Origin of the sequence: Roseibium sp. MMSF_3412, assembly GCF_030733265.1 — a bacterium.
Lineage (GTDB): Bacteria > Pseudomonadota > Alphaproteobacteria > Rhizobiales > Stappiaceae > Roseibium.
In genome coordinates, this window is the sequence record NZ_JASHJI010000015.1 from 1 (window position 1) to 115,343 (window position 115,343).

Here is a 115,343-nt window from a genome sequence, read left to right on the forward strand (position 1 = left end):
GTGGCCTTCACCTCAACAAGCACCTCAAAGGCACGCGGACCTTCCAGATTGACCGTCGTTACCTCAAGCGGTTTTCCCGCGGCAACTGCAACTGCAGCACGAGTTTCCATTCCTAGTCTCCAAGCCGGAAATATTGGATTGCCCGACTGTTGCAGCGACTATATGCCCGGTCCGTTTTCTGACAATTGCGACCTTAGTGTGTATTTCGGATCGTAGACTTTTTTCATGTCTCGATTAAACTATTCACCACTGAGGATCCGTGACATGGAAATCAAACGTAAATTCGAGATACTTTTTATTTCAGCACTACTTGTGTTTTTTATGGGTTCCAGAGCTGTGTATTCTGCCACATTCAATGACCCCACATGGCCATGCCAACAGAGAAAAGTTCAGGACCTGTCTCTTGGCCTCATGTGGTCTGCCCCGCTGCCGCAGGAATTCGCCGAGAAATCGGCCCGCCCGCTTCCCGGGGACGCCCGGGACCTTGCCACGCTGCTGTCGCTGCGCCGCGTCTCGCTTGAAGAAGCGGAAGATGCCGTCAGAACGTATTCCGACAATGCCTCGGACGCAGATGAAGACATCATGCTTTTCGTCTTTGCGGCTGTTTTCGACACGCTCGGAGATACCCGCCGCGATGTCATCAACGGCATAGAACTGTATTCCCTGAAACAGATTGCATTATCGGAAAGAATTGACTCCGTGCGGTCCGAAATGCGGCACCTTGTCGACGCCGATGATCCGGACTTCGACAGGATTGACCGTCTGGAAGAACAACTGGATTGGGATGAACGTGTTTTCCGGGACCGCGCCAGATCGTTGACCTATGTCTGCGAGACGCCGGTCCTTATCGAAAAACGGCTTTATGCCATTGCCAAACTGCTTTTGAAGTACGCGCGTTAGTTTTCATCAAACTCTCGCCGCGAATTTCACTCCCATTCCAGCTCCGTATAGGCGACGGTTGCATTGCGCGCGTTGTAGACATCAAAGAGCTCCCATTCGGAGCTTTGCTGCATGCCAATGTGCGGCACTGCGTCACTCATGCGCCTCCCGGCATCAAGTGACCTTCGCGTGTCCGTCTCAAGCAGTTCGAGATAGGTGCGCACCGGTTCGATCGCGGCATCCGGGCGCATCACGGGTGCGCCGTGTCCCGGCACGATCCGCTCCGGTTTCATGTCTTCAACTTCAGCAAGAACCTGCAACCAGCCAGACAAAGATCCGTCGAGCACGGGAACATGCCGGTCGAACACGAGATCACCGGCAAAGAGCGTTCCGGTCAGCCCGTCCCAGACGGTGAGGTCGCTGGTCGAATGCGCAACAGGCCAGTGCCGCAATTCAAGGATACGACCACCGAGGTCAATTTGATCTTGCGTCGTTACCGAAAAATCCGTGCCCGTACCCAGAAACGCTCCCCGGCCCACTTCGGTTTCGAAGGTCAGCAAATAGGCTTCCTCCCGGTCGCGAAGCGCGCGTTCAAGATTCGGGTGGCCAACGACTTTCACACCAGCATCGGCAAAGACCGAAGCACCAAAAAGATGATCGGGATGTACGTGTGTCAGGATCAGATGCGAAATCGGCAAAGAACTCACCGAACGGATCGCACGGTAGAATGCTTCTCCAACGGCACGGGATCCTCCCGCATCTATGACCGCAATGGACCTATCGCCCACAACAAACCCGAGATTGGCGATGTCTCCCCTGTTGCCGGGGTTGGGCTCGGACACATCTCCCGTGTGCACATAGATACCGTCTGCAATCTCCTGCAGAGACAGACCGGCCGGAGATCGCTGGCACGCCAGCCCGGAGACCCGGTAACCGGCATCGGTCGCAGCCATGTCTTCGGGGTCCAGGCTCTGCCTGAGTGCATCGCACTGGTGTTCGGTGGCTGTTTCAAGACCGGCAACAAGCTGTTGCCGACAGACCCCGGGATCGCCGAGCAGGCACAAACTGATCAGGATTTCATACATCTGTCCCGCACCCTGCCCAAGGCAATCAGCGCTCGGTTCTACGGAGTACAGTCTTCCAGCCGGGACAGACCGTCGCAATACATCCCAAAGGATCGATTTTTATGTTCCTTGAGCCGTGCTAGTATTTAACGAGCAAACCGCATATCGCCTGACTTTTTTGCGACCGGCCTGGCAACAACTTGCCTATGGATGCTTGCGCGATCGATTGGAGAAATACGGATCATGACGAGGTCTTCAGCGCTTTATCTGAGATCCATCGCTTTGGGAGCATATGTTTTCACCTCTGGATTGCTCTCCTCGCCGCTTGCAAGTCTTGCGGATACAAACACGGACAGTTTGAGAAATCCGCTTCAGCCTGAAGGCAGCTGGAGCGAGCTGCAGGGCGACATCGTCGGCGACATTGTGCCGAAACCCGCGCAAGGGATCCTCGATCTCGATGCGCCCTACCGCGCTCACGATGCGGCGACCGTGCCCATTGTCATTCATCAGTCTTCTGCAAATGCACCTTCGATTGGCAAGGCGCTTCTTATCATTGACGAAAACCCGGCCCCGGTCGCGGCAGAGCTGACTTTCGGCGCAGCGATGCATCCGATCGACATGGAAATCAGGGTGCGTGTAAATCAGTACTCAAACGTCAGAGTGGTCGCGGAGACAACGGACGGACCGGTCATGGCCGGGCGCTTCGTGAAAGCCTCGGGAGGATGCTCCGCGCCGGCCACCAAATCTCCGGAACTTGCCATGTCGCAGATGGGGCAGATCAGGGCGAAGCATTTCACACCCAATGTCGATAAATCGACCAATCGGCGTGAAGCCCAGATCATGATCCGGCACCCCAACTACTCCGGCCTGCAACGTGACCAGGTTACGCAGCTTTTCATTTCCGCGCACTTCGTCAACTACATTGAAGTTCGGCAAGGCGAAGAAACGCTGTTCACGCTCGAAGGCGGAATCTCGCTATCCGAGAATCCCGTGATCCGCTTCCAATACACCGACAACGGCACCGATGATCTGGTTATCCGCGCGGAAGATACCGAAGGCAACGAATGGCTCAAAACGATCCCCAAGGACGTGGAGAGCTGAGCCGACCGCGCGCGAGAGCCCGGTCGCTGTGACCAAATTCAAGCATCGTCAAGGGAAGTGATTGCAGGTCCGGGATGGATGTTCCGGGCCGGCACTGTCTCCGGGCCTCAGAAGCAGCGGATGTCCGCCTCGGCCTGTGCCCGCCTCAGGTCGGCGACCAGCTTTTTTGCGCTTGCCGCCGTGCGGAACAGGGACATCCTCTCACCCCCTACCAGTTGCATGGACAGCACTGTCTCCGCTTCGATATATTTGTCGTAGGAAATGATGGTTGCGATGATGTCGATCGAGCAAGCACAACGGCGCAATACATCGCTGCCCTGGCCATTGGTCGCCATACAGGCGAAAACATATTCGGCTCTCGCTTCGGTCGGATAATCGTTCAACCAGTTCAGGCGTGTGTCGGGCTGTGCGTGCACAGGACCGGTCAGAGCGATCACTCCCAGGAACGAAACCAAGGCAGCGAGGTGTTTCTTTGACTGCACTCGTAGCCGCGAGTGCCTGGCCTTGTTTCGGTTCATTTCCCGGCCTCCAGGCCCTTGAACAGGATCGTGCTCGTGTACGCGGGAAGTGTGTCAGGAAGCGCCGAGCGCTTGCCGCGCTCTGTTGTCGTTTCGGCCCGCAGGGAATAGTACCAGCCGGGGACATCGTCCGAAAACGTGATGGACAAAGCCAGGGTTTCAATCCCCTTCATCCGATCGCTGGCCGGATCGTCCCTGAAGGGATAGAGCACAATCGTGTGTACCTCGACATCACGATCCCCCAGGCGAAGGGTCATGTCCTGCACCGGATGCTTCCGCAAGAGTTCCGCCTTGATCCGGTTACGCATGTAGAAGGGACTGCCCCCGGCAAGACCGGAAAGGTCCCTCACAACGGTTTCCAGAAAATACATGATCATCGGATTGCCGACGCTTGCCGGGAATGCGCCGACGCGCCTGCGCTGATCTGGCAGGCCGAAATGAATTTCAGCCATGCCCTCCCCGGTCTGCTGCAAGCGGATCGGCCCGGTATTCAGCGCCTCAAGGGACTGGCTTGCGGGCGCGGAAACGGTGCGCTGATATTCAAGTGTCGCTTGTTCGGGAATGGCGTCGAGTGTTCCTTGCCTGAACAAAAGTTCATAGGATCCTGCGACGGCACCGGTCGTGACCAGCACCCCGAGGATCGCCAGAGCGAACACGCATTGTGCGATCGGCAGCCTGCCCATTCCGGGCACTCGGTTTTCAGTGTTCTGGAAAGCCATACGTTCAGAATCTACGCGCGCCCGCAATGAAGTCAGCACAGACCTTTGTCTGTGTTTTTCAGCGGGCGGCCCTGCAACCGGGCTGCTCAGCCGGTGTTCAGCCGTCTCGTTTCCCAGTCAATCAGCGGACGCAGCCGCGAGAGTTCGACGGGTTTGGTCAAAATCGTGAAACGATGCTCCCTGCTTTGTTCCGCGAGGTCCTCTTCCCGGTTCGCAGTGATCATGATGGCGGGAATGTCGGTCTTTGTTGCGCGTCTCAATTCAGCGATCGTCTTGACGCCGTTGTCGTCTCCATCGAGCTGATAGTCGGCAAGTATGATGTCCGGTGGCATCCCGAGCTCGCGGACGCAGGTAAGCGCTTCCTTCGTCGATGCGGCGGTCAGGACGCTGCCTCCCCAGGATTCGATCTGCTGAGCTGTCGCAAACATCACGTCGGGATTGTTTTCCACGATCAGAACAATGACATCCATTGCGCCGGAGGAAAGCGGCAAAGATGCGTTTTCGTTTTGGCCGTTTGCCACAGGCGCATCGCAGATCGGTATGGTTATCGAAAAAACGGAACCCACACCCGGTTTCGAGCGCACATTGACCGAATGATTGAGCCGCCGGCAGGCACGATCAACGATTGACAGGCCGAGCCCCATGCCGGCTCCGGCACTGTCGGGCGCGGCCCTGGTGAATTCGTTGAAAATCCTTTTCTGATCCTTCTTCGATATGCCGATGCCGGTGTCCCAGACTTCAATGACGACATTCGGCCCCTTGCGCCGGCATCCGGCAAGAACACGGCCTTCCTGAGTGTACTGAATACCGTTGACGATCAGGTTCTGCACCGACCGGACCAGGTAGCGCTGGTCGCTTTTGACCCACAAACTGCTTGGGACAATATCAAGCCTGATGCCTTTTTCCTCTGCCAACTGGCGGCAGTCCCTTTGAACGGTCGCCAGCAATTCTCCGATGTTGAAAATGCTGAAACTGAGTTCCGTTCCCGTGGAATCCAGTCTTGAGATATCAAGAAGCGCGTGCAAAAGAGACTCGATCGATTTGAAGGAGCGTTCCAGGCGGGAAACGGTATCCCCGACCGCCTTGTCCGATGCACTTTCTGTCATTGTTGAAATCAGAAGCTTCGCGGCGTTGACCGGCTGCAGCAAATCGTGACTCGCAGCAGCGAAAAATCTGGTTTTGGACGAGACCGCCTCTTCCGCGCGCTCCTTGGCCTGGCGCAGCTGTTCGTCGATCCGGATCTGTTCCTGGTGCTGCCGCTGGAGACGCTCGTTCGCCTGCGTCAGTTCCCTTGTCCGTTCCCCGACCCTTTTTTCCAGGACGTCCGTCATCTGAGCTTCGGCGGTGAAGTCGATGACATTCATGATCAGCCCGTTATCGGGAAGACGGTGAATGCTGATATTGAGTATGTCGCCGGATGTCAGTCTGACCTTTCGTTCTATGCCTTCCCTGTCCGGCGCGATTGCGGCAAGAACCTCCGCTTCAATGGACATACCCGTTTCCGGTGCCAGTTCGTGGCGCGCAAAAAAAGACAGGATCTGGCTGAGTTGCGTCCCCTTGCGAACCAGCGTCACGGGTAGACGCAACAGCTTGCGGAACCGTTCATTCCGCAGGATCAGCGTGCCTGAGGGAGAAAACGTGCAAACCCCTTGCGAAATATGCTCGAACGCCGCCTTCATGAAAATCGACTGCTTGTCGATCAGTTGATCCTTTTCAATGCGGTTCTGCAGAACAATGTTCGTGATTTCCGTCGAAAGGAGGACGGTTTTTCGTGGCGAGGCGCGCTTTTGCGTGATCTGGAACCAGCGGTCGTTTTTAAGGCCGAACACAGAAGGGTACTTGGGTGATGAGTTGCCAATTTCATCGCTTCCGACGCTCGCTTTTTTGGGCGTCGCCCCTTTTGTAATCACCTGCGGGCTGTCATTCAGGGCCTTGAAATAATCTGTGATGCTCAGCCCGGCCACGATCATTTCGCAGATATCAGGCACCATGTTCCTGAACTGTGCGTTGCAGATCTCGAGCGCGTCCTCGCTGAAAAGCGCGAAGCCTCCTTCCATGGCGTCGAGTGCATCGGCAAGATTGCGTTCGGTCTGTTCAAGCGCAAACTCGGAATTCCTGAGACGGTTGCTGGCCTGACCGAGCGTATCGAGAACCTCTTCCAGATGCTTCGTTTTCTCCCAGACCTCTCCCTGAAGCGCGATGGCGGACTGAAACAGGGAATACGCGGTTTCCCCGACATCATTTTCCCGGGCAGCGCGCTGCATCAGCGCTTCAATGATCTTGCCCTGGCGCTCAAGCTGCGTTTCAAGAGGTTCGCTGGGATCGATCAATAGAGCGCTCCAAGGCTTGGCGGATAAAATGCAACACCGATGAATGTCTGGTTCACATGAACACCCAGATGCTGCTCTCCGTAGGTGTTGAAACCAAAAACATGATTTTCGCGCAGGATCGCCGAGACATCATCCGCCAGATGTTTCTGCTCGATCTCGAGCCTGCGCAGATAGCAGTCAAAACCTATGATGAAGTCGGGTTTCAGATTGCGGTCACGAAAGTGCTCAAGACCTGAGTCCAGCGTTTGCAGTATCTCCCTTCCCTGGCCAAGCGTGAGCACGAGACCGTCATCAATGGCGGACAGGAACGAGAGACCACCGCTTTCTTCGACCTGCTGTATCGCCCGCACGTGCCAGCTCTTGCCGCTTCTTATCAGGACCGGATTTTCCGCAAAAACCTGTGGCGAGAGTTCCTCCACCGGACAGTTCACGTAACGCGCGTATTCGCGCGCGGCAGGAACCCCGTTTATGTCCAGTACCAGCCGTTCTTCCGGAACGGCACGCGTGACCACCATTTGCCGGCTGGTTGGCTGAAAATGATTGAACCCGATGCCCCTGAAGGAAAGATCGGTCTCGATCAAGAGGACCAGAGCAGCGTTCCGGTGCGCATGCCCCCCATGCGAAACGTAGGTTTCGCCAAAAGCGAGCCCGTTGCCGGCAGACCCGCCGAATACCGGGATCTCACCAAGACCGGCATTGAGGGCTGCAACAAGCAGATCCTCCTGCTTGGACATGCCGTCGGCAATGACAAGAGCAACGGTTTTCCAGTTTCCGGTGCGGGGGAACCTGTCTGCAAGCACCTTGACGCGATTTGCGGTGCGTTCGATGGACAGAGGTTTCAAAGGTTTGATCAGGGTGGAAGAACATCGGAAGTGACGCCGTGGAAAGGCGATCACCAGCAACGCATCCTTTTCGTATCCCTGCGCCGTAATCTGTCCCGCCGTCGAACATCCAAAGACGGTCGCAGACGACATTTGCCGCGCGAACTCGTTCGAAACGCGTTCGGGATCGAGATGGTCCGGCATGAAGAACAGGACGAAGCAGATTGCATCGGTGTTGAAACCCGCAATGGCTTCCCTGACCGCAGCCGTTTCCGATTTTTCGTACGACACACCGATTTGAACGGCTTTTGGTGTATCGAGCCTTTTCTCCAGCAAAACCGTCATGGAAATCAGCTCAGCATCGCCCTCGCATCAGCTTCGGAGATCGGCGGCGTACCATCGAGACTGATACTCTTGACCATAACGGCCGCCTGCGTGCGATTGCTGACATTCAACCGACGCAACAAGGCGGTGATGTGCGCTTTCACCGTCGCCTCGGCAAGCGACATCTCGTAAGCGATCTGCTTGTTGGGTTTGCCTGCACAGATCAGCTTCATGATGCGGTTCTGCTGAGGTGTGAGATCGGCGATTTTCTGAGCGATTTCCTGAGCCGTCAGGTCCGATTGCGCCGGCCTTTTGGTCGGCGTGAAACCCGGCGGAAAAAATCGGAGCCCTTCCCGGATCTCAACAAGCGCTTCCTGCAAGACCGAGACCGAGGCGTCCTTCGGTATGAAACCGGCTGCTCCGGCGGACATAAGAGCGCTGACCGACTCGTCGGACGACTCCGCGGAAATTACAAGCACGGGCACATCCGGGAGCTTGTTCTTCACCTTCAAGAAGCCGCTAATGCCGGTGGCATCCGGCAACTTCAGATCAAGAATGATTAGATCTGGCCGCAAACGCGAATTGACCAGCCGCATACCATCCTGAAGAGAATTCGCCTTCTTGACCGTTTTCGATTTGAAAAGCCTCTCCAGAGTGGATGCAAGCGCGTCACAATAGAGCGGGTGATCGTCAATCACGAGGATCGAACGAATCTGAACGGGTTCCCGTTTTCTGGTTTTGGTGTTCATGAGACTGCTTCCTCCCAGTCTGACGAACAAAGTACCTGTTACCTTGCAGAGGTTGCAAGGATAATACTGATAAAATTATCAAGATAACCATGAAAACCGATACTAAAGTATTGGGTTTGTTTCATGCTGTGTATTCTTTCCGTACCTTTCCTTCCAACTGTTGAAAACGCCGAATTTCCAAACTCTCGATTAAATCAAATTTGAAACTAATTTCCCTATTTTTCCAAGTTTCAATTAATCAACGTTTCAGAAACTTACGTAAGGTGACAGACTCGTAAATGAGACTGGAACGGCATGCGAATTGGCGACATCCGTTCAGGATGGGTGTACGGCGCTTGCTTCGTGCCCGGTCAAGCAAACATGCACCACGGGGCGGTGGAAGAATTGAGCCGCACTGCCCGCCGGAAAACGATGCAGCAGGCCGTTCGCGAAACGGTCAAATCAGCATTCCGATCCGCAACAGCGACCGCAGGAGAGTGCAAAATCATTCTGCGGCCTCCGTAAAATAGACACCGTCCAACTGCATCTGTTTTCGAAGCAATCGGCTGCCGTCTGGCTCCACATTAAATTGTTTGGCGTTCCGCGACTGATTGTTGGCATCCGGGCCACATTATTCCATCGCAATCATTGACGCTGCGGAAAATTCATCCTCTGATTGTTTTGCCGATCACCAAGGCATTGGTGTGTTTCACTTTTTTGACACACTATGAATGCGCAGGGGAAGGAATGAGTCATGAAATTCAGGCATAATTTGAAGACGGTCAGAGTGGCCGTTTGCGCTTTCGGAGCGCTTGCCCTGGCGGATTTTGCGCCAGCTCTGGCGCAGTCGGAAGACAAGCCCAATATTCTTGTCATCTGGGGAGATGACGTCGGGCAGTCCAATATTTCCGCATATACATTCGGCCTCATGGGATACCAGACGCCGAATATCGACCGTGTCGCCAGGGAAGGCATGATGTTCACCGACTATTACGGCGAACAGTCCTGCACCGCCGGCCGCTCGTCCTATATCATGGGTCAGAGCGTGTTCCGCACGGGTCTTTCAAAAGTTGGCCTTCCCGGCGCCGATCTTGGCATGCAGGAAGAGGACCCGACGATTGCCGGTCTGCTCAAGGCGCAGGGCTACGTCACCGGCCAGTTCGGCAAGAACCATCTGGGCGACAAGGATGAGCACCTGCCGACCAACCACGGGTTCGACGAGTTCTTTGGCAATCTTTATCACCTGAATGCCGAGGAAGAGCCCGAAAACGAAGACTATCCGGGTGATGCGGTCATGGCGGATGGGCGGACGTTCCGCGAAACGTTCGGGCCGCGCGGCGTGATCAAGTCATCGGCCGATGGTTCAATCGAAGATACAGGCCCGCTCACAAAAAAACGCATGGAAACGGTCGATGAAGAAACAGTTGCCGCGGCAATCGACTTCATCAAGCGCGCAAATGAGCAAGGCCAGCCGTTCTACGTCTGGTGGAATGGAACACGCATGCATTTTCGCACGCATGTGAAGCCGGAAATGCGTGAAAAGGCGGACCAGATCGCCGGACGGCATGTCGATGAATACTCCGCCGGCATGATCGAGCACGACATGCAGGTCGGTCAGTTGCTTGACCTGCTGGACGAACTCGGTATCGCCGACAACACGATCGTTCACTATTCGACGGATAACGGCCCGCACTACAACACCTGGCCCGATGCGGCGGCGACACCTTTCTTCGGTGAGAAAAACACCAACTGGGAAGGCGGATGGCGCGTGCCGTCCATGGTCCGCTGGCCCGGCAAGATTGAAGCAGGCTCCATCTCCAACGAGATCATGCACCACATGGACTGGTTGCCGACCTATCTGGCAGCTGCCGGAGTGCCGGATATCAAGGAGCAACTGAAGGAAGGCGGCGTCCAGGCAATCGGCCGGGAGTACAAGGTCCATCTTGACGGATACAATTTCCTGCCTGTCCTCCTTGGTGAAGCGGATCAAGGTCCACGCAGGGAAATCTTCTACTTTTCCGACGACGGCGACCTGACTGCCCTTCGCTACAACGACTGGAAAATGGTCTTCCTGGAGCAGAAGGCATACAAGACCTTCCGCGCCTGGATCGAGCCGTTCACGGCGTTGCGCGTTCCGCTGATCTTCAACCTGCGCCGGGACCCGTATGAGCGCTCCTACCAGACATCCAATACCTATTACGACTGGTTGATCGACCGGGCCTATCTTCTGGTGCCTGCGCAGCAATATGTCGGCGAGTTCCTGGCCACGTTCCAGGAGTTTCCGCCACGCCAGAAAGCGGCCAGTTTCTCGCTTGATCAGGTCATGGACAAGTTGAGCACACCGCACGGTGCGCAATAGCTCCATTCGTAATGTTTGCCGGTGGCGGGACTCGGTCCCGCCACCGGCGCCATTCGAACTTGGTTCGCCTCGCGTCCGGCCTTTGTGGCCCATCAGGATTTTCGCAAATCCAGTTTCCGGGAGAGTGGTATGAGATTTTCCTTGAGTATTGCCGTCTTGGCGCTTTTCGCCGGTTCCGCAATGGCCGACCCCCTTCCCTCCTGGCAGGATGGTGAAACGAAATCGCGCATCATCGACTTTGTCAGCGACGTGACCAATCCCGGGTCTGACAACTACGTCACGCCGTCGGACAGGATCGCCGTCTTCGACAATGACGGCACCCTCTGGGCCGAAAAACCGGTTTATTTTCAGCTTCTTTATGCACTGGACCGCCTGGAGGAAATGGCCGCAAAAGACCCCACCATTCTGTCCAGCGATGTCCTCAAGGCAGCGGCGGCCGGCGATATGGACAGGGTTGCCAGGTCAGGTGAAGAAGGCTTACTGGAAATCGTGATGGTTTCCCACTCAGGGCTCTCGGTGCCGGAATTTCAGGCCGATGTCGCGCGCTGGATTGAAACGGCGAAACATCCGACGAAAAACATCGCCTATACCGACATGACCTACCAGCCGATGCTGGAGCTTCTGAGGTACCTTCGGGACGAGGATTTCGAAACCTACCTGGTTTCCGGCGGCGGTATTCATTTCATGCGGGCCTTCGTCGAAGCTGCATACGGGGTTCCTCCCGAAAACGTCATCGGCAGTGCCGGCAAAACCCGATACGAGGTCGTGGACGGCGTTCCGACGATCCTCAAGGATCCGGGGATCGCCTTCATCGACGACAAGGCCGGCAAGCCGATCGGCATCGACAGCAAGATCGGCAAGCGCCCGATATTCATCGGTGGCAATTCCGACGGCGATTTTGAGATGCTTGAATGGGCAACGGCCGGAGACGGCCCAAGCCTCGGACTGATCGTGCATCACACCGACGGAGAAAGGGAATGGGCTTACGACCGCGAAAGCCATGTCGGCAAACTTGTCAGAGGGCTTGATGAGGCCGATGAGCGCGGCTGGTTGCTCGTGGACATGGCAGAGGACTGGAAACGCGTCTGGTCCGGAACGGGCAACTGAACCTCACCCTCTCCGGACTTCGCTCCGCCGCCTTTTCCCTTAACGTTTCACGGATCGTGTCAAATGTCAGAAGCACTTCAACAGGTGCAAAAACTCGAGGAGCGCATGCAACGCTCCATCATCGGTCAGGAAGATGTCATCGACCGGCTGATCATCGGCTTGCTCGCAAACGGAAACCTGCTGGTTGAAGGGCTGCCGGGTCTGGCGAAAACGCGCGCTATCAAGGCCATGGCCAAAAACATGGAAGCGGATTTCAGCCGCATCCAGTTTACGCCCGACCTGTTGCCGTCTGACGTTACCGGAACAGAGGTGTATCACCAGTCCGCAGGCACCGGCACGTTCCGATTCGAGAAGGGACCTATCTTCGCAAATATCGTTCTGGCCGACGAGATCAACCGGGCACCGGCCAAGGTTCAGGCAGCGCTTCTGGAAGCCATGGAGGAGCGTCAGGTCACCGTCAGCGGCAAAACCCACAAGATGGAGCCGCTCTTCATGGTGATGGCGACCCAGAACCCCGTCGAACAGGAAGGAACGTATCCGCTTCCCGAAGCACAGATGGACAGGTTCCTGATGCATGTACTGATCACCTACCCGCCAGTGGAAGATGAAATCGAAATTATCCGACTGGTACGCGGGGAAGAAACGGCAGCGCTTGCATCCAGCGCGGGCGATGAGGGGCCAAAGGCAAGCACGGACGCCGCCGCCGCTTCGATCGAACAGGAGGCGATCTTTGCCGCGCGGGCAGAAATAGGCGCCATCCATGTGTCAGAGGCGAGTGAACGCTACATGGCCGACCTTGTGCAGGCGACGCGCACGCCCGACAGGTTTTCAACGGACTTGGCGCGATGGATTGATATCGGCGCAAGCCCCAGAGCCTCGCTTGCACTTGATAAATGCAGCCGGACTCACGCCTGGCTTGCCGGGCGCGACTATGTCGACCCGCTCGACATCAGGGCGATTGCGCATGATGTTCTGCGCCACCGGCTGAGCCTGAGTTTCGAAGCAGACGGGGACGGCATTTCCCCTGACAAGGTCGTTGACGAAATCGTGGCTCAGGTCGCGCTGACGTGAGGAGGCGGGAATGCGAGATGCCTCTGCAAGGTCCAGGACAGGGCTCAACGCCAATGCAGGTCAATCACCGGAACCGGCCGATACAAGAGTAAGGGTCAGTCTTCAGCACCTGCGGTCTCTGGAAGGCCGCGCGCGAAAACTCACCTTGTTGCCAAGACAGCCGGTCTCAAGCGTGCTGAACGGACGGCACGCGTCACGGCTCAGGGGCCGTGGCCTCAATTTTGAGGAGTTGCGCGGTTATTTGCCCGGCGATGATCCGAGGACAATAGACTGGAAAGTCACCGCCAGGACCGGTGAACCTCATGTCCGGGTCTACAGCGAAGAGCGTGACCGCCCTGCTCTGCTGGTTGTCGATCAGCGCATGTCGATGTTCTTCGGAACCCGGCTGAACATGAAGTCCGTAACAGCCGCCGAAGCGGCAGCTCTTGTCTCCTTCCGCATTCTCGATCAGGGCGACCGCGTTGGCGCAGTCATCTTCGGGGACGGTTACGTGTCCGAGTTTCGTCCCAAGCGTGGCCGGACCGCCGTCAACCGTTTCCTGACGGCGCTCGAGCGTGCCAACCGGATGCTTCACGCAGAAGCACCGCGTGTTGACCAGCCGCTGTTTTTGAACCAGCCGCTTACCTCCGTTGCCCGCATCGCACGCCGCGACCATCTCGTGATCGTCATCAGCGATTTTGATGGCCTCGACGCCCGGACCGGCAAGCTTATCGGTTCGATTGCAAGGCACAATGACGTCATCCTGTGCCCCGTAACAGATCCGATCTCGGAGGATGTGCCCAAAAACATGAAGCTTGTCGTTTCCGATGGCGAACTTCAGGTCGAGCTCGATACGGGGACGACCGAAACCTTACAAAGATTGTCGGACTTCGCGACAGGCCGGATCGCGGAAATCCTGAGGTGGCAGCAGACCTACGGGACGCCCGTTCTGCCGCTCAGTGCGGGCAGTGATACCGTTGACCAGTTGCGCCGCCTCATGGGCCTTGGCGCCACAACGCGGGCGCAAACCAATGAATGAGGAATGGAAAGGCCTCAGTCTTGCCGAGCTGATCGACCTGCTGGAACCCGTTCCCGAACCGGCTCCGGTTTCAATGGCACCTCAGACAATCGGCTGGGTGTGGCTGGGACTGATCATGTTTGTGCTTGTTGCCGCACTTGTGTGGCACTTGTTGCAGCGTTGGCGCAGGAATGCCTACCGGCGGGCGGCGCTGGCAGAACTTGCACATTCGGCACCGGATGCGTCTTCCCTCGCGCTCCTTGTCCGCAGAACCGCCCTGGCCGCCTATCCGCGATCTTCGGTTGCCTCGCTCTTTGGAGAGACCTGGCTGGCATTTCTCGACAAGGCATATGGCGGCAGCGGGTTTTGCAACGGACCGGGAAAGGTGCTTGCCACGGCTCCCTACCAGGGCGAAACGACGGACGAACCACTCAGACAGCTCGTAAAAGAGTGGATCGAGAAACATCGAAACGAGCTGCCCGATGCTTGAATTCGATCAACCCTTCGCCTTTCTGATGCTGCCGCTTCCGCTGCTGGTCTATTTTCTTTTGCCGGCACACAAAGAACGCGTTTCTTCGGTGCGGTTTCCGTATTTTCGCAGCATTGCCTCGGCAGCAGGACAGCAGCCGACTTCCGGGTCCGTGGTGATCAGCCGTTCCATTCTCCAGATGCTTGCAGCCATTCTGGTCTGGTGCCTCGTTGTCTGCGCGCTGGCTCAGCCGGTCCGCGTGGGCGATCCGATCGTTCAGGAAAAGGCCGCCCGCGACGTCATGTTGGCAATCGATATCTCGGGATCCATGGATCAGATCGATTTCCCGTCGAGTGAAGGTAACAGGGTGCAACGGCTGGACGCCGTTAAACGGGTGGTCGGTGACTTCATCTCGGAACGCGACGGCGACCGGATCGCCCTGATCGTTTTCGGGTCCAAGGCCTACGTGCAAGCGCCATTTACCGAAGATCTCTCTTCCGTACGGGCTCTCCTGGACCAGACCGCGGTCGGCATGGCTGGTCCGCAGACAGTCATCGGCGACGCCATCGGACTTGCCATCAAGACCTTTCAGGCAAGCCAGATCGAGGACCGGCTACTTGTCCTGCTCAGCGACGGCGCCGACACGGGCAGCCGGATGACACCCATCAATGCCGCGGGTATTGCTGCCAAGGAAGGGATCGACATCGTCACGATCGGCGTCGGCGATCCGGCCGGCTCCGGTGAACAGCGATTGGACGAACAAAGCCTGAAAGACATCGCCAGCGCAGCCGGCGGGCAGTATTTCTTCGCGAGTGATGAAAACGCCCTGAGCGAGATTTACGCCAGAATTGATGCTCTCGCACCGCGTGAAGTGGAAACGGCCAGCTATCGCCCCAGGGATGCGCTCGGCCAGTATTTTCTCGGGCTGGCGGTGCTGATCGGCCTTCTCGCGCTTGCAACGATCATGCTGGGATCTCATCGCAGGAGGGCCGCATGACCTTCGAGATGCTGATGCAAAATCTCTCGCAGTTTCACTTTCTGAGGCCGTGGTGGCTCCTGGCGCTGCTCGGTGTCGGCGGCCTTTGGTGGGTCGCCCGTTTCGGATCGGATCGCGACACCGAGTTGCCTTCCGTCATCGCACCTCACCTGGCCGCAGCTCTGACGATTGGGGCGGACAAACGCCGCATGCTTCGTCCGGTCGATACGGTGGCCCTTGTCCTGACCTTGCTGGTCCTTGCATCGGCGGGTCCGACATGGTCGCGGCAGGCCAACCCGCTGGTTTCGGACGAGGCGCCGCTTGTGATCGCGCTCAAGGTTTCAGAATCGATGATGGAACCGGATGTACCGCCGACCCGCCTGGAGCGCGCCAAACACAAGATACTGGATCTGTTGAAGGAACGCGCCGGTGCGAAAACCGGCCTGGTTGCCTATGCAGGTTCGGCTCACCAGGTCGTTCCACTCACCGAAGACCCGGATGTCCTCAAACCTTTTCTCGAAGGTCTCGACCCCAGCGTCATGCCCGTGAAAGGAAGTGTCGCAGGAAACGCACTTCAAACCGCCCAGAAGCTGCTTGATGGGCAGGACGAACCCGGGTCGATCCTGTTCATGTTGGACACGCTCTCAAGCGAGGAACAGACCGCGATTGGCGCGCGAGATCCGGCAAACAGCGGATCTTTGAGTTTCTGGGTTTTCAACCGCGACACGGGAGGTGCTGCTGGCCTGAGCGGTCTCGCGTCAGGCCGTGTGGTGACAGTAACGGCTGACACACGCGACGTGGACCAGGTCATCCGGAGCATTGACGCCGCCTACCAGGCAGCGCTGTCACAGGATGAAAAAGCCAAGTGGCGCGATCAGGGCGTCCTTCTAGCCTGGCCTGCCGCGCTCATCCTGCTGTTCTGGTTCCGGCGCGGATGGTCCATGCGCTGGTCCGCGATCGTGTTCATTGCCCTTCTGTCCCAGCCTGTCGACCGAGCCTTTGCGGACGGTTGGCGCGACTGGTTCTTCACGCCGGACCAACAGGGTCAAATGGCGTTTGACGCAAAGGACTTCGGGAGAGCGGCCGAACTCTTTACCGACCCGTCATGGAAAGCCTATGCGCTTTACAAATCCGGAAAATACGAGGAAGCCGCAGAGCTTTATGCCTGGCAGGACAGTTCCGAGGCCGCGCTGGGCGAAGGCATGTCCCTGGTCAAGTCGCGCTCCTACCGGGATGCGATTGACGCGTTTCAAAAGGCGGTTGATCGCGACCCGTCGAACGAAGCTGCACGGAAAAACCTGGAGCTTGCCAAATACATACTCGAATACATCGAAAGAACCAGGGAACAGTCAGACACCGGCGAAGAAGCGGGCATTGGTGCCGATGACACCGTTTATGACAACGAGGCGGGGCGCGGAACAGAAACTCAGCAGCAAACCGGTGAAACCATGCCGGAAACGGCAGAACAGTGGATGCGAACCGTCAATACGCAGACCGGCGACTTTCTGAAGAGCCGGTTTGCACTTGAAAACGCGGCGGGGCCCCAATGACATTTCTCCGGTCGCTGCTCTTTCTCCTGTTACTTGCCTGTGTCCCTGCCTCCGCGCAGGACACGCAGATCCCCGAAATCAGAACGTCGCTCGAAAAAGACACGGCCGTTCCCGGCCAGCCGCTGATCTACAGGGTGACCGTTCTGGTTCCGACATGGCTCCCCTCACCGCCAGCTTTCCCGAGCTACGAAACCCCGAATGTCGTCGTCCGGCTGCCGTCGCGGGCCTCCGGTCCGACAAGCGAAACCATAAATGGCGAGACCTGGTCCGGCGTGTCGCGGTCCTATCGGCTGTATCCCATGACTGCGGGCACATTTCAGATCCCGGCCGGCACCATCAAGGTGACTTACGCCGATCCGGACGATCAGCAACCGGTTGTCGTCGATGTCCAGACCGACGCTTTTGAAATCACCGGCAAGATCCCGGCGGGCGCTGAAGATCTGGATCCTTTTCTGGCGGCAAAGTCACTGACGCTGGAACGCTCCGTTGAGGGCGCCACAGACGACCTCAAAGTGGGCGATGCCCTGAACGTGAAAACCATAGCCAAGGTCAGCGGGGTGGCGCCAATGTTCGTGCCACCACTCGCCGAAGTGAGCCCTGCCGACGGTTTGGCTTTCTATCCGAAAGAACCGGTTCTCGACGAGAAGGAAGATCGTGGCCTGCTTTCGGGAACAAGAACCGAGGAAACGGCGCTGGTGGCTGAAGCTGCCGGGACCTATACCCTGCCGGAGAAATCGCTCTCCTGGTACAATCTTGAAAGCGGCGCGGTTGAAACCGCCAAGGTTCCGGAAATCTCGTTCGAAGTCACGGGCACTGCTGCGGAGGCACCTGTCGAGCCGGTTGCGCGGGTCGATTTGCGCGGTCTTGCCATGGCTGTCGTCCTGCTTGCGCTTGCCGCGGGTCTTGTCTATTTGGCCTGGCGAACGTTCTTGCCGAAAGTCAGGCACAAGGCAGATGACTTCAAGACGCGCTACCACGCTTCAGAAAGCTATTTGTTCGGAAAACTCGTCGCAGCCATCAAACACCGCGATTTCAGCGGCACGCTCCACTGCGCGTCTGCTTGGAACCACACAGTAGAAGGCGGCATCCGGATCGCCGACCGGGCGAATTTCGAAGAGGCATTGCACGCATGCAGCGCACTCACTTATTCCAAAGAGGCAAAGCTCACCGACAAAGATGCAGACATCCGCTGGACCCGACTTCTCCAATCGGCGCGCACCATGCGACGAAACCGCCTCAAGAACGGACTGACGAGCTCCCATTTCGCGCTGCCTGACATCAATCCCCGATAACCCGTTTCGTTCCGAGTTTTTTTGTTCAGAGCCCCGCGAACACGGTCCTTGTTGTCCATTTAAAGAAGCAAGACGACCCGTTCTGTTACCTTAAACACCTGCAACAGCTCGTTTATTTCATCACCTGGATTAAAACATCTTAATTTGAATTCTCGTGCGGCCTCCTCATCTTCGGTGCAGGCGACAAAGCTGTTTTGTCCTGGCCCAGTTCCTTGCCGGAGGTGAACACATATGCAAAGACCCCTCACCGCGCTGAGCGCAACTGCTATTGCGTTTCTGGTTGCAGCAGCACCTGCGCAGTCTCTTGAAACGTCGGCACAGTTGCTCCCTTCAGAAAGTGTGGATGCGCACAACATGATCATGGAACCGCCCGCTTTGGGTACGCCCGGGTTTCATGAAGAATTATCGACTGTGCTTTGGCTGCAGGAAACAAGAACGCAAGATCAAGCAGATTTTGTCGAAACAACCTTGAATACCGAGCGGTTTGCACCGGTGATCGGACATTCGATATTCGAAGTTGACGGGCCAGCTCTGAAAAGTGTTCTGGAGAGCGCCATTGACGAGGTGCGCGCTGACTATGACGCGGTAAAAGGTGTCTACGACTACCCCCGTCCGTTCGAAATCAACAGTGCGGTCGAACTGCTGGGGGACGCTCGCCCGGTCGCATCCTACCCGAGTGGGCATTCCATTCGCGCGATTGTCTATGCACGATTGCTGGCAGAGGTCTTCCCGGAAAAAACGGATGAACTTCTGGACCTGGCAACCCGTATCGGACATGGCCGCGTTGTCGCAGGTGTTCACTATCCCATGGACGTGTCAGAAGGCCAGAAACTCGGACATGCCTATGCGGATGCAATCATAGCCGGGCCTGCATTCCAGAACGCTATCGCGAATGTAAGGTCGGCGGGAGCGTCCTGAGGCAGGTTACCCATGCGCACAAGATCGTCCGGTGCCGGTCTCAGCCGGTCCTGGCGGTCTTGCCCATCAGAACGGGAACAACCTGATCAGGCGGCCCCATCATCGCGATCTGTCCGGAATTGAACACGACCACGCGGTCTGCCATTTTCATGTGACTCGGGCGCTGGGTGTTTATGAGAACAGTCGCATTGCCGCGCAAATGCCCGATCATGTCCATGAATTTTCGGTCGCCGTCAAAATCGAGATGCATGCCGGGATTGTCGAAAAGATAGAGCGGCACCCGTTTCACGAGCGCTCGGGCAAGCACGATGCGCTGTTTCATGTTGTCCGGGATCTTCTTGAGGGATTTGCTGTTGAGGCGCGTTTCCAGTCCTTCGAAGTTTTCCTCAAGATAGGCCAACAGCCCGAGTTTTTCCGCGGTTTCGAAAATCCGGGCGTCACTGGCCCCCGGCTCGGACAGCAGCAAATTCTGTTTTACCGTGCCGTAGAAGAAATCGAGATCGTCGGGCGCGTAGCCGATCCGCGAGCGCCACTCGCCGGAATCAAGCTGGCGAACGTCCAGACCGTCAAAGAGAATTGAGCCGACCTGGGGTTGATAGAGACCGCTTATGGCCTGGAAAAGCGTTGATTTGCCGGACCCACTCGGACCTGTGATCGCAACGAGTTCGCCCTGTTTTACCGTAAGCTCGATGCCTTTCAGCGATGCCTCGGTCGCGCCGGGATACCTCAACACGAGCGAGGTGATCTTGAGGTCGCCCTGAATGTCACGGGTGATCTTCGGCAGGTAACCAGGTTCGCGTTCCAACGGCACTTTCATCAGATTGTCGATCTGTTCGAGCACGGTCTTGCTTTGTGCGAGCTGGGTGATGCTCAAGAAGGCCTGGTTCATCGGATTGAGAACGCGCCAGGACAACGCCATCGTGGCAATGAGCGCGCCAAGGCTCATGTCGCCGTTCATCACCTGCAATGCGCCAATACCGAGAACAAAGACGCCGCAGATCGTCATGAGCGTCTGCGAAACCGTCTGCAAGAGATGGGTCAGATTGCGCGCATGAATGTTCATCTTGTTGAAATTTGCAGAAAGCCCGGAAAACCGCTCCAGCCATGTGTCTTCTACCGAGAGGTCTCTGAGCGTGCGCTGATTTCGGAAGGTTTCGATCATGAAACTGTTCAGTTTCGACTTGTGCTCGCCAACAGCAGCGACTTCACGCTGAACCTTCGGCAGTACGTAGACTGCGATGACCGAATAGATGACGAGCAGCGCAAGCGGAGGATAAGCCACCGGCCCGCCTATCAGAAAGATCGCGGCTATGAAAATGAGCGTGAACGGTATATCGACGATCGCGGTGAATAGTGCGCTTTGAAAAATGTCGCGGACACTGTCGAAGTACCGCAGGCGCATGACCTGGGTTCCGATCGGCGCTTCTGCGAGCATGGAATACGGAAGGTGCAGGATCCTTTCGAAGGTCTTGTTTCCGACGATGGCATCGATGCGTCCGCCCAGGTAGGACTGCAGTCTGTTCTTGGTTTTGCGAAGCGCCAGCTCGCTCAGGATGATAATTCCGATGCCCGCCGCCATCGTCAGCAAGACTTCGATCGACTTGGCACCCATCGCCTTGTCGTAAATCGCCATGATGAACAATGGCGGTCCCAACGCCAGGATATTGAGAACGAACCCGATCGCCAGGATGGAGACGATGCTGGCACGAAATTTTTTTGAGGCAAGCGACGACCAACTGCGATTGTTGGCTGCACTTCTGTCAGTTTCCGTTTCTTCCGCGACCGTATAGACCTCGTGCCGCGCCATTTCCTTCGCCGAGACGACCACGGCCTCGCCCTTCCGGCCCGAATATGCCCGAAAATCCCCATTTTCCGTCTTGTTGGCAACGACCAGCACATCGTTGTCCGTCACACTGAGACACGGCAGTTGCGACACGGCAATTTCGGCAGGATTCGCGCGGTACCGGCTGGAGGCAACCTTGATTCTGTTCAGAACTGTTCTGAGTTCCTGGATCGTGCTGATCTGATCAAAGTGCGGCAAAGCTTCGAAAAGAAGGCGGTCATTGCCCTGCCAGTTCATCTCGCGCAACAGCGGAACCAGGCATTTCTCGGCCGGCGTCTTGCCCTCACTGAGCTTGTTGAAGGCCGTTTCGCTGGCGTCGTTACCTTGCAACTCATCCGACAGTTCGTTCCACTGCCGGTGGACCGGATTGGCTTGCGGGTTCAGATCTTCAAGGTCGAACAGGGCTCGGGTCATGCTGACATCCCCGCGTTTTGCGGACGCGCAACAATCCCCTCGGTAATTTCTTCGAGCCTGCCGTCCGCAAGCTTGTACTGACGGTCGGCGACCGCGAGCATTGAAGGCCGATGCGTGACGATGATGACGGTCAGATACCCCTTCAAACGGTACAGCGCATCCACGAGCCCTTTTTCGGCCTGCTGATCCAGCTGTGCATTCGCTTCGTCAAGTATCAGGACTTTCGGCTCGCCGGCCAGTGCACGCGCGATGCAGATGCGCTGCAATGTCGATGCGGGGATTTTTCCAACGAGATCAGCACCAAGGGGCGTTTCGTATCCCTTGGGCAGCAGATGAATTTCCTTTTCAAGACCGATCAGTTTCGCGGCCATACGCGCATGCGCGATATCAGACACCGCGCCGAACATCGTCAGGTTCTCGATGATCGTGCCGTTGAATACAGCAGACCTGCTGTCGACATAGGCAACATGCTTGCGCAACGCGCTTTTCAAAGGTCCGGAGAAGTCATGCCCACCAATCAGGATTTCTCCACTCAGGGGGGACAGCTCGCCGGCAAAAAGTTTCATCAAAGTGCTTTTGCCGCTGCCATCCGCTCCGCTGAACCCAACAAATTCACCTGGTTTGATCGTCAGGTTCAGGTCCGTGAAGACCTGTCGCCGTGCATTCTGGATGTCCATGGTGACATTGACCATCTGAATGGAACCGGCGGGCTCCGACGTGAGTTCCTCGCGGCTCTCCACTGTCGGCAGATCAAACAACTTGTCGACCTGTTCATAGTCATGCTTGAGGCGCTGCATGTCTGTCAGGTGATTGATTGCACGCAGGAAAGGCTGGACGAATTGCCCGGACAGGAGCGTGCTCGCTGCGACGCCGCCGATGCTGAAACCATTGTTTATGACCATGACAGCACCGAACAAAACCACGAAGACGGTCGTGAGGGTCGCAAATACCGCGGAGGCGTCCCTGGCCTGCCCCGCCAGACGCATGTATCCGGCACTCAGGTTTGCTGTTTCTCTCTGCAACCGTTCAAAGCGCCGGATCATGAGCGCTTCCATCGACTGCGACTTGACTGTCCTGGCGCCGGACAAAACCTCAAGCACGAAGTCCGACTTGCGATCATCCTGGGTCGCCCGGTCCGCAACCACCTTTTGCAGAACACGGCTTCGATGCAACGCAAACAGGATGAAAACCGCCAACAGGGTTACGGGAACAAGGGCGAGCGGTCCGGCGATAAAAACCAGAACCGCCAGGAATATCCCTCCTGCCGGAAGATCGATGGCGAGCAACCTGCCCTGATCGCCATAATGGTCTGCGATGGACTGGAGCGATCTGAGCCTGTGCACCTGCAAAGACACGGGCGTTCCTGAAAAACTTTCCGGCTTTGCATCGAGCACCCGCCGGAACAGTTCCTTGTGCGCCTGATGATTGAAACTTGCACCAAGCCTGCCGACAACCGCGGCCCGGGCGACCTTGATGAGCCCGTCGGCAACAAGAACACAAACAACACCCAGCATCAGGACAAGCAATGTATCCGTCGATGCGTTCGGCAAAACCCTGTCGTAAACCTGCAGAACAGCGAGCGGCATCGCCAACCCGAGAATATTTGCAAAGACGGATGCGACCACAACATCACGTGGCAGGCGTGGAGACGAAATCCATTTGCCGCTCGGCGAATGCTCGATATGCATCCTGCGCAGAAAAAAAGATGACAAAAACGATTTCAACATTGACTAACCAGAGTCGACCCCACATTCGACAAAGGTGCTCCGTCCGGGTTTAAAAAACCGTTTACCTTACGGCTTCTTCCGCGAATATATTTCTGAAACTAAAAAGAATTTTCATGAAAATTTTTCGCTTTATTAAGGACGATGTCGTTCACTCGCAGGGTGGAAATCGTGTGAGCAGGCGGCCATATGGCAGAAGACACCGAAAATCGGGGATCCGACAACAAACCGCTGTCCGGTGAAGACAAGGATGATCGCGGTTCGACACTGGGCTCAGACGAATACCTTCATTCCGGTCTTCTCGACGCGAAGGATCGGCATCTCGACAAGGCACACGACTACCATCTTGATCAGGACATGGGCGTCTCCAGTGAACAGGTGATTTCCAACCTGCATCTGGGCAGCCATCTTGAAAAACCGTTGCCGGACGAAGACCTCAAGCAAGGCGCGTCCTCTCCAGTATCCGTAGCGGAAAATCCGGGACCCGGCGAATTCCAGCAAGCGGAGCCGCATCCGGTTTCGTCCAAGGATCACCTTGAGACAGCAGTTGAGCCTGAAGCCGAGACACGTGTCGCGGGCGGTGAAACAGCCACGCGCAGCGGAAGTTCTGCTTCTGCGCCTGCAATTGAGCGAATCGATCCACTCGACATTCCTGTGAACAATGCCCAGGCGGACGATCCGGGCGGCGCTCAAGCGGCTGCCGCGGCAGCAACCGCGTCAGCGTCAAGCCGCAGCTTCGAGCAAGGCAGCAGCCGGAGTGCGGAACCTGAACCTGCACCGGATACGCGTTCCGAACTGTCTGATGTTTCAGACATCGACAGTCAACAGAATACGGTTGACGAAGATGCCGCGGTCGGAGCATTGACCGGAATTACAGCAAACGCGGATGCTTCGGATGCCTCCGGTGTCACTTACAGCCTGGTCGACGATGCAGACGGCTTGTTCGCGATCGACCCCGCGACCGGAGTGGTTACCGTTGCTGGAGAGCTGGACGCCGAGACGGCCGGCTCGCACGATATTGTCGTGCGCGCTCTTGCCGCCGACGGTCAATCGAGCACCGAAACTTTCACAATCACGGTTGGCGACGTCAATGAGACAGGCATTTCGGCCGTTTCGGATATCGACGCCACGGCGAACCAGATTCGCGAAGATGCCGCTGCCGGGACGGCTGTCGGCGTTACCGCCCAGGCTACCGACGAAGATGCAACGGCAACCGTCTCATACGAAGTGGACGATCCACGCTTCGTGATCGATGACAACGGGGTTGTGACACTCGCTGAAGGGGCCAGTTTCGATGCCGACACGGAAGGTGATGTCTCCTTCACGGTCACGGCAACGTCGAGTGACGGCTCCAGCTCGAGCGAAACGTTTTCTATCAGCGTCACGGATCTCAATGACGAAACCCCGACGGATATCGCGCTGTCGGACAGCGAGGTTGACGAAAACAGCTCCGGCGGAACGGTCGTGGCAACCCTGTCGGTATCGGATGCGGATCTGAACGATACGCATGTCTATCAAATCGCCGATGATCCATCCGGTTTCTTCGAGATCACCGGGAACGAGATCCGCGTCAAGGACGGCGCTCTGCTTGATCACGAAGCGGCGGACGAACACACTTTGACGCTCACGGTCACGGACGCGGCCGGCCAATCCCATTCGGAAGATGTCACGATTTCGGTGAACGACGTCAACGAGGCTCCTCAGAACATCAATCTTAATGCCTTGGACACCGCTGCGGATTTTTCGGCTTCCGACGGATACACCTCGTCTTCAAGCCTCTCCGACATGGGGCTGGAAGCTGATACGACCGTCGTAACCGTGTCGTTCTCCACGGCAAGTGATATTGATACGGCACAGACGCTGTTCGAGACCGGCGGGAATTACTACGGACTGAACATTGTCATCGAAGACGGTGTGCTCAACGTTTACGCCGGCGAAGGCAACAATGTGGAGCTGAGTGCGCCCATTGAGGCCGGAACGGACTACAATCTCGCGCTCGAACTCAACAAGGAGACCGGCACCCTCACCTTGCTGATGTCGGACGAGTTGCCGCTCAATGACATGAATTCGGACAACAGTCTGGCCGACCTGCAGACTGGCTGGACCGATCAGGACTGGGATGGAGGCAACAGCCTTGGTGTCGGAAACCTGGCGGACCACAGCCAGGGACATGTGGGCGGTGACTTCCTGGGCGAGATCGCCGATGAAGGCGTTTCGGTCTACGCGGATGCGACCCTTGAGAGCTATCTGAAACCGGTCGTTGATGAGAACAGCGAGGGCGGTACGGTCGTTGCCAGGCTTTCGACAACGGATCCTGATGACGGCGACACCCACACTTATGAGATCACGGACGATCCATCCGGTTTTTTCGAAATTGTCGGCGATGAGATCCGCGTCAAGGAAGGCGCCGTTCTCGACTTTGAAACCGCGGCCAGCCACGAGATCACGGTCACTGTCACGGACGCCGGTGGACTGAGCCATTCCGAAGCCTTTTCCATCGCGGTCCAGAACGTCAACGAGGCACCACTCGCGCTTGCGCTTGACACGGGCAACAAGGCCGACTTTACCGCCGCCGACGGCTACACATCCCGCACCAGCATTTCAGAGCTCGGGCTTGAGACCGATAGCAACGTCTTTGCGATGTCTTTCACGACAGCTGAAGACGTTGCGACGGCGCAAACGCTTTTTGAGACAGGCGGCAATGTCTATGGGCTCAACGTTGTCATCGAAAACGGGCACGTCAACGTTTACGCCGGCGACAGCAACAATCTGGAACTCAGCGCCGAGATTTCCCCGGGTACCGATTACAACTTCCTGCTGGAACTCAACAAGGAAGCCGGCACGATTACGCTGCTCTTGTCTGATGAACTGGCAATCGGGGAAATGGATCAAAGCAACAGCCTTGCTGCACAGCGATCCGGATGGCCGGACGGCGATTGGGACGGTGGCGACAGTATCGGCGTTGGCAATCTGGCGGGTCACAGCCAGGGTCATGTCGGCGGTGACTTTCTCGGAGAGATCCATGACGAAGGCCTATCCGTCTATTCGGATGCCACACTCGACAATTTCAACACCGGCACGCTGTCCGAAAACACGGCCGGGGCTGTCGTCGGCGCGCTGGCGGTTTCTGACCCGGACAACGGCGACACCCACACCTACTCGGTTTCCGACGACCGCTTCGAGGTTCTCGGCGGCACCTTGAAGCTCAAAGACGGTGCCGTCATTGATTTTGAAAGCGAGCCTACTGTCGATGTCACCGTTACGGCGACCGACGTGGGCGGAAACACAGTTTCAAAGACCTTTTCGGTTGATTTTGATGATGTTGCCGAAGACCTCGTTCTGAGCGACGGCGGCGTGGTGTTCACCGACGAAGGCGTATCAGAAACCAGTATAAACGGCGGCGCGGGCGACGATACGATTACGGCGCATGAAGACGGCGGTGTGATTGACGGCAGCGCTGGTGACGACACGCTGATCGGAGGTGCCGGGGATGATGACCTGGATGGCGGCACCGGTCTTGATACGGTGGTTTTCACCGGCGAGCGCGACGACTACGACGTTACTGAAAACCCGGACGGTAGCTTTACGGTCACCGATACACGCGACGGCGCTCCGGACGGCACGGATACGGTTCGCAACATCGAAACACTCCGGTTTGCCGATGGCGACGTTCTCGCCGGCGACCTTATCGCGCAAGACATAACAAGCGTTGCTGACACGAACGCCACCGAGAACACGATCGCGGAAGACGCCGCAGCCGGTTCCCTCGTGGGCATCACGGCCTTCGCGGAAGATGCCAACGTCAGCGACACTGTATCCTATTCCGTTGATGACGGCCGGTTTGACATCGACGCCGACGGCAAGGTGACCGTCGCAGAAGCTGCTGCCTTTGATGCGGAGACAGAGGGTGCGCTCGATGTCGTCGTAACCGCTGTTTCGAGCGACGGAACCTCAAGTCAGCAGACATTCACGATCACGGTTACCGATGTCGATGAATTCGATGTTTCCTCCGTTCTTGATGTTGATGCATCGGCAAACACCGTTTCTGAGGACGCGGACGCGGGTACTGAAATCGGCGTGACGGCATTCGCCGCAGATGACGACGTGTCCGACACCGTTTCCTACACCGTCGATGATGACCGTTTCGACGTTGCCGAAGACGGAACCGTGACGGTTGCCGACGGCGCGACATTCGACGCCGAGACGGAAGCATCGATCGATGTCACAGTCACTGCCCAGTCCACTGACGGATCGACTTCATCGGAAACGTTCACCGTTGAGGTTGGCAACGTCAATGACAACGCGCCGACCGACATCCTGATCGCGGGCAATCCCGGCAATCTGATCCAGAACGGAAGCTTTGAGGCATTTGACGTTTCAAAAGGGTCCTGGACCCATGCCAAGGAAGATCCCTCTGGCTCCTGGTCCTCCGAAGGACCACTTGAAGTCTGGAACAATCTCGGCAGCGTCGATGCCACGGACGGCGACAAGCATCTGGAACTTGATTCCGATGGCGGTGTGAACTCCATTTCGCAGTCAGTCGAAACAACACTCGGGCAGGTCTATGACCTTTCCTTTGACGCGATGGCGCGTTCAAGTTCTGAGACGAGCACGGTCGAGGTCTATTGGAACGACGAGCTGGTCACCCGTTTCGACCCGGAAACCGGCGATTGGGAAGCAGTCGATCTGCAGGTTGTCGGCACAGGCGGGAATGACGTTCTCGAGTTCCGCGAAACCGCCGAAGACAACAACAGCTACGGCGCGCTTCTAGACAATGTGTCCCTGACCGAAATTCCGATGACGATCGCCGAAGGTGTCAACGGCGCTGTCATTGGAAGCGTATCGACAACCGACGCCGACGCCAGAGACAAGCACTCCTACAAGGTTTCTGATGACCGTTTCGAGATCGTCGCGAACGGCATTGGCGTGATGGTGCTGAAACTCAGGGATACCGAGAGCCTTGATCGTGAGAGCGATGACAGCATCGTGCTCACGGTCACGACAACCGATTCCGGCGGCCTTACCTACAGCGAAGACGTCACCGTTTTCATCGCCGACATTTCAGAGTATTCCGTTTCATCGATCGAGGACACGGACGCGACTGCAAACACACTGGCTGAAAATGCTGGCGCGGGCGATGAGATCGGTGTGAGTGTTGCCGCAACCGACGAGGATGCGACCGATACAGTTTCCTATACCGTTGACGACGACCGTTTCACCGTTGCCGATGATGGCACCGTAACAGTTGCTGAAGGTGCAACGTTTGATGCCGAGACGGAAGCAACGGTCACCATTACCGTTACGGCGGAGTCCAGCGACGGGTCGACGTCATCTGAGACCTTCGAGGTCGAAATCGAGGATGTCGACGAAGAGGACGTATCCGCCGTCATCGACACCGACGCTTCGGCAAACTCGGTCGCCGAGAACGCGGCCACCGGCACGGATGTCGGCGTCACGGCATCCGCCTCCGACGGCGACGTCAGTGATACGGTCTCCTATTCGGTCGACGACAGCCGCTTTGACATCGCCGATGACGGCACGGTCACGGTCGCCGATGGAGCAACGTTCGACGCTGAAACGGAAGGCATGATCGACGTCGTGGTGACCGTCACGTCGACCGATGGGTCTTCTTCGCAGCAAACCTTCACCATAACGGTTGCCGACATCAATGAATTCGCGGCTTCGCCGGTGCAAGACACAGACGCAGCCGAAAACGCCATTGCTGAAGATGCGGTGGAAGGTACCGGCATCGGTATCACGGCTTTTGCCAGCGACGACGACGTGTCGGACGACATTTCCTACTCCGTCGATGACAACCGCTTCGAAGTCGCGGATGACGGGACGGTCACGGTCGCCGCCGGAGCGTCGTTCGACGCGGAAACGGAAAGCTCCATCGATGTCACAGTGACGGCTGAATCCTCCGATGGGTCGACAGCGGAAGAAACATTCACAATCGACGTATCCGATGTGAACGAGACCAGCGTTTCAAAGGTTACGGACACGAATGCTGCCGACAACACCATCGCGGAGGATGCCGGCGAAGGAACTTCAGTCGGCGTGACAGCATTCGCAGAGGATGCCGATGCCACCGACACGGTCTCCTATTCCGTCGATGACAACCGCTTCGAGGTCGCGGATGACGGGACGGTCACGGTCGCATCAGGTGCGTCGTTTGATTTCGAAACCGAACCGTCGATCAGTCTCACGATCACGGCGACCTCCTCCGACGGCACAAGCTCAGAGCAGGTCGTTGATATCGGCGTTTCCGATGTTGCCGAGACATTCAGTCTGCAGGCCGGACAAACCGTTTTTGTTGATGAAGGGGTCGCAGAGCCAACCATCTATGGAACGGATGCGGCTGAGACGATCACGGCACACGACGATGGCAGCAGGATCTTCAGCGGTGGTGGTGCCGACACGATCCATGGCGGCAAAGGCGATGATCACATCGAGTTCGGCACCGGTGCCGATACCGTGTACGCCGGCGATGGCAACGACTTTATCGACGATGAGGTCGGAACACGGCCCAGTACGGAGGCGAACCTGCTTGATGGCGGCGCCGGCAATGACGTCATATACGGCGGCGGCGGCGACGACACACTTGTGGGCGGAACCGGAAATGATTCTCTGTCCGGCGAGGAAGATGACGACACGCTCCAGGGCGATGCCGGCAATGACAGGATCTCCGGGGGGAGCGGGACCGATACCGCCGTTTATTCCGGTAACCGGGACGACTATGACATCGTCGAGAATTCCAACGGGTCCTACACGATCACCGACACGCGTCCGGATTCCCCGGACGGAACCGATACGGTTTATGATGTGGAGGTGTTCTCCTTCGCCGATGGCGATGTGCTGGCAGGCGACCTTGTCCCAGAAGACATTTCGGCCGTAAGCGATGCGGATGCGTCCGAAAACGCGATCTCGGAAGATGCAGCCGCAGGCGACAGCGTCGGCATTTCGGTGAGCGCCGAAGACACGAATGTGTCCGACAGCGTTTCCTATTCCGTTGACGATGCCCGCTTCGAGGTGTCCGACAATGGCGAGGTCACCGTCGCGGCGGGCGCGGAGTTCGACTACGAAACCGAACCGAGCATCGATGTCGTGGTCACGGCGACCTCCACAGACGGTTCCACCTCCGAAGAAACTTTCACGATCGATGTGGCGGATGCCGTCGAAAGCATGGAACTTGACGATACCGGTGTCACGATGACCGATACCGGTGTTGCAGAGAGTTCGATCACGGGCGGCAGCGGCAACGACACCATCACCGCGCACGATGACGGCGGTGACATGGATGGCGGCGATGGAACCGACACTGTCATGGGCGGTGCCGGTGAGGACACGCTAGATGGCGGTGCCGGCGCAGACAATGACACGCTTCAAGGCGGTGAAGGCAGCGACACATACATGCTGCGTGGCGATGGCCGTGCGGACATCCTGTCGGATACAGGTACAACCGGAACGGACCGGATCATTCTGGCCGAAGACACCGGTACCGAATTCGAACTGGAAGACACTTTCAATGCGGCGACACAGGGCATTGAAGAAATCGACGGAAGCGGCGTTTCGGGAGAGACACTGAGAGCGCAGCGCAGCGATTCGGAGATCGACTGGGACTTCACGGGGGTAGACCTCACCGGAGTAGACCAGATCGAGGGCCGCGACCGGGACGATTCCATTACCGGTTCGGCAAGCGACGACAACATCCTTGGCGGCGCGGGCGACGATACACTTGCCGGAAGCGGGGGTGACGACACCCTTGATGGCGGCACGGGCACGGACACAGCCAGCTTTTCCGGAAATCTTGCGGACTACACTGTTACCGAGGATGCCGGGACAGTCACGATCGTCGACAACCGGGACGGCTCGCCGGACGGAACCGACACGCTCACGAATGTCGAAAATTTCGAATTCGCCGACGGGACCTACTCGCTCGGTGACATCGTCAACCTCGCACCGACCGATATCGCCCTTTCCGCCAATGAAAGCCTGTCCATCACCGAAGTTGTCGGCGGCGATGCGGTTGTTACGGGCGAGATTGTTTCAGACGGCTTCGGCAACCAGTCGGTCGATCACTGGTCAATCAGTCATGACGGCGGAGATCTGACGATCGATGTGCTGGCAGCCGGCTATGAGTCGGGCAGTCTCGATAGCCAGATCTATCTCTATCGCGACAATGGTGGCGGTGACTACACGCTCATCGCAAGCAATGACGACGGAGCGGCCGGCAGCGACGGCAGCACCCGGTCCTTCGACAGCTATCTTGCAGAAACCGGTCTAGAAGCCGGGACCTATATGGTTGTCATCGGCAGCTATCCGCTCGACACCGGCGAGGCTCTGGACAGCGGATCTGACTATCCGGCATCAGGCTCGTCGACCGGCCCCTACCAGATCACTGTTACCGGCGATGCCGAGATCACGGGGATCAGCGAGAACCCAGTTTCCGGTGAAGACTGGGGTGATCCTGGAAGCAATGCCGTTCTCGTGTCGAATGGCGCCGGCGAAGAGACAATCGCGGCGGGGTCGGAACTGACCGGGATCGAGACCATCACCGACGAGAATTCGGGCGACTCGTTTCACTTCAGTTTCCTCGACGACGGCGACGGTGCTTTCCAGATCAATTCGGACACCGGCTCGGTTTCGCTGGCGCGCGAGCACGATGCAGGTACGGCCAAGAGCGACACGGTTACGATCCAGGTCGCAGATGCCGCCGGCGCAACGCTCGACAAGACTGTCGGGATAGAATTGGGGACAGCAGAGTCCGACAGGATCATCGGCACGGACGAAGATGACATTGTCTTCGGGTTCGGCGGAGATGACAGCATTGACGGCGGTGCCGGAGACGACATGCTGGTTCTGTCCGGGAACCAGGCCGATTACGCGATCTACGACAATGGCAACGGCAGCCACACGATCGTCGACACGCGCGATGGCTCGCCGGACGGCACAAAGACAGTCAGCAATGTTGAGGACTTCACCTTCGCTGATGGGAAGGTGGCCACGGACGATCTGTCACTCAGCAGCGAAATCACGCTGCTCGACGAGAACGCAAGCGGCAATCAGATCCATGAAACCGCGGATGCCGGGTCTGAAGTCGGCATTTCCGTTTCCGCACTGACGCCGGGCGAAGGTGCCCTCACCTACGCTTTGAGCGACGACCGGTTCAGCATCGATTCAGATGGTGTTGTCACGATTGCCGACCACGCTTTCTTCGACAGCCAGGTGGAAAGCTCGATAGACCTGACAGTCACGGCGACCGCCGAAGACGGCAAGGAGGCCTCCGAGACCTTCACCGTCAACGTGAACGGTTCCTACAGCTACGAAATGACTGGCGGTCTCGGAAACGGAAGCTTCACGGGTTCCGATGACCGTTCGTATTCCGTTGATGGTGTCGGCGGCAACGACATCATCGAAACCGGCGATCAAAACGACCGCATTGAAGGCGGCTCGGTTGCCGGGAACGACCAGATCACAGGCAATGGCGGGCGCGACCTTCTGTTCGGCGACGGCGGAGATGACACGATATCAGGTGGATCCGGCGATGATATCATCGTCGGCGGTGCCGGAGACGACACCCTGAACGGCGGAGATGGCTCGGACCTCTTCATGCATGGCCTTGGCGACGGCAACGATGTCATCGAAGGCGGTGCAGGCACGGCCTGGACCGATGTCATCGATCTCGGCGGCGGCCCGGGCGTGACGGCGGCCGGGGAGTACGGCACCGACTGGACAGTGACGATCACCAATGGCTCCGTTGAAAAGACGGACACCGAAAACAGCCGCCTGGAACTCTCGAAAGACGCCGAAGGGTCCATCGATTTCAGCGATGGCAGCAAGATCGATTTCGCTCAAATCGAGGAAATACGCTGGTAAGACAAACGAGTCCGGCGAACCCGCCCGCAAAACGCTGCCGCATCAACAAAAGCCCGGTCAGGTCGACCGGGCTTCTTGGTTAGGACAGAAAAACAGGCGCGGCGCAGTCAGCGTTCGCTCAACGGATCGCCGATTGCGCGCGTGACCGGCTTGAGCAGGTACTGCATGACGGACTTGGAGCCGGTGACAATTTTGGCGTCAACAACCATTCCCGGTGAAATCGTCTCGGCCTGTGCACCGCGCCCGATCATGTTGGACGACAGCGGTATGGACGCCTTGAAATAGTAGTTGCCGTATTCGTCCCGGAAACTGGACGCAGACAGGACGGTGACCTCACCTTTCAGCGTTCCCTGAATATTCGGATCGAAGGTCGTGACGGCTATCTCAGCTTCGTCGCCGACTTCCACATGCCCGATATCCCTCGGAGAAACACGAACTTCTGCGACCAGATCACTGTTGCTCGGCACGATTTCAGCAACGACGTCGCCGGGCGCCAGAACACTGCCGGGGCCTTTGAGATTGAGGGCCTTGATGTGTCCGCTTGCCGGCGCGCGGACAAAGAGCCTGTCGAAACGGTCCCTTTGTTTTTCCGCCTCAAAGGCAAGCTCGTTCCGCTCCTGAACAACCCGGCTCCGCTCCTCTGCCAATTCTTCTGCAGCGGATGCTATCGATCTTTCAAGACTCGCGCTTGCTTCTGCAAGCCGGGCTTCGGCTCTACCCTTTTGGCCGATGAGTTCACTCAGCGCACTCTGCGCGAGTTGAAGCGCGGACTTCGCGTCGAGGAAACGGCGTTTGGATGAATAACCCTGATCATAGAGCGTCTGCTGGATCGTGAACTTTTCCTGTTCGATCTCTAGCTGCGTCCGCTGAAACGCAATTCGTTCAACAACACTGGCAAGCTCCGCCTCGCGTTCGTCGATCCGTGCCTTCAGGGCCTGCTGTTCCTGCTCCTGGGCACGCTGCTGCGCCTCGGAGGCGGCTTGCTGGGCTTCGCTGAAATCGAATCCGCCGCCCGATCTCAGATCGCTTATGTTGGAGAAGTCCGGGTTGAGGACGAGACGCTGTTCCTCGCGCTCAAGAAACTGAAGCCGTGTCCGAACCCGCTCCAGGTCGCTGGACGTCGCTGTTTCCTGAAGACGCACGAGCGGCGTCCCCTTTTCAACAAGCTGGCCCTCCTGAACCAGAACTTCTGCAACAATGCCGCCTTCAAGGTGTCCGACGGTCTGGACCTTTCCGGCAGGGACGATCTCGCCTGATGCCTTGGCCACCTCTCGGACCTGACCAACCACCGACCAGCCCAGAAAAGCGGCTGCGCCGAGAGAAAGGACCTGAAGAATACGCCGGTACGCAAAAGGAGGCGGCCCCTCCTCCAGCTCAAGGGGCATGTCCAATGAATATTCTTCTTTGGCTGATTTGCGGCGAAACATGATGAACTGGAACCACTTTGAAACTCGTGCCCGAACAGTGCGCCAATAAAGTAAACATCTGCTGAATCAAGATGTGACCCATTTGAGGCGCAAACGCTGGGACCATACCACTAAACGATTGTTTTTGAGGCGTTTCCTGCCAGTCCTGGTGTCAGGCTCTGTTCCCGCAAAATGGTGAACACATGGCTGCGACAAACCAGATGGTTCTACATTGTCCGCGCCGATTTCCAGCCCACCGGGCCGCGTTTCAACGGCTCTTTTCATGCTGCCGTGTCGGAGCATCGTCCGTTGCGCCACGCGCCGGTTGTTCTTGCATAGTCCCATCCGAATGCGTCGTCGGACGGTCCATGCGTGTTGAGCATGTCGAGCCTTTCGAGGGCTTCCGGCAGATCGGGAAGATGTCCGGCGGGCACGGGCCACATGACAAAATGCATCTTTTCCATGGCCTCGAACCATTCAGCCCTGCGCGCATAGATACGCCTGTGAACCGTCTGGAATACGAATTTCTCCAGCGAGACGACGTCCTGCCAGACCGAGAGGTTCGGGATCACCCTCGGATCGTCCATAATGACCGTCGTTTCGCCTTTGCTTGCATCTTCAACGAGGCGCCAGATAAATCCCTCGCTCCGCTCTGCAACCGCATTTACCCTGTTGAGATTATTCACGAAATCGGAAACCCTCGGGTCATTGATGTCGTATTTCAGCCGAGCGATATTCAGTTCCGCAATGTAGTGTTTTGGCATCCGGCCGTTCCCTCGCTTTTGGACTGAGCTGCGTCTTCATGTGCGCTTGCACGGGATTCGAAGCAACGTTATAAAGTAACGCGTTACGAAATTCTCTCTGGAAGACGGTTCGACACATGACACCTTCTAACACGTTCTCAAATACCGCAAGAATATCCGGCCGCAGGCTGACAAGGTCGATGCTCGCAGGCTCTATCGCTCTGGCTGCAGGCATGACGGCTGCAAACGCGGACGCCCCCAGTGTCGTCACAACAATCAAACCAATCCATTCCATTGCGTCGGCAGTCATGGAAGGCGTTGGCGAACCTGAAATCATAATCGACGGCGCCGCATCGCCGCACGGTTTTGCGCTGAAGCCATCCCAGGCAGCCCTGATCCAGGGTGCAGATGTTGTCTTCTGGGTTGGGCCGTCCCTGTCATCTTCGCTTGCCAAGCCGATCGAAGCCATGGCGGCCGATGCCGTCGAGGTCGAGTTGCTTGATGCCAAGGGGATAGACCTGCTGCCCTACCGCGAAGGCGCCAACTTCGACGCGCATGATCACGATCATGGTGATCACGAAGAGCATGCCGATCATGATGACCATGACAAGCATGAAGAGCACGCTGAACATGATCACGACGAACACGATCATGAAAAACACGCTGATCACGACGATCATGATCACGAAAAGCATGAAGAGCATGCCGAGCATGATCACGACGATCACGAAAAACATGCCGACCATGACGATCATGACCATGACAAGCATGAAGAACACGCCGAACATGATCACGACGAACACGATCATGAAAAACACGCCGATCACGACGATCATGACCACGACAAGCATGAAGAACACGCCGAGCATGATCATGACGAACACGATCATGAAAAACACGCCGGCCACGATGATCATCACGGACACGACCACGCCGGTGGCATGGATCCGCATATCTGGCTGAACCCGGACAACGGCATTGCGATCGCCGCTGCCATGGCGGAAACGCTTTCAGAATTCGATCCGGATAATGCGGCAACCTACAAGCAGAATGCCGCTGCTTTCGCAGAGCGGATTGAAGCGCTCGAAGGCGATCTCGCCAAAACGCTGGAGCCTGCGAAAGGGAAAAACTTCGTGGTCTTTCACGACGCCTACCACTATTTCGAACACCATTTCGATTTCGAAGCCAGTGGTGCGATTACGCTCACGCCTGAAACTGTCGCAAGCGCCAGCCGCGTCGCGGAAATCAAGGATCAGATGGCCGACCTCGAAGTCACCTGCGTGTTCCAGGAGCCCCAGTTCGAAGCCAAGCTTGTCGATGTCGTACTGGAGGGAACCGATGCGCGCAAAGGCACTCTGGATCCGCTTGGAACAGGCTTGGAAAACGGGCCGGACCTTTATCCCGACCTCCTGACTAGCATGTCGCAATCACTTGCAGACTGCCTGTCCGGACAATCCTGACAGCGGCAACAGGCCGGGGCGGGCTTTCGGCCCGACCCAAGAGAGGAAACAAAAACGCCGGGCAATTTGCCCGGCGTTTCTCGTTCATGTATCCGCGCCTAACCTGCGGAGCGTGCCTTTTCGCGCACTGCCTCGGTCTTTTCGATCGCTTTCAGCAGGTAGCGATCGCGATCGTAGATGTCCGAGTAATAGCCAATGCCGCTGCCATCGAGTTCCGGCCATGCCGTGAAATAGGAAACATAGACCGGGATATCGCCCGTGACCTGTTCCTGCTCATTCTGACCGGCGGCGATCCGCGATGTCACATAGTCCTTGGATTTGCCGAGAACGGCAGCTGCCATGCCCTTGGGATCATGCAGCCGGATGCAGCCATGGCTGTAGGCGCGCACATCCTTGTTGAACAGGTTCTTTGAAGGCGTGTCGTGCATATAGATGTGATGCCGGTTCGGGAAAAGTATCTTCACTTCTCCCAGCGCATTGGCGCGGCCGGGATACTGCCTGACATTGACCGACGTCTGCTTTGCGGCCACCGCATACCAGTTGACCGAAGCCGACGAAATCTTCCTGCCGCCCGGCGTCGTGACTTCATATCCTGCCTTATCCAGATAGGACGGATCCCGCGCGAGCTTTGGCACCATCTCGTTGACAATAATCGAGTACGGCACGCCCCAGTACGGGTTGTATTCGACGACTTCGATCTTGTCGTAGAAGAAGTTGGTCTGATTGGATTTCTTGCCAACGACGACGCGCATCGACAAGGGCTCTTCGTTCGGCGCGGTGTAGGTTGCGGTGAAGGCTGCCTGGTTGATGAACACCTTGCGGCTGCCCAGTTCCTCGGGGATCCAGCGGCTGCGCTCCATCGCCAGTTCGACCTTGGCAATCTTGGCCGCATTGGTTTCACCGACAAGTGCCTTGATGGTGTTCTTGCCGACAATGCCATCCGGTGTCAGCCCTGCTTCTTTCTGAAAAGCCTTGACGAGCTTGACCAGAGCGGGAGCGTATTCTTCGCTCTCGTCATACCCGGCAAGTGTCTCGTCATGCGCCGCTTTCAGCTCGTCCGATCCGTTTTTCGCGATCGCGGCGACGATGTTCTTCATTTCCGGGCTTGATTTGCCGGCTTTCAGAAACGTTCCCGGTGCAATGACGATCTGGTTGGCGTCTTCGTCCTCTGCCTTCAGGCGCTTCAACTCTGCCACAAGCGCCCGGAAATGATCGTTCTGCGGTTGATGGGCAGCCAATTCATCCTGCGTATCCGCGGATGCGGCAAGTCCTTCCAGGGCCGCGACCAGATCCACGTCGTGCCTTGGCAGATCGTGGTACTGGGAGATCTTGTTCGGATCGACCCGGCCACGTGTGGCGTCAAGAACGTAAGACAGCGCCGCAGCACTCATCTGCATTTCAAAGCGCATCAAGGCAGCGTTGCGATCTTCTTCGTCAAGGCCGGAAAGAGCCGGAAGCGGAACGAAGTAGTCCGCCGGGACCAGCGCATACGTGTCCGCAGAGGCCAATTCCCTGCGTGCCTTCGCAGCTTTCAGGGTGACGCCGTCCTCATTGACCCAGACAAAGTCCGGATGCTCGCGGTAATGGGCAATCAGCGCTTCGCCAACTTCGGGAAGAACCGTCACGGAAAGGCCCTTGAGAGCCGGACGCGCTTCATCGAACGCCGTCAGCACCGCCGGTTCCACCGGAGCCGCGTCCGTTTCAACCTTGGCAGTATCCACGGTTTCCAGTGTTTCGGCAGCCGGTTGAAGCTCCGCGGTTTTCTTTTCCGAGAGCGGTGCCAGGGACACCTTTTTCATCGTGTCCGGCGTGTAGTTGAGATAGCGCGGTGCCGCGACCCTTACAGACACTGCTTTTTTGCGAAGGTCTTCCTGGCGCTGGCGTTCCTGCTGCCGGCGGTGATTTTCAGGATTGAAAAGGCGTTGAAACAGACCCTGAGCCGACGCTGTTTCCGGAAGCGCGACACTGAACCCGGATGCGAGAACGGTCACCATGAGGCAGGCCTTCAGCGAATTCGCCGTCACCTTTCGAACACCGCCCGTCTCTTTTTTGTCAGAACCGACACACATGCCAGTTGCATGTTTCATCTTGTTTGCCTGCATTGTCTCAACCCACGAATTCGTAAACCGGTCAAAAATCGGCGTACAACCCAAAGCCGTCACTCGCTGCATACCGACGTAAATCATTTGCCCGGAAGGCTGCCCTCCCGCACCAAGTCCCTTCGAGTCGCGGCGGTGTTTGTTCGGAGAAAATCCGGGAAACCGCCGCAAAATACGAAAAGCAAACTGGTTAATACTATATCAGTCTTGATGAGATGGTTAAGAGCAAGCTTCATTCACAGCTTTTGAATTCAAATCAGTGTGACGAATTTGCCGCTCATATTCGAGTTCATCAACCGTGGCACTCCCGGAGGGAGAGCCAAGGCACTGTTTTGACACGCGCAGTGGCAACAGCCAGTGGAGACACACAGGCAGCGCAAACACGGTCAAGGCTGTCGCCGCCGCCTTCGCACTGCCCGGAATATTCGGAAGGATATCGCCCGGCCGGATCAGCCGGGGAGAAATCTTTGTCTGTGAAGCTTCGACAAACCCGTCCTAGAACGGGATCTCGTCGTCCATCGGGCCGCCACCGCCACTCGGGCCGCCAAAGCCGCCACCTTGTGACCCGCCGCCGCCCGAACTGCCGCCGTATCCACCGCCGCCGCCGCCAAAGCCGCCGCCGCCCTGGGAATCGTTGCCATAGTCAGGCAGACCGCCCGTCTGACCGCCTTCGCCGCGTCCGTCAAGCATGGTCAGGTTGGAATTGAACCCTTGCAGCACCACTTCCGTGGAGTACCGGTCCTGCCCGGACTGATCCTGCCATTTGCGCGTCTGCAGCTGACCCTCCAGGTAAACCTTGGAGCCCTTGCGCAGATACTGCTCGGCAACCTTGCACAGGCCTTCGTTGAAGATAACCACACGATGCCATTCGGTTTTTTCGCGCCGTTCACCGCTGTTGCGGTCACGCCAGGATTCAGACGTCGCGATCCGAAGATTGGCGATCGGACGACCGTCCTGAGTCCGGCGGATCTCCGGATCGGCACCCAGATTACCGACCAATATGACTTTGTTGACGCTGCCCGCCATCCTGTACTCCTGTTCATTACCAAGGCCGTTCCGGCTCTTCGTGCCGCCGAACGCATGCCGGCGGCAGACCGCTTGCCTGTTAAGCAGCCAGAAAGCAGAACCGTAACGACACTCCAACCGTTTCGCCGCAGTTTTCCCGCTTGAACCCTCATTTTCCACAAGGCAGGAGCGGGAAAACCGCGTTGTGTCCCGCATTCTTCAGCGTGGCAGGACAATCGTCGCGTTTGCAAGTTGCGATGTACTTGTTTTGTTCTTATCATTTCTGTACAAGAAACTCAATCGAACGACCGTATCCGAGGTATTTTTTCAGACAGCCATTTGGTCTCACTGGATGTTGCGCACATAGCTGCTATATCGGGTAGAGGCGATCTGGTGCCATGCGGTCGAAACCAGTTGCATTCCAATCAGCGGCAGGCACGGACCTGGCGCACCCCACGGCAGGAACCTTCAGAATGTCGAAGTCCGGAAACAGACGGAAAGAAGATAACTGGGCGCAGGATCCCACGAAGGTCATCAGCATCCGCGGTGCGCGCGAGCACAACCTCAAGGGTGTCGATCTTGACCTTCCGCGCGACAAGCTGATCGTCATGACGGGCCTTTCCGGCTCCGGCAAATCCTCGCTCGCATTCGACACGATCTACGCCGAAGGGCAAAGGCGGTATGTGGAGAGCCTGTCCGCCTATGCACGGCAGTTTCTCGAAATGATGCAAAAGCCCGACGTCGACCAGATCGACGGTCTGTCACCGGCAATTTCCATCGAGCAGAAAACCACGTCACGGAACCCCCGGTCCACGGTCGGTACGGTCACCGAAATCTACGACTACATGCGGCTTTTGTTTGCCCGTGTCGGCATTCCCTACTCGCCGGCTACCGGGCTGCCGATCGAAAGCCAGACCATCAGCCAGATGGTCGACAGGATCATGGAACTTGAGGAAGGGTCCCGGCTCTATCTGCTGGCGCCGATGGTGCGCGGGCGAAAGGGCGAGTACCGCAAGGAACTTGCCGAACTGATGAAAAAGGGGTTTCAGCGCGTCAAGATCGACGGAACCTTCCATGAGATTTCCGAAGCCCCTGCCCTCGACAAGAAATTCAAACACGACATCGATGTTGTCGTGGACCGGATTGTCGTGCGCGATGATATCGCAGGCAGACTGGCCGACTCGCTCGAAACGGCACTCAAGCTTGCCGACGGAATCGCCATTGCCGAGTCAGCCGACAAGACGGACGAAAAAGGCGATCCGGAACGGATTATCTTTTCCGAAAAATTCGCATGCCCGGTTTCCGGTTTCACGATCCCGGAAATCGAACCGCGCCTGTTTTCCTTCAACAATCCCTTCGGCGCGTGTCCCACCTGCGACGGCCTGGGAACAACGCTCGCCTTTGAAGAGGATCTCGTCGTTCCGGATCACTCGCTCTCCTTGCGCGAAGGGGCGGTCCTTCCCTGGGCAAAAACCGGCTCGACGTCACCCTATTATGCGCAGACACTCGAAGCGCTTTGCAGGCATTTCAAGGTGACGATGTCGACACCCTGGAAAGACCTTCCTGCAGACGTCCAGGACGCGATCCTTCACGGAACCGGGAAAACGGAGATCGAATTCGTTTATGACGACGGCGTGCGCAGCTACAAGACGGCAAAGGCTTTCGAAGGCGTTATCGGCAATATCGAGCGCCGTTGGCGGGAAACGGAATCGAGCTGGGTGCGTGAAGAGCTTGCACGCTTCCAGTCCGACCATGCCTGCCCTGCCTGCAGCGGTTACCGGCTGAAGCCAGAGGCGCTCGCCGTCAAGATCGCCGATCGTCATATCGGCGAGATCACCGAACTTTCCATTCGCGCCGCGAGGGACTGGTTCGATGCGCTGCCGGAGAAGCTGAGCGACAAACAATCCGAAATCGCCGGCAGAATTCTGAAGGAAATCCGCGAGCGGCTGAAGTTTCTGAACGATGTCGGTCTTGAATATCTGACCTTGTCACGTTCTTCCGGCACCCTGTCGGGCGGTGAAAGCCAGCGTATTCGCCTGGCTTCCCAGATCGGCTCCGGCCTGACTGGCGTGCTTTATGTTCTTGACGAACCTTCGATCGGGCTGCACCAGCGCGACAATGCCAGGCTTCTGGAAACACTGAAGCACCTGCGCGACCTCGGCAACACGGTCATCGTCGTCGAGCATGACGAAGATGCGGTCCTGACGGCGGATTATGTCGTCGATGTCGGCCCGGGCGCGGGTGTTCACGGCGGGCAAGTCGTCGCCAAAGGTTCGCCTTCCGAGATCATGGCGAACCCGAAATCCCTGACCGGTGAATATCTGTCCGGCAGCAAAATGATTTCGCGCCCGGACGGCCAGCGAAAGATCAACAAGAAACGCAAGATTTCCGTTCGGGGTGCACGCGGCAACAACCTCAAGGACATCGATGTGGATGTGCCGCTCAGCACGTTTACATGTGTCACTGGCGTCTCCGGAGGCGGTAAATCCACCTTCCTGATCGATACGCTCTACAAGGCCGCGGCGCGGCGTCTGAACGGTGCGCGCGACAATCCGGCCCCGCATGACCGCATCGAAGGCCTGGAAGTGCTGGACAAGGTCATCGATATCGATCAGTCCCCGATCGGGCGCACACCGCGCTCGAACCCGGCGACATATACAGGTGCCTTTACTCCCATCCGCGAATGGTTTGCCGGCATGCCGGAAGCCAAGGCACGCGGCTACCAGCCGGGCCGGTTTTCCTTCAACGTGAAGGGAGGCCGCTGTGAAGCGTGCCAGGGCGACGGCGTCATCAAGATCGAAATGCACTTTCTGCCGGACGTCTATGTCACATGCGATGTCTGCAAGGGAAAACGCTACAACCGGGAAACATTGGAAGTGGAGTTCAAGGGCAAGTCGATTGCCGACGTGCTCGACATGACCGTCGAAGAGGCGGCCGGTTTCTTTTCCGCTGTCCCGGCGGTTCGCGACAAGATGGAAACCCTGGCGCGCGTGGGTCTCGGTTACATCAAGGTGGGACAACAGGCGACAACCCTTTCGGGCGGCGAAGCGCAACGCGTCAAACTTGCGAAAGAACTGTCGAAGAGATCGACCGGCCGCACTCTCTACATTCTGGATGAACCGACGACCGGTCTTCACTTCCACGACGTTGCCAAATTGCTTGACGTTCTTCACGAACTTGTGGACCAGGGAAACACCGTCCTGGTGATCGAGCACAATCTCGAGGTCATCAAGACGGCGGACTGGATCATCGATCTCGGACCGGAAGGCGGCGATGGCGGGGGCACGGTTGTTGCCACCGGCCGCCCTGAGGATGTCGCAGAGATTGAGGCAAGCTACACGGGCCAGTTCCTTGGTGAACTTCTTCAGCGCCGCCCTCACCGTGCATCGGATGCCGCTGAATAGCGGCTCCCTGCCCCTTGATTCTTTTTGCATCGCACTTATCTCTTTATGTGACTGAATAAAGAGAACTTTATTGATGCCAATGAACTTGATCACATAAATTTTATTGCATTGCACAAACTGCATGCCAGTCATGCGGATATGGCACTTCTTTTATTTTAGTTGGTGAATTATATATCAAATCAACAACGACGCAGACGGCGAAACGTGCTGCGCAGCAAGGAATAAGAAAATGTTCGATACTGTGCGGAAAAAGTACAGCAACTGGGTTAGCTACCGTCGTGCGGTTGACGAATTGTCCCGCCTTTCGGTCAGAGAACTGCAGGATCTCGGCATCAGCCGTAGCGACATCAAGTTCGTCGCTCGCCGGGGATTTGACGGCATGTAATTTAGAGATCGCGTCCGCGGGCATCCTCCTCCCAGCCCAACGACGTGTGACACGCAGGACATCCTCCTCCCAGTCCTGCATCGTCGAAACGACGCCCGCCAGTACCTCCTCCCACTGGCGGGCGTTCGTTTGTCCGGCATCTGCTTCCAAAAAGTTTCAGGTCATACAATCTATTTCGCATTTGCGAGATGGAGATGGATTCCGCTTATCATTTTTTACATGTTTCATTTGTTAACTAATTGTATCTCTGCATTTTTTGCATATCAGCTTCGCGCTTTTCCCTCTACCTCGCAGTGCACCATTTTTCTATATACCGATTGTAAGAGATGAACGGGCCAGACGCCGATCCGCGGTGCCATGGCCATGAGATAGCGAAAGGCCTAAACCATGATTGATACTGTTGTACGCAAATACAATAACTGGAAACGCTTCCGTCAGACCTATGACGAACTGTCCAGCCTGACCAACCGTGAACTTGACGATCTCGGCATTGCACGCGCCGACATCAGCCGGTTCGCCCGCCAGGCCATCAAGTAACACCTGATTGCGGTCCGCAAGCATCCTCCTCCCAGCTTCCGGACTGCATTTGCTCTGCGCTTCACGCGCAGATGCTCAAAAAAAACACCTGCCGGTACCTCCTCCCACCGGCAGGTGTTTTTTTATGCGCGATCGCGCGAGGGGCAGAGGCAATCCTGAAGGAGTTTCCTGCCCCCAAAGCTTTGCCCACAAGCCCGATTTCATTCCAAAGCCGAGTTTGCGTCGAAAAACTGACAAACTTGACGCGTCCTGAAATCATTGCAGTGACCCGCCGTTGCCTGTAATCAGGGCGGAACGAATTTGACCGGACCGGCGCGCGGACGACCTTCGATCCCGAGGCCCGGATGAGACCCCAGGAAACTGAGATGAGCCCGATTCATGTCATTGGTGGCGGCTTGGCCGGATCCGAAGCCGCGTGGCAGATGGCCCAGGCCGGATTGAATGTCGTCCTTCACGAAATGCGGCCCGTCCGCAAGACGGATGCGCACCAGACGGATGGACTGGCCGAACTTGTCTGTTCCAACTCTTTCCGCTCGGACGATTCAGAGCAAAATGCGGTCGGGCTGATCCACCATGAATTGCGGCAGCTCGGTTCCCTGATCATGAACGCCGCCGACGCCAACCAGGTTCCTGCAGGAAGCGCGCTCGCCGTTGACCGGGAAGGATTTTCCAAAGCTGTCACGGAGGCACTCGAAAAACATCCGCTCATCCAGATCGAAAGAGACGAAGTGGCCGGATTGCCGCCGGAGGATTGGGAGAAAGTCATCATTGCGACCGGCCCCCTGACCTCACCTGCGCTCTCTGCGGCCGTTCTTGAAAGGTCGGGAGAAGATTCGCTGGCTTTCTTCGATGCGATTGCGCCGATTGTCCACTTTGACTCCGTAGACCTGTCAAAGGCCTGGTTCCAGTCGAGATATGACAAGGTCGGCCCCGGCGGCACAGGCAAGGATTACCTGAACTGTCCACTGGACAAGGACGGTTACGAAGCGTTTATCGACGCGCTTCTTGCGGGCGAAACCACCGATTTCAAGGAGTGGGAAGGCAATACTCCCTATTTCGACGGGTGCCTGCCGATTGAAGTCATGGCGTCGAGGGGACGCGAGACCCTCCGGCACGGACCGATGAAACCGATGGGCCTGACCAACGAACATCAACCTGACGTCAAGGCCTATGCCGTCGTTCAGCTTCGCCAGGACAACGCGCTCGGCACGCTCTACAACATGGTCGGCTTTCAGACGAAGTTGAAATACGGTGCCCAGGCCGACATTTTCCGCATGATTCCCGGGCTCGAAAACGCCCAGTTCGCCAGGCTTGGCGGTCTCCACAGAAACACCTTCTTGAATTCTCCGAAGGTGCTGGACGGGTCGCTGCGCCTCAACGCGGATCCGCGCATACGTTTTGCCGGACAGATCACGGGCTGTGAGGGTTATGTCGAATCGGCCAGCGTCGGCTGCATGGCAGGGCTGTTTGCCGTCATGGAAGCCCAGGGAAGAGACATCGCCGCCCCGCCACCCACCACAGCCATGGGAGCCCTGCTCGGACACATCACCGGTGGACACATCATACGCGAAGACGGAGCCGGAAAACCCCGGTCCTTCCAACCCATGAACGTCAATTTCGGCCTGTTTCCGCCTATTGAGACACCAACCAGAGATGCAGAGGGCAACAGGCTCAAGGGCAAGGAAAAAACCAGGGCCAAGAAACTTGCACTGACCAGCCGCGCAAAACAGGATTTTGCGGAATGGCAGGCGGGCCTCGCCACGGACGTGCTTGCCGCAGAGTGACGTGAAATCCGCAGCTCAGGTTTTCAGATGCGGGCAAGCGCACGCCGCGATCCGCGCCACAAGTGCCATTGTGTCTTGAGCTGCGACAACTCGACGACCTGTTTCAACGGGTCGAGGGTCTCCTGCTCAAGTCTCTTCAGATACGGTTCGACGAGTACGAGCGGCAGAAAGGCGTTGCCGCAGCTTTCGGGCACGTTGGACGATTCGCCGCGCACCCGGTTCAGATGATGCCGCACATGGTCGCGCATTTCCGCGAGCACGGCACGAAGCTGTGGCGTCGTTTCCCCGCGGAACACGGTCTCGGGATCGAGCCCATGTCTTTCACAGACATCTGCGGGCAGGAACATCTGCCTGCGAGACGTGTGCCAGGGCAAGGACCGCATCAATCCGGTGAGCGCATAGGCAACGCCGGCATGACCTGCTGCTGTTGACGTTCGCGGATCGACGCCCTGATTGAGGATCAGGCAGGCGAGCTGGATCACGCCCGAGACGGTTTCGCCCGCATAACCTTCCAGTTCGTTGAGGCCCGGCATCGGATCGTCATAAAGGTCGAAGATCCGGGCCTCGGTCATGGCAATGAGACCATGCCGCGGAAGCGCATAAGTCTCGATGGTCTGAAGAAGCGCGTTTGCAACGGGATTTGCCGCTGCCGCTCCGTGTTCCGTTCCCTCCAGCAGATCGCGCCACCATTGCAGACGGACTTCGCCCGGAAGCGGTTCGGAAACCACGTCGCGAACGCGCGCGATTTCCGCATTGAACGCGTAAAGCGCCATCAGCGCCGGACGATGTGTCTCCGGTGCCAGAAGAGCGCAGAGGTACCTGTCCCTGTCATATTGGCGTGCCGTTTCGGCTGCATGATCAAAGTCGCTGGTCATAGACGCCCATATGGCACGGATGAGGAATTAGTCCACCGGCAGAAGGGCGGCAGCGACGGCCCGGTCTTCGGACAGAAGAACGTTGAAAGTCCTGATTGCCGCGCCGGTCGACATCGGGTCGGCCAGGATCGAAGCTTCCCGGAACAGCGTCTTCAGATCGGGAGAAAGCGGCCGCAGGTCCGCGCCAGTTCCGACAAGAAGGACTTCAATGTCCTCCTGCTCCTGAAACACCCGCTCAAACGCCTCTTCGGTGAATTGAGAAGGATCGCTTACATGCCAGCCGTAGATGCCGCTGGGGACACAGAGCAGCGCCCCCAGATGCGACATGTTCGCGAAACGAAATCCGCCATTGCCGTAGGCATCGATGGGGGCACGGCCCGGAAAATGGGCGTCGCGAATCTCCATCGTGCCGTTCCCTAAGCCGTTGCCTTGGCTTTCGCATCCTTCTCGTCGTCGTCATTTTTCGACATAGCGTCCGGACGAAGGTTCAAAAGGATCAGGAAGGGAGCTGCAAGGAAGATCGACGAATAGGTTCCGATCACGATACCGAAGATCATCGCCAGCGTGAAAGACTGGATAACCTCACCACCGAACACATAGAGCGCAATCAGCGCCAAAAGCGTTGTGACAGAGGTCATCGTCGTGCGCGACAGCGTTTCGTTGATGGACTGGTCAAGGATGTCTGTCAGCGGCCGCTTCTTGTACTTGCGCAGGTTTTCGCGAATCCGGTCGTAAACCACAACGGTGTCGTTGAGCGAATAACCGATGATGGTCAGAACCGCCGCGATACTCGATAGTGAAAAATCGAGTTGCAGCAGCACGAACAACCCGATCGTTACGACAACATCGTTTGCGGTCGTCAGGATCGCGCCGACGGCGAAGTGCCACTCGAAGCGGAACCAGATATAGATCATGATTGCCAGCAGCGCCGCGGCGACCGCGATGGCACCGGCCTGGGCGAGCTCTCCCGAGACACGCGGCCCCACGACTTCAACGCGGCGGAAATCGACATTGTCGTCCGCAAAGATCGTGCGCACGTTCTGAACCACCGTCTGCTGGGCGAGTTCGCCGCCCGGCTGTTCTTCGACGCGGATCAGGATATCGTCAGGCGCGCCGAATTCCTGCACCTGCACGTCACCCAGGTTGAGGGCCGACAGTTCAGAGCGGATCGCACCGATATCCGCGGGTCCGTCCGTCTTGATTTCAATGATCGTCCCGCCCTTGAAGTCGATCCCGTAGTTCATGCCAACGGTGAAAAAACCGGCGAGAGACGCGATGACAAGTATGATCGACAGCGGAAAGCTGAACTTCCGCAGCCACATGAACTTGATGTGCGTGTTGTCCGGAACGAGTCTTAGCAACATTTCTTTTTCCCCGGATCAGATCGGAAGTTCGGAAGGCCTGCGGCGCCGAATCCAAAGCGCAACCAGCAAGCGGCTGAAGGTGAAGGCGCAGAAGACGGTCGTGAAAATCCCGATCGCGAGCGTAACCGCAAAACCACGGACCGGTCCCGAACCGAGCTGGAACAGGATAACAGCCGCAATCAGCGTGGTGATGTTGGCATCAAGGATGGTGCCAAGCGCGCGGCTGTAGCCCGCATCGATGGCCGATATTACAGATCTCCCGGCTCGCGACTCCTCGCGTATTCGCTCGAAAATCAGAACGTTTGCATCAACCGCCATACCGATCGTCAGCACAATGCCGGCAATACCTGGCAACGTGAGTGTTGCCTGAAGCACCGTGAGTGCACCGAAGATCAGGAAGATGTTCGTCATCAACGCAAGATCGGCGATAATCCCGAAACGGCCATAGGCCAGGATCATAAATATGACAACGGCAGCGCCCGCGATGATCGACGCGATCTGGCCTGCCTCGATGGAGTCCGCACCAAGACCGGGACCAATGGAGCGTTCCTCGATGACGGTCAATTGCGCCGGCAGTGCGCCTGCCCGCAAGAGCGTTGAGAGGTCCTGTGCAGCTTCAATTGTGAAGTCGCCGGAAATCTGCCCCGAGCCGCCAATGATCGGTTCACGGATCACGGGCGCCGAGATCACCTCTTCGTCCAACACGATCGCGAACGGATAGTTGACATTTTCGGTCGTTACCCTCGCAAATTCCCGCGCTCCCGACTGGTTGAAACGGAAAGTTACGACCGGTTCGTTCGAATACTGGCCGAATGCGACCTGGGCATCGACCAGATCCTCACCTTCAAGCAGTGGTTTCGTTTCCAGAAGATATGGAATCGGAGGGTCGTCGACCGACATGAAGACGGACGTGCCCGCAGGCGGCCTGCCTTGCATGGCCTGTTCGCCGGTCATGTTGCGGTCAACAAGATGAAAGGACAGTTTGGCTGTTGTCCCGATAATATCCTTGAGGCGCTCCGGATCGCCCTCGCCCGGCGCTTCCACGAGAATCCGGTCGGTGCCCTGTCTTTGAATATTCGGTTCCGTGGTGCCGAGTTCGTCCACCCTGCGGCGGATGACTTCAATCGACTGCTGAACAATGGCCTGGAGCCGGTTGTCGAGGCCTGCTTCGGAATATGTGAAGCGAATGAGCCCGTTGTCTTCGACACTCATGTCGAATTCGTCCACCGGCTGGCCGCCGAACAGGTTTGATACCAGTGGATTGACCAGCGGTGCGAGACGTTCTCTCGCCTCATCAAGGCGTGTCAGGTCCCGGATTCTGACTTGAACAGAGTCCGGTCTGGCATCAAGCCCGGTGTAGCCGATCCTAGGGTTTTCCCGCAGCGTATCCCGCACATCGCTTTCAAGCGCTATGAAGCGCTTCTCGATGTAATCGGCCTGATCGACCTCATAAAGCAGATAGGCGCCGCCCTGAAGGTCAAGTCCCAGCACCATCTGGTTTTTCGGCAGGAAGTCAGGCCAGCTTTCCAGTTGTTTGGCCGAGAAGAAATTCGGCAAGGTCGTGATGAAACCTGCGGCAACGACAACCAGGATCAACACAATTTTCCAACGGGCGAAATGGAGCATGTTTAAGCCTTAATACGGCCGGACGGACCCCTGTCCGGCCGGCAAATAGATCGGAGCGGGCCGTTCGCTTAAGCGTTCTCTTTGGCGGGCTCGGACTTGGAGCGCACTTCCTGAACCATGGAACGAACCACGCGGACCTTGACGCCCTCGGACAGCTCCACCTGAAGTTCACTGTCATCTACCACCTTGGAGACTTTGCCGATAAGCCCACCCGTGGTCACAATGGTGTCACCGCGGCGCAAGTTGGAAACCATTTCCTGATGCTGCTTCATTCGCTGACGCTGCGGCCGGATGATCAGGAAATACATGATCGCAAAAATGGCCACGAATGGCAGGATCTGGATCAGGAAACCCGGACCTGCAGCTCCGGCGGATTGCGCGTACGCTGGGGTGATGAACATTCAACTCTCCTAGGTGGCGTTTGTTAGGCGTCTTGCCTCTCGGCAAAAGGATCAAACGCACTGAATTCTGGTGGCGCGGACTATAACGGCGGCGCGCCTCATTTCAAGCTTTGCAAGCGAATTCTGGCGTACCGGTATGGGAATAACAGATGTTTTCGCCTTCCCTGCCCCATGCTACTCCTCCCGCCACATGCTTCAGGGCCTCACATGGGCCTTTTTGATTGGGGTTGCAAGAAAAATGAACTCGCAAAACGACCTTGCATCTTTGAATGCCAAACTCGATTCCCTGATTGAATTGATCGGGAGGGCGGTGCCGCATCGCGCCGAGACACCGGACTGGACTAGCGCAGATGCCTTTGTCTGGGTTCCGGACCCTGGAAACCTCCAGCCCGTAAAGAAGGTCAACCGGGTCGAACTCTCGCTCCTGTGCGCCGTTTCACGCGTCCGCGACCTGCTGATGGACAACACGAGACGGTTTTCCGAAGGATTGCCGGCGAACAACGCCCTGTTGTGGGGCGCACGCGGCATGGGCAAGTCGTCGCTGGTCAAGGCAGCACACGCGGCCATCAATCAGGAAAGACAGAGTTCCGACCTGAAGCTGATCGAGATCCACCGCGAAGACATCGAATCGTTGCCCGGATTGATGTCGCTCATCCGGTCGGCCCCTTTCCGGTTCGTCATTTTCTGCGACGACCTGAGTTTCGACAATGACGATACTTCGTACAAATCGCTCAAGGCGGTTCTTGAAGGCGGGATCGAAGGCCGTCCGGACAACGTGATTTTCTATGCGACCTCCAACAGGCGTCACCTGTTGCCGCGCGACATGATCGAAAACGAGCGCTCAACGGCGATCAATCCTGCCGAAGCCGTGGAAGAAAAGGTTTCCCTGTCCGACCGTTTCGGTCTCTGGCTCGGGTTTCACAAATGCAGCCAGGATGATTATCTCGATATGGTGCGGGGTTACATCGCATTCCACAATCTGGAAATCCCCGAGGAAGACTGGCGTCCCGACGCCCTGGAATGGGCGACCACCCGAGGCAGCCGCTCCGGGCGTGTCGCCTATCAGTTCATCCAGGACCTCGCGGGACGTCTGGGCAAGGCGCTGACGTAAAAAAGCCCGGCACCGGCCGGGCTTTCAGCAGTTCGACCTGCGCTCGTCAGCGTTTCGGAAGATGGTTCAGCGGGTCGACGGGCTTGTTGCCCTTGCGCAGTTCGAAGTGCACCTGCGGCTGGTTCACCGATCCGGTTGCGCCGGCAAGGCCGATCACATCACCGCGGCGAATGGTGTCACCACGTTTGACCTTCAGTTCGCTGTTATGGGCATAGGCCGAGACCCAGCCTTCGCTGTGACGGACCAGGACGAGGTTGCCATAGCCTTTCAGCTCGTTACCCGAATAGATCACTGTACCGTCGTCAGCAGCCTTCACAGGCGTTCCTTCCGGCACGGCCAGGTTCACGCCCTCGTTCTTGCCTCCACCCGGCTTGGTGCCGAAGTCGGAGATGATCCGGCCGCGAACCGGCCAGCGGAACTTGGCGTCAGACGATACGGCATCCTTTGACGTGCCATCGACTTTCGGCGTCTTGATGGGTTCTGTCGGACGCGGCTCCTGCGTCAACGCCGGCTGCGGCAGGGCAACCTTCTGAACAGGGGCAGATGGGGCGGCGACTGCCGGGGCAGCGACAGTTTTGGTCCTGGTCGGCGTCGCCGTGGAAATCGACGCGGTCGTCAGGCTTGCGTTTGAAACGGCCGGCTTGCGCTTCGGCAGTGCCGTGACCTGAACAACGTCCACTTCTTCAACAACCGACTCGCTCACGCTGATCTGGGTAAAGGTCGGCTGCGCAACAGGCTTGCGTCCCGGACGCGGCGCATTTCCCGAACTTGTCGGCACAGAACCGGTCACGACGGTTTCGTTTCGCGCAACCTTGGGCAATTTAACCTTGCCGTTCTCGCCTTCCGTCGCGCTGGAATGGCCATTGCGATCGGAATAGACATAGGTCGGGATGACAATGCTCTGACCGGGCTTTACCTGATTGGCATTGTCGATGCCGTTGACGGAGGCTACGGCCTGCACCGGGACACCGTAACGGCGGGAGATCGAATTCAGGCTGTCGCCCTGGCGAACCGTGACGCGCGTGCCACCGGTCCCAGTCCAGCCTTTCCAGTCCTTGCCATTGGACGCACTGACCGTTTCAGGCGCTGGCAGTGTCGACACCGGCGATGCCGTTTGGCTGGCGGGAGCGGTTGCGACGGCTGGAGCCGGCAGGGGCGCAGACTGAATGTCTGACCGCTGCCTGGTTACGGAGCCCGTCGTAACCGGCGCAGAACCTGACTGGGGCAATCCCGCAGACGTTCCGCCCGGACCGTTGGCTATGTCCTGATAAGTCGGCTGAGCAGGTGCAGGTGCCCCGTTCAGGATCTCACGCTGATTTTGCGTATTTCCTGTGTAGTAAGGGGGCTCTCCAAACCGCTCGACGGCGCTGGAACACCCAGAGAGAAATACTGCAACGAGTGATACTGTCGCCGCTTTGCTCAGTAGATCCCCGCGGAGGGAACGCATCCGCTTTTTCATCGCCTATACTCATACCGCTAACAATGGCTGTTATGGTTAAGAGTAAACGGCAGTAAGGTTTATAAAGGCTAAAGATACACCGCGAATACCATGAAAATGGCCCGTTTCCGTCGATTTTTCGTGCGAATTACCTTTTCCTACCTACGCAACATAGTAAATCCGGGGCGACTCATCTCCCGGGATTCGCAAGACCGCTGTGTCATAGACCCTTTATCAGGCTCAGAGTTTCATCGCGATTCCAGGTTGCAGCATCACCGTTCTCACCTGCATCAGTGTGTCGGCGGTCATCACGCTTTCGGACTTGGTGAAACGGATCAGTGATTGCGGCTGCCGCGCCTGTCCGATCGGTGCTACCAGCACGCCGCCCGGTTTCAGCTGTTGGACCCACTTGTCCGGAACAGACGTGAGTGCAGCGGTGACCACGATGCGGTCGAAAGGACCTTTCTGCTTCAGACCGTCAAAGCCGTCAGCCTGCGTTGCAGAGATATTGTCCAGCTTCAGGGCCGCAAAGCGGCGGTTGGCCAGATCGGTCAATGTCGAGAACCGATCGACCGTTTCAACCCGTTCTGCCAGATGTCCCATGACGGCCGACTGGTAGCCGGAACCGGTTCCGATCTCCAGCACAGAGTGATCAGGTGCTATATCCAGCGCCTGAACCGTGAAGGCCACCATGGATGGAGCCGACAACGTCTGACCGCATTCGATCGGCAGGGTGATGTCGTCATAGGCAAGACCGTGGTGCCGGGCCGGAAGGAAAAGACGTCTTGGCACGCGTTCAATAGCCGTCAGGACATCTCTGGCACCGACACCGCGCTGTCTCAACGTCAACACGAGTGCGGCACGCGCCTCTGCCTCGTCCGGCAGTGCTGACGATTGCTTTGCCCCTTCGTCGCCGGGCGGGAGACCGGCCATGCACAACTCCCCTTCGCGGGTTTATTTCAGCGCATCATTCAAATGACCCAGGAGATCGTGCGCCGTCAGATCTATGCGTAGCGGGGAAACGGACACATATCCATCGGCAATTGCCTGCAGGTCCGAATTATCAAATACGGATTTGCCCCTCTCCCGGAAACGGAGCCAATAGTAGGGATAGCCCCGGCCGTCCTGACGCTCGTCTATCGTCAAACCACTTTGTTCGTGGTGCCCCTGAACCGTGACCCTGGCGCCCTTCACGTCGTCCGGGGCGCATGCGGGAAAATTGACGTTGAGCAGACTGTAGGGTGGCAGTTCGAAGTCGATGAGTTTCGCGAACAGGTCTGGAGCATGGGTCTCCGCGACGGCATAATTCGGTTCCGCACGGACGTCCCAGTTGTAGGCCTGAGACACGGCGATCGAGCGAATGCCGAGAATGGCCCCTTCCATGGCTCCGGCAACGGTGCCCGAGTAGGTGACGTCTTCCGCGATGTTCTGTCCGCGGTTGATCCCGGACAGGACAAGATCGGGTTTCCCTTTCAGGACGTTGTGCACGCCCATGATCACGCAATCCGTCGGCGTGCCCTTGACGGCAAAATGCCGCTCATCAAGTGCGCGCAACCTCAACGGATCATTGAGTGTCAAGGAGTGTGCGACGCCGCTTTGATCGGTTTCAGGCGCAATGACCCAGACATCGTCCGACAACGTGCGCGCGATGCGCTCCAGAGCCGTCAGTCCCGGAGAGTGAATTCCGTCATCGTTCGTGATCAGGATACGCATGCGGAATTTCTCCTTCCGGATCGAGATAATGCAAATGCGAGCCAAGGGCCCTTGGCGCACGGTGCGGGAAACGGGCGGAAAACCGAGCTTTCCGCCCGCCCTCGTCTTCAGCCGTCAGCCGATCTTTTCCAGTCCGCCCATATAGGGCCGCAATACGTCCGGCACAGTGACCGTTCCGTCGCCGTTCTGGTAGTTCTCAAGAACCGCGATCAGGGCCCGGCCGACAGCGATGCCGGATCCGTTCAGTGTGTGAACGTGAACGGGCTGCTTGCTGTCCGCCGGCCTGAAGCGCGCGTTCATGCGGCGCGCCTGAAAGTCGCCGCAGACCGAGCACGAGGAAATCTCGCGGTAGGCGTCCTGGCCCGGCAGCCAGACTTCAATATCGTATGTCTTGCGCGCTCCGAAGCCCATGTCCCCCGTGCACAAGGTCATGACCCGGTAGTGCAGACCGAGTTTTTGCAGCACCTTTTCCGCGCAGTCGAGCATGCGGTCCAGTTCGTCCAGCGACGTCTCGGGAGTCGTGACCGATACCAGTTCGCATTTCTGAAACTGGTGCTGGCGCAACATACCACGCGTGTCGCGTCCGGCAGACCCGGCTTCCGATCTGAAACAATAGGTCAGTGCCGTTACGCGAAGCGGCAGGCTGTCTTCCGCAACGATTTCTCCGGCCACCAGATTCGTCAGCGGTACTTCCGCGGTTGGAATCAGATAGTGATCCGTCGTCGTCTTGAAGAGATCCTCTTCGAATTTCGGCAGCTGGCTCGTCCCGAACAGCGGGCTGTCGTTGACAAGAAGCGGCGGCGACACTTCCGTATAGCCGTGGTCCTCGGTGTGCAGATCGATCATGAACTGTCCGAGCGCGCGCTCAAGACGTGCAATCTGACCCTTCAAGACAACAAAGCGCGAACCGGACAGCCTGGCAGCTGTTGCGAAGTCCATGTCGCCGAGCGCCTCGCCGAGTTCAAAATGCTCCTTCGGAGCTTCGTTGAACTGGAAGGTCGGCTTTTCGCCGTGCGTTTTCAAAAGGGCATTGTCGTTTTCGTCCTTGCCCGTCGGCACGTCTTCATGCGGCAGGTTCGGAATGACGGCCATTGCCGCTTCCAGGTCGCCAACCAGCCGGCGCTCTTCCTCTTCGCCCGACTGAATGAACGCCTTGATCTGCGCGACCTCGTCGATCAGTTCCTGCGCGCGTGCATCATCGCCCGAGCCCTTGGCCTTGCCGATTTCCTTGGAAGCCGCGTTGCGCCGTTCCTGAGCGTCTTGAAGTTTCGTGATGTGGGAGCGGCGGGAATCATCCAGTGCAATCAGTTTGGCCGAAGACGCTTCAAAACCGCGTCTGGCCAGGGCCTGGTCGAAACTGTCCGGGTTTTCCCGTATCCACTTTATGTCAAACATCTTCACTTCCCGACTAACGGTCGTTGTTAAAACCATCCGTCCGGGAGACAAAAGAACGCCGACTGAAAGGGTTTCAGGCTGTCGCGTCTTCCGCTTCGCGTTCAGCTTCCCGCTGCGCGCGTTGGCGCTCTACCAGCCTCACGGACAGAATGGAGACTTCGTAGAGAAGCAAAGTGGGGAGCGCAAGACCGATCTGCGAGATCGGATCGGGGGGTGTCAAAATTGCAGCAGCCGCGAACGCGCCGACAATCGCATATTTACGTTTCTTTTTCAGATCCTCGGAACTGACCAGACCCGCACGTCCCATCAGGGTCAGGACGACCGGCAACTGGAAGACCAGGCCGAAGGCGAAAATCAGGATCATGATGAGACCGAGATATTCACTCACCTTTGCCAGGTGCTGAATGGCAACCTGCCCCTCACCGGGAAGCTGTTCCTGGGACAGGAAAAAGCCCATCGCCATCGGCATCACGAGGAAATAGACCAGACATGCGCCAATCAGGAACAGGATCGGCGTCGCGACGAGAAACGGCAGAAACGCCCCGCGCTCGTGCTTGTAGAGGCCGGGGGCGACGAACATGTAGATCTGGCTGGCGATCACCGGGAAAGCCAGAAACAGCGCGCCGAACAAGGCGAGTTTCAGCTGGGTGAAAAACCATTCCTGCGGCGCGGTGAAGATCATCTCCACGGGATGTCCCTCGCCGACGGCGCGCAGATATGGGATCGTCAGGATGTTGTAGATGTCGGTCGCGAAATAGAAGCAGACGACGAACATCACCAGGATCGCGCCGATGGACCACATCAGTCGCTGTCGCAGTTCGATCAGATGTTCGATCAAGGGCGCCTTTGAGGCGTCGATATCATCCTGGCTCATGCCTTAACATCTTCCGTCGCCGGAGCCTTGTCCGGCGTGTTCGCGGTATCGGCCTTTGCGACCGCCGGTTTCGGTTCGGCAGGCGCCGTGCCGGTCTCCGCCGCGGGGGCCGTGTCCGGGGCCGCTTCCGTGTCGGCAGACGCCGGTTTGGTCGTCATCGGCCTGGACGCCTTTTGCGCAGCGTCTTCCTCGATCGATTTCTTCAGGTCGCCAAGAGGATTGAAATTGGCAACGTCCTCGACCTGTTTTTTCATGTCCGCGATGTCGGCCTGCTGCTCGGCTTCACGCAGGGCATCATTGAACGTCGACTGGAATTCACGCGACATGCGCCGCATTTTCCCCAGTGTCTGCCCAAGCGTGCGCAACATGCGCGGCAGGTCTTTTGGCCCTACGACGATGATTGCAATACACGCAATCACCATGAGCTCGGTCCAGCCGATATCGAACATGAGAACTCTCGTCCCTTAAGGAGACGCGATGCAGATTAGATCAGCTCGCCTTGGTCTGATCTTCAGCTTTCGCAGACGGTGCCGCGTCGCCGGCCTGATGATCGATGGTCTTCGGAGCATCGGCAGTGTCGTCTTCGGCCATGCCTTTTTTGAAGCTTTTGATACCCTTGGCAACATCGCCCATAAGTTCTGAAATCTTGCCACGTCCGAACAGCAGAACCACCACCACTGCGATGATCAAGATCTGCCAAATACTAATGCCCATACGCCAAACTCCTGATAAACGGCTTTAAAGCCCTTTGGCCCTTTTACAAAAACGGCCCGCACCCTGCAACATACACCTGAAGAACATTTTTCGCCGTTAGACAGATTGATGACACCCAGGGCAGTCTCTTCACCTAGACTTGGGACTCCTTGCGGGAAAAAACAAGCACGTCTTTAGGATCAGTATCAACCGCGACGTCCATTCCCGCTTCCCAGGAGCTTCCGGCACGAACTCTTGCCTGCACCTGGTGATCGAGACCGTCGATCGCAACCGACAACAAATCAACCTCTCCAACGAATCTCTTCGACGTGATCCGGCCCGGAACGCCGCAAAGACCCGCCTTGTTCAGGCAAATTCCCTGTGGCCGGACGCAAACGTCGACCCGTTCACCCTGCTCGCCATCAGTCACCTTCATAAGTCCGAGTGCAGTTTCAACACCCGCCGAAGTCACCGTCCCCTCGATCTGGTTCAGTTCGGAAAAGAAACGGGCCGCGAACAGGTCGACAGGTGCGTTGTAAAGCTCTGAGGCCGTTCCGTGCTGTACGAGCCGGCCCTGGCGCATCAGAGCAATCTTGTCACCCATCCGCATCGCTTCTTCCGGATCGTGGGTCACGATGATGCAGGTCGCACGTGTTTCCCGGATAACCGCCAGGGTCTGATCGCGCACGCTGTCGCGCAAACGCTTGTCGAGGCCGGAAAACGGCTCGTCCATCAAGAGGATACCAGGGCGTGGAACCAGGGCACGCGCCAGCGCGACGCGCTGCTGTTCGCCGCCGGAAAGCGCGTGCGGATAGTCAGAGGCATAGTCCGCAAGGCCGACACGGCCAAGTGCGGCAAAGGCCGCCGCCTGCGCCTCCGTCTTCGACAGACCGGTCAGCCCGAACATGACGTTTGCGAGGATGCTCATATGCGGGAACAGAGCGTAGTCCTGGAACATCAGGCCGACGCCTCGTTTTTCCGGCGGCAGAAAAACCGAATCGCCTGCAATCTCGCGTCCGTTGATCAGGACCTTGCCGTGGCTTTGTCTTTCAACACCTGCAGCGATCCGCATCAAGGTCGTCTTGCCGCAACCGGAATGCCCCAGAAGGCAGAGGATTTCGCCAGGGGAAATCGAAAGACTCAAATCCCTGACAGACGGAACACCATCGTAGTCGTGCGAAATGTTTTCAAAAACCAGACCAGCCGCGATGGTCGCACCGGCGGTGCCAGGTGCACCCCAGCCCGGCGAATGCCCGTTTCCGCTCGACACTTGCGACTTGTCTTCCTGTGGCATCAAACTCCGGCGGTCTCTTCCGCGTCGTCATCAAAGAAAGACCCGTCTTCTAAAGGATCTTCGTCTTCCGTCAATGCCACTTCGTCATTCGGGGTCGGGACGACAAATGAAGCGGGGACCGCACTGTCAAGCAGCCCCGCGCCTTTCAACTCTTCCAGTCCCGGGAGATCCTTGACGTTTTCAAGCCCGAAATGGACCAGGAACTGTTCCGTTGTTCCATAGGTCACGGGACGTCCGGGTGTGCGCCGCCGCCCTCTCATCCTGATCCAGGTTGTCTCAAGCAACACGTCCAGGGTGCCCTTCGATGTGGACACGCCTCTGATCTCCTCGATCTCCGCACGCGTGACCGGCTGGTGATAGGCAATGATCGCAAGTGTCTCGAGCGCCGCCCGCGAGAGTTTGCGCTGCTCCTCAACATTGCGGTGCATCAGATACGAGAGATCTTCAGCCGTACGGAAACACCACTTCCCGGCAAGGCGAACCAGATTGACACCTCGGGGTTCATAAAGTTTCTGCAGCCGCTCCAGCAAGGTGAGCACATCCGTACCCTCGGGCACGCGCAAGGTCAGCTCTTCAAGAGACAGCGGCTCATTGGACGCAAACAGAAGGGCTTCGACCATCCGCTGACCGGCGAGGTCGGCGTGGAGATCCTCGCCGGACTGTTCGACGAGATCCGGCTGCCCGTCCTCAGACGTCATGTGCGTCTTCCTTCACGATCGAGCGGATATAGACCGGCGAGAACGCCTCACCCTGCCGTATTTCCACCTGGCCTTCCCGCACCATTTCCAGGCTGGCGGAAAAGGTGCTTGCCACGACCGTTGCCCAGTCCTTGTTGTCGTAAAGATAATCGCGCAGATAGGCGTTCAGCGGAGCCCATTCGCTGACGCGCCCGACCAGCCTGGTGAGAAGTTCCCTCGCCTCCTGCAGCGACCAGACCGTCCGTTTGAGAACCCTGACAGACGTGACCGATTGCCTTTGCCGCTGGATGGCATAGGCCGAAAGCAGGTCATAAATGGAGGCATCCCATATGCTCTTCTGCTGCACCGACATGGTCTCCGGATCGCCCCGATGAAAGACGTCGCGCCCCTGCCGGTTCAGGTTCATCAGCTTTTCAGAAACCTCACGCATTGCCTCCAGCCGGCGCAGCCTGAACGCAAGCGCTGCGGCCAACTCTTCGCCCGTCGGTTCGTCTTCGTCCTTTTGCTCCGGCAAAAGCAATTTTGATTTCAGGAAGGCCAGCCAGGCCGCCATGACGAGATAGTCGGCTGCAAGCTCAAGGCGCATCCGCCGCGCCTCGGCAACAAAGGTCAGATATTGCTCGACAAGCTGGAGGATCGAAATACGGGCGAGATCCACCTTCTGCGTGCGCGCCATGCCAAGCAGCAGATCCAGCGGTCCCTCAAACCCCTCAACGTCCACAACAAGCTGCGGTTCTGAAATCGCGCGTTCTTCTTCGGCACTGACAGTGCTCAACAGGTCGTAGGACCCGTCGTCTGAAATCTGTCGATGCGTTTCCAGTTCAGCCATTCAAGCTCCGGTCAGGCGCTGTGCAGCCCGGTGATTTCTCGAAACTCGTCCCAGGCCGCATTTCTGTCGAAATCGGGTTCGGGCGGTTTCAACCCGTCGAGCGCGACCGTGCACCTATGCGCAGCATCGCCCGTCAGGTCCGGGACCGCTTCGGCAACGGCCACCATTTCACTCATCTCACCGTTGCAGTGCAGGACAATGTCGCATCCTGCTTCTATGATCTTGCGCGATCGCTCGACGTAGTCACCTCCAAGCGCCTTCATCGAGATGTCATCGCTCATGAGACAGCCGGTAAACCCGATTTCCTTGCGGATCACATCCTGGATCACCTTTGCGCTCTGCGTCCCGGCGGTGTCAGGGTCGATCTCATTGTAAATGATATGAGCTGTCATGCCCAATGACACGCCCGAAAGTGCCTGGAACGGACGGAAATCCACGTCTTTCAACGACAAAATGTCCGCATCCACGCGTGGCAGCTCCAAATGACTGTCGACGCGTGCACGTCCGTGACCCGGAATGTGCTTTATCACCGGCAGCACGCCACCCGACACAGCACCGTCAATCATCGCCTGGCCCAGTCTGGTGACCACATCCGGATCGGCGGAAAGTGCGCGGTCGCCGATCGCATCGACCGTGTCTGGAAAGCGCACATCGAGGCAGGGCAGACAATCGATTGTTATGCCTACCTCGACCAGATCCGATGCGATCAGCCGTGCACCGAGCCACGCGGCGCGCTCTCCCTTGCCGGGGTCCGACCGGAAAAGGTCGCCATAAAGCTTCGGTGCCGGATACTTCGGCCAGTTCGGTGGCTTCAACCTTTGAACCCTGCCGCCTTCCTGGTCAACCAGAACCGGGGCGTTCGGCCTGCCGACGGCCTCGCGAAACCCGGATGTCAGCGCGCGAAGCTGATCCTGCGTTTCCACGTTCCGCGCAAACAGGATCAGCCCCCAGGGATCGGCATCCCTGAAGAACGCGATTTCGTCCTGCGTCAGCGTCACTCCGGCACAGCCGGAAACAAAAGCCTTGGTCATGACTTCCGGCTTAACCGGCACCCCCTGACGCGTCAAGAAACCGGATGCTTCCTCTTGCGTCCATCCCCTGAACTTGCAATCTAAGCACCCGAAAGCTCACTCAGTCAGGATTGGAGACCCCATGCGCGCACGACTAGACATTCCGGCCGGCACGCTCCACAGGGTGTCCCACAGGTCTGAAATTCTCGGTCAGAACAGGCTCGGCGACACGGCGACCCGCGAAATCGTGGTCTATGTGCCACACGGGCACGATGGCGCGGGCTTGCCGCTCCTCGTCGACATCGTCGGCTTCACGGCAGGCGGACCAGCCCACGCAAACTGGAAGAATTTCGGTGAAAACGTGCCGGAACGTCTGGACCGGCTGATACATGACGGCGCAATGCCGCCGGTTGTCGTCGCTTTCCCGGACTGTTTCACGCGGCTAGGCGGCAACCAGTATATCGACAGCCATGTCATGGGACCGTGGGCAACCTGGCTGACAACCGAAATGCTGGAAGACATCGAGGGCCGGTTCAAGTGTGGCGGCAGCGGACAGCGCGCCTTGTTCGGAAAATCGTCCGGTGGGTACGGTTCCATCGTGCATGCCATGAAGCACCCAGACGTCTGGTCGGCCGCGGCATGCCACTCCGGGGATATGGCGTTCGAGCTGTGTTACCTGCCGGAGATGCCAAACGCGGTGCGTGCAATTGCCAAGGCGGGATCAATCGAGGCTTTTGTGACCGGATTCGAACAAGGCCCGAAATATCCGGGCAATGCGCTACATGACCTGATGACGCTGGCAATGGCGGCAACCTACGACCCGGATCCGGACCCTGAAGTCTTTTGTGGCATCAGACTGCCGGTCGACATGGAAACCTGTGAAATCATCGAAGAGCGTTGGCAGGCGTGGCTTTCGTGGGACCCGGTCGAGATGATCGACACTCATGTAGCGGCATTGACGTCTCTGAAGGGTCTTTGGATCGATTGCGGCTCCGTCGATCAGTACAATCTCGTCTACGGAGCCAGACGTCTGCGCAGGAAGCTTGAGGCCAATGGTGTCGATTGCGTCTACGAGGAATTCAACGACAATCACTCCTCGATCGACTACCGGCTGGACCTGTCCCTGCCCTATCTGGCCAACAAGCTGCTAGGCGCTTGACGCTGCCAGGTTAACCGCCATTCGAACGTTGCATCTTGCGGACCGGCAGCGGACAGGACAAAACCAGTCCGCCCAATACAATCAGGCCGGCTCCGACTGCAGCGACCGGCGAAGGAACCTCGCCCCACACAAGGTAGGCAAACGCAGCGGCCAGGACGACACTGCTGTAGTAGATCGGCGCGAGTGTTGCTGCGCCGGCGCGCCGGTAAGCTGAAATATTGAGCGACTGGCCAATAATCGCGACCGGACCAAGCCAGGCAAACGCCCAAAGGCTGGACAATGGAATCTGCTGCTCGCGGATGATCCAGATGACAGGAACCGTCAGAAGCACCGACGCGAAGACGTTCACATAGGCCAGGATGGTGACCGTGTTTTCGCGTTGAGCGATATAGCGCATGATAAGTGCTTCGCAGGCCATGAAGACAGCCGCCATCAGGGCCGCCACGACGCCATCCAGCGCGAACGTGCTCAACCCGTCCGAGCTGCCGACCGATCTGACAACAAGATAGGCCCCAATGGCGCACAGCCCGCCGGACAGCCAATGCCGGCCGGTGATCAGTTCCTTCAGGATCAACCCGGCAAGGGCGATGGCGATAATGCCTTTGGTCAGTCCGATTGCGGTTGCGTCTGCAAGCGGCAGGATGCTGGCGGCATAGATCGTGCAGGCAAGACCGCCAATGCCGCAGAAAGCACGCATAAGGTGGAGTTTCCAAAGCGGGCTGACCTGCGAAAAGATCGGAACCCGCCTGATCGTCCCAAAGCAGACGATGGTCAGTGCACCGCCAAGAAAGCGCAGCCACACAAGCACGATGACCGGCAACAACCCGTCGGCAATCTTGCCTGCGGCAAAGACGGGCGTGAAGGCCGCCATCCCCGCAAGGGCGAGCGCATAGGCCAAGGCAACATTCTCGCGGCGTAGGTATTCGGAATTCGGCGGCATCGGTTCTCCTGCCTTCTGAGGAGCGGATTTCTATCAGCAATCCGGCGCGCCGTTCAGCCGCCAATTCGTTATGCCCGACATGCATAAATGCATGGAATTGCGGAGCTCTGTGTAGTTATGTATAAGTTCGACATGAATTGGGATGACCTGAAACTGATTGACGCGGCCGCGCGGATGCGATCGCTGTCAGGCGCGGCAAAGGCGCTGAAATTGAGCCAGCCGCAGTTGAGCCGCCGTTTGAAAACCTTCGAGAACCAGGTGGGGGCAAGGCTGTTTGACCGGACACCAACCGGTCTCAAGCCAACCGAAGCCGGCTTGCGTCTCATTCCTCTGGCTGCGGAGATGCGCAAGAACGCAGACGCCGCATGCCGCGTTCTGCCGGACCTTTCCGGATCCGCGCTGAAGGTGGTTCGCGTTGCCGTCGATGAAGTGCGCGCGCGGATCCTCACCGACAGTTTCGCGGACCTTTGCAGCTTCATGCCTGGCGTTGAACTGGAAATCATCTCCAGCCATTTGCACGCGGACCATCAATCGCGCGGCATAGAACTGCAGATCAGAAACTGCCTGCCTGAGACAGACACGCTCATTTCGCGAAAGGTGGGCGAAGTCGCCTACGGCGTTTTCGGGTCCAGGGACTACGTGGATGCAAATCCGGAAGTTCTGCATGATCTGAAATGCGCCGAATGCGACTGGCTCGGGTTTGCACCCGACGATCTCTGGTATCCCGCACAGGCCCGCTGGATGGAGGATCGGAAGATCAGCCGTCCGCGCATGCGCACGAACACGATGACAACGCTCATGAACATGACAGCAGCGGGTCAGGGCCTGGCTCTGCTGCCCGTTTTCATGGGAGACAGCCATCCGTCTCTTGTCGGAATTACCGGACCGCTTGCAGAACTGACAAACGCTGAACACATCATTGTCCACCGCGATGTTCGCCGCGAGCCCGCCGTGCAAACCGCTATGAACGCGATTGCGCGCGTCTATAAGGAAATGGCACCGCGTCTGACCGGGGCCGCCCAAGGTGCAAAACTGGCCGCGGAATGATCCTGTTCACAAAACCGGTAACACGCCACGATCCATACCGGGCGATTGATCAGGGCTGACGGCGCACGAAGCAGTCTCCGCCGGCACCCTTCAGGCTTTCGCAAAGCGTATTGGCCTCGCTTCGTGACCCCGTCGGGATCCTCGCGCGATAGAACACACCCCGGTCGCCCAGGTCGGCGGACACAATGACCGCGTTCCTGTTGCCCAACACACCGGGATACTGCCGTTGCAGCCCGGCATAAGCGTTGCTCGCCGCTGCTGCAGATCGTTGCGAGGTCACCTGCACGATGTACGTGCCGGACGGAATGGAGCCACTGGAGGATGTTGCCGACGGAGCGGGCGCATTTGCAGTATTGGACAGGTTCAAAGGTCCATCCTGCTGCTGGGGCGCTGCAGGTGCCGCCTGTGCAGCCGGGGCCGTCTGCGCAGCGGGCGCAGCAGCGACTTGTACGGGCGGCTGCGGCTTCTTCCTGGGCGTAACGGTCGGAACCGGCGCGGTCGGTGCCGGGGTCTCGACCACGGCCTCTACAGCCTGTTCCGTCTGGGTCACAATTTCAGGAACGGCCGGCGCCGCAGGTTCAACTGGCGCTGGCGTCGGCGTTTCTTCCGCTTGCGGCTGTACGGCCACCGTTTCCGTGGCAGTGGTGGTTTCCGTCTGCGGGGCCACCACAATCGGCTGCGTTTGAACAGGGACGGCATTTTCCGTCTCCACGGCAGCGATCTGAGGTGTTTCTTGGCTTGCCTGCGGTGCCGCGACTTCCGGTGCCTGAAGCACAGGTGTTTCCACGGTGGTTGGTGCGCTGATGACAGGCGCATCGTCCCCGGACACAATCGTGCCGTCGGGACGGACGATAACCGTCCGCACCTGTTTTGGCGTTCCCGGTGCCAATTCAGAACTTCCGTCTGAAGCTGCCGGCGCAGGTGGCAACTCGACCGGTTGCGGGGTTTCCTGGATATTCAACCGCTCAGGTGCGCTTTCCCCTGTGAGGCGATCCGCAATCTTGGTCGATGATTGCCCGGCAGAGTTGGACTGGCTTTGCTCGGGGAATATCTTCAACGGCTCTTGCAGACCGCTGATCACAGGCGGCGGACCGCTCGGAACCTGAACGGAGTTGCCGTCGTAAAGGAAGAAACCCGCGCCGCCAAGCGCGGCCACAGCAACCACACCCAAAGCCACATAAAGACCTCGGCGTGATCCGCCGGTGCTCTTTTCCGCGGCCACCATTTCGCTGTCCGAATGCGGTGGAAGCACCCCTGCTCCGCTGAGACTGGGATCGCTTTCCTGCATCGCGCGCGCGACCGCATCAAGGTCATAACCTTCCGGCGGCGGCGGCGTGTCGTCCTCACGCTCTTCAACGTCCGGCACGGCGTTTGCCGCATCGGGCCAAGCCATCTCATCAATGTCGTCTGCCGAGACGACCGGGTCTTCTTCCGGCAATTCCGGTTCAACGGCAATTGGTGCGCGCTTTTCCCGCTCCGGGAAATCAAGGTCGGCAAACAAGGCATCGATGCCTGCCGGACTGTCCTTTTCGTCACGGATGGATGTTGCGCCACCCGCTGATGCGTCTGCTGTATTCTGCGTGTTCAGCGCAGCGAAGAAGTCGTTTTCGTCGATTGCCGGTCGACGGTAATTTTCCTGGCTCTCGCTTGCAGGGCTGACGGGCGCGACCGGTGGTGCCACCGAAACACCCGCGCCGGCCAAGGGTGTCCCAGCCGTCTGCGGATACCGCGTCAGATCCGGTTCACGTTGAGGAACCGCCGGTTCCGCCGGCAGTTGCGACGGTGCACGATCCTCAATCCAGCGGAATTCACTTTCGCTTACAGGAGACTCGGCATCGGCAGGACTGCGCACATCATAGTGCGCGACATCTTCCGTGATATCCGCAAAGGCGTCAGCTGAAGGGGCTTCTTCAGCGGTATTGCCTGCCGGACCCGATTTTCCGACTTCCTCATCCACCGACTGCCGCAGTGCACCGATCAGTTCGTCTTCCAGTTCAGCGGAAAGGCCTTGCTCGAGGTCGATGGCGACACGTGGCGCCAACGGTTCGGCGCGTTGCGGGATTGGCCCACCTGTCCCGCCAGCGAAATCACGCTGTGCATCTGTCTTGTCCGCCTTGGGCTCAGGCGCCGGCTCGATGTATGCTTCCGACGGACGCGATGCGGCTTCGGGCACAGTGGCGGCGGCATCCGCCTGTGGATTAGTGAGTTTGGGCCACAGGGGCGAAACGTTTTCCGCGCGTTCGCCATCACGCTGTAATGCATCCAAAGGCGGAATAACGGCCGCAGGTGCCGTCGATTCGTCACCACTACGGGCGAAAAACTGGTTGCGGATCTCACCGACAATGGGCGCCGGGTGATTGTCCGGACCGAGCGCGGATCGATCCGCATTTTCCGTTCTGAAGCCGGCGTCGGGAAAAGACGGCTCAACGCGCTGTGGCTGTGACACCGGCTTGTCGACGGTATCGTCCGCAAAATCATCAAGCCCCGCAAAGTAGTCTGTACTGCCGACGCGACCGCTGCTCACATTTGCACCCAATTGATTGTTTTTGTGGACGATTCTTGCCAATTCCAGAAGCGGATCATCCATAGCTGGTCGATCCGTGTCAGCCGCTTCGGCCGACCCGTGCAAATCCGATTTTTCATTTTCGTAATCATTGGCCATGAGCTTTACGAAAACCGGTCCCGTTCACCTTGGCATCCTCTACTTCGCCGGTGAGGATGTTGTACTAAGTTAGCGCATTTCTTCGGGCGCATTTACCCCCAGAATCGACAACCCCGCACCAAGTACCAAAGATATTGCACGAACCAATGCAAGACGTGCCAGGGTTAATTTCGGGTTACCAGTCTGAATAAACTTTAAATGCGGCGAATCATAGCCTCGGGTGTAATGCCTGCTCAAAGTTGTTGCCAGCTCATAAAGATAAAACGCAATCCGATGCGGTTCGTGAGTGTTTGCCGCCACATTCACAATCTTGGGCCACTCGGCAATCTTGGCCATCAGTTCAAGTTCGCCCTGATCATCCAGCAGTGCCAAATCGGCCTTTTCAAGGTCGGCGTCCTCGAACCCGATGTCCGGAAACTCTTCCTTCGCCTTCCTCAGGTTGGATCTCAGCCGGGCATGCGAGTACTGGACGTAATAGACCGGATTGTCTTTCGTCTCGTCCGTGACTTTCTTGAAGTCGAAGTCAAGCGGCGCGTCGTTCTTGCGGTACAGCATCATGAAGCGCACCGGGTCAGGTCCAACTTCGTCGACAACTTCCCTTAAAGTGATGAAATCGCCGGAGCGTTTCGACATCTTGACCGGCTCGCCGTCCCGCATAAGCTTGACGAGCTGACAAAACCTGACAACCACATCGGTCTTGCCGTCAGATACGGCCTTGCCGACGGCCTGCAAGCGTTTCGCGTAGCCGCTGTGGTCCGCGCCAAGAATGTAGATGGTCTCGTCGAAACCACGCTCGAACTTGTCCTGAAAATATGCAACGTCCGCAGCGAAATAGGTGTAGGACCCGTCTGACTTTTTCAGCGCACGGTCGGTGTCGTCGCCGAAGTCGCTCGCACGGAAGAGCGTTTGCTCCCTGTCTTCCCAGTCTTCCGGCACCTGCCCCTTTGGCGGCGGCAGCGTTCCCTGGTAAATCAGGCCCTTTGCACGTAATCCATCGAGCATGATGTCAATCTTTGAGCCGTTCGCGCCGTCCTTTTCATGAAGGGTTCTCTCCGAGAAGAACACTTCATGCTCGACGCCAAGCGCTGCAAGATCCTCCCGGATCAGGTCCAGCATCGACGCAATCGCCACTTCCTTGACAAGCGGAAGCCATTCGGCCTCCGGCTTTTCCAGCAGCGTATCGCCATACTCGTCTTTCAGCCGCTGGCCGACCGGCTTCAGGTAGTCGCCAGGATAAAGTCCCGGCGGGATCACGCCAATGTCCTCGCCGAGCGCTTCGCGGTATCTCAACAAAGCACTGCGTGCGAGCGTTTCGATCTGCGACCCGGCATCGTTGATGTAATATTCCTTGGTCACATCGTTGCCGGCGAACTGCAGCAGGTTGGCCAACGCATCACCAACAACCGCGCCCCGGATGTGGCCAACATGCATGGGTCCGGTCGGGTTCGCCGACACATACTCGACATTCACCCTCGGGGCCGGTGTCTGCACGATCGCGCCGTAGCTGTCGCCAGCCTCAAGAACCCCGCTCAACACCCCGTGCCAAACGGCCGGAGCGACACGCATATTGATAAAGCCCGGTCCCGCGATCGTCGTTTCGGTGACGTCGGGCTCCTCATCCAGTCTGCCGGTGAGCTGTTCGGCAAGGTCGCGCGGTTTCATCCCCAGGGGCTTTGCCAGAACCATCGCCGCATTGGTCGCCAGGTCACCATGCGCCGGGTCTCTCGGTGCTTCGACCACAACGCGCGAAAGATCCGGCGCATCTCCATTTGCGTCCTTCAAGTCAAGGGTTTGGAGTGCATTTTTCACGCGTTGTGTGAAGTCAGCAAAGATGTTCATTTCGCACCGATCGAGCTTGGTCAGGTAAGCACAAAACACCCGTGCACAGCGAAGGTGATCACCTCCGGCGCAACAGGGTGGTAAAGTCGATCAAGCGCCTACCCTAATTCCGGGGTGTCGTCAAACAATCTGCGATGCTCATCAATTGCATACCGGTCGGTCATCCCGGCAATGTAGTCACATATGCGGCGTGCGAGTTCGGGCTCGCTCAAACCGTCCAGCCCCTCGTTCCAGGGATTTGGCATCAGGGCAGGCTCGGACCGGAACCTGTCGAACAGGTCTCTCACGATCCTCGCAACGATCTTGCGCACGGCCAGAACGTCATCGTGCCGGTAAACGCGCGCGAACAAGAAGCGTTTCACTTCCCTTTCCGCTGGTGCCATTGCGTCGGAAAAGCCAATGAGGCACCTGCCCGCCGACCTGATGTCCGCAGCGTTCCGGGGAGCAAGTTCTGCCAGGTTTTTCAGCGAATGACGAATGACGTCCTCGACCATTCTGGTAATCGAGCGGCGGACGATCTCGTGTATCCGGCGGCTTTCTTCGAGCCCCGGATATCTTGCGTCGACTTCCGCAAGGATTTCGGCAAGGAAAGGCACCGCCTTCATGTCTTCAACGTCAAAAAGGCCCGCCCGCAAACCATCGTCAAGGTCGTGCGCATCGTAGGCGATGTCGTCCGCGATGGCGGCTGCCTGGGCTTCACCGCCCGGCCACGTGTTTAGCAGCAGGTCCTGCTTTTCAGCATATTGCCGGATCGCGAAAGGAAGCTGGCCGCCCTTGAACTTGCCGAGCGGCGTACCGTCTTCCGCGACCAGGGGACCATTGTGTTTGACGAGACCCTCAAGCGTCTCCCAGGCCAGGTTCAGTCCGTCAAAGTCGGCGTATCTGTGCTCAAGACTCGTTACGACACGCAAGGACTGTGCATTGTGGTCGAAGCCTTCATATGGCGCCATGCATTCATGCATGACGTCTTCGCCCTCGTGCCCGAACGGTGTGTGGCCGAGATCATGTGCCAGCGCCAGACACTCAGCGAGATCCTCGTCAAGACGCAGCGCCCGCGCCAACGAACGCGCGATCTGCGCGACTTCGATCGTGTGTGTCAGGCGCGTCCGGTAATGGTCCCCCTCGTGATAGACAAAGACCTGGGTCTTGTGCTTGAGCCGCCGAAAGGCGGAGGAATGAATGATCCTGTCCCGATCCCGCTGAAATGGCGTGCGGGTCGGGCTCTCGGCCTCCGCGAACAAGCGCCCCCTGCTCCGGGCCGGGTCTTCCGCATAGATGGCGCGCGACTGCGCGCCGTAGCCGATATCTGTTTCCATTTGCGACCTGTTACGGTTCAAAACTGCTTCACCCAGTCTAATCGCGCACAGCAGATTGACGCGAGCGCATTCAAAACTTACTTATCTGAACAAGTCAGGTTTCCTGCTCTTGGCCACATGCAAGAGCACAGTGAGTCGATAGAAGATGACCGAGACACTTGAAAATCGAGTAACAGTGAGTGATCGCGCTGCCAAGCGTATCGCGAAAATTTTGTCCGGTGAGCCTGAGGGAAGCATGCTCCGGGTAAGTGTCGAGGGTGGCGGCTGCTCCGGCCTGCAATACAAGTACGACGTCGTCGACCGTTCGGAAGAGGACGATCTGGTGATCGAAAAGCCCGGGGCGACCGTTCTGGTCGACTCCGTGTCGCTACAGTACATGGGCGGGTCTGAAATCGATTTTGTCGACGACATCATCGGGCAGTCTTTCCAGATCAACAATCCGCACGCGACAGCCGGATGCGGCTGCGGCACCAGCTTCACGATCTGATCCGGGCGCTCTTGCGATCCAAGCCGATTTCTGCGGCTGATACTTCAACACGGGAAACAGCAGCCGATGCGGATTGCCACCTGGAACATCAATGGCGTCAAGGCGCGCATCGACACGGTCCTTGAGTGGCTGAAGGAAACGTCTCCGGATGTTGCCTGTCTTCAGGAAATCAAATCGGTTGACGAAAACTTTCCGCGCCAGCCTTTCGAGGATCTCGGCTACAATGTGGAAACCCACGGCCAGAAGGGTTTCAACGGTGTGGCGCTGCTGTCCAAACAGCCGCTTGAGGATGTCATGCGGCGGCTTCCTGGGGACGATAGCGACGAACAGGCCCGGTTCATCGAGGCCTCGGTTTCAACGGACCGCGGCGCGATCCGGTTTGGCTGCCTCTACCTTCCCAACGGAAACCCGCTGGGAACCGAGAAGTTTCCCTACAAGATCGGCTGGATGGATCGACTGATTGTCCACGCCGAAAAACGCCTGCAGGAAGAAAACGCCTATATCCTGCTTGGCGACTTCAACGTGATACCCGACCCTGTTGATGCGAAAAATCCGCAGAACTGGCTCGACGATGCCTTGTATCAGCCTGAAAGCCGCCAGCGGTTCAGGGCACTGAACAACCTTGGAATGACGGAAGCGGTGCGCGCCTGCACCGAAGCTCCGGAAACCTACACGTTCTGGGACTATCAGGCAGGCGCGTGGCAAAAGAACAACGGGATTCGGATCGACCACATCCTGTTGTCGCCGCAGGCAACCGATCTGATGTCCGGATGCGGTATCGACAAGCATGTTCGCGGATGGGAAAAGCCGTCGGATCACGTGCCCGTTTGGGTTCAACTGGCTGCGTAACGCCGTATCCCGATGTAACACTTGTGGCATCGGCGTATAAACCGCGCAAAACTTCGAAATATTACAAATAGCGTCGAGTACTTGCAGTAATCCTTCTGCATGGTACTCTTTCCGTAATGGGATAACACGACGCCTCTCCTCGCCTGCAGCGGCAAAAAGCGGGCACCGCGCCGGACCGGGAACTTTCCCGGTAAACGTATTTCCATACGTGAAAGCCGCAAGACTGGCGGCGCTGACGACCGGTGTCGGCCTTGTCTTTCTCAGCACCGCCGCGCTCGCGCAAAACATCAGTTGCACGTGCAGATACAAGGGTTCCGACTATGGTGTCGGCGAATCGATCTGTCTGAAGAGCCCCGACGGCATGAAGATGGCCACTTGCTCCATGGTGCTGAACAACACGTCCTGGAAGTTCTCAAACGCCCCATGCCCGCTTTCGCAGCTTAAACCTGAAAACGGCAAGGCTCCGCAAAGCAACGCACTGGGTCCGGCGGACGGCACGTTTCCGATCCTGACGGGTGACGCGGAAGAGGAACTCGGCTGACACGCCGGCACATTCCCGCCGCGTCTCTCATTCGAGCACCACGCGTTACAGGGTTCTGCGTTACTGCGTCTTGAGTTGCTGAGCCGTGAGCATGTCCGGGCGGTTTTGCTGTATCCAGCCATCGGCAAGCGAGCGCGCCTTTTCCCGGACAGGCTCCGGGGAAACAGCGAAATACTGTTCGTGCATCGCATTGATCCAGACAGCGTCCGCCCCGTCAGCCTGCTCCCTTGCAACCGTGAGCCACATGAGACCACGTGCTTTCTTCTTTTCGGACGTGCCGATTGTGTAGAGCGTTTCACCCAATCTTGCCTGAGCCCCGACATGGCCTTTCAGGGCGGCCAGGTTGTACCAGCGCACTGCCATGCGATGATTGTTGTCCTGGTACATGAGACCCAACTGGTACTGGGCATCGGCATCGCCGAAATAGGACGCCGCGTGCGTGAAGATCTGCCTTGCGCGCAGTTCGCTCTTGGGAACTTCGCCCTCGATACCGTTCAGGTAATACGAACCGAGAGCAACAAAGGCGCTCGACACAAACGGAGCGTCGGGCGCGCTCGGGCTGTCGTCGCCATGCTCGCGCACGATCTGGCTGTAGTACTGGAACGCCTTCAGATCATCTTCCTGGACACCGTCACCCTTGGCGTACATCTCGCCGAGTTTCCAGGCGGCCATCGGCTGTCCGTTCTCGGCGGCATATTGCAGCGAGCTGAGCGCTCCTGCCTTGTCACCGGAATAGTATTGCCTGGCACCGGCACGCAGGGCTTCGGTCGGCGAAAGCGTTTCGCCGCCAATTGTGACGTCGGAGTTGGATTGACCGTCGAATGCGGCAGCTGCGCCGCACAGCCCAAGGGACAGAACGGAGCATATCAAACCGCGTTTTCCGATGCTCTTGAACATTGGCAACCAGCCATGCCGGCCGGACTCGCGATTACCGCCAAGCCGAAGTCCAGCGTCAGGCCGTTCGTCCTCGACGGCTTTTAATGTTGTTCGCGCCTCGCGCATTTCCTGTCTCTTTGTTCCGCCCTCATACGCGGACGGTTTTGTTTTTTAAGGTGCCCAAAGTGGCCAAGCAATCCGGCTTAAGTTTGGCCATTGTTGGCTCAATTAAGACGATTTGCGGGTTTCTTCCGTAGGTGATTGCTCAAAGAACAATGCATGCATCATTTTCCGGACAACCGAACGTTAGCGTAACGGTTGCTGCCCAAACATGGCTGAACGTGGGCAACTTCGATTTTCAAGGCCCTCAAACCTCACTCTGTCAGGGAGTGTTGCCGAATTGGCACAATTACGCGATTGCCCCCTGCCCCTTCCTTCCCACATAAACACAAGTGCATTGATGATCGGTTTCCATTCATCCGATTCAACCGCGTCTGTTGAAAACAGGGAGATTGCGGCAAAATGCTTTGCCGTTCTGCATTTGTCCTTCAAACTTGGCACTGATTCGGTGTAGGAGATGACACAGGCCCGACACCATTCGGAAGCAGACCCTTCAGGCGAGACGGAATGAGCGCAAAAGACGATTTGTTTGCCGGCAACGCGGCGCGAGCGACGACAATGGGTGAAAGCACGCCCCAAACCGCGCCAGCGAAGAAGCGCCCGATTGCAGCCGTCCCGATTCCCGAAGACTACTCGGCTGCAGATATCGAGGTTCTTGAAGGCCTGGAGCCTGTTCGCCGCCGACCGGGAATGTATATCGGCGGAACCGACGAGAAAGCGCTGCATCACCTGTTCGCCGAGGTGATCGACAATTCCATGGACGAAGCGGTTGCGGGGCATGCGACCTGGATCGATGTGTCGCTGGGGGCCGACGGCTATCTGACGATCGTCGACAACGGGCGTGGCATTCCCGTGGATCCCCATCCGAAATTCAAGGACAAGTCCGCCCTGGAAGTGATCATGACGACACTCCACGCGGGCGGAAAGTTCGACAGCAAGGTCTATGAGACCTCAGGCGGACTGCACGGCGTCGGTGTATCCGTGGTGAATGCGCTTTCCGAAGAACTGGTCGTGGAAGTCGCCCGCAGCAGGAAACTCTATCGCCAGACCTTTCGAAGGGGACACCCCCAGGGGGGCCTTGAAATGGTCGGCGACACGCAGAACCGGCGCGGAACGCTCGTGCGCTTCAAACCGGATGAGGAGATTTTCGGCAGGAATGCGCGTTTCAAACCCGCGCGCCTGCTCAAGATGGCGCGTTCGAAGGCCTATCTTTTCGGCGGCGTTGAAATCAGGTGGCACTGCGATCCTGATCTCATTGACGCAAAAGAGGCGACACCAGCGGAAGCGGTCTTTCACTTCCCGGGCGGCCTGAAGGATTTTCTGGCGGAACGCCTTACCAGTGAACGCCGCGTCGTCGACGAGATTTTCGCAGGCCGGACCGACAAAACGGGAAAACACGGGTCTGTCGAGTGGGCCGTGAACTGGTTTGCGGGGGATGGTTTCGTCAATTCCTACTGCAACACCGTTCCCACCCCGGAAGGCGGCACCCACGAAGCCGGGTTCCGCTACGCGCTGCTGCGCGGCCTCAAGGCCTATGGCGAACTCACGAACAACAAGAAAGCCAGCATCATCACCGGCGACGACGTGATGACTTCAGCCGGCGGGATGCTGTCCGTGTTCATACGCGAGCCGGAGTTCGTCGGGCAGACCAAGGACAAACTTGCCACCAACGAGGCCACCCGCGTAACCGAAGCTGCGGTCCGCGATGCCTTCGACCACTGGCTCACGGCTTCCCCGAACCAGGCAAACAAGCTGCTGGAATGGGTGATCGACCGAGCGGACGAACGCCTGAGACGCCGCCAGGAAAAGGACGTCGCGCGCAAGTCGGCTGTCAGGAAACTCCGCTTGCCCGGCAAACTTGCCGACTGTTCGGCCAATCAGGCAGATGGGACCGAGCTCTTCATCGTTGAGGGCGACTCGGCCGGGGGCTCCGCCAAACAGGCGCGCAACCGTTCAAACCAGGCTGTGCTGCCCTTGCGCGGCAAGATCCTGAACGTCGCCAACGCCGGACGCGACAAGCTTGTTGCGAACCAGCAGTTGGCTGATCTCATTCAGGCGCTGGGGTGCGGAACAAGGTCACAGTACCGGGATTCCGACCTTCGCTACGAGAAGATCGTGATCATGACGGACGCGGATGTAGACGGCGCGCACATTGCGTCCCTTCTGATCACCTTCTTCTACCGGGAAATGCCGGAACTGATCCGCAGCGGCCACCTGTTCCTAGCCGTCCCGCCCCTTTACCGTCTCAGTCAGGGCGGCAAAACACTCTATGCGCGTGACGACGCGCACAAGGATGAGCTTCTCGAGACGGCTTTCAAAGGAAAGTCCAAGGTGGAAATCGGCCGATTCAAGGGCTTGGGCGAGATGCTGCCGGCGCAGCTCAAGGAAACGACGATGGATCCGGCCAAACGGTCGATGCTGAAAGTCGCGGTCGACGAGATGGATATCGGGACGACCAACGACACGGTTGAAAGACTTATGGGCAACAAGCCCGAGGCCCGGTTCAGGTTCATTCAAGAGAATGCCGAATTTGCGGATGATCTTGATATTTAAGCGAAACCGGCATCGCTTGCTCCAGATCGGCTCGACGTACCTCTGCGCGCAGAAGCACTTTTACAGATAATCAGATGCACAACGTTCAGGCAGTCTGGAATTTTTGTTGCAAAAACAGGTGCTCATTTTGCAAATTATTGCGGCAGATGAAGGCACCGGGAAGCAGAAAAACAAGTGCATAGCTCCGCACTATTAACTGAGTTGGACATTATTGCTCGGAAATACTCGATTTTGTTGGAAATTTACCTCTATGGCGCATTGACACCCGGGCGCATGAATGTAGTGTGTGCCCACGATAGCGCCGGAGGTTTCCGTCGTTCTGTCGTCTAACAATCACAACATTTGGGCGAAACGCTCCATGTCATTTGATACTCTCGGTCTTAGCGAGAAGGTGCTCTCTGCAGTTGACGCAGCGGGTTATAAGGAACCCACAGCCATTCAGGCCGGCGCGATCCCGCAGGTGCTTGAACGGCGGGACATTCTCGGCATTGCCCAGACCGGGACCGGCAAGACTGCCAGCTTTACCCTGCCCATGCTGACGCTCCTGGAAAAGGGACGCGCCAGGGCAAGGATGCCGCGTACGCTCATTCTGGAACCCACGCGCGAACTCGCTGCCCAGGTTGAAGAGAATTTCGAGAAATACGGCACCAACCACAAACTCAATGTGGCCCTTCTGATCGGTGGCGTGTCCTTTGCCGAACAGGACCGGAAGCTTGATCGAGGCACCGACGTGCTGATCGCAACGCCCGGACGGCTTCTGGACCATTTCGAACGCGGAAAACTGCTGCTTCAAGGCGTTGAAATCCTGGTTATCGACGAAGCCGACCGCATGCTGGATATGGGCTTTATCCCGGATATCGAACGCATCTGCAAACTGATCCCGTTCACGCGCCAGACGCTGTTCTTTTCGGCAACCATGCCGCCGGAGATTCAGCGTCTTACGGATACGTTCCTGCAAAACCCGGCGCGTATCGAGGTCGCACCGACGTCTTCCACTGCGGACAATGTCAGCCAGCAGCTGAGAGCGTCTCCGTCCAAGGACTATGAAAAGCGCGCTGCATTGCGCGAACTCCTGGACGGTGCTGAAGAACTGAAGAACGCGATCGTGTTCTGCAACCGCAAACGGGATGTCTCAACCCTCTTCCGCTCGCTCGAGCGGCATGAATACAATGTCGGCACACTGCACGGAGACATGGACCAGCGCACGCGCATGATGATGCTGGACAACTTCCGCAAAGGGAGCATCAAGCTTCTCGTTGCCAGCGATGTCGCCGCCCGCGGGCTCGACATTCCAGAAGTCAGCCACGTGTTCAACTACGATGTCCCGATCAACGCGGAAGACTACGTGCACCGCATCGGCCGCACGGGACGCGCGGGCCGCTCCGGAACCGCCTACACGCTCGTGACCGGTGAGGACAAGAAGTATCTCGACGCGATCGAAACGCTCATCAACAAGACAATCGACTGGCTCGGCGAGCCGATTGACTTCGAGGCCGCGGCCAAGGAACGCAAGGCGCGCCGCAAATCAGGCAAAGCCTCGAAGAGCGAATCCAGCAATGACAACGACGCTCCCCAGGCAAAACCGTCTGGCAGACGCCGTTCCCAATCAAAACAACGTGACACCGACACGGACGGCAGACAGGAGCAGAAAGACGCAATGAGCCCGGTATCAGTTTCCGAACTTCCGCAGAAACCCGCGAGCAAAAAGTCCAGAAACGATAAACTCGAGCCTGCTTTCAGCCCGGGTGTTCACATACCTGCATTCCTGCTGCGCGAACCGCGTCCGAAAAAAGCTTCGTAACGTCACTTTTTACAGGGTTTTCCCTTAAGCTTAACCGCTCCTTAAATCTTCCATCAGAACTTGGGATCTATATCTTGTGACCGTGTGGGGCGGATTCGCAGGGTGAAGGTGAGAGAAGTTCTATGTCTGAAGAAGACGACCATAGCCGGACCATCAAGTATGGTGAGTCCGCTGTCGGATATATAAGAAAAAACACGCTGCCCGCGTACCCGCGCTCCTATGAGCTTTGGTACACGTATGCTGCCGGTTACAATCAAGGGCTCAACAGGGCCGTCAACGAGACAATCAAGGAAAAAGGCAGGGTCAGCACCGACGAAATGCTGAACCTTTACGGCCGTTTCCTGTCCCCTACCCGCCTGGGTGACCGGCTCGACGAAGTCGGCACGAAGGTTTCCAGAGAAGTTGAAGAACTGATTGAGTCGCTCAAGCTGAGCGCGGATGCGACGTCCGATTATGGCAGCTCGCTTGAGCAGGCCGGCGAAAAGATAAAGCGCCTGGATGATCCGCAGAAGCTTCAGCTCTATGTTACGCATCTGGTGAAATCGACCCAGAACGCGGTGGCCTCGAATCGCAAGCTCGAGAGCCAGTTGCTGGAATCGAAAAAACACATCGAAAATCTGCAGTCGTCCCTTGAAGCGATTCGCTATGAATCTCTGACCGACGAACTCACGACGCTCAACAACCGGAAACATTTTGAAGTTTCCCTGGAAAAGATTGTCGACCAGTCCAAGGACAGCAAACGCAGCTTCGCGCTGCTGATGACGGATATCGACCACTTCAAGAAGTTTAATGACACCTACGGTCACCAGACGGGCGACCAGGTGCTGCGCCTCGTTGCACTGGCTGTCAAACAGAACATCAAGACCCAGGACATTGCATGCCGCTACGGCGGTGAAGAGTTTTCCATCATCCTGCCTCAGTCCAACCTTGAAGAAGCGGGTGAAATCGGCGAACGGATTCGCACGGCGGTTATGTCCAAGGAACTGGTGAAGCGGTCAACCGGCGAGAATCTCGGCCGCGTGACGATTTCAGTCGGTATTGCGATCTTCGACCAGATCGACACGGCACATTCAATCGTCTCACGTGCGGACGAGGCTCTCTATGCAGCCAAGAATGCAGGTCGGAACCTTGTTAAGACCGAACTGGATCTGCCGTCAGCCAAGGCCGCTGAAAACGTCGCCTGACACGCCTTGCACACGATGACCTTGCTCGCGATCACGCGAACAGACCCTCCAAAGTCCGCCTGACCGACTACGCTTTCGCGTCGAGGCCCATCTGCCAAAAATCACTTTCCAGCCGGCACGCTTTTTCAAAGAGTGACAGGACGCGCGGATATCTGTGGTCGGTCAGAACGAGATCCGAGGTCGCTTCAAACCAGGCCTCGAACCCCTTTGCCAGATCCTGATAGCCTTCACCGGCATATTCCTGGATCCAGCGCTGATAGGGATTATCCGGATTGTCGCTGCCGTCCTGCTGCAACCGCTTACCGATTTCCGCGTAGCCCAGAATGCACGGCGCGAGCGCGGCCTGCAGATCAAGAAGATCTCCCGACATGCCGGCGTCGAGAACAAAGCGCGTGTAGGCCATGGTCGGCGTGTCTTCGGGCGCATTCTCGATTTCCTGCCGCTCCATGCCCCAGCGACCGCAAATTTCTATGTGCAGCTCAAGTTCGACATCCAGGATGGCCTTCACGCCTTCAAGCGAATGACGCATGTCGGCTAGCGTCGGGCTTTTGTAGACGCCAAGTGCATAGGCCCGGGCAAACTGGATGAGAAACAGGTAGTCCTGAACAAGGTAGTGCTTGAAACACTCGATCGGCAGGTCACCCTTGCCAAGCTGGTCGACAAAGGCGTGGCGTGTGTAATCGGCCCATTGCGACGCTGCGTGCGTCTTGAGCCTTTCAAACAGTGTCATGGGAACTCTCGTCGCAGATCGATCCGGGCAATGGATCAGTTGAGGGGCAACGCACCGGCGTCTGCGGCCTGCAGCGATACGGATTCACCGCAGCCGCACGCGGACACTTCATTCGGATTCTTGAAGATGAAACCGGAGCGGAATTTGGTGACCTCGAAGTCCATCTCTGTTCCAAGCAGGAAAAGAACGGCGGAAGGATCGATGAAGAGTTTTGCGCCCTTGTCCTCGATCACGTCATCCCCCGGCTTGGCATCTTCCACGAGATCCATGGTGTATTCCATGCCGGCGCAGCCGCCCTTCTTGATCCCGACACGCAGTCCGATGGCATCCTTGTCAGCGTTCTCGACAAGTTCCCTGACGCGTTCGGCGGCGGTGTCGGTCATTGTCATGACCTGAAATTTTCCGGCGGAAGCCATTCGGTCCTCTATCTGCTTCTAAGGTTCGAAACCTGATATAGGCATTCAGATTATCGGAAAAAAGGTTTCAGACTCAATACCAGTTGAGCGCGACCTTTGCCTCGTCCGACATGCGATCAGGCGTCCATGGCGGATCGAACACCATATCGACATTAACCGGACCAACGCCAGCGACAGCCGAGACGGCGTTTTCGACCCAACCCGGCATTTCGCCGGCGACCGGACATCCCGGTGCGGTCAGCGTCATGTCGATGTTGATCGAGCGGTCGTCTTCGATATCGACCTTGTAGATCAGACCGAGTTCATAGATATCGCACGGAATTTCAGGGTCATAGACAGATTTCAGGGCCCCGACGATGTCTGTCGTCAACCGGTCCAGTTCTTCTGCCGGGATCGTCGTCTTCGCCGATACCTCTGCCTGCAGCTCAGCGCCGTCCGCTGCCGTATCTATCGTGGTTGCATTTTCCATGTTGGGTCCGTCCTTACCCGAAAAAGCTCTGTGCTTTCAACAACGCCTCGTAGAGCGCGTCCACTTCCTGACGCGTGTTGTAGAGGCCGAAGCTTGCACGACATGTAGAGGTTACACCATATCTTGCCAAGAGCGGCTGTGCACAGTGCGTGCCCGCCCTCACCGCCACGCCGGCGCGGTCGATGATTGTCGCAACGTCATGCGCATGCGCACCCTGCACCTCGAATGACACAATGGCGCCCTTTCCGGGCGCATTGCCGAAGATCCTCAGCGAATTGATCTCGCGCAGCTTTTCGTGCGCATAGTCCTTCAGGTCCGCCTCATGGCGCGCAATGTTCTCACGCCCGATCATGTCCATGTAGTCAAGCGCCGCGCCCAGTCCGATCGCCTGCACGATCGGCGGTGTTCCGGCCTCGAACCGGTGCGGCGGCTCGTTGTAGGTAATGACGTCCTCGGTGACATCGAGGATCATTTCGCCGCCGCCGTTGAACGGACGCAAGGCGTTCAGCCGCTCGGGCTTGCCCCACAGAACGCCGATCCCCGAGGGGCCATAGACCTTGTGGCCTGTGAAGACGTAGTAATCACAGCCGAGATCCTGGACATCCACCGGCATGTGCACGGCAGCCTGGCTGCCGTCGACCAGAACCTGGATACCCCGTTCGTGCGCGATTTCGCAGATCTCCTTGATCGGCACCACGGTGCCGAGCACATTGGACATGTGCGTGATGGCGACAAGTTTCGTCCGGTCACTCAAGGTGTCCACGAACGCATCGAGATCGAAGGTACCGTCCTCGCGCACATACACCCATTTCAGAACCGACCCATGCCGTTCGCGGTGGAAGTGCCACGGCACGATATTGGAATGGTGCTCCATGATCGACAGCACGATCTCGTCACCTTCACCGAAGAAGTCCGGGCCGAGGCCATAGGAAACCAGGTTGATGGCTTCCGTGGTCGACTTGGTGAAGACGACTTCGTCGACGGATTTGGCGTTCAGGAACCGGCGCACCTTCTCGCGCGCCGCCTCATAGTTGTCCGTTGCCGTGTTGGACAGGAAATGCAGCCCGCGATGCACGTTGGCATATTCTTCCGAATAGGCCTTGGAGACGGCATCGATCACGGCGTTCGGTTTTTGCGCCGACGCGCCGTTGTCAAGGTAGACCAGAGGCTTGCCATAGACTTCGCGCGACAGGATCGGGAAATCCCGGCGGATGGCTTCCACGTCATATCCCGTTGTCACGGGCTCTTTTTCTGCAGTCGCGACGGTCATGCGGCGCTGATCCTTATCTCCAAACCCTTCGGCGTGACCTAGTGACTGGCAAGCCAGTCGCGCACGCGCGCTTCAAGGCCCTCGGTCACATCATCTTCGCCATATTCCTCGATCGCTTCCGACAGGAAGGCAAGAACGAGGAGCGTTTTCGCTTCATCTTCCGGAATGCCCCGGGCGCGCAGGTAAAACAGCAGATCCTCATCGATCTGGCCGCTTGTGGCCCCATGCGCGCACAGCACGTCATCGGCAAAGATCTCAAGTTCCGGCTTGTTGGCCATCTCGGCGTCTTCCGACAACAGCAAGGCCTGCGTCATCATCTCGCCGTCGGTCTTCTGCGCATGCTGCGCAACGTTGATCCGGCCCTGGTAAACGCCCTTGGCATTGCCGTCGAGCACGGTCTTGAAGAACTCCCGGCTGTTGCAATGGGGAACGGCGTGATCGACGATCAGCGTCTGGTCCGCCAGATCGCTGCCACCGGCCATGGTAACGCCGTAGATCTTGGCTTCGGAGTTTTCACCCGTGAAATTGATGAACTGCTGATTGCGCGCAAAGCGAGGACCAGCCATGAAGCCAAGCGACTTGAATTCCGCTTCCGCACCGATGGTCGCAATCGTGGTCAGGAGGCGTGCAGCATCATTCGACCCGACGATCAGACGTGTCGTTGCGAGGAACGCCTTGTCTGCCACATCGTAGTCGAACACCGCATTCAGTTCGCCCTCGCCGGTTTCGCCGATGAAGGTTTCCAGAAGCCGCAGGCTTCCGTCTGCCCCGACGCGAACCTTGTTCCGCGTAACCTGGGCACCTGACGACGTCGCAACATGGATCAGTTCAACCGGCTTCGACACCTTGGCACCGTCAGCAACCTCGATCACCACGCCACCTTGGACGAAGGCCGTGTTGAGGGCGACAACGCCATCACAGGGCCCGGTTTTCGGAGAGGCAAGCAGTTGCGAACCGTGTTCACCGGCCAGAGCGTCGTTGAGATCCGTCACCGTGACACCCTCGGCAGCAAGCGCTTCGATGTCAGACAGTTCAGCAACAAATGATCCGTTCGCAATTACGAGCTTGTGACGCTCAAGGTCGCCGAACAGGTTTTCGGCTGCCAAAAGATCCTTTGCGTTGGTGACCTCGGCTTTCGAAACGAGCTGTGCCGCGGATTTCATGAACGCGCGCAGATCGGAATACTTGTATTCTTCAACGCGGCGGTGCGGCAATCCGCGGTCCCGGATCTGGTTGACGGCTGCCTCGCGCAATGCGGAAACAGCGACGGAACCGGCAAGGTCCGGTTTCGCGGCCTCGAAGCGGTCGAACAGATCGCTTTCGGCCTGGGTGTGTCTGATAGGCATGCTGGCGTTCATTTTGCGTTCTTCCCTCAAGCGGCTGCTTCGACGAAGTCTGCGTAACCGTTTTTCTCCAGCTCAAGCGCCAGGTCCTTGTCGCCTGTCTTGACGATCCGGCCCTTGGACAGAACATGGACGACATCCGGAACGATGTGATCGAGCAAGCGCTGGTAGTGCGTGATCACGACCATGGCCCGATCAGGCCCGCGGAGCTTGTTGACCCCTTCGGACACGATGCGCAGGGCATCGATATCAAGACCGGAATCGGTTTCATCGAGCACGCAAAGTTTCGGCTCCAAGAGAGACATCTGGAGGATCTCGGCACGCTTCTTCTCGCCGCCCGAGAAGCCGACATTGAGCGGACGTTTCAGCATGTCCATGGAAACATTGAGGTGGCTTGCCGCCGCCTTGACCCGCTTCATGAAGTCCGGGATGGAGAGAACGTCTTCGCCGCGCGCCTTGCGCTGTGCGTTCATGGCCGTTTTCAGGAATTCCATCGTGGCAACGCCCGGAATTTCGATCGGGTACTGGAACGCCAGGAACATGCCGGCTGCTGCCCGCTCGTCCGGTTCCATCTCCAGCATGTTCTCACCGTTGAAGAGCACTTCGCCCTCGGTGATCTCATAGTCTTCCTTACCGGCCAGAACATAGGACAGGGTCGACTTGCCAGAGCCGTTGGGACCCATGATGGCGTGGACTTCGCCCGCGTTGACGGTCAGATCGACACCGCGCAGGATTTCCGTTTCGTCTTCCGCAATGCGGGCGTGAAGGTTTTTGATCTCAAGCATTTTTTGCTTCCGTCTCGTTTTCCGTTTTGTCTCTTTCAATCGCCATAAGACGAAGATCTTCTGCTCTTTTCTTGCGTGTCGAGCGAGTGTTCCAAACTTTGACAGCGACATAGCCAAGAGTGGCGACAACAAACATCACTCCAGCATATCCAACCAGGCTTCTGTCGACGATCAAGAGCACCAAAGTCGCGACCAGTAGAGTTCCAAGCAGTGGTCCGAAGAAACTCTCAACGTGATACGTGCGCTTGTATCTTTGTTGGGCTTCGAGACCATCTTGAACCTGCAACAAGCGCTCTGTTGCCTTGATCTGCGCCTGTTCAATGCCTGACTCTTCGAACTCCGAACCGCGATCCATCGTTGAGTTCAACCTCGCAACAACAAATCTGTGTTAGCCAACCGATCCTTCCAGGCTGATCGAAATCAGCTTCTGTGCCTCGACTGCGAATTCCATCGGCAACTGCTGGATCACGTCCTTGACAAAGCCGTTGACGATCAGCGCCACCGCCTCTTCTTCCGAAAGGCCGCGCTGCAGGCAATAGAACATCTGGTCGTCCGATATCTTCGATGTCGTCGCCTCGTGCTCGAACTGTGCCGATGCGTTCTTGCTTTCGATGTAGGGAACGGTGTGTGCACCGCAGTCCTGACCGATCAGCAGCGAGTCGCACTGCGTGAAGTTACGCGCGTTCGACGCCTTCTTGTGCGCAGAGACGAGACCCCGATAGGTGTTCTGCGACCGGCCTGCAGAGATGCCCTTGGAGATGATCCGGCTGGACGAATTCTTGCCCAGGTGGATCATCTTGGTGCCGCTGTCGACCTGCTGGTAGCCGTTGGAGACCGCGATGGAGTAGAACTCACCGCGCGAATTCTCGCCGCGCAGGATGCAGGACGGGTATTTCCAGGTGATCGCGGACCCGGTCTCGACCTGGGTCCAGGAGATCTTGGAGTTCTTGCCCCGGCAATCGCCGCGCTTGGTGACGAAATTGTAGATGCCGCCCTTGCCGTCCTTGTCGCCCGGGAACCAGTTCTGGACCGTCGAATACTTGATCTCGGCATCGTCCAGCGCAACCAATTCAACGACAGCGGCATGAAGCTGGTTTTCATCGCGCTGCGGCGCGGTGCAGCCTTCCAGGTAGGAGACGTAGGATCCCTTTTCCGCGATGATCAGCGTGCGCTCGAACTGGCCCGTGTTCTGCTCGTTGATCCGGAAATAGGTCGACAGTTCCATCGGGCAGCGCACGCCCTCCGGGATGTAGACGAAAGACCCGTCGGAGAACACGGCGGAGTTCAGTGTGGCGTAGTAGTTGTCGGTCACCGGAACCACGGAACCGAGGTACTTCTTGACCAGATCCGGATATTCGCGCAACGCCTCGGAAATGGAACAGAAGATGACACCGGCCTTCTTCAGCTCTTCCTTGAAGGTCGTGACGACGGAGACGGAATCGAAGACAGCGTCCACGGCCACCCGGTTCTTCGGCTCAACGCCGGCCAGGATTTCCTGTTCGGCCAGCGGAATGCCCAGCTTCTCGTAAGTCGCCAGCAGTTCCGGATCGACCTCATCCAGGCTCTTGGGACCTTCAACCGATTTCGGAGCGGCCCAATAGTAGAGGTCGTCGAAATCGATCTTCGGATAGGAGACACGCGCCCAGTCCGGCTCGTCCATCTGCTGGAAACGGCGCAGCGCGTCCAGACGCCATTCCGTCATCCATTCCGGCTCGTTCTTCTTTGCGGACAGAAAGCGGATCGTCTCTTCGGACAGACCCTTGGCGCCTTTTTCAGACTCAATGTCGGTCACAAAGCCGTATTTATACTGGTCAACATCGATAGCTTTCACCTGATCGATGGTTTCCTGTACAGCTGGCATCCCTTGCCTCCATCTGGCGGACCTTGTCCGCGTCTTGAACACAAACCGGATCGATTGTGCCGCTCCGGCCATAACGTTGGCGGTATCCCGCCGAATTACCGTGTCACGCAGCCCGGCTGCGCGCCTCCGGGTTGAGCCTGTCGACGACCGCCGGCCAGAGCTCCAGAAATGCGTCAATCTCGTCGGTCCGGGTGTTCCAGCCCGTGCTGATACGGATGGCGCAGCGTGCGAGATCCTCATCCACGCCCATCGCGGTCAGGACATGCGACACCGAAACCTTCCCGGACGAACACGCAGACCCGGATGAAACTGATACGCGCTCCAGATCCAAAGCGATCAGGACTGTCTCAGCCGGGATGTCGCGAACAGCGAAACATGTCGTGTTGGCGAGCCGCTCAACAGCCTCGCCAAAGATAAGTGTGTCGGGGCAGACCGATTTCAATCCGGTTTCGAGCAAAGTTTTCATGCCCTGAAAGTGGTCTTGGGAATCCAAGTCCGAAAGTGCGTCTTCCGCGGCATTGCCGAACGCCACGATCGCAGCGACATTTTCCGTTCCGCCCCGGCGCCAGTTCTCCTGGCCGCCACCGACCATCAGCGGAGCAGGAGATCTGGAGGCCGATCGTGTCACGACGGCGCCGATGCCCTGCGGCCCGCCGAACTTGTGTGCGGAAAGCGTAATCGCATCTGCCTGCCAGTCTTCCATATCGATCTTGATCCGGCCGGCAGCCTGAACGGCGTCCACATGGAAAAAGTGTCCGCATTCGCGTGTTATCGCGCCAATTTCGGCGAGCGGCTGAATGACCCCGGTTTCGTTGTTGGCTGCCATGACGGAGACAAGGCCAGGCTCGGCTTCAGAAACGGCTTGCCGCAGCGCGTCGAGTTGAACAATGCCATCCCTGTCAACCGGCACGAGGACCTGGTCCGCCACGGCAAAGCGGCCGCCTGTCAGCACGGACGGGTGCTCGATGGCGCTGATAAATAGCTTGTCCAGATAGACAGGATTGCCGCCATCCTGCCAGACGCGGGAAAGCGCGGTCATGTTCGCTTCCGTACCGCCGGAGACAAACGTCACCGACCGTGTACCGGTGCCACAAAGACGGGCAACGCTGTCTCTCGCAGCCTCGACCCGGCCACGCGCCTTGCGGCCGTTGGAATGGACCGATGAGGCATTGCCCGTGTCGTTCAAAACCTCGATCATGGCTTCCCGGGCGCCGGAACGCAGCGGCGCACCAGCGTTGTAATCGAGATAGATCGGGGCCGAAAGACGTGGCATAAGACCTCAAAAGCCAGGATCGACAAGTTTGACGGTGTCGAAATTCCGCTTTATTGCCAGACACATGTTCGAAAAACTTGAAATTTTTCTCTGTGATGACGATAACACCCCCCAACCGGTCGAACCGAGTGTTGCCTGCCGTGGGCGGATGATGCGAACTTTCGAATAATTCTAAACAAGGTTCTAGAAACTCGGAGGCTAAGAGTCAAGTTTAGACTTACGGGAAATCACGTATACAGAATCCAAATTTCAGCGCCTCCCGTCACGGCGCGACAATATGACAAGGACATAGCGCTTCATGCCTGAGGTGATCTTCAACGGTCCCGCCGGCCGGCTCGAGGGCCGGTTCCACCCCGCGAAAAAACGCAACGCCCCCATCGCACTGGTTTTGCACCTTCACCCGCAATTCGGCGGGACGATGAACAACCAGATCGTCTACCAGATGTATTACATGTTCGCGCGGCGTGGTTTTGCGGTTCTGCGCTTCAACTTCCGCGGCGTGGGCCGGTCTCAGGGTACCTTCGATCATGGCCAGGGTGAATTGTCCGATGCGGCAGCGGCGCTCGACTGGGTGCAGACCGTACATCCCGATGCGCGGGCGTGCTGGATCGGCGGATTTTCATTCGGTGCGTGGATCGGTATGCAGCTGCTAATGCGCCGCCCGGAAGTCGAGGGCTTCATCTCGGTTGCGCCGCCGGCCAACCTGCATGACTTTTCGTTCCTTGCCCCCTGCCCGTCATCCGGCCTGATCGTTCACGGCGACAACGACAAGGTCGTGCCCCAGAAGGATGTCCAGACGCTGGTCGACAAGCTCAAGACTCAAAAGGGTATCGTGATCGATCACGAAACGATCCCGGGGGCCAACCACTTCTTCGAAAACGACATGGAAGAGCTGCTGGAGCGCTGCGGTACCTATGTCGATGGCCGGCTCGGTCTCACCCCCGAAGACTACGTCGATATCGACTGATCATTTTCCGGAGGAGCCCGCCAGACCGGCGGGCTTTTTTTATGCCTGAAGATCTTCTGATCCGCCCCGCCACCCGCTCAGACTTGACCGACGTGCTCTCGCTTTATCAAGATCTCAATCCGGAAGATCTCAACGCCGACCGCGTCCGGCAGGAACAGACCTACCGCAGATGCTCGATCAGCCGGGACTGACAATCCTGCTTGCATTTCTTGATGGAAACCCGGTTGCGACGCTGACACTGGTGATCGTGCCAAACCTCACGCGCGGCTGTGCACCTTATGCAATTGTGGAAAACGTGGTCACACTGACTTCGTGCCGCGGAAAAGGAATTGGAAAGCGGCTGATGAAGGACGGGATCGATCTGTGCTGGGAGGCGGGCTGCTTCAAGATCATGCCAGAGCTTTTTCCGACCCATTTTGCTCATTTGATGAGGATGTCCTGTTCACTCGGCCAGGCGGGTCACGAAGCGCGATGCGGTGCATCGCGCAAGTGGCACAACGCAGCCGATGGGCCGGACATCCTCACCCGTTGCGGAACCCATTCAAGCAAGAATCATTAAGGTTGGCCGGGCCCTTTTTCGCTCTGGCGTCGTTGGTCCACCCTTGTGGTGGGAAACACCGCGGCGGGCGAACCGTCTCGCCAGCACGAAAAAGGGCCGCGGTCAAATGATCCAAATGGGTCGGAAAAAGCTCGAGTGTCCGGATCAGCCAATCTACCCGCGCACAGGTTTTACGAAAACATGGGCTTCACGCGCAGCAAGATCGGCTTTGAACTGAGACAGCCCGGTTACGCGCCGCGAAAGATCACGTAAGTCCGTGTCCTCAGCCCTGGAACGGCTTTTTCCTAGGGATACCGGGTCCTGATTCGACACCGTCGTCAGGTCCGGCGAGCGGGTCTTCGCCGTCGGCTACGACACCCTTGATCGGCGGTCCGTCATAGTCTTCGGGCGGCGGGACCGTTGACGCGAGCTTGCAGTTGGTCAGCCAGATATCATAGACCGCGTGTTCAACCGCATGCAGACCCGGACTGGCGGCATACATCCAGCCGGAGAAAATCCGCCGCACTTCATTGTTGAGCGTAATCTCATCCACCTGCACAAAGCCGGTCGTCAAGGGCGATTCTGTCTGGGGACGCGTGTGGCAGACCCTTGGCGTCACCTGAAGCGCACCGAACTGAACCGTTTCGCCGATATAGACATCGAACGAAATGATGCGGCCCGTGATCTTGTCGAGGCCGGAAAAGACGGCAACCGGATTTTCGATCTTCTCTGCATTCGCCGCGTCAACAGCAACGAAAGGTGCAAGCATTGCAAAGGCTGCAACGGTGAATATCCGTCTTGCTGAGTTCCTGATTTTGACCACGTCTGCCATCGGTGTCTGAGTCGCTGGATCTAGAATAGCTCTTTCGGGAAAGGTGGCGCTAGCACCGAATTGCGGCCCCGGCAAGACATGCCGACCCGGGACCGCGTTGTGCCGATCAGCCAATCTCCGCCAGCCGATCAAGGGCGATCTGCACCTTGGCGCGCTTTTCCGTGAATTCAGAGACCTTCTCACGCTCACCGTCGACCACGTCCGCCGGCGCCTTTTCGACGAATTTCGGGTTGTTGAGCTTTTTCTCGATCTTGGAAATGTCGGCATCCAGTTTGCCGATTTCCTTTTCAAGACGGGCCTTTTCCGCACCGAGGTCGATAACACCGGCGAGCGGCAAGCAGACCGTCGCCTCCCCGACGATGATCTGTGCGGAGCCTTTGGGTGCCGCGTCTGCCAACTCGACCTTTTCGGCGCGTGCGAGCCTGAGAACGGCGGATTCGTGGGTGGAAAGACGCTTCTTGGTTTCCTCGCTTGCTCCCGTGATCACAATTGCAACCTTGGCGCCCGCCGGCACATTCATTTCGGCGCGAACGGAGCGGATTTCCGAGATAAGGTTGACCAGCCAGTTGATTTCCGCCGCCGCCGTTTCGTCCGCAACCTTCGCCTCCGGCCACGCTGTCAGCATCAGCAAATCACTGGCAGCGTTTCCTTCCTCGCCGAGGCGCTCCCACAATTCTTCGGTGAGGAACGGCATGAAGGGATGAAGAACCTTCAGGATCTCGTCGATTGCCCAGGCTGTCGTCGCCCTTGTTTCGGCTTTGGCGACTTCGTCATCGCCGTTGAAGATCGGTTTGGCGAGTTCCAGGAACCAGTCGCAAAAGCTGTTCCAGGTGAACTTGTAGACCGCGCCGGCAGCATCGTTGAACCGGTAGTCTTCCAGCGCCGCGGTTACTTCCGCGATACACCGGCCCATTTCAGTGGCGATCCAGCGGTTAAGCGTATGTTTCGTTGCCGAGGGTTCAAATCCCTCGACACGGGCACAGCCGTTCATTTCAGCAAAGCGGGACGCATTCCAGAGCTTCGTCGCAAATCGCTGACCGCCCTCGGCCGCCTGATCTGACATGCGTAGCGTCCGGCGCGACTGGACTTCCTGGCTGGCAAGCGCAAAGCGGGTCGCGTCGGCACCGTAACTGTCGATCAGTTCGAGCGGGTCGAGAACATTGCCGAGAGATTTCGACATTTTCTTCCCGTTCTTGTCGACAACGATCGAGTTGATATAGACCGTGTGGAACGGGACTTCCTTCATGAAATGAATGCCCTGCATCATCATCCGGGCCACCCAGAAGAAGATGATGTCGAAGCCGGTGACGAGAACGTCCGTCTTGTAGTAGCGCTCCAGTTCAGGCGTTTCATGCGGCCACCCAAGTGTCGAGAACGGCCAAAGCGCGGAGGAGAACCAGGTGTCGAGAACATCTTCGTCACGCGTGAGGGTCTTGCCACCGGCTTTTGCGACGGCTTCTTCTTCGGTTGCCGCGCAATATTCGTTGCCGTCCTCGTCATACCAGACCGGGATCTGGTGTCCCCACCAGAGCTGGCGCGAAATACACCAGGGCTGAATGTCGTTCAGCCAGTTGTAATAGGTCTTGTCCCAATTCTCCGGAACGAACTTCGTGTTGCCATCCTGCACCGCCTTGAGCGCCGGTGCTGCCAGTGTCTTGGCATCGACAAACCACTGGTCGGTCAGCATCGGCTCGATGACGACTTTCGAGCGGTCGCCGAAGGGCTGCATGATCTTCTTGGATTCGACCATCGGAAGTTCGGAAGGCCCGGTTTCGTCTTCTCCGAGCGCACGGATGACAGCCCGACCCTGCGGATGCCAATCCGGTGCCTGGCCCTTCATCCACGCAACCTCGGGATGATCGGCCGGGACCATGACAGCAAGCCCTTCCGCCGTGATCTGCTCGATGACGCGCTTTCTTGCCTCAAAACGGTCCAGGCCGCGCAAGTCGTCCGGAACGATGTTGATCTCATCGACCTCGTTGACGGTCATCTCGGCCCCATCGATGATCGACTGCGCTTTCGCCGCTTCCTCGACATAGGCTGCACCGTCGGAGCGCATCGCACCCTTGGTGTCCATCAGCCGGTACATCGGGATCTTGTTCCGCTGTGCAACACCATAGTCGTTGAAATCGTGCGCACCGGTGATCTTCACCGCGCCCGACCCGAAATCCGGATCAGGATAGTCATCGGTGATGATCGGGATCAGGCGTCGATGCTCTTTCGGCCCGACCGGTATTTCACACAATTTGCCGACAATCGGCGCGTAGCGTGTGTCGCCCGGATGAACGGCGACCGCGCCGTCGCCGAGCATCGTCTCGGGCCGCGTTGTCGCGATGGAGATATAGTCGCGGGTCTCGCGGAGGGTGATGTTCCCTTCCTCGTCCTTTTCGACATATTCATATGTCTCGCCACCGGCCAGCGGATACTTGAAGTGCCACATGTGGCCATCGACTTCGATGTTCTCGACTTCAAGATCCGAGATTGCGGTTTCGAACTTGGGGTCCCAGTTCACCAGCCGCTTGGAGCGGTAGATCAGGCCTTCATTGTAAAGGTCGACGAAGACTTTCAGAACCGCCGCAGACAGGTTGGGCGACATGGTGAACTCGGTCCTGCTCCAGTCGCAGGACGCGCCGAGGCGTTTCAGCTGACCGAGGATCGTTCCTTCGGACTTCCGCTTCTGCTCCCAGACCCGTTCGACAAAGGCTTCACGGCCCATCTCGCGGCGGCCGGGCTGCTGGGTTTCCATAAGCTCGCGCTCGACAACCATCTGCGTCGCGATCCCGGCGTGATCGGTGCCGGGCTGCCACAGGACGTCAAAACCCTGCATCCGCTTCCAGCGAACCAGAATGTCCTGCAGCGTGTTGTTGAGCGCGTGACCCATATGCAGCGAGCCGGTCACGTTTGGCGGCGGAATCACGATTGAGAAGGCCGGCGCGCCATCCTTGGCACCTGCTCCGGCCTTGAAGGCCTCCGCCTTTTCCCAGGTTTCGTAAATCCGCGGCTCAACGCTGGCCGCATCGTAAGTCTTTTCAAGCATCAGGGTCACTCGAAGGGAAGATGTCTGTCGAAATTCGTGAGCCCCCGTGTAAATCGGAAGCGTCCGCGCAAGTCAACCGGTTATGCGTTGATTGCGGCAAGGATAGGAAGCCTTGAGAGATCTTTGTCCGCGCTCAGCTTCCAGGACTTGGGTACAAAAGGTTTTGCTGCCATAAAACCGCAATGACGATCCTGATCCGCCCCCATCACTTTCTCTGCATGCTGACCTTTCTGGGAAAGGGATATTCGGCTGCCTTCGTGAAGAATTACGCCAGGATCGTGGAACGGCTGAATTCGGGTGAGGACATCAGAATCGTGGATGGTCCCGACGACATTTGCAAACCGATGCTTCACGAGGCCGGACACCATTGTCACAATGGCAGTGTCAAGGCGCGTGACGGTATTGCTTCACGCCGCATCCATGACTTGCTCGGGCTCGACCTGAAGACGGGACAGCACCTCAAGTTGACAGGCGCACAGGTCGAGACATTACGAAAAGCCTATGAAAACGGCGCATTTCGCGTCGCTTGTGATGGGTGTCAATGGCAAGCCATGTGCACTTCGATCGCGGCGAGCAACTACAGGGGATGCCGCCTGAACCCGGACCACGAACCGGACAAGGGGTGAGTTAACGGCGCCGCGTCACGCGCTGAATTTCCTTCTGGACCATCTGCTCGACCATTCCTGGCAGGTTCTGATCCAGCCACGCCTTCAGCATCGGCCGCAGCATTTCCTTGACGAGTTCCTCAACCGTCTGTGCCTGCGATCCGACGAACATGTTCGACAGATTGTCAAAAGCCGCGTGCACCGCGTCGCCCGTATTGTCCGAGGTCAGGAACGCATCGGCTGCAACATCGGGAAGATCATCCGGAACAGGTGCGGTTTCCATGGACGACGGCGGTATCGGGGCCGGTGCCGGCGGCGCCTCGCTCTCTTCGGCAAATGACAGGTCGCCGCCCGGACTGTCAAAGTCTTCCGCAAGACCTTCGACCATTTCCATGTCGTCCGGGACAGCAAGTTCTTCCGTCAGTTCCAGAACGTCGTCATCGGCTTCATCGTCAGCAGCATCCGCTTCCATCGCCGCTGCCATATCGTCGGCTTCGTCCTCGGACGCACTGTCTCCACCACCACCGCCGCTCGGTTCCATGTCGAACAGCTTGTCGAGGTCGTCCTGTGACATTTCGCCCGCGTCGCCCATATCATCTACCGCTTCTTCTACTGGAGTCTCAGGCTGTTCGGTTTCGTTCTCTTCGCTGCCGGCGTCACCCTGGGCATCTTCGTCGGAAATAATACGGCGGATCGATGCGAGGATTTCCTCCATCGACGGCTCGTCGGCCTTTTTCGCCTCTGCCATGATATCCCCCGTTTACCTCGTCCACGCTACAGCACATTCGATTTCGCGAATGATTCGTTAATCGAAATTATGCGTCTCGAACGCAGCCCCGCAAAGCAAACGCATCTGTTCCGATTGTTTTATCCCCTCATATGTCCGGGATTCGCCACACCAAACAAAGTGGTACCGGAAATCCAAAGGCGATGCGGCGCACGCTTTCAAACAGTAAAACGGCCGGGAACCTGGGTTCCCAGCCGTTCAGACTTGCTTGTCGGAATTAACTCAGCGCCCGTCCGGCGTTCTCGAACCGAACCATTTGCCCCTTACAGCCCGGTAGTGCTGTGTCGGATCGTAGATCTGTACATGAAGTCCAAGATCCGTCGCGCTCAGTGAACCGATCGAAGATACCAGCTGATAGCCGCTGATGATCCGGTTGCTCTGTGCCTGAACGAGGTTCGACTGCTGCGTCACGAGTTCACGCTGTGCATCCAGAACATCAAGCGTGGTCCGCTGACCAACGCGCTGCTCTTCGATCACACCTTCCAGGGCAAGCTGCGATGCTTCAACGGCGGCCTGCGCCGCAACGATCGATGCTTCGGCAGCCTGATAGTTGCCCCAGGCGGAGATGACGTTGGCGCGGATCTGGTCGCGCGTGACATCAAGTTGCAAACGGGTCTCTCCCAGAGACTCCTTTGCCTGCCGGATGCTGGAAGAGACCGATCCGGCCTGATAGAGCGGAATGCTTACGCTGCCGTTGATGGAGGCAGAGTCCGTATTTTCCGCAAAGAATGTGCTCGGATTAACGCTTCTGCTCAACGATCCGTCGACCGTGACCGTGGGCAGGCGCTGACCTTCGATTGCCTTCACACTGAAAATCGCGGCGTCCACCAGATGTTGCGCCTGACGGATCAGCGGCTGCTTGACCTCACTCGTCTTAAGTGCGGAATCGAGCGACTTGGGAACGAATTTCGCGATTCCCGTGTCGGCGGAAAGATTTTTCGCTTCGATACCGATCACCTGCCGGTAGACAGCGCGGCTTGCGTTGAGATTCGCGAGTGCGGAGTTCAGACTTGCCTGCGCTTCCGCTGCACGCGCTTCTGCCTGGCTCACATCCGTCCGCGTTCCCTCACCCACATCAAACCGGTCGCGCGCCGCGCGCACCTGTTCCTGAAGGAAGGCAAGGTCGCTGCGCTGGAGTGATACGAGCGCCGTGTCCTGGATGACGTTGACATATGCAGTGGCGGCCGAAAGCAGCGTGTCCTGCTCGGAGGAGATCAGGCTTTCCCGCTGTGCGCGCACGATCGCTTCTGCCTGGCGAACCGAGTTCACGGTCCGAAACCCGGCGAAAACCGTTTGGCTGACTGTCAACGAGATCGAGGCGTTGTTTTGAACCGCGGCCAGATTTCGCGAACCGGAGTCTTCCCAGGTCCTGCCGATGTTGGCTCCCAACGACACCGTGGGCCGCCATCCGGCCAACGCCTGGGGAACCCCCTCATCCGTGCCGCGCAACGTTGCACGCGCGGCATTCAAGCTCGGATTGTTGGCATACGCCAAAGCAAGCGATTGCCAGATCGTCTCAGCCTTTGCAGATGACACTGCAAATCCGGTCAACGAAACGGCAGCAACCCCGCCCATCAGCATAAACCCAATGGTAGCTGCCCTAAATGTTGAACGACACGACACCCAACGCTCCTTCCGGATCACGACACATAGGCTAGTTGACTAAACCGAAGAACATTACTCTTCAAGCGTTTGAGGTCGATTTAATCAGTTTTTCAAAGACTGCGACTTAAAGGCAACAAATCCATAGCAGGGATAAGCCTCTCGCCGCGCTGCGAAACCGACAATCTTCCTCTGAAGACTGGTTCAAGGTGGTTAGCAATTCGTTAAAAGGTGAATTCACCGGATTTAGCGAAACCCGGCAGGAGACTGACCGCGGCATTGAAGCCGAATCGGCTGCTCACCGCCTCTCCCGACTTCTGATAAAGGCGTGCCACGCCGGCCCCGCCAAGCCCTTCGATGACCACCAGGCGTCCGGATGACTTCAACTGTTTTGGCAGCGTTTCCGGCAATACCTCGACAGCCCCGTCCACAAATATGACGTCGTACGGGCCTTCGGAGGCATATCCTTCCACAAGCGGACCGTCGACGACGACGGCATTCTCTATACCGAGTTCAACCAGCGATTCGGTGGCTGAGTTGCAAAGGGCCTCGTCTTCCTCGAGCGCGACCACGGAGGCGGCGAGCTTGGCAATCACGGCCGCGCTGTAGCCGGTGCCCGCACCGACGATCAGCACCACATGGTCCGGGCGAATATCGGCGAGCTGCAGCATTTTCCCGAAAATATGCGGCTTCATCAGAACGCGGCCACCCTCGTCCGATCCGATCTGAAGGTCTTCGTCTATATAGGCGACCGCTTTTCGGGACGCCGCAACAAATCTCTCCCGCGGCACCTCTTCCATCGCGTCGAGAATACGGTGGTCGGTGACATCGTTGGTCCGCAACTGGTTGTCCACCATCTTGCGGCGAGACTGACTGTAGTCCGTCATATCGGCCCTCACTGTGAATAGCCGGTTCTCCGGCGCCTCTCGAATTGGTTCATTAACGACGCAGACACGGCATGACAAGTGTCACGCGTATTTGCTCCCGCCGGCACGGTGACGCACGTTCTGAAAACCGGCGCAATCGAACATCGCCTGAACCATGCATGCTGTTCTGGTGGAAATGTGAGTCCAGCCGGATTCAGGACTTGACCAATCCGCGTAACTGATTGATAAGGCGCGGCACACCACATGGTGGCCCTGTGGCGGAGTGGTGACGCAGCGGATTGCAAATCCGTGTACACCGGTTCGATTCCGGTCGGGGCCTCCATTTCCTCCAAAACTTCGATATCGATCACCCTTGCTCCACCAAGGCCAACGCAGCGCTATCTGTTTCCGCCGCGTCATGATAGCGTTTTCTCCGGAGTGGACACACGGAGAAATGCAACATGAAACCACCAGTGGCAAGTCCTTCGATCCCGGCAAAACAGGCCCATGCGATCAAGACATCAAGCATGAAACGGGTGCAACCGCCGCGGCCTGCAAAATCTCCGGAAATGGTGACTCAAGGTCCGGATATCGAAGCCCTCGTCGAGACGCTCCGCAACCGCATAAACGATCTGGAAGCGCGGGTTGCGGAACTGGAAAGCGTCATCTCTTTCCAGGGTCAGGATGTGGTCATCAGCTCTTCAAAGAGTGTCCTCATCCAGGGAATGGATACCGTCGAGATTTCCGCCGGAAGCAAGATCATGGCTGGTGCAAGCATGTACGAGGCGAACGTTCCCATTGCCAAGTTTTCGGGCGTGCTTGAATGCGATGTGCTCACCACAAACACGGTGATCGCCTCGGTCTACACGCCAGGTGCCGGGAACATCTGGTAATCGACGAAAGGCATTGTTCGTGCAACAGCAAGCGTTTGCGCCTTTTCTTGCGCTTGACTTGTGTCTTCAAATCCGACGATGCTGCTCCGATGAAGGATCCCAGTTTCAGCGTCGGCGTCGAAGAAGAGTACCTGCTGGTCGACAAATCGAGCCGAAAGCTTGCGAGTTCGCCACCGAAAGAACTCTTCTCGGCCTGTGAAAGCGCGCTTGAAGGTCGTGTCAGTCCCGAGTTCCTGCAGTGCCAGATCGAAGTCGGGACACCCGTCTGCCTGACATTTTCAGAAGTGCGCGCGGAACTTGCCTATTTCCGCAAAACCGTCGCCAAGGAGGCAGCCGCGCATAATTTCGCGCCGATCGCTGCCTCAACGCATCCGTTCGCGGAGTGGACCGACCAGCCGCACACCGACAAGGAACGCTACAATCAGATCGCACGGACGATGCAGGTTGTCGCCAGAAGAATGCTGATCTGCGGCATGCATGTTCACGTCGGCATCGAAGACGAAGAACTGCGCCTCGACCTTTTCAACCAGCTTGCTTATTTCCTGCCGCACCTGCTGGCGCTCAGTACGTCGTCTCCGTTCTGGCGTGGACGGAACACGGGACTGAAATCGTATCGGCTTGCCGTTTTCAACGAGATGCCGCGAACCGGACTGCCGCCGCGCTTCGACAGCCATCACGAGTACCGCCACATCGTCAATATCCTGAGCAGCGCCGGCGTTCTTGAGGATGCGACCAAGATCTGGTGGGACCTCAGACCGTCCGACAGATTTCCGACGCTGGAACTGCGCGTGACGGATGTCTGCCCCCGGCTCGATGATGCGGTCGCGATCGCAGCGCTCTACAGGTGCCTGTGCAGAATGCTCTACCGGCTCAGGCGCGCGAACCAGAGCTGGCGCCCCTACTCCCGATTTCTGCTTGCCGAGAACCGCTGGCAGGCACAGCGATACGGAACCGAAGCGCGCCTGATCGACTTCGGACGCAACGAAACCGCGCCCTTTGTCGATCTTGTCGAGGAACTGATCGAACTGGTCAGACCCGATGCAGTCTTCTTCGGGTGCGAGGCGGAACTTGAGCATATCCGCACCATCGCCGTGGAAGGCACATCCGCGGACAAGCAGTTACAGATCGCCGGAGACATACCGGATGACGGACTGATTGCACCGGACAAGCTCGACAGGATCGTTGACCATCTTGTCGCGGAAACACTGGCAGACCTGTGACCGTCCGGCTAGGCGGTCTTTTTTGCAGATCTGGGCGGTGATCCGTGCGCACGCGCATGAAAATGGCTCCGCTCGCCGGTCAGGACAAAGGCAAACTCATCAATTTCCGAAATGACTGCGTCAGCCGATCTGGAAAGACCCGATTTCGGTCTCATCGCGCGTTGCGCGTCGACCAGTGACTTTCTGGCCTGCGCAAGTGCGCCTAGCAACACATCCTTATCAATCTCCTTCGGCCCGCTGGACCTGCGCTCTGCAGCCATGTTTCACCCCACATCTTATGTTCCTGTTTTGTTCTTATAATTTCCGAATTTTTTCTGTCAATTTGCGTTTCTGACAAGGGAAGTGTCGTTTCACGTGCTGCCGCGCCTCCTCAAATCGGATAAAGCTCGGCAAATCAAGGACTAGGTGATGGACTCATAAATGAGACAGAAATGGCATGCGAAATGGCGAAATCTCGTCAGGAAGGGTGTGCGGAGCGGGCTTCCTGCCCGGTCAAGCACGCTGACGCCACGGGGTGAAGCCATTTCCATGTCCTTCGGATTTGACCGGCTTGCTCCTCCTCCGCGTTGCGAAAGGCTTGAAAATGCGCCACATTTCCTACGCTTCCGCTCCTTGATGAGAAGCAAGTCGCCTCAAACCATTTCGGCCTCATTTATGAGTCCATCACCTCGGGCGTCGGGCAGTTCGGTTTGCCTGGCGGAAACGCAAAGGGTGGTTTCGTGAAACACGGTGGTGACTTGTCGCTCGCGGTCGAACGCTTTGGTGGAACACCGGATGACTGGCTCGATCTGTCGACCGGGATAAATCCGTATGCTTACCCTTTTGATCGGGAAATCGCGACCGCAAGCTGGACAACGCTTCCGAACCGCGTTGCCGAGGAACAGCTCCTTTCCGCTGCAAGACGGGCCTATCAGGTTCCGGAGCATCTCGGTCTGGTGGCAGCACCCGGCACCCAGATATTGCTGTCGTTGTTGCCGTCTCTCCTCCCCGAAGGCCCGGCGGCCCTGGCTGCGCCGACCTATTCGAGCCACAAGGAAGTCTGGCATAGGGACGGCAGGGATCCGGTCGAGCTTTCAAGTGTATACGCGCTGCCCGCCGAAGCCAGAATTGTCGTTCTGGTCAATCCGAACAATCCGGACGGCCAGCTCATCGATGTGAAAAGCCTGCTCGAGATTGCTAAGATCCTGACCGAAAGGGGCGGATTTCTGGTGGTCGACGAAGCCTTTGCAGATGTCATGCCGGGCGCGAGTGTCCTGCCGCATGCCGGGAACGAGAACATTGTCGTGCTGAGATCATTCGGCAAGTTTTTCGGGCTTGCCGGTCTAAGGCTCGGTTTTCTGGCGGGACCAAAGGAAATCACCGACCGTCTCGGCGCGCGCCTTGAAAGCTGGTGCGTCAGCGGGCCAGCCCTCGATATCGGGGCGCAGGCCCTTCGGAACCACGAATGGCAGGAAAAGATGGTGCGCCGCCTCGCCGACGAGATGGCCGACCTGACAATCGCGCTGTCAGAACATCAGCTGAGCGTCTTTGGCGGCACACCGCTGTTTGCCCTTGCCGGTCTACGCAAGGCGCACGCACTGCATGAAGCGCTGGCTCGGCGGCACATCTGGACCCGGGTTTTCGACTACGCACCGACCTGGATCCGCTTCGGTCTGCCGGGCGGTGCTGCGAACCTTCAGCGGTTGTCCGATGCTCTTTCAAAAGCGCGCACCGATCTCTGACTTCCTCTTTGCACACTGGATAGCAGGGAAAAGCCGGTTCCCCTTTTCCGGGAATTGCTCTAGGGTACGAACCCATAAATGAAGCCGATTTGGCGGTAGAAATGCCAAAATCTCGCGAGGAAGCGTGCGCAGAGCGGGCGCTATGCCCGGTCAAGCACGGTGACGTTGCGAGGTGAAGCCATTCTGCCGTCCTTCGGATTTGGCCGTTTTGGCCATCTGCTGCGTCGCGAAAGGCTTGAAAATGAACCACATTTCCTGCGCTTTCGCTCCTCGCAGCTGGTCAAAACGATCCAAACCAAATTGACTTCATTTATGAGTCCGTACCCTAGCAAACTCGCATGCTGATCTACGAGAACGCATTGTGGTTGCTTCTCGCCGTGCTGCTGCTCGACGCAGTTGTCGGCGATCCGGACTGGCTCTGGCGCCGTCTGCCCCATCCTGTTGTCTGGATCGGCAACCTCATTTCTCTCTTTGACCGGAAACTGAACAGGACTTCATCACGTTCCGAGAGCAGAAAAAATGCCGGATTAGCCTTGCTTCTTGTCCTCGTTTTCGGCGGGCTGATCCTGGGGGGCGTCCTTCACCTTGTCCTTGCGCGCATTCCTTTTGGCGAAGCGCTCATTGTGGTTGTCGCCGCCGTTTTCATTGCGCAGAACAGCCTCTACCGTCACGTTGCTGCCGTCCGTGACGGGCTTGAGAGCGGCGGCCTGGAAGGCGGACGCAAGGCCGTTGCCATGATCGTCGGCCGCGATCCGGCACAACTCGATGAACCCGGCGTTTCGCGCGCAGCGATCGAGTCCTGTGCGGAGAACTTCTCCGATGGCGTGGTCGCGCCCGTCTTCTGGTTTGCGCTTCTGGGTCTCCCGGGCCTGCTTGCATACAAGGCCGTGAACACCGCCGACAGCATGATCGGACACAAGAACGAAACCTATCAGGATTTCGGCTGGGCTTCGGCGCGGTTCGACGACCTGATCAATCTGCCCGCCTCCCGGCTTTCGGGGGTTTTCATCGCGCTCTGTGCACCGCTCGCGCATGGCTCCATTCGCCGTGCCATCACGTGCATGGTCCGCGATGCAAAACTGCACAGATCGCCCAACGCCGGATGGCCCGAAGCGGCAATGGCGGGCGCGCTCGATATCGCTCTCGCCGGTCCCCGGACCTATCCCGGTTACACCGTGGACGATCCCTACATGAACGAAGCCGGACGCATAGAGGCGACCGCGAACGATATCGACCGCGCGGTCATCGTCATGATCGCGGCATGCGGTGTGCAGGCGCTGCTGGTTTTGTTGATCGCGGTTCTGATCCGCTAGGTACGGTCTTTGTCGTCGGCAGTCTCGTGGGGCCGCGGGTGCAGTTCGCGCAGCCACGTAATCAAATTTGAAATCCTGCCTGCGGCAAGTATGAGCAAAAAACCGCAGGCGCTTGCTGTCACATCCCTGAAGAACGTCGGTTCGACAAGGGCAGCGGCTGGCCCCGCCGAATTAGCGGTCCTTAACATCATCAAGTTTGTCAGCCCCTGCAAACCAGAAAGCAAAAAATAAATGCCGATCAACGCGATGCCTGCCGACTGAAATGCGCTCACAAGGCTTTTGACGTCGGCACTTTCGACTGTGTCTTTCCGAACCAGTCCGATGAGAGCCACGCTTGGCTTGATGATCAGCAAAAGGCAAATAAACAGGTTAGCGATTATCGACAAAAAATTCCGATCCAGTGCAAAACCCTGACCGGATGCCATAAAGAAGAAAAACAAGTCCAACAACCTCACTGAGGTAATCAGGTAAAAGAGCCCAAATAGGCGCACAATTACGCAGGACAACTGATAGACCAAAACTGACTCCGGCTCTTAGGGTTTGTTACGAACGACCTCGCGCCGCGATCTCGAGCATGGCTTCGATATCTAGCACGCTTTCCAGATGCGCCGCCAGGTCATCCAGTATGCGGTCGATGCTTCTTTCATAGGCCAGATCTGATGACGCTCCGAGCGAGGCCAGATAGGCAGAGCGGAAGCTGTCGCTGGTAAAGAGACCGTGGACGTAGGTGCCTGAGACCTGTCCATCCGCCGATACCGCCCCCTCGGCCCTGCCGTCCTTCAGCCGCATCATCGGGCGGTCGCAGTCCGCGCCGGTTGTCCGCCCGATATGGATCTCGTATCCGGAAAATTCCGCACCGCTGCCTTCATGCGCGCCCTCCGCATAGACAGTTGACTTCTCTGCAGTCAACACGGTGTCAACATCCAAAAGTCCGAGGCCGTCAACGGTGCCCGGTGTGCCTTCGATGCCGTCCGGATCGGAGATCGTCTTCCCGAGCATCTGATAGCCGCCACACACTCCGAGTACCTGACCCCCGCGCCGGTAATGTGCGGCAAGATCGATGTCCCAGCCCTGATTGCGGAAAAACGCCAGGTCTCCGACCGTCGATTTCGACCCTGGTAAAAGGACCACATCGGCATCACCTGGAAGCGGATCTCCTGCGCGCACAAGTTCGAGCGTCACGCCGGGTTCGAGCCGAAGGGGATCCAGATCATCGAAATTGGCAATCCGGGAGATCACGGGCACAATGATCTTGAGGCTGCCCTCACCGAACCCGTCTTCCAATCCAAGCGCGTCTTCGGCGGGCAGTTTTCCCGCATCGGCAAACCACGGCACGACGCCCAGGCCCCGCCACCCTGTCCGGACTGCAATCTCGCGCATGCCTTCGTCGAAAAGACTCGGATCACCCCGGAAGCGGTTGATGAAAAACCCCTTGATGCGGTCCCGTTCATCCGCCTCCAGCACCGCATGGGTTCCGACCACGGACGCGATCACGCCGCCCCGATCGATGTCAGCGCACAGGATCACCGGCAGATTGGCCGCTTCCGCAAACCCCATATTGGCAATGTCTCCGGATCTGAGATTGATCTCGGCCGGACTGCCTGCCCCTTCGACGAGAACCAGATCTGCTTCTGATGCGATGGTTGAAAAACTATCCAGAACCTTCGGCAGAAGCGTATTTTTCTGCTTTCCATATTCTCGCGCACGCATGGTGCCGAAGCGCTTGCCCTGAACAATGACTTGCGCGCCCGTATCGGTTTCAGGCTTCAGAAGAACCGGGTTCATGTGGACCGACGATGGTGTCCGGCAGCCGAGCGCCTGCAGCGCCTGTGCCCGGCCGATTTCACCGCCATCGCCGGTGACGGCAGCATTATTCGACATGTTCTGCGGTTTGAAGGGACGAACGGCGAGACCGCGATTGGCAAAAAGCCGGCAGAGGCCGGCAACGATAAGACTTTTGCCGACGTTCGAACCGGTTCCCTGGACCATAAGTGCCGGCGTGTTTCCCTGCGCACCGGAGCGCTTCATGATTTCGGTTCGCCTTCGACAGGGGCGGCACCATAAGGTCTGAATTCAGCAGGGACCGGGAGGTTGGCAAGGCGCAGTTCAAGCAGCAGTCTTATCGATGGCCGCACCGCAAACAGGAAAGATCCGATCAGAAACAGCCATGTTCCGCTAAACACAAGCTTTGGATAGAAAAAGAAGACACTCCCGACAATAAAGGTCAGCGCAGCCAGAAATTCCACGATCGTCCGGTAGAGTTCGTATTTGCGGACCAACTCGGCGTGATGGGGTGACGCCGAGCGCAGACCATCATCGAAGAGCTTGCTCATGTGCGTTCAATCCTTCCTGAATGCCTTGTCAGCGTTGTGCGCGAAAACCGTGGTTCCTTTGCCTAGAACTCGATCCCTTCCTGCGGCTTTACGCCGGACCGGAACGGGTGCTTTACCTGGGTCATGTCCGTGACGAGGTCAGCGATCTCGACAAGTTCGTCCTTTGCATTGCGGCCGGTCACGACGACATGAACATCATCGGGTTTTTCATTCTTCAGAAAGTCGACGACCTTGGCGATGTCGATATAGTCATAGCGCAGAACGATGTTCAGTTCATCGCAAAGGATCAGCCGGTAATCGCCCGAGGTGATCATCTCCTTGGCCGCTTCCCAGGCCTGTTCCGCGGCATCGATATCGCGCTGGCGGTCCTGCGTTTCCCAGGTAAAACCCTCGCCCATGCGCTTGATCGTCACAAGGTCGGAAAACCGCTCCAGGGCCATCCGCTCGCCGGTTTCGATCCGGCCTTTCACGAACTGGACAACGCCTACCTTGTGTCCGTGGCCGAGCGAGCGGAATACCATGCCGAAACCAGCGGTCGATTTACCTTTTCCCTTGCCGGTGTGAACAATCAGCAGCCCCTTTTCGATTGTCTTGGTCGCCATGATCTTGTCGCGCGCAGCTTTTTTCTTGCGCATTTTCTCGGCGTGACGGGCGTTCAGTTCTTCTTCGGTCAACTCGGGCTTTTCGGTATCGGCAGTCACGGCTTGGGTGTCCCTTCAAAACTCGTCTTCAAGTCATTCAGCGCAGCATGGGTCGAATTGCGCCTCGGCGTCCAGAGGCCACGTTCAATTGCCTCCTGAAACCGGGCAAGCATTTCGCCATATCCGGCCGGATTGGCATCTTTCAGGAAATCGCGAACTTCAAGATTGTCGATATAGGCATCATAGAGCTGATCAAAGTGATGGTTGCCGACGGCGGTCGTCGTTGCAGAAAAGGCAAACAGGTAATCGAGCGTTGCGACCATCTCGAATGCGCCCTTGTAGCCATGCCGCATCACACCGGCTATCCACTTTGGATTGGCTGCACGCCCGCGCACGACCCGCCCGATTTCCTCGGAGAGTGTCCGGATTACCGGACGCTCGGGGCGGGAATGGTCGTTGTGAAAGACTTTCGGCGCGACACCTTTCAGCGTTTCGACCGTCGCCGCGAGGCCGCCTTCAAACTGGTAATAGTCGTCACTGTCCAGAAGGTCGTGTTCGCGATTGTCCTGGTTGTGCAAAACCGCATCCACCGAGGTCAGGCGCGCCGTCAATTCCTCCCTAGCCCCTTCTCCGCCCGCTCCGCTGCCATAGGCATATCCGCCCCAGCCGAGGAACGTATCGGCAAAGTCCGCACGTTCCCGCCACAGGCCTTCGTCTATCAGCGCCTGAAGGCCGGCTCCATAGGCTCCGGGTTTGGAGCCGAAAACGCGGAAACCGGCGCGACGGGTCGCCTCGTCTATATCGATGCCGTCTGCCTGGTGTTTGAGCGAGTCGAATGTCATATGCGCAGCAATCGGGTTCGCTTCCGCCGGCTCCGACAGCGCCCCGACCGCCCGGACCGCGCTGTCGAACAGATCCATCTGGTGCGGAAACGCATCCCGGAAAAAGCCTGAAACCCGCAAGGTCACATCTATCCGCGGGCGGCCAAGTTCCGACAGTTTGAGGATTTCAAACCCGGTCACCCTGCCAGATGCCGGTTCCCAGACCGGCCTGGCACCGATCAGCGCCAGGGCCTGCGCGATGTCATCTCCACCGGTGCGCATGTTGGCCGTGCCCCAACAGGTCAGTGCCAGCGATCTTGGCCATTCGCCTTCTTCCTGAAAATAGCGGTCGGCAAGAAGGGCGGCCGACTGCAGACCAAGCCGCCATGCGGTCTCGGTCGGGACAGCGCGGACGTCGACCGAATAAAAGTTCCTTCCGGTCGGCAGCACATCCGGTCGGCCGCGCGAAGGTGCGCCGGACGGCCCAGGTTCCACGAATTTGCCGTTGAGGGCTTTCAGAACCGATCCGGTTTCCGAAGGCCCCGAATCCAGGACCGCGGGCCTGAGCGCGGTTTCGATCTCATCAAGGACCGCTCTGGTGTTATGCCATTCGCCGTTCACATCGCGTACGCCGGCGATGAGATCGAGGCACAAGAGCTCAAGTCTTTCCACCGTGTCGCCGTTCGACCGCCAGGGCGCATCTGCGACGGACAAAAGCGCATCGGGTTTCGCGCCGGACCAGGCCTTCGCAAAGTCACAGTCAAGAGGGTCGAAGTCACCGAGGGCAAGGTCGCGCGCAAGTGCCCTCTGCAGGCTCTGCTGATGCGCTTCGGCACCGCGCGGCACCCGGGCAAGTGCTGCAAGCAGGTCGACAAGCGGCTCTCCATCCGGGCTCCGGCCGAGAATATGAAGACCATCGCGTATCTGAAGCTCCTTCAGATCGCACAAGTGCGCATCGAGCCGGGCCAATCTTGTTTCGTCGTCCATGTTGTCATCGAGACCGATATCCCTGTCGAGGCCGTGGCGGACAGCGGCGTCGAGGATCTCGCGCGTCAAAAGCTTCAGGCGGCGCGGATCGACTCCACTGGCGAGATAATACTCGTCCAGCAGCGTTTCCAATTCTTCGGCAACGCCGTAACTTTCCGCGCGCGTCAAAGGAGGCGTGAGGTGATCGACGATGACAGCCGAGGTCCGCCGCTTGGCTTGCGCCCCTTCACCCGGGTCGTTGACGATGAACGGATAAATGTTCGGAACCGGTCCAAGGACCGCTTCGGGAAAGCAGGTCTGCGACAGCGCGAGCGCCTTGCCGGGCAACCATTCAAGGTTGCCGTGCTTGCCGAGATGGACAATCGCATCGGATCCAAAACTCGAGCGAAGCCAGATGTAAAACGCAAAGTAGTGATGCGGCGGAACCAGGTCCGGGTCGTGATAGGTCTCTTTCGGATCGATGTTGTAACCGCGTGCGGGCTGGATCCCGACAACCTGGTTGCCGAAACGGTGCAGCGCCAGGCGGAACTTGCCATCGACCACATGCGGATCGCTTTCCGGCGTCCCCCAGCGTTCGGACACGGCCGTCCTCAGTTGATCCGGCAATCCGCCATAAATCCGCTGATAGTCGAAGAGCGACAGCGTTTCGTATGCCTGCCGGTCCGAACGTCCATCCAGCGAATTGGTGACGCCGGATGTCAGGAAATCCATAAGATCGGAAGATGTTTCAGGCGCGTTTCCGGTGTCGAAACCCGCGGCCTTCATGGCGCAAAGAAGCGCTGCGCAAGACGCCGGTGTATCGAGACCGACGCCATTGGCAAGGCGGCCGTCCTTGTTTGGATAGTTCGCCAGGATCAGAGCCGTCTTCTTCTCAGCCTCGGGCTTCCTGCCGAGCGCTGCCCAGTTTGCGGCCAGTCCGGCGACAAATTCGATCCTGTCGGGCACAGGCACGAAACGTACCGGTGTTGACTGGGTTGCCTCGTCAAAAATACCTTCCTCCTTGAAGGAGACGGCGCGGGTCAGAATGCGCCCGTCTATTTCCGGCAGGACGACATGCATGGCAAGGTCGCGGATCGAAAGGCCCTGATCGCTTTCCTCCCAACCCTCTTTTGAGGACGATGAAAACACCACCTGCAGCACCGGCTTTCCGACCCTGTCGAGCGGTGTCGGCTGGTGCGCCCGTCCTGCCTTTGAAACGGCAAAAGCTGTTCCGTTCAGAACGACGTCCGGTTTCGCGCCATCAAACAGGCTTCCCAGGATCGCAACCGATTCAGCTTCCTTAAGACTGGAAACGAAAACCGGCAACGCATTTATGCCGGCCAGGTCGAGCGCCTCGACAAGCGCATCCACGGGTGCGGTCTGAGCCCCCTGAATGAGCGCACGGTAAAACGTGATGGCGGCGACCGGGCGGGAAAGGTCGGGCCACAACGCCTTCAGGTCCTGGAGATCCGGTGCAGCCCGTCCCTTGAGGTAGACACCGGCCCGGGGAAGCGGAACCGGGTGAGCCGGGTCGTCGGCAAGTCCGATGAGGAAGGCGGCGTAGCGCAGCGCATTGGCGTAGTTTTCCGCACCGCCTTCGACACAATACCGCCAGAACCGGTGCACCTCGTCGGCGGGGCGGGTCGAGTGCGCCGTCAGTTTGTCGTCCCACTTGTCGTCGCCCGGAATGACGATCAGCTCGCTGCCGTTCGCCCGGATTTCCTCGCCGATCCGTTCAAGACCGTAGCGCCAGTATTCAACCCCGCCCAGGATACGCAGGACTACGAGTTTCGACCCCCTGACCGTCTGTTCCGCATAGAGATCTATCGAATACGGATGCGACAGCGCCATGAGATTGGCGAGGCGCAGGCTCGCACGATCCGCACCAAGACCGGCATGCGACGAGGCAAAACTGCCCAGTTCTGTGTCCGCCGCTGAAAGAAACAGGATATCAGCGGGCGATTGCCCCAGATCGACGGCATCTCCTCCGTCGTCGATCCGTCGTGTCTGACTGGCCAATATATGCATGCGTGCAGGTCTTTTTCTTGTCTGGCGCGAAGGGTGGCAAGGCTATTTCGAACGTTCAAGGCCCAAGTCGTGCCAACTGTTCAAGCGGCAGCTTTGACGTTTCCGAACAGCGTCCGAATGGCGGTAAGGTCAAACCCTTTCAGACCGATCACCACCAGCTTTCCGGAACTCTCCGCTCCTGCGGCAAACCAGGTTTCCACCCGAGGTCCAACGGCCTGTACCATGGCGGGCGCGGATTTCCCCTCAATTGCGACCGACCCCTTGATGCGTAGCACGCCCTCGATTGCCATTCCCTCCAGCACTCTTTCTTCCACGCCTTTCAAGCTGTGGAACGTCGGCACGTCAATGACATGGCTTTCGAAGTCGTCGTGATGGTGATGGTCGTGATGGTGGTGATCATGGTCATGGTCATGGTCATGGTCGTGGTCGTGATGATGATGTTCGTGACGCGCGGCCATGTCGTCTTCAGCTGCGGACTGACGGCCGAGCAGAACTTCGATGGGCAACGTTCCCTTCTCCGAAGAAACGATGTGAACAGCGGGACGAACGTCTGCCTGTATCCGCTCCTCCACCGATTTCAGCGTCTCGACCGATACCAGGTCGGCCTTGTTCAAAACGACGAGGTCAGCGCAGCGCAACTGATCGTGAAACAGCTCTTCCACGGGACTTTCGTGATCGAGTGCCTCGTCGGCGGCGCGCTGGGCCTCAAGTGCGTCTTCATCGAGTGCGATCCGGCCCTCGGCAAGCGCAGCCGCATCCAGAACCGTGACAACGCCATCGACGGTGACTTTCGTCTTGACGCTCGGCCAGGAAAAGGCGCGCACAAGCGGCTGGGGCAGCGCCAGACCGGATGTCTCGATTACAATATGCTCGGGCGGTGTCTCGCGCGACAGGAGCATCTCCATGGTCGGAAGGAAATCGTCTGCGACGGTGCAGCAGATGCAGCCGTTGGTGAGTTCCACGACTTCTTCCGCGGCGCAATCCGGATCGGCACAACCATTCACCAGCGAGCCGTCGAAGCCCATGTCGCCGAATTCATTGACGATCAGCGCGATTTTCCGGCCATTGGCGTTCTGCAGAAGGTTACGGATCAGCGTCGTTTTTCCGGCACCCAGAAAACCGGTGACGATCGTTGCCGGGATTTTCTGTCCATTTTGGGGGGTCAACCTAGTCATAGCGAAATGTCCGTGTGCGGGTTGGGTTTTATCAGCAGGGGCAGACCTGCGGCGACAAAAATGACCTGGCCGCAGGCCTCAGCAATATCCTGGTTGAGACGCCCCTGCGCATCGCGAAACGACCTTGAAAGTCGGTTGTCCGGCACGATCCCCATACCGACCTCGTTCGAAACAAGGATGCAGGCGGAGGACAACGCGCGAACAGCCTCGCAAAGCCTTGCGGTCTCGGCGGCAACGTCTTTTTCAGCAAAAGTCAGATTGGACAGCCAAAGCGTGAGACAATCGACCAGCACAACCCGCCCCGGGCGGCATTCACGGGACAGGACACCCGCGAGGTCGAATTGTTCTTCGATGGTCTGCCACCCGTCGCCGCGCTGGCGCTGATGTGCCGCGATGCGGTCAGCCATCTCGGAATCGAATGCCGCGCCCGTGGCGACGTAGATCTTCTGAAGACCGGTTCGGGCTGCAAGTCCTTCGGCAAATCTGCTTTTGCCGGACCGTGCGCCTCCGAGGACTAGTGCGGACCGGAGCCCTGTTCGTTCATTCACCATCGTCTCCCGGCCGTCCACCCGACAGCTGCAAGGGTTGTTCACCTGACGGCCGGTCTCCTGGCTTACGGCTGGTGGCCTCATGCACCCCTTCCCGGCCCGCCGGACCAGTGGATAATGTGCAATCGCTCGCCGTCTACAGTTGCGGGGGCAGCTCCGGAGTGGCGCCACGCGCAGTCACCGGATTCCCGTTTCATCCGGATTGGGCCAAGCCCTTTCCGGAACCGTCGGATTCCTTCCTAACCGCATATTCTGCAGGTGACAAGCGCGAGAAATCGCTATGGCTGAGTCTTGCGGTTGGAAGAAGGTGATCGCGTCTGAAACAATTCTCGGCGTTATCGAGGCGCAAGCCTCCTTTTCCAGGGCATGGTCTGCGCGCGGCTGCGCACTCGGTGTTTTCTTCTAGTACACTGTTTTTCTTATATTTTTCAACACAGAGCACAAAAAAATGACGGCAAGGGGAAAAAAACACGTGCTGGGGCTTGGCAAACGGATCAAGCCTTTGATATACGCATCTCCATCGACGGGGCGGTTACTAACCGGCCCCAACGTGGTGATCCCCAGTAGCTCAGTTGGTAGAGCAAGCGACTGTTAATCGCTGGGTCGCTGGTTCGAGTCCGGCCTGGGGAGCCATCACCACCTGTTATTTCCGTGACAATTCAGCCAATCCGATGTGAACGCGCACCTGTGTTCACGCGATCCCAGGCGCGTCGCGCTTTGCCACTGTTCACAGGCCCGCCCGTCACGGCTCACTGATTCCTGCAAACTCCGCCACTTTCGCTCGTGCCTGCGAGCAAAAACGCGCCATCATTTTCTGACTCGTGATATTTACTGACATGTAATACGAAACATTACAGGCCTATATTTAGCAAATGCTTCATATATATTTATTTTTTTCTTTTTCATGATCGGATTTGACTGCAACAGGACTTCACAACTTAAAGCCTATGGGCTAGCGTCCCGAAATGCACAACTTTTGATTTAAATTTAAACGAAGGAACAGATGGCGAAGATCGTGGTCGAGACCGCTGAGACCAAGAAAAAGGTCACGGAGGCTCTGAGAGTGAACGACTTTCAGAGTGCTGTCGAATTCTACAGGGAAAACTCGGCAACCGGCCAACCTTTCGGAACAATTCTGAATGGGGACCTGAGTGACGCGGAGCACCAGCTCCTTCTTCAGATCAATCCGAGCGATGATGACAAGGCTTCGGGTGGATTCGTGATTGGTTTCCAGGAATTGGCAGACGCGGTTTATGATGCCCTGAGCTACAGCGGTCAGACACGCGCCCTGTCCGACTATCCTGCCTTCGGAGAAGACGTGGATGAAGGTTTCTCTGAACCGAAAGGCGAATTCGGTGCCTTCGATCCGGTGGCGATCATGGAAAGAAAACGCGCGGAAGCAGAAGCACTTGCCGATGCGCTTGGCGGTGCCGCCGACAAGCTTCGGATAGACGTGCCCAGATATGACGAATGGCTCACCAAAATGAAGCGAGCCGAAGAAAAATAGCTGCGCGGGCAGTCTGCCGCAAACATTCATGCAGCGCGCGAACCGCGACATGGTCCGAGGGCCGGACTGACCGGGGACACCTCCGTAATAAGATGCGCAAACGGCCTAATCCCCCACGCGATGCATGGGGTTTAATTGCCGGGGCAAGAGGTCTGCATCGCCCGGTTTCAGGTTGCTCAGAAAAACGGCTGACATGGCCGGGAACCGATGCGTTGCGACCTTCTTCCGGCCATTCGTTCCATTTGGACCACCATGAACCTTTGCGGAGACCGATCATGCGAATTCCGGCGTTTCTGGCCGTCACGATATTGTTTGCACCTCCCCTTGCGGCGCATGACCTGCAGACCCGCCAAAGCCAGAGCGTCGTTCCCATTCCGGACTACGCGCTGCCATATGGCGAGGCGTCGGCCGCAACGGCCCTTCAGGCTGTAAAAGCGCTGCTGACGCATTTCGATAAAGCCGAGACCGCGAAGTTCGTGTTCGCGTTCGACGCGGAAAATCGGACGACCTGGTCAAACCTTCCAGCGGCCATGGTGGAGCGTGCGGGTATTTCGGTCGCAGATATGAGCGAAGACCAGCGGTCCTCTCTCTTTGTCTTCCTTGCCTCGTCCCTCAGCAAAGACGGTTACGAGCGCGTCGCGGACATCATGGCAGCGGAAGCCTTTCTGAGCCAAGACGCGCGCGCCGACCGTTTTCAATGGTCTCCCGAGAACTATTGGTTCGCGATTTACGGAAGTCCGTCGTCGCAGGAAGCCTGGGCCTGGCAGTTCGGCGGCCATCACCTCGGTCTCAACGTCTCCATTCTCGGGAACGAAATCAAATCGCTGTCTCCTTCGTTTGTCGGCACGGAACCTGCGATTTTCACGCTTGACGGTACCAATTTCGAAGTGGGGTATGACATGCATCAGGCAGGCTATGCGGTGTTCAATGCACTGAACACCGGTCAGCAAAGCCAGGCGGCTTCAGGTTCGGTTCCGGAGAACGTTCTGACGGGGCCGGGCAAAGACGGCGTGGTGCCGCCTGTCATCGGGCTGGAAGCCTCCGCGATGTCACCGGACCAGAAAGATCTTCTGACCAGTGCCATACGCCAATGGGTCTCCATTCTGCCAAAGGCGGATGCTGAGCGCCGGATGACCGAGCTCACCGCCGAATTGGACAGCATATCTTTCGCCTGGACCGGAACCGATGAAATCAACACGCCGGCCTACATGCGAATCCAGGGACCGAGCCTGATCATCGAACTTTTGTCGACAGGCGAAAATGTCGGCGGCAACGCGTCGGGCGCCGGGCACTACCACACCATGTATCGCAATCCGAAAACCGACTACGGACGCTAGAACGACCTCATCAGGGAAGGCAGATTTCCATGGAAAACAAATCCATTTCAAGGGTTGAGATCGGGCTGCACTGGATAATCGCGATTGGCATCATCGGATTGATTTCACTGGGGATCTTCATGTCCGAGACACGCAGCTTTTCGCTTTATGACATTCACAAGTCAATCGGGTTGCTCGTGTTCGCGGTCATTGTCGTGCGGGTGCTTGTGCGGCTTCAAAAAGGCTGGCCTGAAAGCATTGGCGAAGGCCCGGCCTGGGAACACGGTATCGCGCGTGTCGTCCACTGGATCCTCCTCCTGGGCACCATCATCATGCCGTTGTCGGGCATGCTGGACGCCGTCATGAGCGGTCAGGGGCTCAGCATCTTCGGTCTGGACCTGATTGCGGACAATCCCGGCAACAACGGCAGGCCCCAAGCGATTGACGAGAGCATGGCGGAAATGGCCGAGGAGGTTCACCAGTTGACCGGTTATGTTCTGATTGGCGCGATCGTTTTGCACGTGGCAGGCGCCCTGAAGCATCATCTCGTTGATGGCGACAACACGCTGATCCGGATGCTCGGGCGTTCCTGAAACATCCGAAACGGGCAACTGTTTTCTCCACACGCCGACGTGAAACGCGGACAGGTCGCGATGAAGACATCGACCTGGGCAAGGCTAGTGCGGGCCGTGGACCTTTCCGGCAAGCCAGACACGTTTTACGGCAAAATCCGGCCCGAACAGTACCATGTCGGCCGCGCGATCTTGTTTCAACCGGCCGACAGGAAGCCTGATCACGTCGGCCGGGCGGCTCGTTGCCATCGTGAGTGCCGTGCGCCGATCGACGCCGACAACGTCACACAGGAAGCGCATCGAGGCCGGCAGGTCAATGTCCGCCCCGGCAAGCGTCCCGTCTTCAAGGCAGAGCATTCCGTTTTCGCGGAAAATTGCACGGCCTCCCAGCGTGAATGAACGCACATTCGTTCCGGTTTGCGACATGGCATCGGTTACCAGGAAAATTTGACCCGGACCTCGTTTCGACTTCATCGCAATCCGGATCGCAACCGGGTCGACGTGGATCCCGTCCGCAATCAGCCCCGCATTGAATGCTCCAAGATCGAGCGCCGCCCCCACCAGCCCCGGTTCGCGGTGCTGCAACGGGCTCATGGCGTTGAAGAGGTGTGTGACACATGTGGCTCCGGCCTCTGCCGCCGTTTTGCACGTGTCGTACCCTGCCCCTGTATGACCGAGACTGACATGGACACCGCCCTCACGGAGGGCTTTGACCTGTTCGGGCGCGACCGTTTCAGGGGCGATCGTGATCATCAGACTTGGCAGCTGCCGAGCGGCTTCAAGGTAGAAGCTTAGGTCTTCCGCCGTCATGGGTCTGATCAGGTCGGCGTCATGAGCGCCTTTGCGTTGTACCGAAAGGTGCGGCCCTTCCAGGTGCAGACCGTGAAAGGCCGGCACACCCTTGGCAGCAGCCTCCACACCGAGGGACACGATCCTGCGCGCCGCCTCGGGTGTGTCCGTAATCAAGGTCGGCGTCATCGCCGTGGTTCCAAGCGGAACATGTGCGGCGCAGATCGCGGCCAGGTCGTCAACCGTACGGGCGTCCCCCAGCATCAGTCCGCCGCCGCCATTGACCTGAAGGTCGACCAGTCCCGCAGACAGCAATCCCGTACCCAGGTCTTCGACCGCAAAACCGGCGGGCGTTTCGGAGGCGGGCACAATGCCCGAAACGCGGCCACCTGCGACGAGCACAGCGGCGTTCTCATGGACCGCCTCGCCGTCGAATACCCGTTTTGCAGTATAGGCCGCCCTGTCCGTCATACCGTCTGGGTCACCTTTTTCAGGTGACGCGGCACGTCGGGATTGAAGCCCCGGCGACGGGCAAACCATTCTATGAAAGCGTAGAAAGACACGATCTGCGTGATCGCGTCGGTGAGAGGATGTTGTGCGGCTTCAAATTCGAGACGGCTTGCTCGTTCGACCTTGTCGGTCGTTGCAAAGACGACCCCGCCCTGCGCCGCCATTCGGTCTGCTGTTTGAGCAAGACCAGCCTCCGCTGCGTCCCGCACACCCAGCACAAGGACAGGATAACCGTCCTCGACAATGGAAACCGGACCGTGCAGAACTTCCGCCGAAGAATAGGCTTCCGCGTGTATCTGGCAGGTTTCCTTGAATTTCAGCGCCGCTTCATTGGCGACCGCAAGGCCAGGCCCACGCCCGACGACATAAAGCGAACCGCGCCTTTCAATGGGGTCTGCCAAGACGGACCAGTCTGTGTCGATTGCCCTTTCCAGATGTGAAGGGACCGCTTCAAGGGCGCGGGCAAGCTCGGCATCGTTGCCGATTTCAGCCAGCAGCATGAGCCCGGCGATCACTGAATTGACATACGTCTTGGTGGCAGCAACGCTTTGCTCCACGCCTGCACAAATGTCGATGGTTGCCGTGGACAATCGCGCCAGCGGGCTGCCCGCCGTGTTGGTGAGACCGATCGCGGTCGCGCCCTGTTTCGCAGCAGATTCGACAACGGACAGGATGTCGGGGCTGGCCCCCGATTGAGAGATCGCGACGACAAGTGCCTTGGCCAGTTGTACCTTTCCGCCATAGACAGAGGAAACCGACGGTCCGAGCGAGGCCATCGCAAGACCGAGATAGATTTCCGATGCATATTTCAAAAACATGGCCGCATGATCCGAGGATCCGCGTGCGACACTGGCAAGAAACACCGGGGAACCGGCGGCACTGGCGATTTTGCCAATCTCGGGCTGTGCTTCGGCAAGCAACCGCCGCACAGCATCCGGAATTTCCTCGATCTCGCGGCGCATATGCGTCGGTGTGTTCACAGACAAGCTGTCAGACATTGAAACTAGTCTT

The 115,343-nt window shown here is 57.9% G+C and carries 95 protein-coding genes, 2 tRNA genes, 1 pseudogene and 1 riboswitch (1 of these 99 running past the window's edge); of the genes and pseudogenes, 40 read left to right on the top strand and 58 right to left on the bottom strand.

The genetic code is table 11. The annotated features are described in order from the left end of the window. Positions 1 to 110, bottom strand: a pseudogene (locus tag RBB49_RS21520) (S-(hydroxymethyl)glutathione dehydrogenase); the annotation flags it as partial. A gap of 301 nt (positions 111 to 411) precedes the next feature. Here RBB49_RS21520 and RBB49_RS21525 point away from each other — a divergent pair. Beyond that, complete coding sequence (locus RBB49_RS21525; RefSeq protein WP_306144958.1) at positions 412 to 900, top strand: hypothetical protein; 489 nt, start codon at positions 412 to 414, stop codon at positions 898 to 900. Positions 901 to 926: 26 nt separating this feature from the next. Here the strand turns inward: RBB49_RS21525 and RBB49_RS21530 are convergent, their stop codons facing one another. Beyond that, positions 927 to 1,964: a quinoprotein relay system zinc metallohydrolase 2 gene (locus RBB49_RS21530; protein ID WP_306144959.1), complete on the bottom strand. Its 1,038-nt coding sequence runs from the start codon at positions 1,962 to 1,964 to the stop codon at positions 927 to 929. Positions 1,965 to 2,186: 222 nt separating this feature from the next. On the opposite strand from RBB49_RS21530, the gene RBB49_RS21535 reads away from it, so the two are divergent. Further along, entirely contained in the window at positions 2,187 to 3,044 is an 858-nt protein-coding gene (locus tag RBB49_RS21535) for a quinoprotein dehydrogenase-associated SoxYZ-like carrier (RefSeq protein WP_306144960.1), read from the top strand. 107 nt (positions 3,045 to 3,151) lie between these two features. On the opposite strand, the gene RBB49_RS21540 is transcribed toward RBB49_RS21535, so the two are convergent. The 5 genes from RBB49_RS21540 to RBB49_RS21560 form a co-directional block, all read right to left on the bottom strand. Then, positions 3,152 to 3,562 (bottom strand): hypothetical protein, encoded by a 411-nt coding sequence (locus RBB49_RS21540; RefSeq protein WP_306144961.1) that lies wholly within the window; start codon positions 3,560 to 3,562, stop codon positions 3,152 to 3,154. Beyond that, complete coding sequence (locus RBB49_RS21545) at positions 3,559 to 4,245, bottom strand: hypothetical protein (RefSeq protein WP_306144962.1); 687 nt, start codon at positions 4,243 to 4,245, stop codon at positions 3,559 to 3,561. The genes RBB49_RS21540 and RBB49_RS21545 overlap by 4 nt, the downstream gene beginning before the upstream one ends. Before the next feature lie 122 nt (positions 4,246 to 4,367). Continuing rightward, positions 4,368 to 6,611, bottom strand: coding sequence for a hybrid sensor histidine kinase/response regulator (locus tag RBB49_RS21550; RefSeq protein WP_306144963.1), 2,244 nt, complete (start codon positions 6,609 to 6,611; stop codon positions 4,368 to 4,370). Further along, entirely contained in the window at positions 6,608 to 7,777 is a 1,170-nt protein-coding gene (locus RBB49_RS21555; protein WP_306144964.1) for an FIST N-terminal domain-containing protein, read from the bottom strand. Before RBB49_RS21555 ends, RBB49_RS21550 begins: the two co-directional genes overlap by 4 nt. Positions 7,778 to 7,782: 5 nt before the next feature. Then, on the bottom strand, positions 7,783 to 8,505 hold the full coding sequence (locus tag RBB49_RS21560) for a response regulator transcription factor (protein ID WP_306144965.1): 723 nt from the start codon (positions 8,503 to 8,505) through the stop codon (positions 7,783 to 7,785). A 733-nt stretch (positions 8,506 to 9,238) separates the two neighbouring features. Between RBB49_RS21560 and RBB49_RS21565 the strand changes: the two genes are divergently transcribed. The 9 genes from RBB49_RS21565 to RBB49_RS21605 all read left to right on the top strand — a co-directional run bounded on the left by RBB49_RS21565 (position 9,239) and on the right by RBB49_RS21605 (position 19,223). Next, the gene (locus RBB49_RS21565) at positions 9,239 to 10,843 is read left to right on the top strand and encodes an arylsulfatase (RefSeq protein ID WP_306144966.1); all 1,605 of its coding nucleotides are present in this window, start codon (positions 9,239 to 9,241) and stop codon (positions 10,841 to 10,843) included. A gap of 129 nt (positions 10,844 to 10,972) precedes the next feature. After that, positions 10,973 to 11,950 (top strand): HAD family phosphatase, encoded by a 978-nt coding sequence (locus RBB49_RS21570; protein WP_306144967.1) that lies wholly within the window; start codon positions 10,973 to 10,975, stop codon positions 11,948 to 11,950. Positions 11,951 to 12,013: 63 nt separating this feature from the next. Then, positions 12,014 to 13,021, top strand: a complete 1,008-nt coding sequence (locus RBB49_RS21575) for a MoxR family ATPase (RefSeq protein WP_306144968.1) — start codon at positions 12,014 to 12,016, stop codon at positions 13,019 to 13,021. Between the two features lie 10 nt (positions 13,022 to 13,031). Beyond that, positions 13,032 to 14,039: a DUF58 domain-containing protein gene (locus RBB49_RS21580; protein WP_306144969.1), complete on the top strand. Its 1,008-nt coding sequence runs from the start codon at positions 13,032 to 13,034 to the stop codon at positions 14,037 to 14,039. Beyond that, the gene (locus RBB49_RS21585) at positions 14,032 to 14,508 is read left to right on the top strand and encodes a DUF4381 domain-containing protein (RefSeq protein ID WP_306144970.1); all 477 of its coding nucleotides are present in this window, start codon (positions 14,032 to 14,034) and stop codon (positions 14,506 to 14,508) included. Before RBB49_RS21580 ends, RBB49_RS21585 begins: the two co-directional genes overlap by 8 nt. After that, positions 14,501 to 15,484 (top strand): VWA domain-containing protein, encoded by a 984-nt coding sequence (locus RBB49_RS21590; protein WP_306144971.1) that lies wholly within the window; start codon positions 14,501 to 14,503, stop codon positions 15,482 to 15,484. Before RBB49_RS21585 ends, RBB49_RS21590 begins: the two co-directional genes overlap by 8 nt. Further along, positions 15,481 to 17,013 carry a VWA domain-containing protein gene (locus tag RBB49_RS21595; protein WP_306144972.1) on the top strand — a complete coding sequence of 511 codons (1,533 nt, stop codon included), beginning with the start codon at positions 15,481 to 15,483 and terminating at the stop codon, positions 17,011 to 17,013. The genes RBB49_RS21590 and RBB49_RS21595 overlap by 4 nt, the downstream gene beginning before the upstream one ends. Beyond that, entirely contained in the window at positions 17,010 to 18,305 is a 1,296-nt protein-coding gene (locus RBB49_RS21600) for a BatD family protein (RefSeq protein ID WP_306144973.1), read from the top strand. The genes RBB49_RS21595 and RBB49_RS21600 overlap by 4 nt, the downstream gene beginning before the upstream one ends. A 231-nt stretch (positions 18,306 to 18,536) precedes the next feature. Further along, positions 18,537 to 19,223: a phosphatase PAP2 family protein gene (locus RBB49_RS21605; RefSeq protein WP_306144974.1), complete on the top strand. Its 687-nt coding sequence runs from the start codon at positions 18,537 to 18,539 to the stop codon at positions 19,221 to 19,223. Between the two features lie 40 nt (positions 19,224 to 19,263). Here the strand turns inward: RBB49_RS21605 and RBB49_RS21610 are convergent, their stop codons facing one another. After that, positions 19,264 to 21,480, bottom strand: coding sequence for a peptidase domain-containing ABC transporter (locus RBB49_RS21610; RefSeq protein WP_306144975.1), 2,217 nt, complete (start codon positions 21,478 to 21,480; stop codon positions 19,264 to 19,266). Further along, the gene (locus RBB49_RS21615; protein WP_306144976.1) at positions 21,477 to 23,192 is read right to left on the bottom strand and encodes a peptidase domain-containing ABC transporter; all 1,716 of its coding nucleotides are present in this window, start codon (positions 23,190 to 23,192) and stop codon (positions 21,477 to 21,479) included. Before RBB49_RS21615 ends, RBB49_RS21610 begins: the two co-directional genes overlap by 4 nt. A gap of 201 nt (positions 23,193 to 23,393) precedes the next feature. On the opposite strand from RBB49_RS21615, the gene RBB49_RS21620 reads away from it, so the two are divergent. Beyond that, on the top strand, positions 23,394 to 33,080 hold the full coding sequence (locus RBB49_RS21620) for a cadherin domain-containing protein (RefSeq protein ID WP_306144977.1): 9,687 nt from the start codon (positions 23,394 to 23,396) through the stop codon (positions 33,078 to 33,080). 107 nt (positions 33,081 to 33,187) lie between these two features. Here RBB49_RS21620 and RBB49_RS21625 read toward each other — a convergent pair whose 3' ends face one another. Beyond that, the gene (locus tag RBB49_RS21625) at positions 33,188 to 34,465 is read right to left on the bottom strand and encodes an HlyD family type I secretion periplasmic adaptor subunit (protein WP_306145083.1); all 1,278 of its coding nucleotides are present in this window, start codon (positions 34,463 to 34,465) and stop codon (positions 33,188 to 33,190) included. Positions 34,466 to 34,767: 302 nt separating this feature from the next. Further along, entirely contained in the window at positions 34,768 to 35,250 is a 483-nt protein-coding gene (locus tag RBB49_RS21630) for a DUF3291 domain-containing protein (RefSeq protein WP_306144978.1), read from the bottom strand. Between the two features lie 287 nt (positions 35,251 to 35,537). On the opposite strand from RBB49_RS21630, the gene RBB49_RS21635 reads away from it, so the two are divergent. After that, positions 35,538 to 36,689 carry a zinc ABC transporter substrate-binding protein gene (locus RBB49_RS21635; protein ID WP_306145084.1) on the top strand — a complete coding sequence of 384 codons (1,152 nt, stop codon included), beginning with the start codon at positions 35,538 to 35,540 and terminating at the stop codon, positions 36,687 to 36,689. A 98-nt stretch (positions 36,690 to 36,787) separates the two neighbouring features. On the opposite strand, the gene RBB49_RS21640 is transcribed toward RBB49_RS21635, so the two are convergent. Both RBB49_RS21640 and RBB49_RS21645 read right to left on the bottom strand, forming a co-directional pair. Next, on the bottom strand, positions 36,788 to 38,776 hold the full coding sequence (locus tag RBB49_RS21640) for a murein L,D-transpeptidase (RefSeq protein ID WP_306144979.1): 1,989 nt from the start codon (positions 38,774 to 38,776) through the stop codon (positions 36,788 to 36,790). Between the two features lie 507 nt (positions 38,777 to 39,283). Next, positions 39,284 to 39,814, bottom strand: coding sequence for a single-stranded DNA-binding protein (locus RBB49_RS21645; protein WP_306144980.1), 531 nt, complete (start codon positions 39,812 to 39,814; stop codon positions 39,284 to 39,286). A 452-nt stretch (positions 39,815 to 40,266) separates the two neighbouring features. Between RBB49_RS21645 and uvrA the strand changes: the two genes are divergently transcribed. The 4 genes from uvrA (at position 40,267) to trmFO (ending at position 45,903) form a co-directional block, all read left to right on the top strand. Further along, entirely contained in the window at positions 40,267 to 43,197 is a 2,931-nt protein-coding gene (uvrA, locus tag RBB49_RS21650; protein WP_306144981.1) for an excinuclease ABC subunit UvrA, read from the top strand. Between the two features lie 229 nt (positions 43,198 to 43,426). Beyond that, positions 43,427 to 43,582 (top strand): DUF1127 domain-containing protein, encoded by a 156-nt coding sequence (locus RBB49_RS21655; RefSeq protein WP_306144982.1) that lies wholly within the window; start codon positions 43,427 to 43,429, stop codon positions 43,580 to 43,582. A 387-nt stretch (positions 43,583 to 43,969) separates the two neighbouring features. Next, positions 43,970 to 44,119, top strand: coding sequence for a DUF1127 domain-containing protein (locus tag RBB49_RS21660; protein WP_306144983.1), 150 nt, complete (start codon positions 43,970 to 43,972; stop codon positions 44,117 to 44,119). A 365-nt stretch (positions 44,120 to 44,484) separates the two neighbouring features. Next, a complete protein-coding gene (gene trmFO / locus RBB49_RS21665) occupies positions 44,485 to 45,903 on the top strand; it encodes a methylenetetrahydrofolate--tRNA-(uracil(54)-C(5))-methyltransferase (FADH(2)-oxidizing) TrmFO (protein WP_306144984.1) in 1,419 nt (472 codons plus the stop codon). A 23-nt stretch (positions 45,904 to 45,926) separates the two neighbouring features. Here trmFO and RBB49_RS21670 read toward each other — a convergent pair whose 3' ends face one another. The 5 genes from RBB49_RS21670 to yajC form a co-directional block, all read right to left on the bottom strand. Then, positions 45,927 to 46,778: a phytoene/squalene synthase family protein gene (locus tag RBB49_RS21670; RefSeq protein ID WP_306144985.1), complete on the bottom strand. Its 852-nt coding sequence runs from the start codon at positions 46,776 to 46,778 to the stop codon at positions 45,927 to 45,929. A gap of 27 nt (positions 46,779 to 46,805) precedes the next feature. After that, positions 46,806 to 47,183, bottom strand: coding sequence for an Mth938-like domain-containing protein (locus tag RBB49_RS21675; protein WP_306144986.1), 378 nt, complete (start codon positions 47,181 to 47,183; stop codon positions 46,806 to 46,808). 11 nt (positions 47,184 to 47,194) lie between these two features. After that, positions 47,195 to 48,142, bottom strand: coding sequence for a protein translocase subunit SecF (secF, locus tag RBB49_RS21680; RefSeq protein ID WP_306144987.1), 948 nt, complete (start codon positions 48,140 to 48,142; stop codon positions 47,195 to 47,197). Between the two features lie 15 nt (positions 48,143 to 48,157). Then, complete coding sequence (secD, locus tag RBB49_RS21685; protein ID WP_306144988.1) at positions 48,158 to 49,768, bottom strand: protein translocase subunit SecD; 1,611 nt, start codon at positions 49,766 to 49,768, stop codon at positions 48,158 to 48,160. A gap of 68 nt (positions 49,769 to 49,836) precedes the next feature. Beyond that, positions 49,837 to 50,169 carry a preprotein translocase subunit YajC gene (yajC, locus tag RBB49_RS21690; RefSeq protein WP_306144989.1) on the bottom strand — a complete coding sequence of 111 codons (333 nt, stop codon included), beginning with the start codon at positions 50,167 to 50,169 and terminating at the stop codon, positions 49,837 to 49,839. Between the two features lie 238 nt (positions 50,170 to 50,407). On the opposite strand from yajC, the gene RBB49_RS21695 reads away from it, so the two are divergent. Next, on the top strand, positions 50,408 to 51,280 hold the full coding sequence (locus RBB49_RS21695; protein WP_306144990.1) for an ATP-binding protein: 873 nt from the start codon (positions 50,408 to 50,410) through the stop codon (positions 51,278 to 51,280). 46 nt (positions 51,281 to 51,326) lie between these two features. Here the strand turns inward: RBB49_RS21695 and RBB49_RS21700 are convergent, their stop codons facing one another. From RBB49_RS21700 to nagZ, 11 genes are all read right to left on the bottom strand, one after another. Further along, the gene (locus RBB49_RS21700) at positions 51,327 to 52,382 is read right to left on the bottom strand and encodes a M23 family metallopeptidase (RefSeq protein ID WP_306144991.1); all 1,056 of its coding nucleotides are present in this window, start codon (positions 52,380 to 52,382) and stop codon (positions 51,327 to 51,329) included. A 576-nt stretch (positions 52,383 to 52,958) separates the two neighbouring features. Further along, positions 52,959 to 53,651, bottom strand: a complete 693-nt coding sequence (locus tag RBB49_RS21705) for a protein-L-isoaspartate(D-aspartate) O-methyltransferase (RefSeq protein WP_306144992.1) — start codon at positions 53,649 to 53,651, stop codon at positions 52,959 to 52,961. 21 nt (positions 53,652 to 53,672) lie between these two features. Then, positions 53,673 to 54,431, bottom strand: a complete 759-nt coding sequence (gene surE / locus RBB49_RS21710) for a 5'/3'-nucleotidase SurE (RefSeq protein ID WP_306144993.1) — start codon at positions 54,429 to 54,431, stop codon at positions 53,673 to 53,675. Positions 54,432 to 54,545: 114 nt separating this feature from the next. Continuing rightward, positions 54,546 to 55,826, bottom strand: coding sequence for a serine--tRNA ligase (gene serS, locus RBB49_RS21715; protein ID WP_306144994.1), 1,281 nt, complete (start codon positions 55,824 to 55,826; stop codon positions 54,546 to 54,548). Between the two features lie 73 nt (positions 55,827 to 55,899). Then, positions 55,900 to 56,700: a twin-arginine translocase subunit TatC gene (gene tatC / locus RBB49_RS21720; protein WP_306144995.1), complete on the bottom strand. Its 801-nt coding sequence runs from the start codon at positions 56,698 to 56,700 to the stop codon at positions 55,900 to 55,902. Next, on the bottom strand, positions 56,697 to 57,149 hold the full coding sequence (gene tatB, locus RBB49_RS21725; protein ID WP_306144996.1) for a Sec-independent protein translocase protein TatB: 453 nt from the start codon (positions 57,147 to 57,149) through the stop codon (positions 56,697 to 56,699). Before tatB ends, tatC begins: the two co-directional genes overlap by 4 nt. Before the next feature lie 40 nt (positions 57,150 to 57,189). After that, on the bottom strand, positions 57,190 to 57,414 hold the full coding sequence (locus tag RBB49_RS21730) for a twin-arginine translocase TatA/TatE family subunit (protein WP_305985536.1): 225 nt from the start codon (positions 57,412 to 57,414) through the stop codon (positions 57,190 to 57,192). A gap of 133 nt (positions 57,415 to 57,547) precedes the next feature. Beyond that, the gene (locus RBB49_RS21735) at positions 57,548 to 58,687 is read right to left on the bottom strand and encodes an ABC transporter ATP-binding protein (protein WP_306144997.1); all 1,140 of its coding nucleotides are present in this window, start codon (positions 58,685 to 58,687) and stop codon (positions 57,548 to 57,550) included. After that, complete coding sequence (scpB, locus tag RBB49_RS21740; protein ID WP_306144998.1) at positions 58,687 to 59,385, bottom strand: SMC-Scp complex subunit ScpB; 699 nt, start codon at positions 59,383 to 59,385, stop codon at positions 58,687 to 58,689. The genes RBB49_RS21735 and scpB overlap by 1 nt, the downstream gene beginning before the upstream one ends. Next, the gene (locus RBB49_RS21745; RefSeq protein ID WP_306144999.1) at positions 59,375 to 60,214 is read right to left on the bottom strand and encodes a ScpA family protein; all 840 of its coding nucleotides are present in this window, start codon (positions 60,212 to 60,214) and stop codon (positions 59,375 to 59,377) included. Before RBB49_RS21745 ends, scpB begins: the two co-directional genes overlap by 11 nt. Before the next feature lie 11 nt (positions 60,215 to 60,225). Then, positions 60,226 to 61,245 carry a beta-N-acetylhexosaminidase gene (gene nagZ / locus RBB49_RS21750; protein ID WP_306145000.1) on the bottom strand — a complete coding sequence of 340 codons (1,020 nt, stop codon included), beginning with the start codon at positions 61,243 to 61,245 and terminating at the stop codon, positions 60,226 to 60,228. 121 nt (positions 61,246 to 61,366) lie between these two features. Here nagZ and RBB49_RS21755 point away from each other — a divergent pair, with 121 nt between their 5' ends. After that, positions 61,367 to 62,383, top strand: a complete 1,017-nt coding sequence (locus tag RBB49_RS21755; RefSeq protein WP_306145001.1) for an alpha/beta hydrolase family protein — start codon at positions 61,367 to 61,369, stop codon at positions 62,381 to 62,383. Between the two features lie 10 nt (positions 62,384 to 62,393). Here RBB49_RS21755 and RBB49_RS21760 read toward each other — a convergent pair whose 3' ends face one another. Continuing rightward, positions 62,394 to 63,323, bottom strand: a complete 930-nt coding sequence (locus RBB49_RS21760; RefSeq protein ID WP_306145002.1) for a DMT family transporter — start codon at positions 63,321 to 63,323, stop codon at positions 62,394 to 62,396. A 117-nt stretch (positions 63,324 to 63,440) separates the two neighbouring features. Here RBB49_RS21760 and RBB49_RS21765 point away from each other — a divergent pair, with 117 nt between their 5' ends. Further along, positions 63,441 to 64,370 carry a LysR family transcriptional regulator gene (locus RBB49_RS21765; RefSeq protein ID WP_306145003.1) on the top strand — a complete coding sequence of 310 codons (930 nt, stop codon included), beginning with the start codon at positions 63,441 to 63,443 and terminating at the stop codon, positions 64,368 to 64,370. Between the two features lie 49 nt (positions 64,371 to 64,419). Here RBB49_RS21765 and RBB49_RS21770 read toward each other — a convergent pair whose 3' ends face one another. The 3 genes from RBB49_RS21770 to RBB49_RS21780 all read right to left on the bottom strand — a co-directional run bounded on the left by RBB49_RS21770 (position 64,420) and on the right by RBB49_RS21780 (position 70,187). Continuing rightward, on the bottom strand, positions 64,420 to 66,894 hold the full coding sequence (locus RBB49_RS21770; protein ID WP_306145004.1) for an SPOR domain-containing protein: 2,475 nt from the start codon (positions 66,892 to 66,894) through the stop codon (positions 64,420 to 64,422). 207 nt (positions 66,895 to 67,101) lie between these two features. After that, complete coding sequence (gene argS / locus RBB49_RS21775; RefSeq protein ID WP_306145005.1) at positions 67,102 to 68,871, bottom strand: arginine--tRNA ligase; 1,770 nt, start codon at positions 68,869 to 68,871, stop codon at positions 67,102 to 67,104. Between the two features lie 98 nt (positions 68,872 to 68,969). Then, complete coding sequence (locus RBB49_RS21780; RefSeq protein WP_306145006.1) at positions 68,970 to 70,187, bottom strand: deoxyguanosinetriphosphate triphosphohydrolase; 1,218 nt, start codon at positions 70,185 to 70,187, stop codon at positions 68,970 to 68,972. 145 nt (positions 70,188 to 70,332) lie between these two features. Between RBB49_RS21780 and erpA the strand changes: the two genes are divergently transcribed. From erpA to RBB49_RS21795, 3 genes are all read left to right on the top strand, one after another. Then, positions 70,333 to 70,674: an iron-sulfur cluster insertion protein ErpA gene (gene erpA, locus RBB49_RS21785; RefSeq protein WP_306145007.1), complete on the top strand. Its 342-nt coding sequence runs from the start codon at positions 70,333 to 70,335 to the stop codon at positions 70,672 to 70,674. A 66-nt stretch (positions 70,675 to 70,740) separates the two neighbouring features. Continuing rightward, complete coding sequence (gene xth, locus RBB49_RS21790) at positions 70,741 to 71,523, top strand: exodeoxyribonuclease III (RefSeq protein ID WP_306145008.1); 783 nt, start codon at positions 70,741 to 70,743, stop codon at positions 71,521 to 71,523. 208 nt (positions 71,524 to 71,731) lie between these two features. Then, entirely contained in the window at positions 71,732 to 72,064 is a 333-nt protein-coding gene (locus RBB49_RS21795) for a hypothetical protein (RefSeq protein ID WP_306145009.1), read from the top strand. Positions 72,065 to 72,124: 60 nt separating this feature from the next. Here RBB49_RS21795 and RBB49_RS21800 read toward each other — a convergent pair whose 3' ends face one another. Continuing rightward, on the bottom strand, positions 72,125 to 72,961 hold the full coding sequence (locus RBB49_RS21800) for a tetratricopeptide repeat protein (RefSeq protein WP_306145010.1): 837 nt from the start codon (positions 72,959 to 72,961) through the stop codon (positions 72,125 to 72,127). 606 nt (positions 72,962 to 73,567) lie between these two features. On the opposite strand from RBB49_RS21800, the gene parE reads away from it, so the two are divergent. The 3 genes from parE to RBB49_RS21815 all read left to right on the top strand — a co-directional run bounded on the left by parE (position 73,568) and on the right by RBB49_RS21815 (position 78,598). Further along, positions 73,568 to 75,613 carry a DNA topoisomerase IV subunit B gene (gene parE / locus RBB49_RS21805; protein ID WP_306145011.1) on the top strand — a complete coding sequence of 682 codons (2,046 nt, stop codon included), beginning with the start codon at positions 73,568 to 73,570 and terminating at the stop codon, positions 75,611 to 75,613. Between the two features lie 358 nt (positions 75,614 to 75,971). Continuing rightward, entirely contained in the window at positions 75,972 to 77,414 is a 1,443-nt protein-coding gene (locus RBB49_RS21810; RefSeq protein ID WP_306145012.1) for a DEAD/DEAH box helicase, read from the top strand. A gap of 122 nt (positions 77,415 to 77,536) precedes the next feature. Next, positions 77,537 to 78,598, top strand: coding sequence for a GGDEF domain-containing protein (locus tag RBB49_RS21815; protein ID WP_306145013.1), 1,062 nt, complete (start codon positions 77,537 to 77,539; stop codon positions 78,596 to 78,598). 67 nt (positions 78,599 to 78,665) lie between these two features. On the opposite strand, the gene tenA is transcribed toward RBB49_RS21815, so the two are convergent. The 9 genes from tenA to RBB49_RS21860 form a co-directional block, all read right to left on the bottom strand. Beyond that, positions 78,666 to 79,328 carry a thiaminase II gene (gene tenA, locus RBB49_RS21820; RefSeq protein ID WP_306145014.1) on the bottom strand — a complete coding sequence of 221 codons (663 nt, stop codon included), beginning with the start codon at positions 79,326 to 79,328 and terminating at the stop codon, positions 78,666 to 78,668. Between the two features lie 35 nt (positions 79,329 to 79,363). Further along, positions 79,364 to 79,744 (bottom strand): Fe-S cluster assembly scaffold SufA, encoded by a 381-nt coding sequence (sufA, locus tag RBB49_RS21825; RefSeq protein WP_306145015.1) that lies wholly within the window; start codon positions 79,742 to 79,744, stop codon positions 79,364 to 79,366. A gap of 73 nt (positions 79,745 to 79,817) precedes the next feature. Next, the gene (locus RBB49_RS21830; protein WP_306145016.1) at positions 79,818 to 80,213 is read right to left on the bottom strand and encodes an SUF system Fe-S cluster assembly protein; all 396 of its coding nucleotides are present in this window, start codon (positions 80,211 to 80,213) and stop codon (positions 79,818 to 79,820) included. A 13-nt stretch (positions 80,214 to 80,226) separates the two neighbouring features. Continuing rightward, complete coding sequence (locus tag RBB49_RS21835; RefSeq protein WP_306145017.1) at positions 80,227 to 81,483, bottom strand: cysteine desulfurase; 1,257 nt, start codon at positions 81,481 to 81,483, stop codon at positions 80,227 to 80,229. A 38-nt stretch (positions 81,484 to 81,521) separates the two neighbouring features. Further along, positions 81,522 to 82,829 (bottom strand): Fe-S cluster assembly protein SufD, encoded by a 1,308-nt coding sequence (sufD, locus tag RBB49_RS21840; protein WP_306145018.1) that lies wholly within the window; start codon positions 82,827 to 82,829, stop codon positions 81,522 to 81,524. Positions 82,830 to 82,855: 26 nt separating this feature from the next. After that, entirely contained in the window at positions 82,856 to 83,611 is a 756-nt protein-coding gene (gene sufC / locus RBB49_RS21845) for a Fe-S cluster assembly ATPase SufC (RefSeq protein ID WP_306145019.1), read from the bottom strand. Beyond that, entirely contained in the window at positions 83,604 to 83,966 is a 363-nt protein-coding gene (locus RBB49_RS21850) for a hypothetical protein (protein WP_306145020.1), read from the bottom strand. Before RBB49_RS21850 ends, sufC begins: the two co-directional genes overlap by 8 nt. Positions 83,967 to 83,999: 33 nt before the next feature. Further along, positions 84,000 to 85,472: a Fe-S cluster assembly protein SufB gene (gene sufB / locus RBB49_RS21855; protein WP_306145021.1), complete on the bottom strand. Its 1,473-nt coding sequence runs from the start codon at positions 85,470 to 85,472 to the stop codon at positions 84,000 to 84,002. Positions 85,473 to 85,575: 103 nt separating this feature from the next. Next, a complete protein-coding gene (locus RBB49_RS21860; protein WP_306145022.1) occupies positions 85,576 to 86,745 on the bottom strand; it encodes a cysteine desulfurase family protein in 1,170 nt (389 codons plus the stop codon). A gap of 298 nt (positions 86,746 to 87,043) precedes the next feature. Between RBB49_RS21860 and RBB49_RS21865 the strand changes: the two genes are divergently transcribed. The 3 genes from RBB49_RS21865 to RBB49_RS21875 are packed head-to-tail and all read left to right on the top strand — an operon-like array spanning position 87,044 to position 88,271. Further along, on the top strand, positions 87,044 to 87,712 hold the full coding sequence (locus RBB49_RS21865) for an alpha/beta hydrolase (RefSeq protein ID WP_306145023.1): 669 nt from the start codon (positions 87,044 to 87,046) through the stop codon (positions 87,710 to 87,712). Between the two features lie 41 nt (positions 87,713 to 87,753). Continuing rightward, complete coding sequence (locus RBB49_RS21870; protein ID WP_306145024.1) at positions 87,754 to 87,903, top strand: hypothetical protein; 150 nt, start codon at positions 87,754 to 87,756, stop codon at positions 87,901 to 87,903. Further along, positions 87,882 to 88,271 carry a GNAT family N-acetyltransferase gene (locus RBB49_RS21875; RefSeq protein ID WP_306145025.1) on the top strand — a complete coding sequence of 130 codons (390 nt, stop codon included), beginning with the start codon at positions 87,882 to 87,884 and terminating at the stop codon, positions 88,269 to 88,271. The genes RBB49_RS21870 and RBB49_RS21875 overlap by 22 nt, the downstream gene beginning before the upstream one ends. Positions 88,272 to 88,533: 262 nt before the next feature. On the opposite strand, the gene RBB49_RS21880 is transcribed toward RBB49_RS21875, so the two are convergent. Together RBB49_RS21880 and RBB49_RS21885 are read right to left on the bottom strand one after the other, a co-directional pair. Next, positions 88,534 to 89,019 carry a DUF2155 domain-containing protein gene (locus tag RBB49_RS21880; RefSeq protein ID WP_306145026.1) on the bottom strand — a complete coding sequence of 162 codons (486 nt, stop codon included), beginning with the start codon at positions 89,017 to 89,019 and terminating at the stop codon, positions 88,534 to 88,536. A gap of 169 nt (positions 89,020 to 89,188) precedes the next feature. Further along, complete coding sequence (locus tag RBB49_RS21885) at positions 89,189 to 92,119, bottom strand: valine--tRNA ligase (RefSeq protein ID WP_306145027.1); 2,931 nt, start codon at positions 92,117 to 92,119, stop codon at positions 89,189 to 89,191. 182 nt (positions 92,120 to 92,301) lie between these two features. Between RBB49_RS21885 and RBB49_RS21890 the strand changes: the two genes are divergently transcribed. Next, a complete protein-coding gene (locus RBB49_RS21890; protein ID WP_306145028.1) occupies positions 92,302 to 92,745 on the top strand; it encodes a DUF1284 domain-containing protein in 444 nt (147 codons plus the stop codon). 1 nt (position 92,746) lies between these two features. On the opposite strand, the gene RBB49_RS21895 is transcribed toward RBB49_RS21890, so the two are convergent. The 3 genes from RBB49_RS21895 to RBB49_RS21905 all read right to left on the bottom strand — a co-directional run bounded on the left by RBB49_RS21895 (position 92,747) and on the right by RBB49_RS21905 (position 96,000). Then, on the bottom strand, positions 92,747 to 93,472 hold the full coding sequence (locus RBB49_RS21895; RefSeq protein WP_306145029.1) for a PopZ family protein: 726 nt from the start codon (positions 93,470 to 93,472) through the stop codon (positions 92,747 to 92,749). 261 nt (positions 93,473 to 93,733) lie between these two features. After that, positions 93,734 to 95,047, bottom strand: a complete 1,314-nt coding sequence (locus tag RBB49_RS21900; protein WP_306145030.1) for a TolC family outer membrane protein — start codon at positions 95,045 to 95,047, stop codon at positions 93,734 to 93,736. 290 nt (positions 95,048 to 95,337) lie between these two features. Next, positions 95,338 to 96,000, bottom strand: a complete 663-nt coding sequence (locus RBB49_RS21905; RefSeq protein ID WP_306145031.1) for a protein-L-isoaspartate O-methyltransferase — start codon at positions 95,998 to 96,000, stop codon at positions 95,338 to 95,340. A 248-nt stretch (positions 96,001 to 96,248) separates the two neighbouring features. On the opposite strand from RBB49_RS21905, the gene RBB49_RS21910 reads away from it, so the two are divergent. From RBB49_RS21910 to cbiB, 5 genes are all read left to right on the top strand, one after another. Beyond that, a tRNA-Cys gene (locus tag RBB49_RS21910) sits at positions 96,249 to 96,322 on the top strand. A gap of 118 nt (positions 96,323 to 96,440) precedes the next feature. Then, positions 96,441 to 96,872: a hypothetical protein gene (locus RBB49_RS21915; RefSeq protein WP_306145032.1), complete on the top strand. Its 432-nt coding sequence runs from the start codon at positions 96,441 to 96,443 to the stop codon at positions 96,870 to 96,872. Between the two features lie 89 nt (positions 96,873 to 96,961). Further along, on the top strand, positions 96,962 to 98,092 hold the full coding sequence (locus RBB49_RS21920) for a carboxylate-amine ligase (RefSeq protein ID WP_306145033.1): 1,131 nt from the start codon (positions 96,962 to 96,964) through the stop codon (positions 98,090 to 98,092). Between the two features lie 719 nt (positions 98,093 to 98,811). Further along, positions 98,812 to 99,813 carry a threonine-phosphate decarboxylase CobD gene (cobD, locus tag RBB49_RS21925; protein ID WP_306145034.1) on the top strand — a complete coding sequence of 334 codons (1,002 nt, stop codon included), beginning with the start codon at positions 98,812 to 98,814 and terminating at the stop codon, positions 99,811 to 99,813. Between the two features lie 338 nt (positions 99,814 to 100,151). Then, entirely contained in the window at positions 100,152 to 101,126 is a 975-nt protein-coding gene (gene cbiB, locus RBB49_RS21930) for an adenosylcobinamide-phosphate synthase CbiB (protein ID WP_306145035.1), read from the top strand. Here the strand turns inward: cbiB and RBB49_RS21935 are convergent. The 7 genes from RBB49_RS21935 to cobU form a co-directional block, all read right to left on the bottom strand. Then, complete coding sequence (locus RBB49_RS21935) at positions 101,123 to 101,644, bottom strand: hypothetical protein (RefSeq protein WP_306145036.1); 522 nt, start codon at positions 101,642 to 101,644, stop codon at positions 101,123 to 101,125. The two genes, cbiB and RBB49_RS21935, sit on opposite strands and share 4 nt — an antisense overlap. A 25-nt stretch (positions 101,645 to 101,669) precedes the next feature. Next, positions 101,670 to 103,154 carry a cobyric acid synthase gene (locus RBB49_RS21940; protein WP_306145037.1) on the bottom strand — a complete coding sequence of 495 codons (1,485 nt, stop codon included), beginning with the start codon at positions 103,152 to 103,154 and terminating at the stop codon, positions 101,670 to 101,672. After that, positions 103,151 to 103,459 carry a YrhK family protein gene (locus RBB49_RS21945; protein ID WP_306145038.1) on the bottom strand — a complete coding sequence of 103 codons (309 nt, stop codon included), beginning with the start codon at positions 103,457 to 103,459 and terminating at the stop codon, positions 103,151 to 103,153. Before RBB49_RS21945 ends, RBB49_RS21940 begins: the two co-directional genes overlap by 4 nt. Positions 103,460 to 103,521: 62 nt before the next feature. Continuing rightward, the gene (gene cobO, locus RBB49_RS21950) at positions 103,522 to 104,160 is read right to left on the bottom strand and encodes a cob(I)yrinic acid a,c-diamide adenosyltransferase (protein ID WP_306145039.1); all 639 of its coding nucleotides are present in this window, start codon (positions 104,158 to 104,160) and stop codon (positions 103,522 to 103,524) included. Continuing rightward, positions 104,157 to 107,915, bottom strand: coding sequence for a cobaltochelatase subunit CobN (gene cobN, locus RBB49_RS21955; RefSeq protein WP_306145040.1), 3,759 nt, complete (start codon positions 107,913 to 107,915; stop codon positions 104,157 to 104,159). Before cobN ends, cobO begins: the two co-directional genes overlap by 4 nt. 80 nt (positions 107,916 to 107,995) lie before the next feature. Further along, positions 107,996 to 109,090, bottom strand: a complete 1,095-nt coding sequence (cobW, locus tag RBB49_RS21960) for a cobalamin biosynthesis protein CobW (RefSeq protein WP_306145041.1) — start codon at positions 109,088 to 109,090, stop codon at positions 107,996 to 107,998. Beyond that, positions 109,087 to 109,638: a bifunctional adenosylcobinamide kinase/adenosylcobinamide-phosphate guanylyltransferase gene (gene cobU, locus RBB49_RS21965; protein WP_306145042.1), complete on the bottom strand. Its 552-nt coding sequence runs from the start codon at positions 109,636 to 109,638 to the stop codon at positions 109,087 to 109,089. The genes cobW and cobU overlap by 4 nt, the downstream gene beginning before the upstream one ends. Before the next feature lie 32 nt (positions 109,639 to 109,670). Further along, a riboswitch (cobalamin riboswitch) is annotated at positions 109,671 to 109,882 on the bottom strand. A gap of 36 nt (positions 109,883 to 109,918) precedes the next feature. Here cobU and RBB49_RS21970 point away from each other — a divergent pair. The 5 genes from RBB49_RS21970 (at position 109,919) to RBB49_RS21990 (ending at position 113,054) form a co-directional block, all read left to right on the top strand. Continuing rightward, complete coding sequence (locus RBB49_RS21970; protein WP_306145043.1) at positions 109,919 to 110,044, top strand: hypothetical protein; 126 nt, start codon at positions 109,919 to 109,921, stop codon at positions 110,042 to 110,044. A gap of 151 nt (positions 110,045 to 110,195) precedes the next feature. Next, a tRNA-Asn gene (locus tag RBB49_RS21975) sits at positions 110,196 to 110,271 on the top strand. Between the two features lie 370 nt (positions 110,272 to 110,641). Beyond that, positions 110,642 to 111,145 (top strand): hypothetical protein, encoded by a 504-nt coding sequence (locus RBB49_RS21980; RefSeq protein ID WP_306145044.1) that lies wholly within the window; start codon positions 110,642 to 110,644, stop codon positions 111,143 to 111,145. 275 nt (positions 111,146 to 111,420) lie between these two features. After that, on the top strand, positions 111,421 to 112,482 hold the full coding sequence (locus RBB49_RS21985) for a DUF3500 domain-containing protein (protein WP_306145045.1): 1,062 nt from the start codon (positions 111,421 to 111,423) through the stop codon (positions 112,480 to 112,482). 29 nt (positions 112,483 to 112,511) lie between these two features. Next, on the top strand, positions 112,512 to 113,054 hold the full coding sequence (locus tag RBB49_RS21990; protein WP_306145046.1) for a cytochrome b: 543 nt from the start codon (positions 112,512 to 112,514) through the stop codon (positions 113,052 to 113,054). A gap of 84 nt (positions 113,055 to 113,138) precedes the next feature. Here RBB49_RS21990 and nagA read toward each other — a convergent pair whose 3' ends face one another. The 3 genes in view from nagA to RBB49_RS22005 are tightly spaced (at most 5 nt apart) and all read right to left on the bottom strand, a layout consistent with a single transcriptional unit that may run on beyond the window. Further along, a complete protein-coding gene (gene nagA / locus RBB49_RS21995) occupies positions 113,139 to 114,293 on the bottom strand; it encodes an N-acetylglucosamine-6-phosphate deacetylase (protein ID WP_306145047.1) in 1,155 nt (384 codons plus the stop codon). Beyond that, the gene (locus tag RBB49_RS22000) at positions 114,290 to 115,330 is read right to left on the bottom strand and encodes an SIS domain-containing protein (protein ID WP_306145048.1); all 1,041 of its coding nucleotides are present in this window, start codon (positions 115,328 to 115,330) and stop codon (positions 114,290 to 114,292) included. Before RBB49_RS22000 ends, nagA begins: the two co-directional genes overlap by 4 nt. Positions 115,331 to 115,335: 5 nt before the next feature. Next, positions 115,336 to 115,343: the final stretch of a GntR family transcriptional regulator gene (locus RBB49_RS22005; protein ID WP_306145049.1), read on the bottom strand. Its footprint extends 754 nt past the window's final position; 8 of the gene's 762 nt are visible here — the last part of the coding sequence; the start codon falls outside the window, past its right edge; its stop codon occupies positions 115,336 to 115,338.

Coding starts and splice junctions, on each gene's coding strand:
- RBB49_RS21525 (WP_306144958.1), top strand. CDS start 412: ATGTGGTCTGCCCCGCTGCCGCAGGAATTCGCCGAGAAATCGGCCCGC.
- RBB49_RS21530 (WP_306144959.1), bottom strand. CDS start 1,964: ATGTATGAAATCCTGATCAGTTTGTGCCTGCTCGGCGATCCCGGGGTC.
- RBB49_RS21535 (WP_306144960.1), top strand. CDS start 2,187: ATGACGAGGTCTTCAGCGCTTTATCTGAGATCCATCGCTTTGGGAGCA.
- RBB49_RS21540 (WP_306144961.1), bottom strand. CDS start 3,562: ATGAACCGAAACAAGGCCAGGCACTCGCGGCTACGAGTGCAGTCAAAG.
- RBB49_RS21545 (WP_306144962.1), bottom strand. CDS start 4,245: ATGGGCAGGCTGCCGATCGCACAATGCGTGTTCGCTCTGGCGATCCTC.
- RBB49_RS21555 (WP_306144964.1), bottom strand. CDS start 7,777: ATGACGGTTTTGCTGGAGAAAAGGCTCGATACACCAAAAGCCGTTCAA.
- RBB49_RS21560 (WP_306144965.1), bottom strand. CDS start 8,505: ATGAACACCAAAACCAGAAAACGGGAACCCGTTCAGATTCGTTCGATC.
- RBB49_RS21565 (WP_306144966.1), top strand. CDS start 9,239: ATGAAATTCAGGCATAATTTGAAGACGGTCAGAGTGGCCGTTTGCGCT.
- RBB49_RS21570 (WP_306144967.1), top strand. CDS start 10,973: ATGAGATTTTCCTTGAGTATTGCCGTCTTGGCGCTTTTCGCCGGTTCC.
- RBB49_RS21575 (WP_306144968.1), top strand. CDS start 12,014: ATGTCAGAAGCACTTCAACAGGTGCAAAAACTCGAGGAGCGCATGCAA.
- RBB49_RS21580 (WP_306144969.1), top strand. CDS start 13,032: ATGCGAGATGCCTCTGCAAGGTCCAGGACAGGGCTCAACGCCAATGCA.
- RBB49_RS21585 (WP_306144970.1), top strand. CDS start 14,032: ATGAATGAGGAATGGAAAGGCCTCAGTCTTGCCGAGCTGATCGACCTG.
- RBB49_RS21590 (WP_306144971.1), top strand. CDS start 14,501: ATGCTTGAATTCGATCAACCCTTCGCCTTTCTGATGCTGCCGCTTCCG.
- RBB49_RS21595 (WP_306144972.1), top strand. CDS start 15,481: ATGACCTTCGAGATGCTGATGCAAAATCTCTCGCAGTTTCACTTTCTG.
- RBB49_RS21600 (WP_306144973.1), top strand. CDS start 17,010: ATGACATTTCTCCGGTCGCTGCTCTTTCTCCTGTTACTTGCCTGTGTC.
- RBB49_RS21605 (WP_306144974.1), top strand. CDS start 18,537: ATGCAAAGACCCCTCACCGCGCTGAGCGCAACTGCTATTGCGTTTCTG.
- RBB49_RS21610 (WP_306144975.1), bottom strand. CDS start 21,480: ATGACCCGAGCCCTGTTCGACCTTGAAGATCTGAACCCGCAAGCCAAT.
- RBB49_RS21620 (WP_306144977.1), top strand. CDS start 23,394: ATGGCAGAAGACACCGAAAATCGGGGATCCGACAACAAACCGCTGTCC.
- RBB49_RS21625 (WP_306145083.1), bottom strand. CDS start 34,465: ATGCCCCTTGAGCTGGAGGAGGGGCCGCCTCCTTTTGCGTACCGGCGT.
- RBB49_RS21630 (WP_306144978.1), bottom strand. CDS start 35,250: ATGCCAAAACACTACATTGCGGAACTGAATATCGCTCGGCTGAAATAC.
- RBB49_RS21635 (WP_306145084.1), top strand. CDS start 35,538: ATGGAAGGCGTTGGCGAACCTGAAATCATAATCGACGGCGCCGCATCG.
- RBB49_RS21640 (WP_306144979.1), bottom strand. CDS start 38,776: ATGAAACATGCAACTGGCATGTGTGTCGGTTCTGACAAAAAAGAGACG.
- RBB49_RS21645 (WP_306144980.1), bottom strand. CDS start 39,814: ATGGCGGGCAGCGTCAACAAAGTCATATTGGTCGGTAATCTGGGTGCC.
- uvrA (WP_306144981.1), top strand. CDS start 40,267: ATGTCGAAGTCCGGAAACAGACGGAAAGAAGATAACTGGGCGCAGGAT.
- RBB49_RS21655 (WP_306144982.1), top strand. CDS start 43,427: ATGTTCGATACTGTGCGGAAAAAGTACAGCAACTGGGTTAGCTACCGT.
- RBB49_RS21660 (WP_306144983.1), top strand. CDS start 43,970: ATGATTGATACTGTTGTACGCAAATACAATAACTGGAAACGCTTCCGT.
- trmFO (WP_306144984.1), top strand. CDS start 44,485: ATGAGCCCGATTCATGTCATTGGTGGCGGCTTGGCCGGATCCGAAGCC.
- RBB49_RS21670 (WP_306144985.1), bottom strand. CDS start 46,778: ATGACCAGCGACTTTGATCATGCAGCCGAAACGGCACGCCAATATGAC.
- RBB49_RS21675 (WP_306144986.1), bottom strand. CDS start 47,183: ATGGAGATTCGCGACGCCCATTTTCCGGGCCGTGCCCCCATCGATGCC.
- secF (WP_306144987.1), bottom strand. CDS start 48,142: ATGTTGCTAAGACTCGTTCCGGACAACACGCACATCAAGTTCATGTGG.
- secD (WP_306144988.1), bottom strand. CDS start 49,768: ATGCTCCATTTCGCCCGTTGGAAAATTGTGTTGATCCTGGTTGTCGTT.
- yajC (WP_306144989.1), bottom strand. CDS start 50,169: ATGTTCATCACCCCAGCGTACGCGCAATCCGCCGGAGCTGCAGGTCCG.
- RBB49_RS21695 (WP_306144990.1), top strand. CDS start 50,408: ATGAACTCGCAAAACGACCTTGCATCTTTGAATGCCAAACTCGATTCC.
- RBB49_RS21705 (WP_306144992.1), bottom strand. CDS start 53,651: ATGGCCGGTCTCCCGCCCGGCGACGAAGGGGCAAAGCAATCGTCAGCA.
- surE (WP_306144993.1), bottom strand. CDS start 54,431: ATGCGTATCCTGATCACGAACGATGACGGAATTCACTCTCCGGGACTG.
- serS (WP_306144994.1), bottom strand. CDS start 55,826: ATGTTTGACATAAAGTGGATACGGGAAAACCCGGACAGTTTCGACCAG.
- tatC (WP_306144995.1), bottom strand. CDS start 56,700: ATGAGCCAGGATGATATCGACGCCTCAAAGGCGCCCTTGATCGAACAT.
- tatB (WP_306144996.1), bottom strand. CDS start 57,149: ATGTTCGATATCGGCTGGACCGAGCTCATGGTGATTGCGTGTATTGCA.
- RBB49_RS21730 (WP_305985536.1), bottom strand. CDS start 57,414: ATGGGCATTAGTATTTGGCAGATCTTGATCATCGCAGTGGTGGTGGTT.
- RBB49_RS21735 (WP_306144997.1), bottom strand. CDS start 58,687: ATGCCACAGGAAGACAAGTCGCAAGTGTCGAGCGGAAACGGGCATTCG.
- scpB (WP_306144998.1), bottom strand. CDS start 59,385: ATGACGTCTGAGGACGGGCAGCCGGATCTCGTCGAACAGTCCGGCGAG.
- RBB49_RS21745 (WP_306144999.1), bottom strand. CDS start 60,214: ATGGCTGAACTGGAAACGCATCGACAGATTTCAGACGACGGGTCCTAC.
- nagZ (WP_306145000.1), bottom strand. CDS start 61,245: ATGACCAAGGCTTTTGTTTCCGGCTGTGCCGGAGTGACGCTGACGCAG.
- RBB49_RS21755 (WP_306145001.1), top strand. CDS start 61,367: ATGCGCGCACGACTAGACATTCCGGCCGGCACGCTCCACAGGGTGTCC.
- RBB49_RS21760 (WP_306145002.1), bottom strand. CDS start 63,323: ATGCCGCCGAATTCCGAATACCTACGCCGCGAGAATGTTGCCTTGGCC.
- RBB49_RS21765 (WP_306145003.1), top strand. CDS start 63,441: ATGTATAAGTTCGACATGAATTGGGATGACCTGAAACTGATTGACGCG.
- argS (WP_306145005.1), bottom strand. CDS start 68,871: ATGAACATCTTTGCTGACTTCACACAACGCGTGAAAAATGCACTCCAA.
- RBB49_RS21780 (WP_306145006.1), bottom strand. CDS start 70,187: ATGGAAACAGATATCGGCTACGGCGCGCAGTCGCGCGCCATCTATGCG.
- erpA (WP_306145007.1), top strand. CDS start 70,333: ATGACCGAGACACTTGAAAATCGAGTAACAGTGAGTGATCGCGCTGCC.
- xth (WP_306145008.1), top strand. CDS start 70,741: ATGCGGATTGCCACCTGGAACATCAATGGCGTCAAGGCGCGCATCGAC.
- RBB49_RS21800 (WP_306145010.1), bottom strand. CDS start 72,961: ATGTTCAAGAGCATCGGAAAACGCGGTTTGATATGCTCCGTTCTGTCC.
- parE (WP_306145011.1), top strand. CDS start 73,568: ATGAGCGCAAAAGACGATTTGTTTGCCGGCAACGCGGCGCGAGCGACG.
- RBB49_RS21810 (WP_306145012.1), top strand. CDS start 75,972: ATGTCATTTGATACTCTCGGTCTTAGCGAGAAGGTGCTCTCTGCAGTT.
- RBB49_RS21815 (WP_306145013.1), top strand. CDS start 77,537: ATGTCTGAAGAAGACGACCATAGCCGGACCATCAAGTATGGTGAGTCC.
- tenA (WP_306145014.1), bottom strand. CDS start 79,328: ATGACACTGTTTGAAAGGCTCAAGACGCACGCAGCGTCGCAATGGGCC.
- sufA (WP_306145015.1), bottom strand. CDS start 79,744: ATGGCTTCCGCCGGAAAATTTCAGGTCATGACAATGACCGACACCGCC.
- RBB49_RS21830 (WP_306145016.1), bottom strand. CDS start 80,213: ATGGAAAATGCAACCACGATAGATACGGCAGCGGACGGCGCTGAGCTG.
- RBB49_RS21835 (WP_306145017.1), bottom strand. CDS start 81,483: ATGACCGTCGCGACTGCAGAAAAAGAGCCCGTGACAACGGGATATGAC.
- sufD (WP_306145018.1), bottom strand. CDS start 82,829: ATGCCTATCAGACACACCCAGGCCGAAAGCGATCTGTTCGACCGCTTC.
- sufC (WP_306145019.1), bottom strand. CDS start 83,611: ATGCTTGAGATCAAAAACCTTCACGCCCGCATTGCGGAAGACGAAACG.
- RBB49_RS21850 (WP_306145020.1), bottom strand. CDS start 83,966: ATGGATCGCGGTTCGGAGTTCGAAGAGTCAGGCATTGAACAGGCGCAG.
- sufB (WP_306145021.1), bottom strand. CDS start 85,472: ATGCCAGCTGTACAGGAAACCATCGATCAGGTGAAAGCTATCGATGTT.
- RBB49_RS21860 (WP_306145022.1), bottom strand. CDS start 86,745: ATGCCACGTCTTTCGGCCCCGATCTATCTCGATTACAACGCTGGTGCG.
- RBB49_RS21865 (WP_306145023.1), top strand. CDS start 87,044: ATGCCTGAGGTGATCTTCAACGGTCCCGCCGGCCGGCTCGAGGGCCGG.
- RBB49_RS21870 (WP_306145024.1), top strand. CDS start 87,754: ATGCCTGAAGATCTTCTGATCCGCCCCGCCACCCGCTCAGACTTGACC.
- RBB49_RS21875 (WP_306145025.1), top strand. CDS start 87,882: ATGCTCGATCAGCCGGGACTGACAATCCTGCTTGCATTTCTTGATGGA.
- RBB49_RS21880 (WP_306145026.1), bottom strand. CDS start 89,019: ATGCTTGCACCTTTCGTTGCTGTTGACGCGGCGAATGCAGAGAAGATC.
- RBB49_RS21885 (WP_306145027.1), bottom strand. CDS start 92,119: ATGCTTGAAAAGACTTACGATGCGGCCAGCGTTGAGCCGCGGATTTAC.
- RBB49_RS21890 (WP_306145028.1), top strand. CDS start 92,302: ATGACGATCCTGATCCGCCCCCATCACTTTCTCTGCATGCTGACCTTT.
- RBB49_RS21895 (WP_306145029.1), bottom strand. CDS start 93,472: ATGGCAGAGGCGAAAAAGGCCGACGAGCCGTCGATGGAGGAAATCCTC.
- RBB49_RS21905 (WP_306145031.1), bottom strand. CDS start 96,000: ATGACGGACTACAGTCAGTCTCGCCGCAAGATGGTGGACAACCAGTTG.
- RBB49_RS21915 (WP_306145032.1), top strand. CDS start 96,441: ATGAAACCACCAGTGGCAAGTCCTTCGATCCCGGCAAAACAGGCCCAT.
- RBB49_RS21920 (WP_306145033.1), top strand. CDS start 96,962: ATGAAGGATCCCAGTTTCAGCGTCGGCGTCGAAGAAGAGTACCTGCTG.
- cbiB (WP_306145035.1), top strand. CDS start 100,152: ATGCTGATCTACGAGAACGCATTGTGGTTGCTTCTCGCCGTGCTGCTG.
- RBB49_RS21940 (WP_306145037.1), bottom strand. CDS start 103,154: ATGAAGCGCTCCGGTGCGCAGGGAAACACGCCGGCACTTATGGTCCAG.
- RBB49_RS21945 (WP_306145038.1), bottom strand. CDS start 103,459: ATGAGCAAGCTCTTCGATGATGGTCTGCGCTCGGCGTCACCCCATCAC.
- cobN (WP_306145040.1), bottom strand. CDS start 107,915: ATGCATATATTGGCCAGTCAGACACGACGGATCGACGACGGAGGAGAT.
- cobW (WP_306145041.1), bottom strand. CDS start 109,090: ATGACTAGGTTGACCCCCCAAAATGGACAGAAAATCCCGGCAACGATC.
- RBB49_RS21970 (WP_306145043.1), top strand. CDS start 109,919: ATGGCTGAGTCTTGCGGTTGGAAGAAGGTGATCGCGTCTGAAACAATT.
- RBB49_RS21980 (WP_306145044.1), top strand. CDS start 110,642: ATGGCGAAGATCGTGGTCGAGACCGCTGAGACCAAGAAAAAGGTCACG.
- RBB49_RS21985 (WP_306145045.1), top strand. CDS start 111,421: ATGCGAATTCCGGCGTTTCTGGCCGTCACGATATTGTTTGCACCTCCC.
- RBB49_RS21990 (WP_306145046.1), top strand. CDS start 112,512: ATGGAAAACAAATCCATTTCAAGGGTTGAGATCGGGCTGCACTGGATA.
- nagA (WP_306145047.1), bottom strand. CDS start 114,293: ATGACGGACAGGGCGGCCTATACTGCAAAACGGGTATTCGACGGCGAG.
- RBB49_RS22000 (WP_306145048.1), bottom strand. CDS start 115,330: ATGTCTGACAGCTTGTCTGTGAACACACCGACGCATATGCGCCGCGAG.